At 65.4% G+C, this 115,010-nt stretch carries 98 protein-coding genes, 1 tRNA gene and 3 pseudogenes (2 of these 102 running past the window's edge); 56 read left to right on the top strand and 46 right to left on the bottom strand.

Annotated elements, in window-relative coordinates:
• Positions 1–2,374, bottom strand: partial view of a pyruvate dehydrogenase (acetyl-transferring), homodimeric type gene (gene aceE / locus QF038_RS02665; protein WP_307608490.1) — the 5' portion only. The gene continues 389 nt to the left of window position 1, outside the view; 2,374 of the gene's 2,763 nt are visible here — the first part of the coding sequence; its start codon is at positions 2,372–2,374; the stop codon falls past the left edge of the window.
• Between the two features lie 314 nt (positions 2,375–2,688).
• On the opposite strand from aceE, the gene QF038_RS02670 reads away from it, so the two are divergent.
• The 3 genes from QF038_RS02670 to QF038_RS02680 are packed head-to-tail and all read left to right on the top strand — an operon-like array spanning position 2,689 to position 5,837.
• Positions 2,689–4,257 carry an NCS1 family nucleobase:cation symporter-1 gene (locus QF038_RS02670; protein ID WP_307608492.1) on the top strand — a complete coding sequence of 523 codons (1,569 nt, stop codon included), beginning with the start codon at positions 2,689–2,691 and terminating at the stop codon, positions 4,255–4,257.
• A 24-nt stretch (positions 4,258–4,281) separates the two neighbouring features.
• Positions 4,282–5,025, top strand: coding sequence for an aspartate/glutamate racemase family protein (locus tag QF038_RS02675; protein WP_307608494.1), 744 nt, complete (start codon positions 4,282–4,284; stop codon positions 5,023–5,025).
• A gap of 50 nt (positions 5,026–5,075) precedes the next feature.
• Complete coding sequence (locus QF038_RS02680; protein ID WP_307608496.1) at positions 5,076–5,837, top strand: SDR family oxidoreductase; 762 nt, start codon at positions 5,076–5,078, stop codon at positions 5,835–5,837.
• 71 nt (positions 5,838–5,908) lie between these two features.
• Here the strand turns inward: QF038_RS02680 and QF038_RS02685 are convergent.
• Positions 5,909–6,161, bottom strand: a pseudogene (locus tag QF038_RS02685) (amino acid transporter); the annotation flags it as partial.
• 140 nt (positions 6,162–6,301) lie between these two features.
• Here QF038_RS02685 and QF038_RS02690 point away from each other — a divergent pair.
• The 4 genes from QF038_RS02690 to QF038_RS02705 are packed head-to-tail and all read left to right on the top strand — an operon-like array spanning position 6,302 to position 8,610.
• On the top strand, positions 6,302–6,649 hold the full coding sequence (locus tag QF038_RS02690) for a PadR family transcriptional regulator (RefSeq protein ID WP_307608498.1): 348 nt from the start codon (positions 6,302–6,304) through the stop codon (positions 6,647–6,649).
• A gap of 2 nt (positions 6,650–6,651) precedes the next feature.
• Positions 6,652–7,038 carry a DUF1048 domain-containing protein gene (locus tag QF038_RS02695; protein ID WP_307608500.1) on the top strand — a complete coding sequence of 129 codons (387 nt, stop codon included), beginning with the start codon at positions 6,652–6,654 and terminating at the stop codon, positions 7,036–7,038.
• A complete protein-coding gene (locus tag QF038_RS02700) occupies positions 7,028–7,849 on the top strand; it encodes an ABC transporter ATP-binding protein (protein WP_307608502.1) in 822 nt (273 codons plus the stop codon). The genes QF038_RS02695 and QF038_RS02700 overlap by 11 nt, the downstream gene beginning before the upstream one ends.
• Complete coding sequence (locus QF038_RS02705; RefSeq protein ID WP_307608504.1) at positions 7,846–8,610, top strand: ABC transporter permease; 765 nt, start codon at positions 7,846–7,848, stop codon at positions 8,608–8,610. Before QF038_RS02700 ends, QF038_RS02705 begins: the two co-directional genes overlap by 4 nt.
• Positions 8,611–8,651: 41 nt before the next feature.
• On the opposite strand, the gene QF038_RS02710 is transcribed toward QF038_RS02705, so the two are convergent.
• Genes QF038_RS02710 through QF038_RS02720 form a run of 3 tightly spaced genes read right to left on the bottom strand, consistent with a single transcriptional unit; the run spans position 8,652 to position 11,699 of the window.
• Positions 8,652–9,032, bottom strand: a complete 381-nt coding sequence (locus tag QF038_RS02710) for a sterol carrier family protein (RefSeq protein ID WP_307608506.1) — start codon at positions 9,030–9,032, stop codon at positions 8,652–8,654.
• A 36-nt stretch (positions 9,033–9,068) separates the two neighbouring features.
• Positions 9,069–10,085 (bottom strand): asparaginase, encoded by a 1,017-nt coding sequence (locus tag QF038_RS02715; RefSeq protein WP_307608508.1) that lies wholly within the window; start codon positions 10,083–10,085, stop codon positions 9,069–9,071.
• Positions 10,086–10,121: 36 nt separating this feature from the next.
• Positions 10,122–11,699 (bottom strand): molybdopterin-dependent oxidoreductase, encoded by a 1,578-nt coding sequence (locus tag QF038_RS02720; protein WP_307608510.1) that lies wholly within the window; start codon positions 11,697–11,699, stop codon positions 10,122–10,124.
• A gap of 94 nt (positions 11,700–11,793) precedes the next feature.
• Between QF038_RS02720 and purD the strand changes: the two genes are divergently transcribed.
• Entirely contained in the window at positions 11,794–13,110 is a 1,317-nt protein-coding gene (purD, locus tag QF038_RS02725; protein WP_307613383.1) for a phosphoribosylamine--glycine ligase, read from the top strand.
• 1 nt (position 13,111) lies between these two features.
• The gene (locus QF038_RS02730) at positions 13,112–14,050 is read left to right on the top strand and encodes a phosphoribosylaminoimidazolesuccinocarboxamide synthase (protein ID WP_307608512.1); all 939 of its coding nucleotides are present in this window, start codon (positions 13,112–13,114) and stop codon (positions 14,048–14,050) included.
• Positions 14,051–14,103: 53 nt separating this feature from the next.
• On the opposite strand, the gene QF038_RS02735 is transcribed toward QF038_RS02730, so the two are convergent.
• Positions 14,104–15,369 carry a helix-turn-helix transcriptional regulator gene (locus QF038_RS02735; protein WP_307608515.1) on the bottom strand — a complete coding sequence of 422 codons (1,266 nt, stop codon included), beginning with the start codon at positions 15,367–15,369 and terminating at the stop codon, positions 14,104–14,106.
• A gap of 131 nt (positions 15,370–15,500) precedes the next feature.
• Here QF038_RS02735 and QF038_RS02740 point away from each other — a divergent pair, with 131 nt between their 5' ends.
• The gene (locus QF038_RS02740; protein WP_285249376.1) at positions 15,501–15,719 is read left to right on the top strand and encodes a hypothetical protein; all 219 of its coding nucleotides are present in this window, start codon (positions 15,501–15,503) and stop codon (positions 15,717–15,719) included.
• Between the two features lie 152 nt (positions 15,720–15,871).
• On the opposite strand, the gene QF038_RS02745 is transcribed toward QF038_RS02740, so the two are convergent.
• The 5 genes and pseudogenes from QF038_RS02745 to QF038_RS02765 form a co-directional block, all read right to left on the bottom strand.
• A tRNA-Pro gene (locus tag QF038_RS02745) sits at positions 15,872–15,948 on the bottom strand.
• Positions 15,949–16,032: 84 nt separating this feature from the next.
• Positions 16,033–17,860: pseudogene (locus QF038_RS02750) on the bottom strand (ABC transporter ATP-binding protein).
• A complete protein-coding gene (locus QF038_RS02755; RefSeq protein WP_307608517.1) occupies positions 17,857–19,665 on the bottom strand; it encodes an ABC transporter ATP-binding protein in 1,809 nt (602 codons plus the stop codon). Before QF038_RS02755 ends, QF038_RS02750 begins: the two are co-directional and overlap by 4 nt.
• 212 nt (positions 19,666–19,877) lie before the next feature.
• Positions 19,878–20,825: a metallophosphoesterase gene (locus QF038_RS02760; protein ID WP_307608520.1), complete on the bottom strand. Its 948-nt coding sequence runs from the start codon at positions 20,823–20,825 to the stop codon at positions 19,878–19,880.
• 6 nt (positions 20,826–20,831) lie between these two features.
• Positions 20,832–23,150, bottom strand: coding sequence for a transglycosylase domain-containing protein (locus QF038_RS02765; protein ID WP_307608522.1), 2,319 nt, complete (start codon positions 23,148–23,150; stop codon positions 20,832–20,834).
• 37 nt (positions 23,151–23,187) lie between these two features.
• Here QF038_RS02765 and QF038_RS02770 point away from each other — a divergent pair, with 37 nt between their 5' ends.
• Genes QF038_RS02770 through QF038_RS02780 form a run of 3 tightly spaced genes read left to right on the top strand, consistent with a single transcriptional unit; the run spans position 23,188 to position 24,805 of the window.
• A complete protein-coding gene (locus tag QF038_RS02770) occupies positions 23,188–23,343 on the top strand; it encodes a DUF4177 domain-containing protein (RefSeq protein WP_003797879.1) in 156 nt (51 codons plus the stop codon).
• A 1-nt stretch (position 23,344) separates the two neighbouring features.
• Positions 23,345–23,878 (top strand): RidA family protein, encoded by a 534-nt coding sequence (locus QF038_RS02775; RefSeq protein ID WP_307608524.1) that lies wholly within the window; start codon positions 23,345–23,347, stop codon positions 23,876–23,878.
• Positions 23,879–23,893: 15 nt separating this feature from the next.
• Positions 23,894–24,805 (top strand): NUDIX hydrolase, encoded by a 912-nt coding sequence (locus QF038_RS02780; RefSeq protein WP_307608526.1) that lies wholly within the window; start codon positions 23,894–23,896, stop codon positions 24,803–24,805.
• A gap of 32 nt (positions 24,806–24,837) precedes the next feature.
• Here the strand turns inward: QF038_RS02780 and QF038_RS02785 are convergent, their stop codons facing one another.
• The 3 genes from QF038_RS02785 to QF038_RS02795 all read right to left on the bottom strand — a co-directional run bounded on the left by QF038_RS02785 (position 24,838) and on the right by QF038_RS02795 (position 26,291).
• On the bottom strand, positions 24,838–25,020 hold the full coding sequence (locus tag QF038_RS02785) for a hypothetical protein (RefSeq protein ID WP_307608528.1): 183 nt from the start codon (positions 25,018–25,020) through the stop codon (positions 24,838–24,840).
• A gap of 106 nt (positions 25,021–25,126) precedes the next feature.
• On the bottom strand, positions 25,127–25,411 hold the full coding sequence (locus QF038_RS02790; protein WP_307608530.1) for a GIY-YIG nuclease family protein: 285 nt from the start codon (positions 25,409–25,411) through the stop codon (positions 25,127–25,129).
• A 202-nt stretch (positions 25,412–25,613) separates the two neighbouring features.
• Complete coding sequence (locus tag QF038_RS02795) at positions 25,614–26,291, bottom strand: Crp/Fnr family transcriptional regulator (RefSeq protein ID WP_091422637.1); 678 nt, start codon at positions 26,289–26,291, stop codon at positions 25,614–25,616.
• A gap of 183 nt (positions 26,292–26,474) precedes the next feature.
• On the opposite strand from QF038_RS02795, the gene QF038_RS02800 reads away from it, so the two are divergent.
• Positions 26,475–27,659: a MarP family serine protease gene (locus QF038_RS02800; protein ID WP_307608534.1), complete on the top strand. Its 1,185-nt coding sequence runs from the start codon at positions 26,475–26,477 to the stop codon at positions 27,657–27,659.
• Between the two features lie 46 nt (positions 27,660–27,705).
• On the opposite strand, the gene aroQ is transcribed toward QF038_RS02800, so the two are convergent.
• From aroQ to QF038_RS02825, 5 genes and pseudogenes are all read right to left on the bottom strand, one after another.
• Positions 27,706–28,164, bottom strand: a complete 459-nt coding sequence (gene aroQ, locus QF038_RS02805) for a type II 3-dehydroquinate dehydratase (protein ID WP_307608536.1) — start codon at positions 28,162–28,164, stop codon at positions 27,706–27,708.
• 135 nt (positions 28,165–28,299) lie between these two features.
• Complete coding sequence (locus QF038_RS02810) at positions 28,300–30,486, bottom strand: alpha-galactosidase (protein WP_307608538.1); 2,187 nt, start codon at positions 30,484–30,486, stop codon at positions 28,300–28,302.
• Between the two features lie 151 nt (positions 30,487–30,637).
• Entirely contained in the window at positions 30,638–31,978 is a 1,341-nt protein-coding gene (locus QF038_RS02815; protein WP_307608540.1) for a sugar ABC transporter substrate-binding protein, read from the bottom strand.
• A 41-nt stretch (positions 31,979–32,019) separates the two neighbouring features.
• On the bottom strand, positions 32,020–32,946 hold the full coding sequence (locus QF038_RS02820; protein WP_307608542.1) for a carbohydrate ABC transporter permease: 927 nt from the start codon (positions 32,944–32,946) through the stop codon (positions 32,020–32,022).
• Between the two features lie 10 nt (positions 32,947–32,956).
• A pseudogene (locus tag QF038_RS02825) lies at positions 32,957–33,899 on the bottom strand (carbohydrate ABC transporter permease).
• A 210-nt stretch (positions 33,900–34,109) separates the two neighbouring features.
• On the opposite strand from QF038_RS02825, the gene QF038_RS02830 reads away from it, so the two are divergent.
• Together QF038_RS02830 and QF038_RS02835 are read left to right on the top strand one after the other, a co-directional pair.
• A complete protein-coding gene (locus QF038_RS02830) occupies positions 34,110–35,309 on the top strand; it encodes a Gfo/Idh/MocA family protein (RefSeq protein WP_307608544.1) in 1,200 nt (399 codons plus the stop codon).
• Between the two features lie 8 nt (positions 35,310–35,317).
• Entirely contained in the window at positions 35,318–36,346 is a 1,029-nt protein-coding gene (locus tag QF038_RS02835) for a LacI family DNA-binding transcriptional regulator (protein WP_373461502.1), read from the top strand.
• Positions 36,347–36,357: 11 nt separating this feature from the next.
• On the opposite strand, the gene QF038_RS02840 is transcribed toward QF038_RS02835, so the two are convergent.
• The 5 genes from QF038_RS02840 to acs form a co-directional block, all read right to left on the bottom strand.
• Entirely contained in the window at positions 36,358–37,146 is a 789-nt protein-coding gene (locus QF038_RS02840; protein ID WP_307608548.1) for a DeoR/GlpR family DNA-binding transcription regulator, read from the bottom strand.
• 58 nt (positions 37,147–37,204) lie between these two features.
• Positions 37,205–38,116 (bottom strand): carbohydrate ABC transporter permease, encoded by a 912-nt coding sequence (locus QF038_RS02845; RefSeq protein ID WP_307608550.1) that lies wholly within the window; start codon positions 38,114–38,116, stop codon positions 37,205–37,207.
• Entirely contained in the window at positions 38,113–39,084 is a 972-nt protein-coding gene (locus QF038_RS02850) for a carbohydrate ABC transporter permease (protein WP_307608553.1), read from the bottom strand. The genes QF038_RS02845 and QF038_RS02850 overlap by 4 nt, the downstream gene beginning before the upstream one ends.
• A gap of 134 nt (positions 39,085–39,218) precedes the next feature.
• A complete protein-coding gene (locus QF038_RS02855; protein WP_307608555.1) occupies positions 39,219–40,529 on the bottom strand; it encodes an ABC transporter substrate-binding protein in 1,311 nt (436 codons plus the stop codon).
• A gap of 205 nt (positions 40,530–40,734) precedes the next feature.
• Positions 40,735–42,753 (bottom strand): acetate--CoA ligase, encoded by a 2,019-nt coding sequence (gene acs / locus QF038_RS02860; protein WP_307613384.1) that lies wholly within the window; start codon positions 42,751–42,753, stop codon positions 40,735–40,737.
• Positions 42,754–43,148: 395 nt separating this feature from the next.
• Between acs and QF038_RS02865 the strand changes: the two genes are divergently transcribed.
• From QF038_RS02865 to QF038_RS02875, 3 genes are all read left to right on the top strand, one after another.
• Positions 43,149–44,513: a hypothetical protein gene (locus QF038_RS02865; protein ID WP_307608557.1), complete on the top strand. Its 1,365-nt coding sequence runs from the start codon at positions 43,149–43,151 to the stop codon at positions 44,511–44,513.
• Positions 44,514–44,615: 102 nt separating this feature from the next.
• The gene (gene nth, locus QF038_RS02870; RefSeq protein ID WP_307613385.1) at positions 44,616–45,410 is read left to right on the top strand and encodes an endonuclease III; all 795 of its coding nucleotides are present in this window, start codon (positions 44,616–44,618) and stop codon (positions 45,408–45,410) included.
• Positions 45,407–46,084, top strand: coding sequence for a CoA pyrophosphatase (locus QF038_RS02875; RefSeq protein WP_307608559.1), 678 nt, complete (start codon positions 45,407–45,409; stop codon positions 46,082–46,084). The genes nth and QF038_RS02875 overlap by 4 nt, the downstream gene beginning before the upstream one ends.
• A 29-nt stretch (positions 46,085–46,113) precedes the next feature.
• Here QF038_RS02875 and QF038_RS02880 read toward each other — a convergent pair whose 3' ends face one another.
• Positions 46,114–46,305, bottom strand: coding sequence for a DUF1508 domain-containing protein (locus tag QF038_RS02880; RefSeq protein ID WP_307608561.1), 192 nt, complete (start codon positions 46,303–46,305; stop codon positions 46,114–46,116).
• A 173-nt stretch (positions 46,306–46,478) separates the two neighbouring features.
• Positions 46,479–48,197: a bifunctional 3'-5' exonuclease/DNA polymerase gene (locus tag QF038_RS02885; RefSeq protein WP_307608564.1), complete on the bottom strand. Its 1,719-nt coding sequence runs from the start codon at positions 48,195–48,197 to the stop codon at positions 46,479–46,481.
• Between the two features lie 133 nt (positions 48,198–48,330).
• On the opposite strand from QF038_RS02885, the gene ssd reads away from it, so the two are divergent.
• The 7 genes from ssd to QF038_RS02920 all read left to right on the top strand — a co-directional run bounded on the left by ssd (position 48,331) and on the right by QF038_RS02920 (position 53,583).
• A complete protein-coding gene (gene ssd, locus QF038_RS02890; RefSeq protein ID WP_307608566.1) occupies positions 48,331–49,530 on the top strand; it encodes a septum site-determining protein Ssd in 1,200 nt (399 codons plus the stop codon).
• The gene (locus QF038_RS02895) at positions 49,527–50,804 is read left to right on the top strand and encodes a TadA family conjugal transfer-associated ATPase (RefSeq protein WP_307608568.1); all 1,278 of its coding nucleotides are present in this window, start codon (positions 49,527–49,529) and stop codon (positions 50,802–50,804) included. The genes ssd and QF038_RS02895 overlap by 4 nt, the downstream gene beginning before the upstream one ends.
• Complete coding sequence (locus QF038_RS02900; RefSeq protein ID WP_307608570.1) at positions 50,801–51,610, top strand: hypothetical protein; 810 nt, start codon at positions 50,801–50,803, stop codon at positions 51,608–51,610. Before QF038_RS02895 ends, QF038_RS02900 begins: the two co-directional genes overlap by 4 nt.
• Positions 51,607–52,224, top strand: coding sequence for a type II secretion system F family protein (locus QF038_RS02905; protein WP_307608572.1), 618 nt, complete (start codon positions 51,607–51,609; stop codon positions 52,222–52,224). Before QF038_RS02900 ends, QF038_RS02905 begins: the two co-directional genes overlap by 4 nt.
• A gap of 206 nt (positions 52,225–52,430) precedes the next feature.
• A complete protein-coding gene (locus QF038_RS02910; RefSeq protein ID WP_307608574.1) occupies positions 52,431–52,796 on the top strand; it encodes a DUF4244 domain-containing protein in 366 nt (121 codons plus the stop codon).
• The gene (locus tag QF038_RS02915) at positions 52,793–53,218 is read left to right on the top strand and encodes a TadE family type IV pilus minor pilin (RefSeq protein WP_307608576.1); all 426 of its coding nucleotides are present in this window, start codon (positions 52,793–52,795) and stop codon (positions 53,216–53,218) included. Before QF038_RS02910 ends, QF038_RS02915 begins: the two co-directional genes overlap by 4 nt.
• Entirely contained in the window at positions 53,215–53,583 is a 369-nt protein-coding gene (locus QF038_RS02920; RefSeq protein WP_307608578.1) for an Rv3654c family TadE-like protein, read from the top strand. The genes QF038_RS02915 and QF038_RS02920 overlap by 4 nt, the downstream gene beginning before the upstream one ends.
• A 165-nt stretch (positions 53,584–53,748) precedes the next feature.
• Here QF038_RS02920 and QF038_RS02925 read toward each other — a convergent pair whose 3' ends face one another.
• The gene (locus tag QF038_RS02925; protein ID WP_307608580.1) at positions 53,749–56,124 is read right to left on the bottom strand and encodes a DEAD/DEAH box helicase; all 2,376 of its coding nucleotides are present in this window, start codon (positions 56,122–56,124) and stop codon (positions 53,749–53,751) included.
• 101 nt (positions 56,125–56,225) lie between these two features.
• Entirely contained in the window at positions 56,226–56,918 is a 693-nt protein-coding gene (locus QF038_RS02930) for a GNAT family N-acetyltransferase (protein WP_307608582.1), read from the bottom strand.
• A gap of 151 nt (positions 56,919–57,069) precedes the next feature.
• Here QF038_RS02930 and QF038_RS02935 point away from each other — a divergent pair, with 151 nt between their 5' ends.
• A complete protein-coding gene (locus QF038_RS02935; protein WP_307608584.1) occupies positions 57,070–57,963 on the top strand; it encodes a rhodanese-related sulfurtransferase in 894 nt (297 codons plus the stop codon).
• A 35-nt stretch (positions 57,964–57,998) separates the two neighbouring features.
• Here QF038_RS02935 and QF038_RS02940 read toward each other — a convergent pair whose 3' ends face one another.
• Positions 57,999–58,568 carry a hypothetical protein gene (locus tag QF038_RS02940; protein WP_307608586.1) on the bottom strand — a complete coding sequence of 190 codons (570 nt, stop codon included), beginning with the start codon at positions 58,566–58,568 and terminating at the stop codon, positions 57,999–58,001.
• Positions 58,569–58,606: 38 nt separating this feature from the next.
• Positions 58,607–59,083, bottom strand: a complete 477-nt coding sequence (locus QF038_RS02945; protein ID WP_307608588.1) for a hypothetical protein — start codon at positions 59,081–59,083, stop codon at positions 58,607–58,609.
• A gap of 90 nt (positions 59,084–59,173) precedes the next feature.
• Between QF038_RS02945 and QF038_RS02950 the strand changes: the two genes are divergently transcribed.
• The 5 genes from QF038_RS02950 to proC all read left to right on the top strand — a co-directional run bounded on the left by QF038_RS02950 (position 59,174) and on the right by proC (position 66,400).
• On the top strand, positions 59,174–60,814 hold the full coding sequence (locus tag QF038_RS02950) for a methyltransferase (RefSeq protein ID WP_307608590.1): 1,641 nt from the start codon (positions 59,174–59,176) through the stop codon (positions 60,812–60,814).
• 136 nt (positions 60,815–60,950) lie between these two features.
• A complete protein-coding gene (topA, locus tag QF038_RS02955) occupies positions 60,951–63,677 on the top strand; it encodes a type I DNA topoisomerase (RefSeq protein WP_307608592.1) in 2,727 nt (908 codons plus the stop codon).
• 150 nt (positions 63,678–63,827) lie between these two features.
• The gene (locus tag QF038_RS02960; protein ID WP_307608594.1) at positions 63,828–64,247 is read left to right on the top strand and encodes an SseB family protein; all 420 of its coding nucleotides are present in this window, start codon (positions 63,828–63,830) and stop codon (positions 64,245–64,247) included.
• Positions 64,248–64,254: 7 nt separating this feature from the next.
• A complete protein-coding gene (locus QF038_RS02965; RefSeq protein ID WP_307608596.1) occupies positions 64,255–65,241 on the top strand; it encodes a Ppx/GppA phosphatase family protein in 987 nt (328 codons plus the stop codon).
• Positions 65,242–65,566: 325 nt separating this feature from the next.
• A complete protein-coding gene (proC, locus tag QF038_RS02970) occupies positions 65,567–66,400 on the top strand; it encodes a pyrroline-5-carboxylate reductase (RefSeq protein ID WP_307608598.1) in 834 nt (277 codons plus the stop codon).
• Positions 66,401–66,513: 113 nt separating this feature from the next.
• Here proC and QF038_RS02975 read toward each other — a convergent pair whose 3' ends face one another.
• Both QF038_RS02975 and QF038_RS02980 read right to left on the bottom strand, forming a co-directional pair.
• Positions 66,514–67,152 (bottom strand): TrkA family potassium uptake protein, encoded by a 639-nt coding sequence (locus tag QF038_RS02975; RefSeq protein ID WP_201298444.1) that lies wholly within the window; start codon positions 67,150–67,152, stop codon positions 66,514–66,516.
• A gap of 40 nt (positions 67,153–67,192) precedes the next feature.
• Entirely contained in the window at positions 67,193–68,626 is a 1,434-nt protein-coding gene (locus QF038_RS02980; RefSeq protein WP_307608600.1) for a TrkH family potassium uptake protein, read from the bottom strand.
• Between the two features lie 104 nt (positions 68,627–68,730).
• Between QF038_RS02980 and QF038_RS02985 the strand changes: the two genes are divergently transcribed.
• Both QF038_RS02985 and QF038_RS02990 read left to right on the top strand, forming a co-directional pair.
• Positions 68,731–69,942, top strand: a complete 1,212-nt coding sequence (locus QF038_RS02985; RefSeq protein WP_307608602.1) for an acetoin utilization protein AcuC — start codon at positions 68,731–68,733, stop codon at positions 69,940–69,942.
• An 89-nt stretch (positions 69,943–70,031) separates the two neighbouring features.
• Positions 70,032–70,646, top strand: coding sequence for a helix-turn-helix transcriptional regulator (locus tag QF038_RS02990; protein WP_307608604.1), 615 nt, complete (start codon positions 70,032–70,034; stop codon positions 70,644–70,646).
• An 82-nt stretch (positions 70,647–70,728) separates the two neighbouring features.
• Here the strand turns inward: QF038_RS02990 and QF038_RS02995 are convergent, their stop codons facing one another.
• Positions 70,729–72,084, bottom strand: coding sequence for an alpha-hydroxy acid oxidase (locus QF038_RS02995; RefSeq protein ID WP_307608606.1), 1,356 nt, complete (start codon positions 72,082–72,084; stop codon positions 70,729–70,731).
• Between the two features lie 105 nt (positions 72,085–72,189).
• Between QF038_RS02995 and QF038_RS03000 the strand changes: the two genes are divergently transcribed.
• Positions 72,190–72,900 carry a FadR/GntR family transcriptional regulator gene (locus tag QF038_RS03000; RefSeq protein ID WP_307608608.1) on the top strand — a complete coding sequence of 237 codons (711 nt, stop codon included), beginning with the start codon at positions 72,190–72,192 and terminating at the stop codon, positions 72,898–72,900.
• Positions 72,901–72,986: 86 nt separating this feature from the next.
• Here the strand turns inward: QF038_RS03000 and QF038_RS03005 are convergent, their stop codons facing one another.
• A complete protein-coding gene (locus QF038_RS03005; protein WP_307608610.1) occupies positions 72,987–74,021 on the bottom strand; it encodes a LacI family DNA-binding transcriptional regulator in 1,035 nt (344 codons plus the stop codon).
• Between the two features lie 379 nt (positions 74,022–74,400).
• Here QF038_RS03005 and QF038_RS03010 point away from each other — a divergent pair, with 379 nt between their 5' ends.
• From QF038_RS03010 to QF038_RS03030, 5 genes are read left to right on the top strand one after another with little or no spacing between them, the layout of a single operon-like run.
• The gene (locus QF038_RS03010; RefSeq protein ID WP_307608612.1) at positions 74,401–75,846 is read left to right on the top strand and encodes a Gfo/Idh/MocA family oxidoreductase; all 1,446 of its coding nucleotides are present in this window, start codon (positions 74,401–74,403) and stop codon (positions 75,844–75,846) included.
• 27 nt (positions 75,847–75,873) lie between these two features.
• On the top strand, positions 75,874–76,839 hold the full coding sequence (locus tag QF038_RS03015; RefSeq protein ID WP_307608614.1) for an NAD(P)-dependent oxidoreductase: 966 nt from the start codon (positions 75,874–75,876) through the stop codon (positions 76,837–76,839).
• Positions 76,836–77,741, top strand: coding sequence for a 5-dehydro-4-deoxyglucarate dehydratase (locus QF038_RS03020; RefSeq protein WP_307608617.1), 906 nt, complete (start codon positions 76,836–76,838; stop codon positions 77,739–77,741). The genes QF038_RS03015 and QF038_RS03020 overlap by 4 nt, the downstream gene beginning before the upstream one ends.
• Positions 77,741–78,844: a mandelate racemase/muconate lactonizing enzyme family protein gene (locus QF038_RS03025; protein ID WP_307608618.1), complete on the top strand. Its 1,104-nt coding sequence runs from the start codon at positions 77,741–77,743 to the stop codon at positions 78,842–78,844. The genes QF038_RS03020 and QF038_RS03025 overlap by 1 nt, the downstream gene beginning before the upstream one ends.
• 17 nt (positions 78,845–78,861) lie before the next feature.
• Complete coding sequence (locus QF038_RS03030; RefSeq protein ID WP_307613386.1) at positions 78,862–80,349, top strand: aldehyde dehydrogenase (NADP(+)); 1,488 nt, start codon at positions 78,862–78,864, stop codon at positions 80,347–80,349.
• A gap of 101 nt (positions 80,350–80,450) precedes the next feature.
• Here QF038_RS03030 and QF038_RS03035 read toward each other — a convergent pair whose 3' ends face one another.
• The 4 genes from QF038_RS03035 to QF038_RS03050 all read right to left on the bottom strand — a co-directional run bounded on the left by QF038_RS03035 (position 80,451) and on the right by QF038_RS03050 (position 86,628).
• Positions 80,451–81,587: a Xaa-Pro peptidase family protein gene (locus QF038_RS03035; protein WP_307608620.1), complete on the bottom strand. Its 1,137-nt coding sequence runs from the start codon at positions 81,585–81,587 to the stop codon at positions 80,451–80,453.
• Positions 81,584–83,692 carry a DUF6807 family protein gene (locus QF038_RS03040; protein ID WP_307608622.1) on the bottom strand — a complete coding sequence of 703 codons (2,109 nt, stop codon included), beginning with the start codon at positions 83,690–83,692 and terminating at the stop codon, positions 81,584–81,586. Before QF038_RS03040 ends, QF038_RS03035 begins: the two co-directional genes overlap by 4 nt.
• 200 nt (positions 83,693–83,892) lie before the next feature.
• Positions 83,893–85,152: an acetylxylan esterase gene (locus QF038_RS03045; RefSeq protein ID WP_307613387.1), complete on the bottom strand. Its 1,260-nt coding sequence runs from the start codon at positions 85,150–85,152 to the stop codon at positions 83,893–83,895.
• 207 nt (positions 85,153–85,359) lie between these two features.
• Entirely contained in the window at positions 85,360–86,628 is a 1,269-nt protein-coding gene (locus QF038_RS03050; protein ID WP_307608624.1) for an ABC transporter substrate-binding protein, read from the bottom strand.
• Between the two features lie 377 nt (positions 86,629–87,005).
• Here QF038_RS03050 and QF038_RS03055 point away from each other — a divergent pair, with 377 nt between their 5' ends.
• The 3 genes from QF038_RS03055 to QF038_RS03065 all read left to right on the top strand — a co-directional run bounded on the left by QF038_RS03055 (position 87,006) and on the right by QF038_RS03065 (position 90,489).
• Positions 87,006–87,950: a carbohydrate ABC transporter permease gene (locus QF038_RS03055; protein WP_159828263.1), complete on the top strand. Its 945-nt coding sequence runs from the start codon at positions 87,006–87,008 to the stop codon at positions 87,948–87,950.
• Positions 87,940–88,884 carry a carbohydrate ABC transporter permease gene (locus tag QF038_RS03060; RefSeq protein ID WP_307608626.1) on the top strand — a complete coding sequence of 315 codons (945 nt, stop codon included), beginning with the start codon at positions 87,940–87,942 and terminating at the stop codon, positions 88,882–88,884. Before QF038_RS03055 ends, QF038_RS03060 begins: the two co-directional genes overlap by 11 nt.
• 240 nt (positions 88,885–89,124) lie before the next feature.
• Complete coding sequence (locus QF038_RS03065; RefSeq protein WP_307608628.1) at positions 89,125–90,489, top strand: ABC transporter substrate-binding protein; 1,365 nt, start codon at positions 89,125–89,127, stop codon at positions 90,487–90,489.
• A gap of 353 nt (positions 90,490–90,842) precedes the next feature.
• On the opposite strand, the gene QF038_RS03070 is transcribed toward QF038_RS03065, so the two are convergent.
• Together QF038_RS03070 and QF038_RS03075 are read right to left on the bottom strand one after the other, a co-directional pair.
• Complete coding sequence (locus QF038_RS03070; protein WP_307608630.1) at positions 90,843–93,266, bottom strand: DUF222 domain-containing protein; 2,424 nt, start codon at positions 93,264–93,266, stop codon at positions 90,843–90,845.
• Positions 93,267–93,513: 247 nt separating this feature from the next.
• Positions 93,514–95,529: a beta-galactosidase gene (locus QF038_RS03075; RefSeq protein ID WP_307608632.1), complete on the bottom strand. Its 2,016-nt coding sequence runs from the start codon at positions 95,527–95,529 to the stop codon at positions 93,514–93,516.
• Between the two features lie 176 nt (positions 95,530–95,705).
• Between QF038_RS03075 and QF038_RS03080 the strand changes: the two genes are divergently transcribed.
• From QF038_RS03080 to QF038_RS03100, 5 genes are all read left to right on the top strand, one after another.
• On the top strand, positions 95,706–96,995 hold the full coding sequence (locus QF038_RS03080) for an ABC transporter substrate-binding protein (protein ID WP_307608634.1): 1,290 nt from the start codon (positions 95,706–95,708) through the stop codon (positions 96,993–96,995).
• Positions 96,996–97,043: 48 nt separating this feature from the next.
• Positions 97,044–97,994 (top strand): carbohydrate ABC transporter permease, encoded by a 951-nt coding sequence (locus QF038_RS03085; protein WP_307608637.1) that lies wholly within the window; start codon positions 97,044–97,046, stop codon positions 97,992–97,994.
• Positions 97,991–98,908, top strand: coding sequence for a carbohydrate ABC transporter permease (locus QF038_RS03090; RefSeq protein WP_285249656.1), 918 nt, complete (start codon positions 97,991–97,993; stop codon positions 98,906–98,908). Before QF038_RS03085 ends, QF038_RS03090 begins: the two co-directional genes overlap by 4 nt.
• A gap of 19 nt (positions 98,909–98,927) precedes the next feature.
• Positions 98,928–99,626, top strand: a complete 699-nt coding sequence (locus tag QF038_RS03095; RefSeq protein WP_307608641.1) for a Poxvirus protein I5 — start codon at positions 98,928–98,930, stop codon at positions 99,624–99,626.
• Between the two features lie 61 nt (positions 99,627–99,687).
• Positions 99,688–100,947, top strand: coding sequence for an MFS transporter (locus QF038_RS03100; protein WP_307608643.1), 1,260 nt, complete (start codon positions 99,688–99,690; stop codon positions 100,945–100,947).
• 62 nt (positions 100,948–101,009) lie between these two features.
• Here the strand turns inward: QF038_RS03100 and QF038_RS03105 are convergent, their stop codons facing one another.
• The 5 genes from QF038_RS03105 to QF038_RS03125 form a co-directional block, all read right to left on the bottom strand.
• The gene (locus QF038_RS03105) at positions 101,010–102,290 is read right to left on the bottom strand and encodes a Gfo/Idh/MocA family protein (RefSeq protein ID WP_307608645.1); all 1,281 of its coding nucleotides are present in this window, start codon (positions 102,288–102,290) and stop codon (positions 101,010–101,012) included.
• Between the two features lie 237 nt (positions 102,291–102,527).
• A complete protein-coding gene (locus QF038_RS03110) occupies positions 102,528–103,223 on the bottom strand; it encodes an alpha/beta hydrolase (protein ID WP_307608647.1) in 696 nt (231 codons plus the stop codon).
• Positions 103,224–103,324: 101 nt separating this feature from the next.
• Complete coding sequence (locus tag QF038_RS03115) at positions 103,325–103,864, bottom strand: hypothetical protein (protein WP_307608649.1); 540 nt, start codon at positions 103,862–103,864, stop codon at positions 103,325–103,327.
• Between the two features lie 90 nt (positions 103,865–103,954).
• Positions 103,955–104,164, bottom strand: coding sequence for a hypothetical protein (locus QF038_RS03120; protein WP_307608651.1), 210 nt, complete (start codon positions 104,162–104,164; stop codon positions 103,955–103,957).
• Positions 104,165–104,240: 76 nt separating this feature from the next.
• The gene (locus QF038_RS03125) at positions 104,241–104,873 is read right to left on the bottom strand and encodes an AAA family ATPase (RefSeq protein ID WP_307608653.1); all 633 of its coding nucleotides are present in this window, start codon (positions 104,871–104,873) and stop codon (positions 104,241–104,243) included.
• 156 nt (positions 104,874–105,029) lie between these two features.
• Here QF038_RS03125 and QF038_RS03130 point away from each other — a divergent pair, with 156 nt between their 5' ends.
• The gene (locus QF038_RS03130; protein ID WP_307608655.1) at positions 105,030–105,407 is read left to right on the top strand and encodes an STAS/SEC14 domain-containing protein; all 378 of its coding nucleotides are present in this window, start codon (positions 105,030–105,032) and stop codon (positions 105,405–105,407) included.
• 15 nt (positions 105,408–105,422) lie between these two features.
• Here QF038_RS03130 and QF038_RS03135 read toward each other — a convergent pair whose 3' ends face one another.
• A complete protein-coding gene (locus QF038_RS03135; protein WP_307608657.1) occupies positions 105,423–106,445 on the bottom strand; it encodes a LacI family DNA-binding transcriptional regulator in 1,023 nt (340 codons plus the stop codon).
• Between the two features lie 152 nt (positions 106,446–106,597).
• Between QF038_RS03135 and QF038_RS03140 the strand changes: the two genes are divergently transcribed.
• From QF038_RS03140 to QF038_RS03170, 7 genes are all read left to right on the top strand, one after another.
• The gene (locus QF038_RS03140) at positions 106,598–106,945 is read left to right on the top strand and encodes an L-rhamnose mutarotase (protein WP_307608659.1); all 348 of its coding nucleotides are present in this window, start codon (positions 106,598–106,600) and stop codon (positions 106,943–106,945) included.
• A gap of 128 nt (positions 106,946–107,073) precedes the next feature.
• Complete coding sequence (gene rhaI, locus QF038_RS03145) at positions 107,074–108,240, top strand: L-rhamnose isomerase (RefSeq protein WP_307608661.1); 1,167 nt, start codon at positions 107,074–107,076, stop codon at positions 108,238–108,240.
• An 11-nt stretch (positions 108,241–108,251) separates the two neighbouring features.
• A complete protein-coding gene (locus QF038_RS03150) occupies positions 108,252–110,294 on the top strand; it encodes a bifunctional aldolase/short-chain dehydrogenase (protein WP_307608663.1) in 2,043 nt (680 codons plus the stop codon).
• Positions 110,291–111,841: a rhamnulokinase family protein gene (locus QF038_RS03155; protein ID WP_307608665.1), complete on the top strand. Its 1,551-nt coding sequence runs from the start codon at positions 110,291–110,293 to the stop codon at positions 111,839–111,841. Before QF038_RS03150 ends, QF038_RS03155 begins: the two co-directional genes overlap by 4 nt.
• 192 nt (positions 111,842–112,033) lie before the next feature.
• A complete protein-coding gene (locus QF038_RS03160; protein WP_307608667.1) occupies positions 112,034–113,362 on the top strand; it encodes a glycoside-pentoside-hexuronide (GPH):cation symporter in 1,329 nt (442 codons plus the stop codon).
• A 214-nt stretch (positions 113,363–113,576) separates the two neighbouring features.
• Positions 113,577–114,716 (top strand): 3-deoxy-7-phosphoheptulonate synthase, encoded by a 1,140-nt coding sequence (locus tag QF038_RS03165; RefSeq protein WP_307608669.1) that lies wholly within the window; start codon positions 113,577–113,579, stop codon positions 114,714–114,716.
• Between the two features lie 154 nt (positions 114,717–114,870).
• On the top strand, positions 114,871–115,010 hold the 5' portion of the coding sequence (locus QF038_RS03170) for a helix-turn-helix domain-containing protein (protein WP_050053879.1). It continues 73 nt past the right edge of the window; only the first 140 of its 213 coding nucleotides appear in the window; its start codon is at positions 114,871–114,873; the stop codon falls past the right edge of the window.

A 115,010-nucleotide genomic window follows, 5' to 3' on the forward strand; every position in this document is an offset into this window, starting at 1 on the left:
GTTCGTTCCAGGAGGTGACGGACCAGACGTCGGCCGAAACACCCCAGTCGTCGGCCAGGAGCTGCTGTGCCTCCAAAGCCCATGGCACCGACACACCCGAGGCGAGGATCTGCGCCTTCGGTCCTTCGAGGTCCGATGCCGACACCCGGTAAATGCCTTTCAGCACCCCTTCAACATCGAGGTTCTCCGGTTCGGCGGGCTGGGTGATGGGCTCGTTGTACACGGTGAGGTAGTACATCAGGTTCCGGTCTTCCGAACCTGCCCGGCCGTCGTCGGACTTGTCCCCGTACATGCGTTCGAGGCCTTTGCGGATGATGTGGCCCATTTCGTAGCCGTAGGCGGGGTCGTAGGTCACTACTGCCGGGTTGGTGGAGGCCAGGAGCGGTGAGTGGCCGTCGGCGTGCTGGAGGCCTTCGCCGGTGAGGGTGGTCCGTCCTGCGGTGGCGCCGATGATGAAACCGCGGGTCATTTGGTCTGCTGCTGCCCAGAAGGCGTCGCCGGTGCGCTGGAAGCCGAACATGGAGTAGAACACGTAGACCGGGACCAGGGGCACGCCATGGGTGGCGTACGCGGTGCCGGCGGCGGTGAACGCTGCCACGGCGCCGGCCTCGTTGATGCCTGGGTGGATCAGCTGGCCCTGGGCGGATTCCTTGTAGGCCAGGACCAGGTCCCGGTCCACGGACAGGTAGTTCTGGCCGCCCGGGTTGTAGATCTTGGCCGTCGGGAAGAAGGCATCCATACCGAAGGTCCGGGATTCGTCCGGAACGATGGGCACAATCCGGTGCCCGAACTTTTTGTCCCTGATCAGGTCCTTCAGCAACCGGACAAACGCCATGGTGGTGGCGGCCTGCTGCTTGCCCGTGCCGCGCTTGGCCACCTCAAACGTCTTGGCCTCGGGCAACTCAACGGGCTGGTGGTCCGGCCGCCGTTCCGGCACCGCACCGCCCAGCGCACGGCGCCGCTCGTGGAGATAGGCAATCTCCGGCGCATCATGGCCGGGGTGGTAGTAGGGCGGGCTGTACGGATCCTCTTCAAGACGGGCATCGGATATCGGAATGCGGAGATAATCCCGGAATTCCTTGAGGTCGTCGAGGGTGAGTTTTTTCATTTGGTGGGTGGCGTTGCGGCCCTCGAAGTGGGGTCCGAGTCCGTAGCCCTTGACGGTTTTGGCCAGGATGACGGTGGGTTTGCCCTTGAATTCGGTGGCTGCCTTGTACGCGGCGTAGACCTTGCGGTAGTCGTGGCCGCCGCGTTTGAGGTTCCAGATCTGGTCATCGGTGAGGTCCGCGACGAGGTCTTTGGTGCGGGGGTCCTTGCCGAAGAAGTGTTCGCGGACGAACCCGCCGGATTCGGCCTTGTAGGTCTGGTAGTCCCCGTCGGGGGTTTCGTTCATGATTTTCACGAGTGAGCCGTCGGTGTCGCGGGCCAGCAGGTCATCCCATTCCCGGCCCCAGACCACCTTGATCACGTTCCAGCCCGCGCCGCGGAAGAACGCTTCGAGTTCCTGCATGATCTTGCCGTTGCCGCGTACCGGCCCGTCCAGGCGCTGGAGGTTGCAGTTGATCACGAAGTTCAGGTTGTCCAGGTTCTCGTTCGCGGCGAGCTGGAGCAGGCCGCGGGATTCGGGCTCGTCCATTTCCCCGTCGCCCAGGAACGCCCAGACCTGCTGGTCCGAGGTGTCTTTCAGGCCCCGGTTGTGCAGGTACCGGTTGGACTGGGCCTGGTAGATCGCGTTCATCGGCCCGATGCCCATGGACACCGTGGGGAACTCCCAGAACTGCGGCATCAACCTGGGGTGCGGGTAAGAGGACAGGGCGTGGCCGGCGCGGGATTTTTCCTGCCGGAACCCGTCCAGGTCCTGCTCGGAGAGCCGGCCTTCCATGAACGCCCTCGCGTACATGCCGGGGGAGGCGTGGCCCTGGAAGAAGACCTGGTCCCCGCCGCCGGGGTGGTCCTTGCCGCGGAAGAAGTGGTTGAAGCCCACCTCGTACAGGGTCGCGGCCCCGGCGTAGGTGGAGATGTGCCCGCCCACGCCGATGTTCGGGCGCTGGGACCGGTGGACCATCACCGCGGCGTTCCACCGCATGTACGCACGGTACCGGCGCTCGTATTCCTCGTTGCCTGGGAACTGCGCTTCCTGGTCCGCCGGGATGGTGTTCACGTAATCGGTGGTGGTCACCATCGGCACGCCCACGCTCTGCGCCCCCGCGCGCTGCAACAGGCTCCGCATGATGTACTGGGCACGCTCGGTGCCCTGTTCCCTGATCAACGAATCCAGGGACTCAACCCACTCGGCGGTCTCTTCCGGATCACGATCAGGCAGCTGGTTAGTCAACCCGCTGAGGATATGGGAGGTATCTTCTCCTGCAGCCACGGCAGCCTCTTTTCATCGTTGAATGCTGGCTTCATGTTTTCGTATTGTGAGAAAACATTATTGCCTTATGAGATTAGCCTTGCGGGATGGCGCCGGTCAAACGCGTTCTACATGGCCCTGCTGGCGGCGCTGAAGCCTGGCTCATGGAACCGATTGTGACCACGGGGTCAACCATCTCTCCTTGACCGGAGGTGATCCAGGTCATAATCTTATTTCACTATTCAATATCTTCATTTCGCATTGTGGAATAACAGAACCGGCTTTTCGGGCCAGAGCTCACCACCGCGGAACACCTTAGAACTGGAGATCAACCTATGCAGACACCTCCACCGGCGGGCGTTGATGCGGCTCCTGACCTGACAACGGCGTCAGGTCCGTCCGCCCACGCAGCAGTGGGCATTGACGCCCTGTGCGAATCAGCGAGCGCGGCATCAGGCCAAGCCATCAGCCCCACCCTTTACAACGCAGATCTTGCCCCCACCAAGCGCGCCTGCCGCAGCTGGTCCGGCTACAGCATCTTTACGCTGTGGGCCAACGACGTCCACAGCCTTGGAAACTACGCCTTCGCCATCGGGCTCTTCGCCTTGGGCCTCGGTGGCTGGCAGATCCTGCTGGCCCTGGGCATCGGCGCCGCGCTCCTCTTCGGACTCCTGACCCTGTCCGGGTTCATGGGCGTCAAAACCGGCGTTCCCTTCCCCGTGATGAGCCGGATCAGCTTCGGCATCCGCGGCGCCCAGATCGCCAGCCTCCTGCGCGGCGCCGTGGCCGTGGCCTGGTTCGGCATCCAGACCTACCTTGCCTCCGTGGTTTTCCGCGTGATGCTCGTGGCCATGTTCCCCTCCCTGGCGGAGCTGGACAAGAATTCCATCCTGGGACTGTCCACCCTCGGCTGGATAGCTTTCGTGATCCTCTGGATCGTCCAGCTGGTCATCGTCAGCTTCGGCATGGAGATGATCCGCAAGTACGAGGCTTTCGCGGGCCCCGTCATCCTGGCGACCATGGCGGCCATCGCCGTCTGGATCTTCATCGAAGCCGGCGGGGCCATCGCCTGGTCCTCGGACAATGCCCTGGAAGGGCCGCAGATGTGGCTTACCATCTTCGCCGGCGGCGCGCTCTGGGTCTCGATCTACGGCACCTTCGTCCTGAACTTCTGCGACTTCACCCGCTCCGCCGTCTCGAAAAAGGCGATTGTTCGCGGCAACTTCTGGGGCATCCCCATCAACATGCTCGTCTTCGGCGCCATTGTGGTGGTTCTGGCCGGCGGACAGTTCAAGATCAACGGCACCATCATCGAGAGCCCATCGGACATCGTCCAGACCATCCCCAACACGCTGTTCCTGGTGCTGGCCTGCCTGGCACTGCTGATCCTGACCATCGCGGTCAACCTCATGGCCAACTTCGTGGCCCCGGTCTATGCCCTGACCAATCTCTTTCCCAAGCACCTGAACTTCCGCAAGGCAGCCATGGTCAGCGGCGTTATTGGCCTGGTGATCCTGCCCTGGAACCTTTACAACAACCCCTTGGTGATCGTGTACTTCCTGGGCGGCCTCGGTGCCCTGCTCGGCCCGCTGTTCGGCGTGGTGATGGCTGACTACTGGCTGATCCGCCGCGGCAAGGTCAATGTGCCCCAGCTGTACACCGCCTCCCCGGACGGTGCCTACCACTACAAAAACGGCGTCAATCCCCGGGCGATCATCGCCCTGGTGCCCGCCGCCGTCGTCGCGCTTCTCATAGCGTTCGTCCCGGCACTGGCGCCGGCAGCACCGTTCGCCTGGTTCTTCGCCGCCGGCATCGCAGCTGTGGTCTATTTCTTCATCGCGGACCGCTCGCAGCGGCTGGAAGACCGCGACGGCGAAACCATCGCCGTCGCCAGCACCCACTAAGCCGAGCACCCACTAAGGATTCCCATGCGCATACTCGTCGCCAACGTCAACACCACAGAGTCCATGACGGACTCCATCGCCGCCCAGGCGCGCAGCATCGCCTCGCCGGGAACGGAAATCGTCGGGATCACGCCGCGCTTCGGCGCCGACTCCTGCGAGGGGAACTTCGAAAGCTACCTTGCGGCCATCCCAGTCATGGATGCGGTGACCCGCTATCCCGGGCCGTTCGACGCCGTCGTCCAGGCCGGGTACGGCGAGCATGGCAGAGAGGGTCTCCAGGAACTGCTCGATGTCCCCGTGGTGGATATTACCGAGGCGGCAGCCAGCACCGCGATGTTCCTGGGCCACAAGTACTCGGTGGTGACCACCCTGGACCGGACCGTCCCGCTCATCGAGGACCGGCTCAAACTCGCCGGCCTGGACGCACGTTGCGCCTCAGTCCGTGCCAGCGGTATGGCCGTCCTGGAACTCGAGGAGGAACCGGACCGCGCCGTGGAGGCCATCATCAGCCAGGCAATGCTGGCGGTCAGCCAGGACAAGGCCGAGGTGATTGTGCTCGGCTGCGGCGGTATGGCCGGACTCGATGAACAGATCCGGCAGCGTGCGGGCGTGCCCGTGGTGGATGGCGTGGCGTCCGCTGTGGCCATCGCCGAGTCCCTGGTCCGCATGCGCCTGTCCACATCCAAAGTCCGGACCTACGCTGCACCCCGGCCCAAAACCGTCATAGGCTGGCCGCTGAACAGCGCGGACGTGGCGGCTTCCCTCTAGGGCACCCAGCGCGGCCGCCGTCGGCACCACAGCCACAACAGGAGAAGAGTTTGGACCATCCCGAGGCCCAGGGCCGCGTCGCTGTAGTCACTGGAGCAGGTTCCGGCATCGGCCGGGCGGTGGCGCGCCTTCTCCTGGCCGACGGCTACGCTGTGGCCCTCGCCGGTCGGCGGGAGCCGCAACTGGTGGAGACGGCGGACGGCCATCCCCATGCCCTTGCCGTCACCTGCGACGTGACCCGGCCCGACGACGTCGAGCAACTTTTCGAGGCCACGCGCCAGAAGTGGGGGCGCGTGGACCTGCTGTTCAACAACGCCGGGGTGTTCGGTCCTGCGGCCAGCGTGGATGAGATTTCGCTGGCCGACTGGGAGGCCACCGTGGCGGTGAACCTCACCGGCTCCATGCTGTGTGCCGCGGCAGCGGTCCGGGCCATGAAGGCCCAGGATCCCCGGGGCGGGCGGATCATCAACAACGGCTCCATTTCCGCGCACTCGCCCCGGCCCCGTACCGTGGCCTATGCCGTCACCAAGCATGCCATGACGGGTCTGACCAAAAGCATCGAACTGGACGGCCGGGACTTCGGGATCACCTGCGGGCAGATCGACATCGGCAACACGGCCACCGACATCATGGACACCATCGGAGTTGGGGCGGGCGCGCTCCAGGCCGACGGCAGCCGCCGGGTGGAGCCCACATTTCCTGTGGAGGATGCGGCCCGCGCCGTCCTGATGATGGCCAGCATGCCGCCCTCGGCAAGCGTTGGGTCCGTGGTGATCACCGCAGCCGGCATGCCGTTCATCGGCCGCGGCTGACCGGAAGGACGCGTTCGGACAGGCCCGTCCTCCCGGGTCAGCCGACGTGGACCCAGGTACGGTTGATTACTGGGTGAAGTCACCCCGGCAGCGAGGGCTGCGATGGCTGGCTGGTAGCCAAAGGTGGAGAAGTAGTCCACACCAGTGAGGCACATGACCTGCCACCACGGATGCTTTTTCTCATGGGCTCCCCGATGTCCTGCCTGGGCCGGGATGTGTGCCTTTACTGTCCTGGAGCCCGAACAGGAGCCAGTCCCTCAATGCTGCGGTACCGTGCGGCCTGGGGGCGGAGGGATCGGCCGGAGGCCTGCTCAACGTGGTCATGCCAGTTTTATTGACGAATCCCTTGACGCCTTTCCTTTGGAAGCGGGCAATTTTGGGCTTAAGCACCGCTTGACCAAGCACTATTCAGCGATACTATGTAGTGGTAGTCATCATCACTAAGTAGCTGAAGCGAGGGTCCCATGGGCAAGCAAATGACCGAGATGCTCAAGGGGACGCTGGAGGGCATAGTCCTCGCGATCCTCGGCGGGCAGCCGGCCTACGGCTACGAGATCACGGCGCGGCTGCGCGACCAGGGCTTCACCGACATCGCCGAAGGCACCATCTACGCGCTGCTGGTCAGGATCGAGCAGCGCGGCCTGGTCGACGTCGAAAAGGTCCCGTCAGAGAAGGGGCCGCCGCGCAAGGTCTACTCGCTGAACGCACTGGGCAGCGGATACCTCGAAGAGTTCTGGAAGACGTGGAGCTTCCTGGCGGAACGGATCGAACACCTCCACATCGGGCACCCGCAGGAACAAGGAGAGAAGTAACCATGGCCGCAAAATGGATCGAAGCACTCACCGGCTCGCTCGAGCAGAAGAAGCAGTTCAAGCAGTACAAGGCCCGCGTGGAGGCGCTCCCCGAGCCGTACCGTGCCGCCGCAAAAGCATTCGAACGGTACTTCATGTACTACGGCGGAGTGACCGACGGCGACACTCTGGTCAGGATGTTCGGCGACTTTGCCGACCTGTGGGAACGTGCCGCGGTCGACGGGACGCCGGTGGCCGACATCGTTGGCGATGACCCGGTGGAGTTCGCCGAGACGTTCACCCAGGCCTATGGCGGCACGCGCTGGATCGACAAGGAGCGGGCCCGCCTCACGAAGGCCATCGACGCCGCCGCCGGCCGCAGTGGAAAGGAGGTGGAGCATGACCATTGACCAGGCCCTCGAACCGATCCGGGTTCTGGGCATCGAAAAGTCGTTCAAGGACCTGCACGTGCTGCGGGGCGTCGACTTTGAAGTGAAGCGGGGGAGCATCTTCGCGCTGCTCGGTTCAAACGGTGCCGGCAAAACCACCCTGGTGCGGATACTGTCCACCCTGCTGAAAGCCGACTCGGGCACCGCGGTTGTCCACGGGTTCGACGTTGCCGAAAGCCCGGGAGATGTGCGTGAGTCGATCAGCCTGACCGGCCAGTTCGCCGCAGTCGATGAAGTGCTCACCGGCCGGGAAAACCTCATCCTGATCGCCCGCTTGCGCCACCTGAAGAACCCGGCCAGGATCGCCGACGACCTGCTGGCCCGCTTCTCCCTCACCGAAGCCGGGCCCCGCAAGGCATCGACCTACTCGGGCGGCATGCGCCGCCGGCTGGATATTGCGATGAGCCTGATCGGCAACCCCCCGGTAATCTTCCTCGATGAACCCACCACCGGGCTCGACCCCCAGGCGCGCCTCGAGGTGTGGCAGACGGTGAAGCAGCTCGCCCACGGCGGCACCACGGTGCTGCTCACCACCCAGTACCTTGACGAGGCGGAACAGCTCGCCGACCGGATCGCGATCCTGCACAAGGGCACGATCATCCAGCACGGGACCCTCGCCGAACTCAAGCGGCTGCTCCCGCCCGCCAAAGTGGAGTACGTGGAGAAGCAGCCCTCCCTGGAGGATGTCTTCCTCGCCCTCACCGGGAAGGGCTGCCCCTCCGACACCGACCCTGCCGACAGCCCGGTCCCAGCAGGAAAGGAACCCCGATGACCAGCCACGTCCTGGGCGACACCAGAGTGCTCACCAGCCGCTCCCTGCGCCACATCCTGCGCAGCCCCGACACGATCATCACCACCGCCGTCACCCCGATCGCGCTCATGCTGCTGTTCGTGTACGTGTTCGGCGGCGCAATCAATACCGGGACCGGCGGATCGTACGTCAACTACATGCTGCCCGGCATCCTGCTTATCACCATCGCGTCCGGTGTCGCGTACACGGCCTACCGTTTGTTCCTGGACCTGCAGGGCGGCATCTTCGAACGCTTCCAGTCCATGCCGATTGCAAGATCGAGCGTGCTCTGGGCGCATGTGCTCACCTCACTGGCAGCGAATCTGGTGTCAGTTGCCGTGGTGGTGGGCGTCGCGCTGCTCATGGGGTTCCGCACCGGAGCATCACCGGCCGCCTGGCTGGCGGCAACCGGCATCCTGGTCCTGTTCACCCTGGCGCTGACCTGGATCGCGGTGATCGCCGGGCTCTCCGCGAAAAGCGTCGATGGTGCCAGTGGCTTCAGCTACCCGTTGATCTTCCTGCCGTTCATCAGCTCAGCGTTCGTGCCCACCGGATCGATGCCCGGCCCAGTGGCCTGGTTCGCCGAAAACCAGCCCGTGACCTCCATTGTGAACACCATCCGGGCCCTGTTTGCCCAGGAAGCAGTGGGTACTGACATCTGGGTCACCCTGGCTTGGCTGGTGGGCATACTCGCAATCGCCTGCGCGTTTGCGATCTCCATCTACCGCCGCAAAGTCAGCTAGGCGGGCGCAGGGGACTGTCTTTGTCCCCTGCGCAGCACGTTCTACAGCGGCAGGAGGGTCGAGAGGTCAGCACGCAGGCCGGAAGCGGCCACCTTGCCGGCCGCGACTGCCTCAGCCCAGCTCACCAGCCCCGTCGCCATCGCAAGCCAGGTGGCGGCGTCGCACTCGATCACATTGGGCGGCGTTCCGCGGGTATGGCGGGGCCCTTCCACACATTGCGTGACGCCGAAGGGCGGCACGCGCACTTCCACGGAATTTCCCGGCGCCCGCGCGGTCACTTCCTCAAGCGTGTACCGCACTGCCGTGGCCAGCACGGCGCGCGGAACCGGAGGAACGTCCGACGACGGCCCGGCAGTTTTCCGCCACGCCTCCACCGCCGCGGCGCCTTCTTGAACGTCAATACGACGGCGGGCTACAGCCATGCTTCGAGTCTTCCTTCAGCCAGTGGTTCAAGTGAGTCAGTCCAGGAGGGCCGAGACGGCCGGGCCCAGCCGGATCTTTCCCACGGGCCGGCCGCCGCCCAGCACCGGCTCAACGACCTTCTCCAGCACGCTCGCTACGCCGGGAATCTCCACCGCGCCGGCGGCGGCCAGCAAGGTCAGGGCCACCAGGGAGGTGGCCCGCAGGTTCCCGTCCAGGATCTTGACAGCCACGGAAACTCCCTGCTGCGTGGCCATGGCCAGGACGCCTTCGGCCCCTATTTTGGCGATGATTTCCAGCTCGTCCATCACAATGGTGTTGGCCTCGCCGCGGCCCTGCACCGCCCACGGGTAGTCCAGCATGGACGTTGCGATGGTGGCGGCCCGGGCGTTGAAGCTCTGGTCTCCCGGCGCCTTGGCCAGCTGCGAGAAGCCCCGCGCCAGGCCCTTCAGCGAAACGGCCGCCACGGGCGCGCCGCAGCCGTCGATTCCCAAGTGGGCGATTTTTTCGCCCGTGTACTCCTCGATGACGCTGCGCACCTGCTGCTGCAACGGATGGTTGGGCTCGAGATAGCTGTGCGTGTCCCAGCCGTTTTCAGTGCAGGCCCACAGGAACGCGGCGTGCTTGCCGGAGCAGTTGAAGGCCAGCTTCGACCTGCCGCGGTCAGAACGGACCAGCCAGTTCCTGGCTGTTTCATCCTGCGGCCACGCTTCCGGGCATTGGAGCTGGTCCTCCCGCACGCCCGCCGCTTTGAGCATCCCGGACACCACGTCCATGTGGTCCAGGGAACCCACGTGGCTCGCGCAGGCCAGCGCCACCTGGGCGCCGCGGAGCGGCACCCCGGCCTGCATCGAGGCCAGCGCCTGGAACGGCTTCAGGGCAGACCGGGCGTAGATGGGGGTGTTGATGTCGCCCAGTTCGGTGACGACGGACCCGTCGGCGGAGAGCAGGACGGCTGAGCCGATGTGCCGGGACTCCACAAAGCCGCTGCGCTCAATCACGGCCAGTTCGACGGCGGAGTCCACGGTAAAGGTGGCATGCGGGTTATGCGGCATGCTGCCAGTCTAGGGGCCAGCCTCCCGGATGCCCGGCTACTCCACGGTGACCATCACCGACTGCCAGCCCGAGGCGCCGTCGGGAACCGGATCGGCACGCTGCTCCGTCTGTACCTCGCCCCTGCCGTCCGTGGCACGGACTTTCAGGTAGTGCGGACCGGGCGTGGCGTCCCATTCATAGGACCACTGGCGCCAGGTGACCAGCGACGCTTCAGCGGAGAGGTCCACCTCCACCCAGTCCTCGTTGTCGATCTTGAGCTCCACCTTCGTGATGCCCCGCGTCTGCGCCCAGGCGGTGCCGCCCACGGCCACCTTCCCCGCGCGCACCTTGGCGAACGACTTGGGAACATCCACCCGCGCCATGGTCTTGATGGGCCCCCGCTCGGACCAGCCGCGCTCCGTCCAGTAGGCTTTGCTGTCCTCGAACCTGGTGACCTCCAGGTCCACCACCCACTTCGTGGCCGAGACGAAACCGTACAGGCCCGGAACCACCATCCGTACGGGATAGCCGTGCTCAAGGGGCAGCGGCTCACCGTTCATTCCGATGGCCAGGATGGCATCGCGGCCGTCCTGCAGGACCTCCAGTGGCGTGGAAGCGCTGAAACCGTCAATGGACGTGGAAAGGACCATGTCCGCCCCGTCCTTGGGGCGCGCCCGCTTCAGCACCTCGCGGATGGGCAGGCCCAGCCATTTCGCGTTGCCAGCGAGGTTGCCGCCCACTGGGTTGGAAACGCAGGTAAGGGTTACGTGCGATTCGATCAGGTCGGCGTCGAGCAGGTCCTGGAAGGTGAGCCGGACTTCTTCCTCCACCAGCCCGTGCACCCGCAGCTCCCAGTCATCTGCATTGATTTCCGGGACGCTTAGGGCAGTGTCGATTCGGTAGAACTCGCCGTTGGGCGTCAGCCATGGCGGGACACCGGCCACCGGGGACTGGACGCCCGCAGGAACGGTCGCGGCTGTCTGGACCGCGGCGGGCAGCTGGAGGGCTTTCCGCGCCTTGGCGATGTTGCTCCGGGCCGCACCCACGAGGCGGCCGCCCGTGGCGGCAATGCCGGCCGCGGCCGCGGTGATTCCGGCAGCGGCGAAAAAACGACGGCGGCTGGCCCCGGAGTGCGCGGGGTCGCCGTCGGCCACATTCGCCGGTGCTTCGGGCCAGGCTTTCAGTCCCCGCAACGGGGTTATGAGGGCACGCAGCACCAGCAGGCCCGCGAGGGTCCCGAGCACCGACGGTATGGCATCGGCCGGCCCGACGCCTGCCCGCGTGACCACACTGGCCACGATGACCGTGCCCATCAACAGGACTCCCAGCACGCCCAGCGTCCACCGCCGGTAGGCCACCACGCCCAGCACGCACGCCAGCACGGCGATGGTCAGGCCCATGCCCACAAAAAGTGCTGCCTTGTCGTTGGTGCCGAACGTGGCGATCGCGAAGTCCTTCATCCAGGACGGCGTGAAATCGATGAACGTGGACCCCAGGGCAAACACGGGCGTGGCGCGGGCCGTAAAAAATGCTCCGGCCAGTTCGGCCACGGCGAGGACGACGGCGGCAGCCACCACGCCTGCCAGCGCGGCCAGGGCAGTGGGACCTTTGAGCCAGTTCAGGAGCTTTTTCATAACAATGCTTCGTAGCGGGCCGCCCCCGGGATTGTTTTGCCGCGGCTGACACAGCTTAGGAGGGGGCTGGGTGCACAAAGTACCCTTGGAGACTGTGAAGGTACTCGTCATCGGCCCCGGAGGCCGCGAACACGCCATTGTCCGCTCCCTGCTCGCCGACCCCAACGTGTCCGAGGTCCATGCAGCGCCCGGCAATGCCGGCATCAGCAAGCTGGTCCCCACGCACGAGATCAACGGCAACGACCCCGACGCCGTAGCCGCCCTGGCCACCAGGCTCGCCGTGGACCTGGTGGTGGTGGGTCCGGAGGCACCGCTCGCAGCGGGTGTTTCCGACGCTGTACGTGATGCCGGCATCCCGGTGTTCGGCCCCAGCAAGGCTGCCGCCCAACTTGAGGCTTCCAAGGCCTTCGCCAAGGAAATCATGGCCGAAGCCGGCGTTCCTACGGCCATGGCCATGGTGGCCACCAACGCAGACGAAGCCGCATCGGCCCTGGACACCTTCGGCGCACCCTACGTGGTGAAGGACGACGGGCTGGCGGCCGGCAAGGGGGTAGTGGTTACGGGGAACCGCGACGAAGCCCTGGCCCATGCGCAGTCGTGCTTCGATGCCGGCGGCTCCGTGGTGATCGAAGAGTTCCTCGACGGCCCGGAGGTTTCCCTCTTTGTCCTCTGCGACGGGCAGAACACCGTCCCGCTCTCGCCTGCCCAGGACTTCAAGCGGATCTTCGACAACGACGAAGGACCCAACACCGGCGGCATGGGTGCGTACACCCCGCTGGAGTGGGCCCCCGAAGGCCTTGTCCAGGAGGTCATTGAGCGGGTAGCCCAACCGACCGTCAACGAAATGGCCCGCCGCGGCACGCCCTTTGTAGGCGTACTGTTCGTCGGTCTGGCCCTCACCTCGCGCGGCACCCGCGTCATCGAATTCAACGTCCGTTTCGGCGACCCGGAAACCCAGGCCGTGCTGGCACGGCTCAAGACCCCCCTCGGCGCCCTCCTCCTGGCAGCCGCCAAGGGCGAACTGGACAAGGCAGAAGAGCTGCGCTGGTCGAAGGAGACTGCCGTCGCCGTCGTCGTCGCTTCCGAAAACTACCCCGGCACGCCCCGCACCGGTGACCGCATCCGCGGCCTGAAGAAGGTGGAGGAACTCGAAGGCGTACACGTGATCCACGCCGGGACCTCCTTTGATGAGGAGGGCAAGGTGATCTCCGCAGGCGGGCGCGTCCTGGCCGTCGTGGCGCTGGGCAGCGACCTGGTGGAGGCGCGCGAAAAGGCGTACGACGGCGTGGAACTGGTTCAGCTGGAAGGCTCGCAGTTCCGCACTGACATTGGCGGCAAGGCCGCCCGGGGCGAGATCAGGGTATCGTCAGGTGCCACCGGATCACTGCCCATCACGAAGGCGAAGGCATAGCATGAGCGAGACTCCCGCAGCACGCGGCTTCAGTACAACCACCCTGGACCTGCCGGGCTGGAAGCATGTCTATTCCGGCAAGGTGCGCGACCTTTACGAGCCGGCTGACGAATCCATCGTCGAACGGGTAGGCCAGGAGTGCGTGCTGGTGGTGGCCAGCGACCGCATCAGCGCCTTCGACCACGTCCTGTCCAGCGAGATCCCGGACAAGGGGCGCATCCTTACCCAGCTGAGCCTGTGGTGGTTCGACCAGCTGGACGTGGAGCACCACGTGCTGGCCTCCACCGTGGAGGACGGGGTTCCGGCGGCGGTGGAAGGCCGGGCCATGATCTGCAAGAAGCTGGACATGTTCCCGGTGGAGTGCATTGCCCGCGGCTACCTCACCGGCTCCGGCCTGCTGGAATACCGCGCCTCCGGAACCGTGTGCAGCATCCCCCTGCCGGAGGGCCTGGTTGACGGGTCGCGGCTGGAGCACGCCATCTTCACACCCTCGGCCAAGGCCGCGGTGGGGGAGCACGACGAAAACATCACCTACGACGCCGTGGTGGCCATGGTGGGTGACGACATTGCCGGCCGGCTGAGCGAGCTCACGTTGCAGATTTACACCAAGGCGGAGGCCATTGCGCGGGAGCGCGGGATCATTCTCGCCGACACCAAGGTGGAGTTCGGTTACGACGCCGTCTCCGGTTCGATCACCCTGGGGGATGAAGTGCTGACGCCGGACTCCTCACGGTTCTGGGATGCCTCCACCTACCAGCCAGGGCAGGCGCAGCCGTCCTACGACAAACAGTACGTCCGGGACTGGCTTACATCCGCCGAATCGGGCTGGGACAGGTCTTCGGACACGCCCCCGCCGGCGCTGCCTGCTGACGTTGTAGACCGGACCCGCAGCCGTTACGTTGAGGCGTACGAGAAGCTGACCGGCAAAAGCTTCGCCTGACCGGTGCCTCACTTGCGCGGAGCCCCAGCGGCTCCGGGCGAGCGGGGTGCAGCTTAGCTGGCTTTGGCAGCAGCCGCGGCCCGCTGCTGGGCCAGCCGGATTTCCAAGACCGCGTCCAGTGCCTGCTGGACACGGTCTGCTGCTCCTGCCGCGCTGAATGCCTTCTGGGCTTCCTCAAGGCGGACCAGGGCCTCGTCCGCTTCGCCGGCGGCCTTCAGGGACTTGCCCAGGAGCAGTGAAACCTCTCCGGCCGTGTGCTTGGCGAGGGCGTCGCGTTCAGCGTGGATTTCCCTCAGCTTTTCGACGGCCGCAACAATGTCCCCGGTCAGGTACAGCCAGCGGGCGCGGATGAAGGCGACCTCGAGCTCGTCGCTCTTGGTTCCTCCCACGATGGAGAAGGCGAGCTCTGCCCGTTCGATGGAGGACAGGGTCTCGGGTTCGACAATTCCCGACGACAGCCGCACCGCGGCGGAGGCCTTGTTGAACCGCGCCCAGAGCTCGATGTCGTTGGCGGGGGAGAGGAGCTTCGCGGCCCGCTCGTGGTGCTTGACCCCTTCGGCGTAGTCGTGCCGCATAAACGCCACGTTGCCAATGACCCAGGCTACCTCCCCGGCCAGTTGTGACATCGCGTGTTCGTCCACCTGTTCGTAGAGCGCCATGCAGTACTTCCAGGCCTCGTCCAGCCGCCCGCTTTCGGCCAGCGCGCCAATCAGGATCCGGTGGGCACCAATGAGCACTGTTGAATTCCTCGGCAGTTTGGCCGAGAGCTCCACAGCTTCAAGCCCGTGCTGGACCGCGACAGCCAGTTGCCCCTGTCCGTGGCAGACGGCGGCCAGCATTTGCCGCGCCCGCACACCGAGGCCAACTGATTCGGTGGCCATGGGGTGCTCGAGGAGCCGCTCGATGATCTTTTGGCATTCGCGCAGTTCGCCTTGCTTCATCAGGCACTCGGCCTGCATGTAGGTCATGTTCCACCAGGCGCTGGTGTTTTTGCCCTCGAGGGCAATCTGGGCTGCCGTGGCAGCGTGGCTGGCCGCCAAAGGGTAGTCACGGAGGTCCCAGGCCTGGCGGGCATAAAGGCCGGCCAGGACGTACTCAGCGTCGCTGACGGTAATTGGCTGGCTCCAGGCCTCGAGGGCCTTGGGCGCCAGTTCAAGGCGCCGCGCCAGTTCCTCGATGACCTCGGCCGTCGGTTCCCTCCGGCCTGTCTCGAGCAATGAAATATAGCTGGGTGAATACAGGTCCTTGCCCAGTTCGGCCTGCGTCAATCCCCGTTCGAGCCGCTCCGCCCGGAGCTTCTCCCCGAATCCGTTGCCCACGGGATTTCCTCCTCTTCCGGACAGTCAGTTTGACGAATGCTTGACAGTCCCTGTGGAAAACATTTTACAATGGGTGTCAACAAGGACAGTGCTGGCTTTGTAACGAATCCGACTCGTATTGAGGAACACATATGTTGAAGAAAATTGCTGCCGCCGCCGTGCTGGCGGGGGCCTTGGCATTTTCCGCAGCGGCTCCGGCCGTACTGTCTGCGGGTTCACTGGCTGACAACTCCGGTACTTCCGTAGCCATTGGGAACTGGCCTGATCCGGCTTCCCAGAAGGTCAAGAAGGACAAGAGCACCGACGTCACGTACACCACGTACATCGGCAACTGGCCTGATCCTGCCTAATCTGCTTCCTCACCACAGGAGGCGAGGGAGGCCCCGGAGCAACTGCTCCGGGGCCTTTCCCTTTACCGGAAAGTTACCGTTCCCTCTGGTGTTCCGCCGAGGGCGTCACGGAACACAAAAGAGGGCCTCCCGTGGGAGACCCTCTCTTGTTTTGGTCGGGATGACAGGATTTGAACCTGCGACCTCTTCGTCCCGAACGAAGCGCGCTACCAAGCTGCGCTACATCCCGATCCGCTGCAAAAGCAACTTTACAAGAATAGCCGATGTGGGGTCCCGATGCGAAATCCTGGACGTCTGCGGCGGATTTCGCAGGTCAGACCAGCGAGTCCTTCCATGCACCGTGCAGGTCGGCGAAACGCCCGCCGCCGCCAATGAGATCCGCGGGTGATCCGTCCTCGACGATCCGGCCGTCGTGCACCACCAGCACCCGGTCCGCGGTTTCCACCGTGGACAAGCGGTGCGCAATGATCAGGGCGGTCCTCCTGGCGGCGTCCGTGCCCGCGAGTAGCCGGGCCAGGCCGTTCTGCACGAGTCTTTCCGAGGGGATGTCCAGGGAGGAGGTGGCCTCGTCCAGGATCAGCACGGCCGGGCGGGCCAGGAAAGCCCGGGCGAAGCTGATCAGTTGGCGCTGCCCGGATGAGACCCTGCCGCCGCGCTTGTTGACATCGGTGTCATATCCCTCGGGCAGTTCGAGGATGAAGTCATGCGCGCCCACCGCTTTCGCTGCTTCCTCGATTTCTGCCCGTGATGCTTCCGGCCGGCCCAGGGCAATGTTGTCAGCCACGGACCCGCTGAACAGGAAGGCCTCCTGGGTGACCATAACAATGTTCCGCCTCAGGTCCGTGGTGCTGAGGTTGCGCAGGTCTACATCGTCCAGGGTTAAAGAGCCGGAGGAGAGGTCATAGAAGCGGGCGATCAGTTTTGCGAGAGTTGATTTCCCGGCACCCGTTTGCCCCACCAGTGCTACCGTTTGGCCCGCGGGAATGTGCAGGTTCAGCCGGGGCACGATGAGCGGCCCGTCGCCGTAGCGGAACTCGACGTCCTTGAAATCTATGGCGCCCTTGGCGTTCTGCAGGGCTACCGGGTTCCTGGGCGGGCGGACGGTGGGCACTTCCTCGAGGAGCCCGGATACTTTCTCCAATGCTGCCTGGGCACTCTGGAAGGAGTTGTAGAACATCGCCATCTGGTCCACCGGCTGGAAGAACCGTTTGGTGGACAGGATGAGGGCCAGCAACACACCCACCGCAAGGTCGCCGGTGAGGACGCGGAAACCACCGAACAGCAAGACCACTGCCACGCACACGTTCCCGATCAGCACCAGCCCCGGCTGGAAGATGCCGTTGAGGTTGATGGAACGGACAGTAACCAGCCGGTAGTCTTCGGCGAGCTTGCCGTAGCGGTCAGCGTTTTCCTGCTCCTTGCGGAAGGCCTTTACCGCGCGGATGCCGGTCATGGTCTCCACGAAGTGCACGATCAGCCGCGCAGACACCACCCGGGATTCGCGGAACACGATCTGCGAGTGTTTCTGGTACCAGGCGGGCCAGGAAAAACATGGGAACACCTGCTGCCAGCACCAGCAGGCCGCTGCGCCAGTCCAGGGCGAATACCGTGACGGCGGTAAAGATCATAAACAGCATGCCGGACGCCAGGGAGCTGACGCCGGAGTCGAGGAGTTCGCGGAGGGCCTCCAGGTCCGAGGTCTGCCGGGCAATGATCCGCCCGGACGTGTATTTTTCGTGGAACTCCAGGCTCAGCCGCTGCGTATGCCGGAATACCCGCAAGCGCAGGTCCAGGAGCATGGCCTGGCTGAGTTTCGCCGTGGAGGTCACATACAGGGCGGTGAGTCCCGCCGTCGCGATGGCGGCGAGCAGATAGGCGACGCCGGTGAACACCAGTGGGAGGTTGTCTCCGGCCTGCAGGGCGGGCAGTGCGTGGTCGATGCCGAAGGCGATCAGCGCCGGACCGGCTACCCGGGCAGCCTGCGACAGGACCACCATGGCAATCGTCAGCCAGAACCGCAGCCGCACCGGTCGGATCAGGGAGCGCAACAAAGCCAGCGACCGGCGTCGTACCGCCCGGCTGTCGCTTTTGCTCAGGTGGGCGTTGTCCTCGTTGGCCGTGCCGAAGGTTGCAGTGCTCATCGGTTCACTTCCTCTGCCTGGTCCTCGAGGGCGGACAGCTCGGAGTCCAGGTCGCGGGGTTCCTGGTCCAGGCTGGCGATGACGTAGCGGTAGTGGTGGTTGGCGGCCAGCAGTTCGGTGTGGGTGCCGACGGCGGTGATGCGGCCGTCCTCGAGCAATGCCACCCGGTCCGCCAGCGCCACTGTGGACGGGCGGTGGGCCACGATGAGCGTGGTGGTGTCCTTCAGCACGGCACGGAGCCGCGTTTCCACCAGTTCCTCGGTGTGCACGTCCAGCGCGGACAGGGGATCGTCCAGGACCAGCACGCGGGGACGCGCGGCGATGGCGCGTGCCAGGGCGATCCGCTGCCGCTGGCCGCCGGAAAGGCTGAGGCCTTCCTCTCCGATGAGGGTGTCCACCCCCTCCGGCAGGGAATACGCGAAGGGGGCCTGGGCCACGTCCAGGGCTTCGTCGAGGACGGCATCATTGCGGACGGGGGCACCGAGCAGGACGTTGTCCCGGACCGAGTTGGAGAACAGGGTGGTATCCTCGAAGGCCACTGCGACAATCCGCCGGAGCTCTTCCACGTCAAAGTCCCGCAAGTCCACGCCGTCGATGGTGATGGCACCGCCGGTGACGTCGAACAGCCGCGGAACCAGTTGGATCAGCGCGCTCTTGCCGCTGCCGGTGATGCCCACCAGGGCCATGGTCTCGCCGGGGCGGACGTCCAGGTTGATCTCCTTGAGGATCGGCTTGTCCGGCGCGTCCTCGAAAGCGAACGCGGCACTGGAGAAACGGAGGGCGCCGGCCAACTGGCCGGGCCGCCGCGGCTGCGGAGGGCTGGTGATGGTGTTGGGTGTGTCCATCACTTCGAAGTGGCGGTCGACGGCGGTCTTGGCCGTGAGTGCCATAGCCAGCAGCATGCCGGAAAATTCCACGGGCGAGGCCATCACAGCGGCGGTGGCAAAAAACGCCACCAGCGAGCCGATGCTGAGCTGGCCGCCGGCGCACAGCATCACGCCCACCACCAGGCCAGCGCCGAGGGCGAGCTCCGGAAGGAGGGTGACCACCATAGTGAATGTTGCCTGGTGGCGTGCTTTTTCGATCTCCGTCTGGCGCAGTTCCTCGGCTTGTTCGTTGAAGTTCTCCAGCGCCTCCCGGCTGCGGCCGAACGCTTTGAGCACACGGATGCCGTGGACGGATTCCTCTACGGTGGTGGCGAGGTCGCCGGCCTGGTCCTGGCTGCGGCGGGTCACGCGGCTGAAGCGGGTCCGGAACCGGAAGCTGTACGCCATAATGGGCACGGCTGCGGCCAGGAAGATGAGGGCCAGCTGCCAGCTCATCACGAACATCACGGTGATGCCGATGATCACGGTGAGGGTGGTGACCACCAGCATGATGGCGCCAAAGGCCATCCAGCGGCGCAGGAAGTTCAGGTCTGTCATGGCGCGGGACAACAGCTGCCCGGAGCCCCAGCGGTCGTGGAAGGAAACAGTCAGGTCCTGCAGGTGGCCATACAGCGAAACCCGCATGTTGGTTTCCACTGACGTGGCGGGATTGATGACGAACTGCCGGCGGAGGGCCACCAGGCCAGCCTCGGCTACGCCGAGCACCAGGATGAGGCCCGCAGAAATCCACACCGCTTCCGTTGCACCGCCTGGCTTCAGTGATTCGTTCACCAGCACCCGGAGGACCTGCGGAATGGCGAGGGCAACAACGCTGGCCATAAGCGCGCAGAGAAGTCCCAGCAAAAGCCGGGGGATGATCGGCCGGACATGGGGGTAGAGGCGACTGATGGAACGAAAAAATGGAGTTTGCTTGGCCATGCCCGCTTCTCAAGCTCTAAAACGAATGTAGTTTCCCGTAGCAACAACCCTATGCCATGGCGTGAGACGATTCACAGGCTTCGCGCGCCGGCTTTGAAGGTTGGCCAGTTATTGCATGCTGCAATGCGGGCCACGCCTGGTTCCACCGATGAGCTATCAGTTGTGGTCGCCAAAAGTGCTCGTTGGGAACCAAACCTGATAGCGCAACAGGGTCAGTTGGGCGAGGTGAGCGTCAACAGGACTGCTTCGGGCCTGCAGGCGATGCGGACGGGGGCGAACCGTGAGGTGCCGATGCCGCCCGAGACGTTTACCGGCGTCGTACTTCCGTTGCTCTGCCAGTCATTCAGGCCCTTGGCGCGCCAGGTGGGAAGGTCGCAGTTGGATACCAGGGCGCCGTACCCGGGTACGCACAGCTGGCCGCCATGGGTGTGCCCGGCGAGCAGCAGGTCCGCGCCATCCTCGGTGAAGTGGTCCAGCACGCGCTGGTACGGGGCGTGGATGACGGCGACGCGCAGGTGCGGAACGGCGTTTTGGTTGACCGTGCCACGCGGCCAGCCGGCATACCGTTCCCGGTTCAGGTGGGGATCGTCCACACCGGAAAAATCGAACCGCATCCCCTTCAGTGCCACTGACTGGTGCCGGTTGGTCAGGTCAATCCAGCCGCCCATGCCGAAGCCGGAGCGCAGGCGGGGCCAGTCCAGCTGGACCGGCTTAGGCTTCACCTTGGACGGGCCCAGCAGGTAGGACGCCGGGTTTTTCAGGCTCGGGGCAAAGTAGTCGTTGGAGCCAGGGACAAATACGCCGGGGAACTCCATGAGGGGGCGGAGCGCCTTCAGCAGCGGGTCCACCGCCTTGGCGTGGCTGAGGTTGTCACCGGTATTGACCACCAGGTCCGGTTCAAGGCCGGCGAGGGACTCCAGCCAGGCTGCCTTTTTGTCCTGGCCCGGCACAAAGTGGATGTCGCTCAGATGCAGGACGCGGAACGGCGCCTGCCCGGGCGGGAGGATGTCCAGCGTCTCTTCGCGCAGGACAAACTGGTTCTTCTCCCACAGGCCGTACCCGAAGGCGGCCAGTCCGGCCGTTGCCCCGGCTCCTGCGGTGACGGCAAAGCCGCGCCCGATGGTCCGGGCGCGGCTGGCCAAAGCACTGGTTGAGACCATCGGCGGCTAGCCGTTCCCGTTTCCATTGCCGTTTCCACTGCCGTTTCCGTTTCCGTTGCTGCTCGGCTGCGGGGCAGGCTGGGGGGCGGCCGGGGCCGAGGGGGCCTGGGTGGCCTGCGGTGCGGAGGGAGTGGTGTTGCGCGTGGTTCCGCCGCCGTTCAGCAGGTTGCTCGGCGGTGCCGGGAACGGGTTGGTGCCATACGCAGGGGCCACCTTCGACATGAAGTTGGAGAACATGGGCCCGGCGATCATGTAACCGTCAATGCCCTGGTAGAACTTCCCGTTGACCGTGATGTTCTGCCCCGCGCGGCCCTGGTCTCCCAGCGCATCGCCGAACCAGGCAGCAGTGGCCAGGCCGGTGGTGTGGCCAACAACCCAGGTGGAGCCGTTGTTGTTGGACGTACCGGTCTTGGCACCGATGGGGAAGCTGGTCCGGGTGGAGATCCGGGGCTGGATGAGCGAGCCGGAGCCCCGGTTGAGGACTTCCTGCAGCGCGTAGTTCACGCCGCGGGCCACCTCGGGCTTGATCGCGTCCCGGCAGCTGGTGGACTGTGCGGGCAGGTCCTTGCCCGTTCCGTCCTTTACCGAGGTGATGGCGATGGCCTCGCAGTACTTGCCGTCGTTCGCGAACGTGGCGAACGCGCTGGCCATGGTCAGCGGTGAGGTCTGCGTGGATCCGAGCAGGTTGCCCAGGGTGGACATGTTGATCTTCGGGTTCGGCTCGTCCGCGTTCGGCAGGCCGCTGTGGAGTCCGACGGCGTCAACCACCTTCTGGATGCCGCAGAAGTCCAGCTGGGCTGCTGAGGCAAAAGTCACCGTGTTGATGGAGTTGTAGAGGCCCTCCAGGACCGACAGGGGCTTGTACCACTGGGGTTCGGCGTTCTGCAGGTCGTCCGCCGTGCCAAGGCCCTGGTTCTTCTGCGCTGTGCTGTAGCCGCCGGTCACCTTCCCGCAGGTGTTCCGCCACGGGAAGTTCAGCGGGTAAATGCGCTGGGCGGCGTTGACCACGGTGTTCATGGACTTGCCCTCGTTAAGCCATTCCGCGAACGTGAAGGGCTTCATGGTGGACCCGGGCTGTGCGCCGCCGAGGCCGTTGAGGTCGTTGCCGTCCTTGTCCAGCTTGTCCACGTTGAAGTTCACCTGCGAGTCGAAGGACGCCTCGGCCGGCAGGAAGCTGGTGTTCTGGGCCATCGAGATGATCTTGCCCGTGTTGGGCTGCACCGAAACCATGGCGGCACCCCACTTGTCCGGGTTGGCGCCGGCGGAGGCGTTGACCTGCTCCTGGGCGGTCGCCTGGGCGTTCGGATCCAGCGTGGTGGTGATGGTGAGGCCCCCGCCGTAGATCAGGCGCTGGCGTTCTTTGAGGTCGGTGCCGTATGCGGGGTTGTTCTCCAGCAGGTGCAGGACGTAATCGCAGAAGTAGGGTGCGGTGGACGCATAGGCGCAGCCCTGGCGGGCCGGGGTCACCTTGGTTTCCACCGGAGTGGCGACGGCGGCGTCATGGTCTGCCTGGGTGATTTTGCCCTGGTTCAGCATCAGGCCCAGGACCAGGTCCCGGCGCTCTTTCGAGGCCTCCGGGTTGTTGATGGGGTCGAAGGCAGAGGGGCTGTTGACGAGGCCGGCCAGCAGCGCAGCCTGCGGGAGCGAGAGGTCCTTGGCGGAGGTGCTGAAGAAGAACCTCGAAGCAGCCTCCACCCCGTAGGCGTCACGGTTGAAGAACACGATGTTCAGGTAGCCCTCAAGGATCTGCTCCTTGCTGAACTCCTTCTCCAGGGCGATGGCCAGCTTCATTTCGCGGAGCTTGTCGCCCACGCCCTTGTTGACACCGTTGAGCTTGATCTGGTCCTCGTTGCCCTCGGCGGCGAGGTTGGAGTTGAGGACGTTGTTGACGTACTGCTGGGTGATGGTGGACGCGCCCTGCTTGTTGCCGCGCGCAGTGCTGACCAGCGCGCGCAGGATGCCGGTGGTGTCTACACCGCCGTGATCATAAAAACGGCTGTCCTCGACGGCGATGACAGCTTCCTTCATAAAGGGCGAAATCTGCTCCAGGGCAACCTTGGTGCGGTTTTCCGTGTAGACGTTGGCGATCTCGCTGCCGTCCGCGGCCAGGATCCTGGTGGTCTGGTTGGGCGGGTCCACCTTCAGCTCTGCCGGCAGGGTGTCGAAGAACTCGATCGAACCGCTGGCCGCGCTGCCTGAGACGGCTGCCGCGGGAACCAGCAGGCCTGCTACCAGGACACCACAAATCGCACTCACGCCAAGGAAAACGAGGATCTTTCCAAGGGTGGTGGCAGTGTCGAATAATGGGTTCTTACGAGTCGCCATGTTTTCCACTTTACCGGCAAGGACTAGTCTTTCTCTCATGACCAAATGGGAGTACGCCACGATTCCGCTCATTATTCACGCCACAAAACAGATCCTGGACCAGTGGGGAGATGACGGCTGGGAGCTCGTCCAGGTAGTCCCCGGACCCGACGGAAACGGTTTGGTTGCCTACCTGAAGAGGGAGAAGCAGTAGCATGAGCAGCTCCGCACAAGCCCAGTCCGGCACCGCCGCCGAGCCCGTTTCCGCTGTTGAGCAGCGCCTGGCGGACCTCGGACTGACCCTGCCAGAGGTTGCCGCCCCGGTGGCCGCCTACGTTCCTGCCGTGATCTCGGGCAACCACGTCTACACCTCCGGCCAGCTGCCTTTTATTAATGGCAAACTCCCAGCTACGGGCAAAGTCTCAGCCGGGACCGAAGGTTATGCCGACGAGCCCACCGTCTCGCCCGAGGACGCCCGGCAGTACGCCGCGGTCTGCGCCGTGAACGCGCTGGCAGCCGTCAAGAGCGTCATCGGCGACCTTGACCGGATCACCCGGATCGTCAAGGTTGTGGGATTCGTCTCATCTGACCCGTCCTTCACCGGACAGCCCGGTGTGATCAACGGCGCCTCTGAACTGCTGGGCCGGGTCCTTGGTGACGCTGGCCAGCACGCCCGTTCCGCCGTCGGCGTTTCGGTGCTGCCGCTCGACTCTCCGGTAGAGGTCGAACTGATCGCCGAATTCAGCTAGGACCGGTCGCTTCCTTTGCCTCAGCTCGCCCGACGCCTGTTTGCACTCCCTCAAGACCTTGAAGGGGCAGCGCAGAGCTGGCTTGAACACGGCGAGAGGAGCCCTCGGGCCGCCCGCCTCGCATCATCCGTAGTCCTGCTGCGTGATTCCCCCACCGGCCTGGAAACCTGGCTGGCGTACCGGCCCGGTTCCTCGCCGCTGGGGGTCCTCGCGTTCCCCGGGGGCTCACTGGACGCTGGCGACGACGACCCCGTCGGCTGGCTGGGTCCCTCACCTCAGCATTGGGCCGAGCAAATGGGAACGGACGACGTCGGGCTGGCGCGGCGCCACGTGGTGGGCGCCATCCGGGAACTCTTCGAGGAGACCGGCGTGCTCCTTGCCGGCCCGGATATGGCCACCACGTTTGAAGCAACATCCACCGCTGAATGGATGCGTGCCCGCCTTGCCGTGGCCGAGCAGGAAAAAACGTTCCCGGAGGTCCTTGGCAAACGGGGGCTGTCGCTGCGGACCGACCTGCTGAAGTCCCTGGTTAACTGGCGCAGCCCCGACTTCGCCCACCGCCGGTTCGATACCCGTTACTTTGCCGCCACCGTTCCGCTAAACCAGCAGCCCACCCTGCTCGAAGGCAAGGGTGTCTGGGGCAGGTGGGTGAACGCTGCCGAGGTCATTGCCGGGCGGGATACTACTGCCTTGGGTGACGAGGTAGGCCAGGAGAACACTGTGGGCCGCACGCTCGGCGAGCTCCTGGTGCCCGGCTCCGAGATCATGCTCGAAAAGATGGCCATGGCCAACGGCTGCATCGCGTACCTCAGCTATAAGCGCAAGGCGCACGTCTACCAACCGCAGCTCGTAGTGGAAGACGGGAAACTGCTGCTTGAGGTCGAGGCTGCCAAGACAGTGGCCGGGGATCCCCAGCGCGAACGCTGAAGCCGTCCCGACCGCGGAAGCCACTCTGAACGCTAGATGCGGCGGAGCGTCGAATAGGGGCGGCTGGGGAGGTTCCCGGCGGTCCACGGCTTGTCGGATGGTTCCAGCGGAATCTGCCTGCGGCCGTCCCGGATCACCAAGACCACCGTACCGACTATCCCGGCAAGGGAAGCCAGACCCAACAGGATCAACACAACAACCATAGCCCCGGACATCGCCATGCACCTCTAAGCCCAATTTTACGCCGCTCGGGTGGTTGAGCCGGTCGAAACCGGAGCCGTTGGCCCTGCCGGCGGTTGACCTGTCGAAACCCGGCTCGCACTAACGCCTTTCCGGACCACCCGACAGCCCGGGCAGTAGGAGGTAATCTCCGGTAATCAGTGCTTCCCGCTTGGCACGGCTCCAGCCTTGTACTTGTTTCTCCCTCGCAAAGGCTTGGTCCACCCGGCTAAATTCCTCGAACCAGACGAGTTTCACAGGCCGTCGGCGGCGGGTATAAGCAGCCCCATCCCCAATCTGGTGTTGTGCCAGGCGTACGTCCAGGTTCTTCGTACTGCCCACGTAGTAAGACCCATCGGCGCATTGAAGCATGTAAGCGAACGGCATGACTCGATTATTGTTCGGCTTCAGTGCCCGAACCGGGGCTCGGAAACCGCTATGTGGATATGTCCCTAGTTCTTGCAGAATCAACTTTTTTGGTTTCGACAGGCTCAACCACCGGGGTGTGGTTTCGACGGGCTCAACCACCGGCTAAACCGGCGGGACACGCAAAAGGCCGCCCCTTGGGGCGGCCTTTGTGCTGTGAAGCCTAGCGGGAGCGCTGGCGGAGGCGCTGCATGTCCAGGATGACCACGGCGCGGGCTTCCAGGCGGAGCCAGCCGCGCTGGACGAACTCGGCAAGGGCCTTGTTGACGGTCTCACGGGAGGCGCCAACCAGCTGGGCCAGTTCCTCCTGGGTGAGCTCGTGGGCCACGAGGACGCCGTCGGTGGCAGGCCGGCCGAAGCGGTCAGCCAGGTCCAGGAGTGCCTTGGCAACGCGGCCGGGAACGTCGGAGAACACCAGGTCGGAAAGGGAATCGTTGGTGCGGCGCAGACGGCGGGCGAGGGCCTGCAGGAGCTGCGCGGAAACCTCGGGGCGGGTACGGAGCAGGTTGTTCAGGCTTTCGTTCCTGAGCCCGGCCAGGCGGGTCTCCGACACTGCGGTGGCGGTGGCCGTACGCGGGCTCGGATCGAACAGGGCCATTTCGCCGAAGAGTTCACCCGGGCCGAGGATGGCAAGGAGCGACTCCCGGCCGTCCGGGGAAGTCCGCCCGAGCTTCACCTTGCCGGAAACGATGAAGTAGAGCTGGTCGCCCTGGTCGCCCTCGCGGAAAACCGAAGCACCGCGGGAAAGGTCCACCTCGGTGAGCTCGTCCGTCAGCAGACGGAATGCGTCGTCGTCGAGCGTGGCGAAAAGTGGTGCTCGGCGCAGTACCTCGATGTCCATAAAATCTCCTGAATAAAAGTGTCGGCTGTGGCGCTTGTGCCATTGTTTCAGAATTTTCAAGGTTCTGTGACGAACTTGGCAGCCAAAACGCCCCAACGGCGGGCAGGACGGGCGCCGGCAGCCCCAGAAGATTGTCAGCCTGCGCCACTAGAATGAGCCTACAACTGCTTATAAGGAGCCTTAGTGGTCGGCTTGACTGTCCTGGACATCGTCCTGATCCTGGCGCTGCTGTCCTATCTGGCCTATGGCTTGCGCAACGGCTTCCTCGTCACGGTCGGCGGCATTGCCGGGTTTGCTGCCGGAGCCATCGCCGCCTTTTTCGCCGTCCCTTTGGTGAGCGGCTTCGTGGCCGATACGGGGTGGAGGCTGACCGCCATCGTGGCCGCCGCCGTCGCACTGGTGGTGCTGGGTCACGGTTTGGGAACCATGATCGGCCGGCAGATCCGCGGGGCTATGCGGATCAGGCCTCTGCGGGCTGTTGACCGCCTGGTGGGCGGCGCCGTGAACCTGGTGGTTTCGGCCCTGGTCATGTCCATGCTGGCCTTCAGCATTGGCTCCCTGGGTGTGCCGTTCGTTTCGCAGCAGCTCGCCGAATCCAAAGTGATCCGTTTCATTGACGGCATGACACCGGACCCGGTGAAAGCCACCATGGCACAGCTGCGGTCGGAAGTGATCGGCAACGGCATCCCCACCCTGATTGAAGGCCTGGACCAGGGCCAGGCCGTACCTGTGCCGGACGCCAGCACTGACACCCCCGCCCTGAACCGCGCTGCCGAATCCGTGCTGAAAATTGCCGGAACAGCGTACCAGTGCGGCCAGAACCAGACCGGCACCGGCTTCGTTGTTTCGGAGGAGCGCGTAGTCACAAACGCGCATGTCGTGGCGGGCGTGTCGGAGCCGGTGGTGGAGATGTCCGACGGCGGAGCCATGCCCGGGCGCGTTGTCTACTTCGATACCAGGCATGACCTCGCCGTGCTCGCCGTGGAGGACCTGCCCGTCCAGCCGCTGCCGCTGAGTGCCGACCTGCCCAGCGGCAGCCTGGCCGCGTTCGCCGGCTACCCGCACGGCGGGCCTTTCCAGTCCCGGCCCGCCACCATCCAGGACATCACCACAGTTCTGGTGCCTGACATCTACGGCGGCAACCCGTCGCCGGAGGACATCTACCGGCTGGCCGGAAATGTCCAGCCCGGCAACTCCGGTGGCCCGCTCCTGACCACGGACGGCCAGGTGGCCGGTGTGATCTTCGCGAAGGCGACGTCCGATGCCGAGATGGGCTTCGCCATCACCATGGACGACCTCAACCCGGTAGCCTCGCAGGCGGCGTCACTGAGCGCACCCGTTTCCTCAGGGCAGTGCATCCAGAAGTAGCTGCAGCAGTAGTAGCGGCAGCCGGAGAAGTATCGGGAAGTGGGCCTTAGAGGACTTCCGCGAGGTAGTCGATGGCCAGCTTGTAGCCGAACACTCCGGCGCCCACGATGACCGCGGAGCACACCGGCGACAGGAACGAGTGGTGCCGGAATTCCTCGCGCTGGTGCACGTTGGTGATGTGCACTTCCACCGCGGGAAGCTGGACCGCTGCGAGGGCATCACGAAGCGCCACGGATGTGTGCGTGAAGGCGCCGGCGTTAAGGACAATTCCGACGGCGGATCCCCGGGCGGCGTGAATCGCGTCCAGCAGGACGCCCTCGTGGTTTGACTGTACGCATTCGACTGCGAAACCGTGCCCCTTAGCAGTGCGGGCGGCCAGTTCCTCCACATCAGCCAGAGTGGACGTGCCGTATTTTTCCGGCTCGCGGGTCCCCAGTAAGTTCAGGTTGGGTCCGTTGATTACCAGGATGGTACCGCGGCGCTTTGCGGTGGTGGCTTCAGTCATGAATGCAAATCTAGTGCTGCGACTGCCCGGGACGCATTTCTTACGGTCAACAGGCCCCGGTGGTTGAGCTTGCCGGCCGGTTTCGACAGGCTCAACCACCGGTTTCGACGGGCTCAAGCACCGGTTTCGACGGGCTCAATCACCGAGTGCGGTGAAGCGCAGCAGCAGCGCGTGCTCCGGGTTGAGGATCGGCATCGGCAGGCCCACCTCGGCCAGGAAGCGGCCGTTGGCCACAGCACCGTCCGCCAGCCAGGCGGGCGGCTGGACATGGATGAAAGTATGGCCGTAGTCGGCGTCCCCCGGGGCCGGGAAGATGGCCTCCACCCGGTAGTCGCGGTCCTGCTCCAGGCCGGGGATGGCCACCTTGCCGGGCTGCTCGGCGAACGCCGTCCGGGTGCTGACCAAGGCGAACAGGGCCGCCGTCGTGCCTGCCTCCGGTGACGTGGCAGCGACTGTGCCGTGCATCATCAGCGACTCATCCGGAACGTCCGCGCGGACCATCCGCCCACTGTGGATGAGGTCGCGGTGCTCCTTGTACAGGCCGATGAACCGCTTGAGCTCCTCCCGCTCGGCACCCGTGACCTGCCGGACGTCCCACTCCATGCCGAAGTGGCCAAAGAGGGCGGTGATGGCGCGGAAGGACAAGTCATGGGTGCGGGCCGTGGTGTGTGACGTGGTGGGCCCGATGTGCCCGCCCACCAGCTCCGGCGGTACCACCAGCCCGGTCCACCGCTGGATGCTCTGGCGTTCCAGCGCGTCGTTGCAGTCCGAGGCCCAGATCCGGTCCGTCCGCTCCAGGATCCCCAGGTCCACGCGGGCGCCACCGGAGGAGCAGCTTTCAATTTCGACGCCGGGGTGCGCCTTCTTGAGCTCGTCGAACAGCCGGTAGGCGGCCAGGGTCTGCTCGTGGACGGAGGCGCGTCCGGCATGTCCGTGCTCAAGCAGGTCCCGGTTCTGGTCCCACTTCAGGTAGCTGATCCTGTTGTCGCGCAGCAGGGCGTCGATGCGGTCGAAGATGTACTGCCAGGCGTCAGGGTTGACGAGGTCGATGACGTGCTGGTTCCGCCATTCCAGGGGCAGCCGGCCGCCGTCCTTGTGCGACAGGGCGGCCGGGCCCACGATCCACTCCGGGTGTGCACGGGCGATGTCCGAATTGAGGTTGACCATTTCCGGTTCCACCCAAAGGCCGAATTCCATGCCGCGAGACGTGACGGCGTCGATCAGCGGGGTCAGCCCGTCCGGCCACAGGGTCTCATCGACGTACCAGTCGCCGAGCCCGGCGTGATCGTCCCGGCGGCCGCGGAACCAGCCGTCGTCGAGCACAAAACGTTCCACGCCGAGGTCCGCGGCCGAATCGGCGAGCTCGATCAGAGCGGACAGGTTGTGGTCGAAGTAAACAGCTTCCCACGTGTTCAGCACCACGGGACGTGGTTTGCCGCCGCCGGCGGCCGGCAGCACGTGGTGGGGGCGGGACCGGAACCAGCTGTAGAACGCCTCGCTGATGCCGTCCAGTCCGCGGTCCGAGTAGGCGGCGAACAGGGCGGGCGTGGTGTAGCTGCCATGGGGCGCGAGGATGACCTCGGCCGGTCCCAGGAGTTCGGATCCGCCGATCATGGTGCGGCCGTCGCCGATGGTGTCGGTGAACTGCTCGTGGTTGCCGCTCCAGGCCAGGTGGGTGGCCCAGACCTTGCCGTGGCGGTTGCCGAAACCCGGGGTTCCGGCGGCGAGCAGCAGGGACGAATCGTGGCCGGTGCGGCTGTGCCGGCCGGTCCGTACCCAGGTGCCCTGCTGGATGGCGCGGCGCTGTGGGTGGTTTTCCCGGCACCAGCGGCCGGTCAGGTCGAGGAGTTCGACGGCGTCAGGCGCCACCGGGAGGATGGTGGCCAGCTCGTCCAGCTGGTAAGGAGTGGTGCCGTCATTGGTGACGGTATGCCGCAGTTCCAGCAGGCCGCCGTCATGCAGTGCCAGGGTGGACTCCACGCTGAGGCCCGCCTCGGCGTCGGCCTGGGTGATGACCGCCGTAGTGCCCTCGGCATGTGCTGCCACGGTGCGAAGGCGCGGGGAGAAGTCCAGTCCGGAGACGCCGTCGGCCATGCGGTGCCCGCGCAGGCCCGGGCGGCCGCGCCAGCTGGAGGAGGCCTGGGGCAGGAGGCCGGCGGGTACGGTGGCGTCGATGGCGGAGTGGGGGACGGGCTCGCCGAGGATGGCGAGGTCCGGAAGGGTGCTGCCAAGATCCGCGCCCCAATGGATGATCTCGGCCTCCCCGCTGTTGAAACTGATCACCAGGCTGGTGCCGGCGGAACGGAGGTGGAGGGGGTCCATAGGATCTCTTTCAGTGTTCAAGGGGTGCGCCTTAAGTTACGCACGGGAGGAAAGCAAGGGGAAGGGGTGGCCGGATGCCGCCGCCGCGAGGAGGGGAACGGCGGCATCCGGCGCAGTGGCTGCGACCACATACGCAGCCACGTTTGGGGGCCTACTTGAACAGGGCGTTGACCTGTTCGTTGGCCTGGGTGAGGGAGCTTGCGGGCGCCTTGCCGGAGACCACGGCGTCCATGGCGGGCTCCATGATGCCCTTGACCTTTGCGGTGTTGTCCGTGATCGGGTACAGGAACGTGGTCTTGTTTTTGACGTGCTCGGTGAAGGCGGAGACGTCCACACCCTTGGCGGCGAACGCTTCCGCGGCCTTGTCCGAGGATGCCTTGAGCGCGGGGAAGACTACGGCCTTGGCAGCTACAACGTCCTGGCAGTCGGCCGAGGCGAGGTATTCCACCCACTTGATGGAGGCATCCTTCTTCTTGGTACCGGCCCAGATGGAGTCCGCCAGGCCGTTGAACATTGAGGCACGCTCGCCCTCCGGCCCCACCGGGGTGGGGGCGATGCCCACTTCGATGCCCTTGTAGCCGGTGTACTGGCCAATCATCCAAGAACCATGGGCGTTGATGGCGGACTTGCCTGCCGCGAACGTGTCTGCCATGGCTGCCCCCACAGTGGTTTCCAGCTTGGGCATATAGCCCTTGTCCGCCAGGCCGGCGAACCATTCCATGCTTTCCTGGAACTTGGGGTCGTCGTAGTTGTAGTGGGTGCCCCACGGGTTCTTGTCCGTGTGGGACCATCCGGTGGTATTGGTGAGGTAGCTCCATTCGGTCTGGCCGGAGGAGTCGCCGCCGCCGTTCAGGCCCAGCCCGTAGACGGCAACGTTGTTCTTGTCGAAGCCGGGCTCGTCGCCGCGGTTGCCGCTCTTGTCCACGGTGAGGTGGGCAACAACTTTTTCGTATGTGCCGCCGTCCTCCGGGTTCCAGGTGAGGTTCTTCATCTGGTCCTCGGTAACGCCGGCGCTGGCCAGCATGGCTTTGTTGTAGAACAGGCCGATGGTGTCCCAGTCCTTGGGCAGGCCGTAGCGCTTGCCGTCCTGGCCAACCCACAGATCGGCGAGGCCCTCGTTGTAGCCCGTCAGATCGATGTTGTCCTTTTTGACGGCGTCGTCGATGGCCAGCAGCTGCTTGTTTTCGGCCAGTTCACCGTAGCGGCCCAGGTGGTTGGTGAACACGTCCGGGGCCGTGCCGCCCACGAAGCCGTTGGTGAGGGTGCTCCAGTAATCGTCCCAGCCGCGCTGGGTGATCTTGACCTTGATGTCCGGATTGGCCTTGGTGAAGTCGTCGGCGCACTGCTGGTACGCCGGGAGCTGGTTCGCGTCCCAGAGCCAGTAGCTGATCTCGCCCTTGGAGGACTCAGCCGAGGAAGCGGATCCGCTGCAGGCGGACAGGGACAGTGCCACAGCTGCGGCGACGGCGACGGCGCCGAGGGTTTTCTTCATGGTTCTACTTTCCGTTCGGGTGGGGAGGGATGGCGTGGTGGTCACTTGATGCCGGAGAAGCCGATGGAGTTGACGATCTTCTTGCCGAAGGCCGCGAAGAGGATCAGCACTGGCAGGGCCGAGATGAGGGTCGCGGCCATGAGGCCGGACCAGTCCGGGGCACCCTGCGGCGACTGGGACTTGAAGACGCCCAGGCCAACCTGGAGCACACGGACGTCGTCCTGGGATCCCACCAGCAGGGGCCAGAAGTATTCGTTCCACTGGCCAATGAAGGTGAGCAGGGCAAGCGTGGCGATGGGGGCTGCGGCGTTGGGCAGGACGATCTGGAAGAAGATGCGAAGGTGCTTGGCGCCGTCGAGCATGGCCGCCTCCTCCACCTCGCGGGACATGTTCAGGAAGAACTGCCGCAGGAAGAAGATGGCGAAGGGGGTCATGAAGATGTAGGGCAGGACCATGCCGAGCATCGTGTTGAGCAGGTCCAGGTTCTTGATCAGCAGGAAGTTGGGCAGGGCGGTGAAAATCGGCGGGACCAGCATGGTGCCCAGGAACAGGCTGAAGACCGCGTTCCGGCCCTTCCAGCGCAGGCGTGCAAAGGCATAGGCGGCCATTGCGCTGAAGAAGACTGCGCCCGCAGTGGTGATGGAAGAGAAGATGATCGAATTCCGCAGGTAGAGCCAGAAGTCGATTTGTGCCCCGGAACCGCCTTCAGCCACGGCATCCGCCGCTGACTGGAGCCCGAAGACCCGTTTGAAGGCGCCGAAGCTGAACTCCGCCGGCAGCAGGCTGGCGGCGTTGGTGGCCAGGGCGTTGTTGGTGGACAGTGCCGTGCGCAGGACCCAGAGGAAGGGAAGCACGGAGACGGCGATCGCAAGGACCAGCAGGGCCCAGGCGGCGGCGCGACGGAGGTTGAAAGGACGACGGCGGCGGGTTACGGCCGGCAGCTGCGCCCGGCTTGCGGTGGTGGTCATGGAGGACTCCTTAGTCCAGGTCCGACTCGTTGCCCTTGAGGAACTTCATTTGGATGAAGGCCACCAGGGCGAGGATGAGGAAGAGAATGACGGCGATGGCGGATCCGTAGCCGAAATCCGACTCGGTGAAGGCGCGCTGGTAGATGTAGTACTGGATGACGCGGGTGGCGTTGACCGGTCCGCCTGCGGTGGTCACGGCAACGGTGTCGAAGACCTGGAAGGAACCGATCACCGTCACCACCAGTACCAGCACCAGGACCGGACGCAGCAGGGGAATGGTGATCTTGCGGAAGGTCTGGAAGGCTGACGCCCCCGTCCAGTTTCGCCACCTCGTACACATGGCCCGGGATGGCCTGCAGGCCGGCGAAGATCAGCAGCGCTGTGTAACCCATGTGCCGCCAGGTGTTAATCAGGGCCTGGGTGGGAATGGCCCACTCCTCGCTGCCGAAGAATGCCACGCGGGGGAGCCCCGCCCACTCGATCAACTGGTTCACCACGCCGATCTGGTAGTCGAGCATCCAGAACCACAGCAGTGCGGCGATGACGTTGGACATCAGGTAAGGCATCAGCAGGGCGCCGCGGATGATGGTGGATTTGACCACCTGGTGCATAAGGAGCGCCAGGCCCAGGGCCAGTGCGGTCTGCAGGACGATGTTCAGGAAAACGTACTGGCCTGTGACGGCCAGGGAATTCCAGAACAGCGGGTCCCTGGCGATAGCCGTGTAATTGTCCACCCCTACCCATTCCGGGTCTCCGAGGATGTTGTACTCGGTGAAGCTGAGGTACATGCCGCGGATGGTGGGGACCACGTAGAAGGCGATGAACCCGATCATTGCCGGGGCGATGAAAAGCAGTGCGATCTTGAGGTCCCCGAGCTGGCGGAAGCCGCCAGCGCGCTTCGGTTTTTCCGGTACGGACGAAACAGATCTTGGGTGTTTGGCAAGGGTGGTCATCTTCGACCCTTTCCTGACTGTGACGGGGGTAACAAGTTGGAAAGCAATCTACACGAGTAGAAGTAGCGCCGCAAGGATCACTTTTGCTGCTGTTTCTTGCCGGATTAGTTCACCTGCTGGCTTATTGACTCGAGTAGAAGCAAGTGCAACACTGGCTTCCTGATGGAGGGCGCCTGCCTTGGCGCCCTCGCAACGCGGGAAAGGCAGACAATGACGTTTTCGATCGGTGTACTCGGCGCAGGACAGTTCGGCGGGCAGTTCGCACACCTTTTCAACCTCCACCCGGGGGTCAGCGACGTGTACGTGGTGGACGAGCGGCCCGAGCGTGCCGCCGAAGCCCGGGAGCGCTACCACCTCGCAGGGTCCAAGGGGAGTTTTGAGGAACTGCTCGCTTCCGACGTCGACGCGGTTGCGATCTTCACTCAGCGCTGGACCCATGGCCCGCTGGTGGAGCAGGCGCTGCGCGCGGGCAAGCATGTGTACTCGGCCGTCCCCATGGCCGTTTCGGAAGAAGAGATTGCGCGCATCATTGACGCCGTCCGCGACACCGGGCTGGTGTACATGATGGGGGAGACCAGCTATTACAACCCGGCCACTGTATATGCGCGGGAGCAGCATGCAGCCGGGCGGTTCGGCCGGATCTTCTACTCGGAGGGCGACTACGTCCACGACATGGACCTCGGCTTTTACGACGCCTACCAGTACAGCGGCGGCGACCGCTGGAAGGAGACCGCCAGCTACCCGCCGATGCTCTACCCCACCCACGCCATCGGGGGTGTGCTCGGCGCCGTTCCGGCGCACGCCGTCAGCGTCAGCTGCGTGGGGGTCCGGGATGACCGGAACGACGGCGTGTTCGATCAGGCCGTCAGCATGTTCGGCAACGACTTTTCCAACGCCACGGCGCTCTTTGAACTGAACGACGGCGGCGTGATGCGTACCAATGAAATGCGCCGCGTGGGCTATCCGTCCCACATCCGGGAGTCCCGGTTCAGGTTCTTTGGTACGGAGGCAAGCTTCGAGCAGCTGGCGAAGGTGACCGTCTGGCAGGACAAAATGAACGTCCATGACATTTCGGAGCAGGTGGAAACGCGGCCCAGCATGTCCCTGGATGATCCTTCACTGGCTAACGTGGCCCCTGAGCTCCGGGACGCTTTTGTGTCCGGCCTCGCCCCCGTCCACAACGCCGAGCGGCTGCCGGAAGAGTTCCGCGGTGCACCCAACGGGCATGAAGGCAGCCACCACTTCCTCGTGGATGATTTTGTGACCGCCGTGAACACGGGCACGCTTCCGCCAGTCAACGCCTGGGTGGCGGCCCGCTACACCCTGCCCGGGATCGTGGCCCACCAGTCGGCCCAGCAAAACGGCGCGCGGCTGCCCATCCGCGACTTCGGCGACGCCCCGGCCTACTGATAGCTAGCATGTACTCCATGACCACTTCGGCAGTGCCGTCCCCGCGCGGGCCGGTGACGCGCAAGGACGTTGCGCGCTTCGCGGGCGTCAGCACCGCCGTCGTGAGTTATGTAGTCAATGGAGGGCCCAAAAAAGTGGCGCCCGCAACGGAAGCCAAAGTACAGGACGCCATCCGCCGGCTGGGGTACCGCCCGAATGCTGCCGCCCGGGCCCTGAAGCTCGGATCCAGCGAAACAATAGGGCTGGTCATTCCGGACAACAGCAACTCCTTCTTCTCGCTGCTGGCCCATGCCGTGGAAGATGCGGCCGCCGAACTGGGATACGCCCTGTTGCTGACCAACTCGGACGGAAACCTTGCCAAGGAACTGCGGAACCTCCGCAACCTTGCGGCACGACAGGTGGACGGGGTGATCCTTTCCAGTGTTTTGATGGAACCTGCCCTGCCGGAACTTGAATCTGCGGAGATTCCTGTTGTCCTGCTGAACCACAGTGCCGACGCTCCGGGATTCAACAGCGTGGGCGTTGACCTGGTGGCCGGGGCGAAAACAGCCGTGGAACATCTGATCGGCCACGGGCACACCAATATCGCCCTGGCCATGGGAACCAACACGGGCAACTACTATGACGGCCGTGAAGAGGGCTGGCTCCAGGCCCTTGCCGCGGCCGGCCTGTCCGAAGGTCCCATTGTCCGCACCCCGTTCACGCGGGAGGGCGGCTATGCCGCCGGGAAACGCCTCCTGGCCGCAGCAAGCCGTCCCACGGCTATCTTCGCCACCTCCGACCTGCAGGCGGTGGGTATCCTTCGGGCACTGCATGAAGCGGGCTTGTCAATCCCCAGGGACATCGCCCTGGCTTCCTTCGACGGCTCGGCCGAGGCGGAGTACAGCTGGCCTCCCCTCACCACGGTGAAACAGCCGGCAAAAGCCATGGCGGAGGCCGCCGTCAGTGCCCTCATCGGGGCCCACCGCAACCAGGAATCCGAACACCTCATCTTCCCGGCCGAACTGCAGGTCCGGCAGTCCTGCGGCTGCCCTTAGCCTGGCTGATCCTAGGCTGCGGCCAGCCGCAGCCTGCCTACCCTCTCCTGCAGGACACGTTGTGCCTCGGAACCAAGTCCGGGATCACTGATCACCTCGTCCACTTCCTCCAGTGAGGCAATGGAACTGATGCCCAGCACCCCCCACTTGGTATGGTCCGCAAGCACCACAGTCTTCCTTGCGGCGGCCACAAAGGCGCGGTTCGTTTCGGCTTCGAGCAGGTTGGGCGTGGTGAAGCCTGCCGTCGCGTCCATACCGTGGACACCCAGGAACAGCAGGTCCAGGTGCAGCAGCTTCAGGGCGCTGGTGGCGATGGGGCCCACCAGCGCGTCCGACGGCGTTCGCTGGCCTCCGATCAGGATCACGGTGGAGCTGTAGCGGGCCGGGCCGGTTGACGCAGCGTGATGGAACAGGTCGGCGATGCGCACGGAGTTGGTGACCACCGTGATCTGTGGTCCATTGACCAGTTCCTTGGCCAGTGCCCAGGTGGTGGTCCCGGCGCTGAGGCCAACGGCCATTCCTTCCTGGACCAGCGCGGCAGCTTCAACGGCGATGGCACGCTTCTCCGCCGTCAGCTGCGTGGACTTAAGCTCAAAGCCGGGCTCGTGGGTGCTGGCATCGCCAGGAAGCTTGGCTCCGCCGTGGATCCGCTCCAGCTTGCCGCCTTCCTCCAGCAGCTCGATGTCCCGGCGGACCGTCATCAGTGAGACACCCAATTGCTGGGCGAGGTCCGAGACGCGGACAACCCGTTCGCGCTGGACGGCGTCCACGATGGCCTGGTGGCGTGCTGCGGGGAGCATGGGGTTCCTTTCGTGCTGCGGGAGGGGGAGCGCTGTTCCCGTCAGAGTCCATCATGGTCTACCCCTTGCTGGAACCAAGAGTCAGGCCCGCAACAAACTGCCGCTGCAGCAGCAGGTAGATCACCAGCGTGGGAATCACCGTGATGACGGCCCCTGCGGCCAGGAGGTTGTAGTTGCTCAGGAACTGTCCCTGGAGGTTGTTGATGGCCGTGGTGATCGGAAGCCGGTTGCCGCTCTGGATGAACAGGAGGGGCCAGAAGTAGTCGTTATAGATGAAGATGACCTGCAGGGTACCCAGTGCCGCAAAAGCGGGCCTGCAGAGCGGCAGGATGATTTCCCGGTACTGCCGCCAAATGCCGGCGCCGTCCACCAGGGCGGCTTCGGTGAGGTCGGCGGAGAGTGCTTTCATGTAGTTGGACAGCACAAAGGTGCAAAATCCCATCTGGAACGCGGTGTTGACTGCGATCACCACAATGTAGGTGTTGAGCATGTTGCCGGAATCGCTGAAGGTGTAGGGCACCTCGAAGTGCTTGGCCATCTCGAACAGCGGCGCGGCCAGGACCTGCGGCGGCAGCAGGTTGCCGGCAGTGAACATGATGAGCAGGGTGACGTTGAACTTCCAGTTGACGCGGCTCACGGCGAAGGCCATGAGGGAGGCCAGAAACAGGGTCAGGAGCACCGCCGGGACGGTGAGGATGATGGAGTTCCAGAAGTATGTGGCGAACCCGCCCTGGGTCCAGGCCTGGATGAAGTTGTCGAAGTTGAAGTCACCGGCAAGGCTGAAGTAGCCATGTTCGTTCGTAGATGCCACCGGCCGGAGGGCCGTGAAGAGGGACCAGCCGAGCGGAACCAGCCACATCACCGCCATGACCGTGAGGAAAATGTGGGTTCCATAATGGCGCTTGGGCCTGCTGCCGGACCGCAGCGCCGCGGTATTAATGGTGCCCGGGCGTGCTGTGGTGGTGCTCATGCTTTGTTCTCCTTGCCAAAGGTGCGGCTGAGGTAGAAGACGATGGGGACGAGGGAAATGACCAGCAGCACCACTGCCAGGGCGGAGCCCACGCCGATCACCTGGCCTTCGCCCACCAGGTTCTGGATCACCAGGGCGCTGAGCATTTCCAGGCCGTTGGTGCCGCGGTTAATGACGTACACCACGTCAAAGGCCCGCAGTGATTCGATGATGGTGATCACCACAATGACGATGTTGATAGGCCGCATGGCAGGAAAGACCACGCGGAAGAAAGTCTGCACGGCGCTGGCCCCGTCGATGGCCGCGGCCTCCTTCAGGCTCGGGTCCACGCCCTTCAGCCCGGCCAGGTACAGGAGCATGACGTAGCCGGCATGCCGCCATGTGGCGGCGATCATGGCTGCCCAGATGTTCACGGAGGAGTCCCCGAACCAGTCAACAGCCTGCGGTGTCCCCGCGGTGCCCAGCAGGAAGTTCAAAAGTCCGTTGTCGCGCTGGTAGAAGAGCTGCCAGATGATGCCGATCAGGGCCAGCGACAACATCACGGGCGCGAAGAAGATGCTCTGGTAGATCTTGCTGCCGCGGATGTTCTGGTCAAGGAGTACGGCCAGCAGCAACCCCAGCGGTGTGGCAATCAGGGCCAGGAACAGGAGCCACAGCATGTTGTGCTGCACAGCCGGCCAGAACGGTGGATAGTCCTGGGAGATGAATTGATAGTTCTCCGTGCCGGCGGGGCGGATGTCGCCCAGGTCCAGGCCGTTCCAGCGGGTGAAGCTGAGCCCTACCGACATCAGCATCGGCAGCCACACCATGGCCAGTTCGATCAGGGTGGGGATCCCCACCATCAGGGACAGGACTACTTTGTCCCGTCGGGAAAGGCGGCGGACCCGCCCGCCTTTGGTCCGGCGGATACGGCCGCCGCCGGGTTCCCGCGCTTCGGGCGGGATCAGTTCTTGTGCGATGCTGCTCATGGAAGTCTTCCCTTTGTTGGTGCGGACGCTGGGAGGGAACGACGACGGCGCGGGCCTGCGCCGCCGTCGTCGTTCCCTTCCTGGCTGGTCGCCGGTAAGGCGGCGAGGGCTGGCTGGAAGGTGCAGCCCTGGAACTACTGCGCGGCGTAGAGCGTCTTAGCCTGGGCCTCAAGGTTTTTGACGTCCATCTTTCCGTCCTTGATGAAGCTCTGCAGGGCCGGGATCATCACATTGTTGGCCATGGCGGGGAGGGCGTCGCGGTCGAAGAACTGGCTGATGTACTTCGCGTCCGCGATGGTATCCGCACATTTCTTGTTGAGCGGGCTGAACTTGGAGGTGTCCGTCCCCTTGGCGGTGGCGATGTTCGACGCGTCCACGGCGGCATAGGCATCCTGGGCCTCGGCGGTGCCGAGGAAGGCCATGAAGTCGCGCGCCGTTTTGTTTTCCCCGCCCTTCTTGGACAGCAGGAGGCCATCGATGGGGGCTTCGACGGCGTCGCGGCCTTCCATCGCGATCTCCGGAAACGCGAAGAAATCGATGTCCGCCAGCACCGCAGGGTCCGTAAACTGCTGAGTGACGAAGGAGCCGAGCAGGTACATGCCGGTCTTTTTCGCTTCCAGAGCCTTGGCGGCGTCCTGCCAGGTCTGGCCGAGGGCCGCCGGATCCTGGAAGGGAAGCAGGGCCGACCAGGTGTCAAAGACCGCGTTGACCTTTTGCTGGTCCCAGGATTCCTTGTGCGAGCAGAGGTCCACATGGAACTGGTAGCTGTTGAGCCGCATGTTGATGTAGTCGAACGTGCCCATGGCCGGCCAGCCGTCCTTGTCGGCAAAGCCGATGGGGATGATGCCGTCCGCCTGCATCTTGGCCGCAAGGGTCTTGAGGGCGTCGAAGGTTTCCGGCACCTCGTAGCCCTTCTCGGCCCAGAGGCTCTTCCGGTAGAAGAAGCCCCACGGGTAGTTGTAGTTGGGGACGAAGTACATCTTGCCGTCCGGGCCCGTGGAGGCCTTCTTCAGGGCATCGGAGTAGTTGCCGCCGATGGTTTCCCACACATCATCGATCGGTGCGAGGAGGCCCTTGCCGGCGTAGTACTGCATGCGGTAGCCGGCAAACCAGGTGAACGTATCGTCCGGAGACCCCTGCAGGTAGGAATTGATCTTGTTCTGGAAATCATTGTGGGGCACCACGTTGGTGGTGACTTTCTTGCCGGTCTTGGCCGTGAAAGCGTCAGTGACGGCCTGGTAGGCCCGCTTGGGGACGTCGTCGGAGGATCCGGAACCGAATGTCAGGCCGGGGGAGTCGGAGCCCGAGGCGGACGGGGCGCTTCCGCCCGTACAGGCCGCGAGGAACGGGATGCCGGCCAGGCCAGCTGCGCCTACGCCGACGGTCTTGAGGATGCTCCGCCTGCTCGGAAATGCAGTTGCAGACGCATCAAACTGTGAAGCCATGTTCTCTCCCTTGAAAAATAGCCGCATGTGAGACACCTCACATGCCTCGACTATAACCTCGCAAAACAGAACATGGAAGAACGGGAAATAACATTTCAGATATCGATTATTTTGAATCGTCACAAAACGAGAATGGCCCTGGTTTCCCTAATTGACAGGGAAACCAGGGCCATTCTGCAGCTTGCTCTGGGATGCTAAGCCACTGTTACTTTCTGAGCGACTGGGCAATCTGCTGCATGATCGTGGGGTCGGAGAGAGTAGTAGCATCACCCGGGTCGCGGCCTTCAGCGACGTCCTTGAGCAGGCGGCGCATAATTTTCCCGGAGCGGGTCTTGGGCAGTTCGGGGACCACCAGGATGTTCTTCGGTTTGGCGATGGGGCCGATTTCCTTGCCCACGTGGTTCCGGAGTTCCTGGACCATGTCTTCTCCGGAATCCACCGCGTCGCCGCGGAGGATGACGAACGCGACGACGGCCTGTCCGGTAGTTTCGTCCGAGGCTCCCACGACGGCGGCTTCGGCTACGGCGGGGTGGGATACCAGGGCGGATTCGATTTCGGTGGTGGAGAGCCGGTGGCCGGAGATGTTCATGACGTCGTCCACCCGGCCGAGGAGCCAGAGGTCGCCGTCCTCGTCTTTCTTGGCGCCGTCGCCGGCGAAGTACATGTTCTCGAACCGGGACCAGTAGGTGTCCTTGTATCGCTCCGGGTCGCCCCAGATGCCGCGGAGCATGGCGGGCCAGGGTTCGCGGATCACCAGGAAGCCGCCGTGGCCGTTGGGGACGGATTCGCCCATCTCGTCCACCACGTCCACCGCGATGCCGGGCAGCGGCACCTGGGCGGAGCCGGGCTTGGCGGCGGTGACGCCGGGCAGCGGGGCGATCATCTGGGCGCCGGTCTCGGTCTGCCACCAGGTGTCCACGATGGGGGTCTTGTCCCCGCCGATGACTTTCCGGTACCACATCCAGGCTTCGGGGTTGATGGGTTCGCCGACGGACCCGAGCACGCGGAGGGAGGACAGATCGTACTTGTCCGGGATCTCCCGGCCCCACTTCATGAACGTCCGGATCGCGGTGGGGGCGGTGTAGAGGATGGAGACCTTGTACTTCTCCACGATCTCCCACCAGCGGCCCTGGTGCGGGGAGTCCGGGGTGCCCTCGTACATCACCTGGGTGGCACCGTTGATGAGCGGGGCGTAGGTGACGTAGGAGTGGCCGGTGACCCAGCCGACGTCGGCCGTGCACCAGTACACGTCCGTCTCCGGGTGCAGGTCGAACACCGCCTTGTGGGTGTAGGCGTTCTGGGTGAGGTATCCGCCGGTGGTGTGCAGGATGCCCTTGGGCTTGCCGGTGGTGCCGGAGGTGTAGAGGATGAACAGCGGGTGCTCGGAGTCATGGCCGACGGCGGTGTGCTCGGCGGAAGCCGCCTCCACGGTGTCCGCCCACCAGTGGTCCCGGCCTTCGGTCCAGTCCACGTCCTGGCCGTTGCGCTTGACCACCACCACGTTCTGCACGCTGTGCCCATCGTTCGCGAGGGCCTCATCCACCGCGCTCTTGAGTGCGCTGGGCTTGCCGCGGCGGTAGGTCCCGTCCGCGGTGACCACCAGCTTGGCCTCGGCATCCTCAATCCTCGAGCGCAGCGCGTCCGCGGAGAAGCCGCCGAACACCACCGAATGCACTGCCCCGATCCGGGCGCAGGCCAGGAGCGTGATCACGGCCTCGGGGATCATTGGCAGGTACACGGCCACCCGGTCGCCCTTGACCACGCCGAGGGACTCGAACGCATTCGCGGCCTTCTTCACCTCGTCGGTCAGCTGGGCGTAGGTGTAAGTGCGGGTATCTCCGGGTTCGCCTTCGAAGTAGATGGCCACCCTGTCACCCCGGCCGGCCTCGACGTGCCGGTCCAGCGCGTTGTAAGCAGCGTTGACTTCGCCGCCCACAAACCACTTGGCGAACGGCGGGTTGGACCAGTCCAGCGCCTGGTCAAAGTCCTTGGACCAGGTCAGCAGTTCCCGCGCCTGCTTCGCCCAGAACGCCGGGCGGTCGGCAGCGGCCTCCTCGTATTCCGATGCCTTGACCACGGCGTCAGCGGCGAACTCGGGAGTGGGCGGAAACGTCCGGGTCTCGTGCAGCAGGTTTTCAAAGGCATCGCCCTGCTGGCCTGCCTGCCCGCCTTGTCCGGAGCCGGCGGCAGCGGTGGCCGTGGAGCTTGAAGTGTCCTGGGACATGTGAACCTCATCATTCATCGATCTTTGCTGCGCGGGCATCCGCCGCCCGCCGGGCTCCGCCGCCTGCACGACGCCGGGCACCGGCTGGTCACGGATTTTCCGCAAAGAGCTGTTCCGGAATCAAGACTAATGCTTGCCCGCGGCGCATGTGTGCGCTGTCACAAACGGACCCGCGAACGGCATTTATTAAGCGGTGAGTGGACGCGAGGGGGCACTCAGCCAGCCGCGCCCAGCTAGTGATCACTCAGGCTGTTGACTAGGCTGAGATTGAATTGTGACTTCACTTCGGTGCCTCCCATCCGGCCGCGCAAGCGTCCGGGGCAGGAGGAAACCGCTGTACGACGGCACGGTTTCGGGGCCACTTGGCCCGGTGCCGCCACGCTAAGGAGAACAGAATGAACCAGCAGATCTTCGGCCAGAAAACAGGCCCTGACACCGAGGCGGGTTCCGGCAGCTCCACCGCCCCGGCCGCCGGGGCAGGCAAGCCGGCCACGTCCGAAGGCAAGGGCGCCAACGCCCACCAGGCAGTGCTCGGTCCGTTCACCATCCGGGACCTGGCCGTGTTCGCCGCCACGCTCATTTTGTTCGTCGCGTCGCTGCTGCCCATCTTCGGCGGCAGGTACAACCTCTGGAACCTGAACAACCTCTTCTTCCTGGGCCTGGGTATTGTCCTTCCCCTGGTGGTGAGCGCACTCTTCGCCGCGCGCAGGCTGGCCCCCGGCACAAAAATCAGGATTGGGTCGCTGTCCATTGACCAGTTCGCTTCCGTCGTCGCGTCCTTCGCGGCCGCCTTCTTCTTCCTGACCGTTGCCGTCGCCTATGTGCCCACCTTGCTGGTGGCACTGATCGGCGCCCTGGTCCTGTTCGCTGCGACGGTCCTGGGCCGCTTCATTCCCTATGTTTCACCCGACTTCCAGGGCCGAGTGGAAGGCCCCGCGCATGTGGTGGCGCGGGAAGCAGCCGTTCCCGTCCAGAAACCGCGCGCGCCCAAAAAGCCCAAGGTGGAGTCCACTGCTTCCAAGCCTGCCTCCGGCGGAGGGCTGTTCAGCGGCGCCGGGGCCGGATCCTCGGCGGTCCAGCCCCATGCCACGCAGCACCACGCCCCCGCCACGGCGGCGGTTCCCACTGCCGGCGTGGCCGCTTCCGGGGCGCCTGCCACGGGCTCGGCACCTGTTTCCACTGCCCCCGAAGCATCCGACGCCCGGCCGGCAGGTGACTCCGGGCCCGCAACCCAGGCGTCCGACGTCGTCCGTCCCGCTTCAGTCCAGCCGCCAACCCAGGCGTCGGGTGTGGTCAGCCCTGCATCAGCTCCTTCAGCGGAGGAGACGCAGCTGGCGGATGTCCCCGCGGCTGGCGGTGCTGCTGCGGGTGCCGGAGCTTCGCCGGCCGCAGGGCAGCGGACTGCCGGCAATCACGGCGGAGGTTCTGCCCCCACGCCTTCCGCTGCGCAGGGCTCCTGGGAGCCGCCGGCCGCTACCGCCGTCCACCCGCACGTCCGGGCCGACAACCCGATCGGGGCAACCGTCGATCCCGCAAGCCGGCCTGAGGAAGCGGACGAGCAGCCCATCCACGAAGCGTTCTGGTTCGCCGTGGCACAGCACCGCACCGCCTTTGATCCCCGTACCGGCGCCCCCGCGTTCGTGATTGAGCCTGGCGGCTGGGTGCTGGCACTGGAGGACCGCGGACACGAATTCCTGGTCCAGCACACCGACGGGCGGCTGGGCGTGCTGCGCGACCTCAGCAATATCGAGCGCGGCTAGCAGATGGCCTCGCCCCGGGCGGCCAAAGCCTCACCGGCCGCCACCGGTTCCCGGGCTGCCAAATCCGGCGGCGGGCAGGCTCCGGCCGGCCAGGCCGCGGGTATGCCCGTGGTCTCCGCCGAGTCCCTGCTCGGACTGAAGAGGCGGGCGCGCAGGATCAACAGGGCCTTGGCGGAGAAGTACCCCTACGCCCATGCGGAACTTGATTTCCGCAATCCGTTCGAGCTGCTGGTGGCCACTGTCCTATCCGCGCAGACCACCGACGTCACCGTCAACCAGATCACACCGTTGCTGTTCACGCGTTATCCTGACCCGCGGTCCATGGCAGAAGCGGATCCCGCCGCGATTGAAGAGATCATCAAACCCACCGGTTTCTTCCGGGCCAAGACGCGAAGCCTTCTCGCCTTGTGCACCCGGCTGGTGGATGAGTACAACGGCGTCGTTCCCGGCCGGCTGGAGGACCTGGTCACGCTGCCAGGGGTGGGCCGGAAGACCGCCAATGTGGTGCTGGGCAACGCCTTCGGCGTCCCCGGGATCACGGTGGACACCCATTTTGGCCGCCTGGCCCGCCGATTCGGCTGGACACAGTCCGAGGACCCCGTCCAGATTGAATATGACGTGGCCGAGCTCTTCGAGAAGAGGGACTGGACCATGCTCTCCCACCGGGTGGTGTTCCATGGGCGGCGGGTGTGCCACTCCCGCAAACCGGCCTGCGGCGCGTGCCCTGTGGCCACCTGGTGCCCGAGCTACGGCATGGGCGAAACGGACCCGGCCAAAGCGGCAAAACTGCTGAAATATGAACTCGCTCCCGGCAATGAAGCCCTCCTGGCCCAACTGCTGGCCGAAACCCACCGGGCGGCCGAAATCAGGATGGAATCCCAAAAGAGGAAGCCGTGAGCGCCCGCGAAGACCTGATCGGGTTGGCGCAAAGGTCCGCGTCAGGGTCGGTATCCGCCCCGGACCCCCTGTGGGCCGCCCTGACAGTGGATGCCACACGGGCGCGCAGGGCTGCCGTCCTGATGCTGTTCGGGGCCCTCGATGACGTTCCGGCTGTCTCCGACAAGCCGCTGGCCCCCGCCGACCTGGACGTCCTGCTCCTGGAGCGCGCGCACACCCTGGGTTCCCATCCCGGGCAGGTGGCGTTTCCCGGCGGCGCCATTGACGCACGGGAAACACCGGTTCAGGCGGCCCTGCGGGAGGCCGAAGAAGAAACGGGGCTGGACACGGACGGCGTGGAGGTCCTGGGAACCCTGCAGGAGCTGGGGCTGGCCCACAGCAACTTCCTCGTAACCCCAGTCCTGGGGTGGTGGCGCGCGCCGTCACCCGTGGGAGTGGTGGATTATGCTGAATCCGCGCAGGTGTTCCGGGTTCCCGTCCGGGACCTGCTGGACCCGGACAACCGGGTCATGGCAACAGTCAACCGGGCGGGACGCACGTTTGACAGCCCGGCTTTTACTGTCAATGGAGTGGTGGTCTGGGGTTTTACCGGCATCGTTTTGAACGGCCTCTTTGAACAGCTCGGCTGGGCGGTTCCATGGGACCGGAGCCGGGTGCACCCGATGGGTGTCTAGTCTTTGCCGCCGGGGCTGGTCACGTTGCCTCAGGCCTGCTGCTGGCGGAGATCCACCACTATCCCGGTGGCCGCATTCTCACGCATCGCCTTAACGCCTTCCAAAAGTGTGTTCAGAGACTTGAAGTTTGGCGAGACGGCAACGATGTTGCCTTCTGCGTCCGTCAGCCGCAGCCTGTACGACTCGTCCCCAACCCGATGTATTTCAAACCTGCCCGCCATATGCCGGACCTCCCCTGGTGTTGCGTCTTTGCATCAACCTTCAGACCGATCTGCTTCAGTCACCAGAAGACTGTAACCCGCGTCACGGCACCCCGGCGAGCTACCGCCGGGTAGGTTACTTTTCTCGATAAACGTCGCGCCGGCGGGCGCCAAGGTGCGTTGCAGGGCGCTTCTTACTTTGCGTTGTTATAGGAATCCACCACTGCCACACTCACCGGAAACTCCACCGGAACAGGCCCGAACAACAGCTCCTTTGCTGCGCCCGCGGCATCCTCAATCGCCTGGATACACGATTCCACTTGGCGGACAGGTGCGTGGACCATCACCTCGTCGTGGAGGAAGAAGACGAGCTCCGCTCTCGCCTGGCCTTCGGTGCGCAAGGCGCGCAGCCGCCGTCGTAATTCAGCCAGCCAGCAGGCTGCCCAGTCCGCCGCGGAACCCTGGACCACGAAGTTGCGCGTGAAACGCCCCCTGGAACGCGCTATCGATTGTGCCCGCCGCTGCTCCTCGGCCGACGCCGGACGCTGGCTCTGGAACCACCGCTCCGATGGGGGCGGGCTACTGCGGCCCAACCGGGTGGTGACCGTTCCGCCGGACTCGCCGGCCCGGGCTGCCTGCTCCACGAAACCTACTGCCCGTGGATACGTCCTGGTGAGCTGGGGCATGAGGCGCCCGGCCTCGCCGGAGGTGGCGCCGTACATGGCGCCCAGCAGCGCCACTTTCGCCTTTGCACGGTCGCCGCCGAATCCCTTCGCGGCGATTCCCGCGTAGAGGTCCTGATCCCTGGCGGCCTCAGCCATGATGGCGTCCTGGGCCAGTGCCACGAGTACGCGCGGTTCGAGCTGGGAGGCATCCGCCACGATCAGCTTGTACCCTGGATCGGCATGGACGGCGCCGCGGATCTGGCGCGGGATCTGCAGGGCACCTCCGCCGCGCGATGCCCAGCGGCCCGAGACCACCCCGCCCACCACATACTCAGGCCGGAACCTGCCTCCGGCCACCCACGCGTCAAGCCATGCCCAGCCGTTCGCCGAGTGCAGGCGCGAGAGCTTCTTGTAGGCAAGCAGCGGTCGGATGGCGGGGTGGTTCGACTCCTTCAGCTCCCACTGGCGGGTGCTTTTCACCTCGATGCCGTTCCGGTGCAGGGCACGGATGAGTTCCTGCGGGGAGTCCGGGTTGAGTGTGGGGGCGTTCAACAGCCCGCGCAGTTCGACGTTCAGGGCCTCAAGCTTGGCCGGGCGGTGGCCAAGGGGCGGGCGGGGACCCAAATAGTCGGCCAGGATTTCCTCGTGCAGGTCCTCCCGCCAGGGAACTCCGGCATGCTGCATTTCAGCCGCGATCATGGCACCGGCGGATTCCGCGGCCAGCAGGAGCTGAAGCCGGCTGCGGCGGTTCTGCTCCGGACTGACGGCAGCCAGCGCTTCCTGCTGGGCAGCGTATTCGCCGCGGAGGTCCTCAAGCGTGAACCGTGGTTCGGAGCCAGTTCCCGGATCATCGAACAGGGCGTCCTGTTCCGGGGGCGGCGGAGGCGGCTGGAGCGTACGCGGCGGCTGCTCCGGGTCATCCAGGGTGACCTTCTCGGCGTTCCTGGCATAGTCAGTGTGGGCGGTGAACTCGGAGAGCGCCAGGATGTTCCCGCAGAGGCTCAGGTCATAGCAGCGTTCGAGTTCCACCCCGCATGCCAGCAGCGACGGGTACCAGTCCTGGGTGCGGTGCCAGATCCAGCGGGGCGGTTGCCCGGTGCGTGGCCTGCGTTCCAGCCCGAGGACGATGGCGGCCAGCTCGCTCGTGGCGGCCAGCCTGGGTTCGGGATTGTCCGGGTGGGGGTGGCCTGCTTGGGTGAGTTCCTGCAAGACCGCGCCGGAGGGGTGGGCGGCGAGCAGGAGGTACATGCTCCAATTCTGCCTTGTCTTTTCCGGAGGCTTTGCCGGGGACTTTTCCTGCACAGGCTTGTTGCCGCCGGTTTTGTGCACATAGGGCCGGGGCTGCCTTATCGTTGCCCGGCCGGCGGTGGACAGTGGCTCCATGAGCAGGCATCAGTTGACCCCCCTCCCTTCAGATCCCGTCCCTGCCGCGCGTTCGCCCCGGAGCCCGGATGACGGACTCCTGACCGCCCCTCCTGGCTTTGCAGCTGGTTTGGCAGGGCCGGCCGAGGCGTGGCTGCCGGACAGCGGGGAAGAGGTGCTGCTGGTCACGTCGTCCGCTGTTGTGCGGGCCGAGGTGGAGCGGATTGTGGCGGCGGCCGGAGCGCATCTTCGCGTTGTTGCCGATGCCCTGGAAGGGGCCAGGTACTGGGATGGCTCGGCCGCGGTTCTGGTGGGCAGTGACATCCGGGAGCTGCCGCCCCGGCGGCGGGCACCGGCTGTCCTCGTAGGTCTGGACGGTGAAGGCGACAGCCTGTGGCACCTGGCCGCGGCGCTTGGCGCTGAGCGGGTGGCGGTGCTCCCTGACGCCGCGGCCTGGCTGGCGGACCACCTCAGCCGCTCGCGGGCGCCCGGCCCGGGCGGGATCATCCTTGGTGTGACCGGCGGGTGCGGCGGCGCGGGAGCCACCACGGCGGCGATTTGGATAGCACAGGCGGCGGCCGGGATGGGAGCACGCGTACTGCTTGTTGACGGCGACCCCTGGGGCGGCGGGTTGGAACTGGCCATCGCTGCGGAGGAAAGCCCGGGCCTGCGCTGGCCCGACCTTTCCGAGGCGCGCGGCAGCATCGACTCGGGCCAGCTGTCCGACTCACTGCCCGTCTCCGGAGGATTTTCGTTCCTGTCCTGGCCGGCCACCCGTGAACAGCCCGTATCCGTGGCCGCGCCCACCATCACCGGAGTGCTCGACGCCGCACGCCGGGCGTTTGAACTGGTGGTGCTGGACATCGGCCGGGCCGCGGGACCGCTCCAGTCCTATGCCTGGGACTGCGACCGGATCATGATGGTGGTTCCCGCCCAGCTGAAGGCGGCCGTCGCGGCTGTGCGCCTGCTCCACGAGTTCCCGCCCGTGGAGGCTGGCCTCCTGGTCCGGGCCCGGCCGGGGGCTGCTTTGGATGCCTCGTTGATCTCGGAGGCCATTGGCCTTCCCGTGCAGGGCCGCGTGCCTGAGCTTCGCGGAGTTGGTGGCGCCGCGGAGTCGGGCCGGCTGCTGGAACTGGGCAAGCGGCGCAGCGTCCGGCATTTTGCCGCCTCAGTGCTCGACTCACTCGGCGACGAGCTGCCCACTGGAGAGTTCGGATGAAGCAGCAATCCCCGCGGGGATCGGGAGCAGCTGACGGTCTGCGGCGGCGTGCCCGGTTGATCGAGGGCCAGCGGACGGAAGGCCAGCGCCGGGACCCCCGGCGGGTGGAGCGGCAGATTGTTGATGCCGGGCTGCTGGAATCGGTCCGCGAGTCCATGATGGCCGAAGCCGGCGTTGTAACGCCCTCACGGGTGGCTGCGGCGGTTCAGGCTACCGGCAAGCTGCTGGGCACCGCCGGTTCGCTGGCGGCGGTGGAGCGCATCAGCGCTGAGCTTAACGGACTGGGACCCCTGCAGCCGCTTACCCGGGATCCGGCGGTCACGGACATCTTTGTCAATGCTCCGGACTCGGTATGGGTGGACCGCGGTCGGGGCATCGAGCCCGTCGCCGTGGCCTTCGGCGATGAAGCGCAGCTGCGGGCGCTGGCCTGCAGACTGGTTGCCGCGGGAGGGCGCCGCCTGGATGACGGTTCGCCCTGCGTGGATGTGCGGCTGGCGGGTGGCTACCGTGTCCATGCGGTGCTGCCGCCCGTTTCCACGGCGGGTACCCTGCTCAGCGTCAGGATCCGCCGTGAACGGGTCTTCAGCATGGACGAGTTGCAGGCGGCCGGCATGTTCGGCCCCCTGATAAGGGACGTCCTGGAACGGGTGCTGGAACTTCGGCTGAGTTTTTTGATCAGTGGCGCCACCGGTTCCGGCAAGACCACGCTGTTGTCCACGCTGCTGGGGTTGTGTGCCCCTGAGGAGCGGCTGGTCCTTATTGAGGATGCTTCCGAGCTGAATCCGGTCCATCCGCATGTGGTCTCCCTCGAATCCCGGCACGGCAACCTTGAAGGCGGCGGGGAGGTGGGGCTGGGCGAGCTGGTCCGGCAGGCCCTGCGCATGAGGCCCGACCGGCTGGTGGTGGGGGAGTGCCGCGGCGCTGAGGTCCGGGAATTGCTGACCGCAATGAACACCGGACACAGCGGAGGAGGCGGGACCATCCACGCCAATACTGCGCAAGCCGTCCCGGCCCGGCTCACAGCCTTGGGCGCCCTCGCCGGATTGAGCCCGGACGGCGTCCGGCTCCAGGCGGCCAGTGCCCTTGACGTGGTGATCCACGTCGAAAGGACCGGCCGCGGCAGGGAAGTGACGTGCATCGGCCTTATTGAGGACGGCAGTGACGGTCTTCGCGTTGTGTCCGCTGTGGAAACCTCGGAGGGCAGCACCGTTCGAGGCCAGGGATGGGACGCACTGGCCGGCCGGCTGGGACGTGAACCGGGGCACGGCCGATGACTGTTTTCCTTGCAGCGGCCCTGGTGCTGGCTGTGCTGTTGGTTCTTCGCCCGCCGCAGGGTGCGGCAGCAAGGTTCCGCCGCGCAACCGGCGGTGTTGCTGCTGCTCGAACATCGGAAAGTGCCCTGGCCCGCCTGATCAGGGGGCTCAGGCCTGGAACCGTTAAGGCGGAGGTCTCCGGCCCTGCAGCGCCCATGACCTTGGTGGTGCAACAGCTTGCCGCGCTGCTGAAGGGTGGGCGCACCCCGGCCCGCCTGTGGGACGAGCTGTGGGGAATTTACGGGGTGAACAGCCAAACCGGGCCGGATGGTCCATCCGTGTGGCGGCAGGGCACCGGGCTTACCCAGGGCTCACTGGCACTGCTGGCGGCGGCCCGCGGCGCCGCGGGTACAGGGGCTCCGGTATCGGAGGCCATCAGGCGCTCGTTGCCCGCGGCTTTTCCACGACGGGGCAGGGAATCCCGGATCTGGTCCCAGCTGGCGGCCTGCTTCGACATCGCAGAAGCAAGCGGCTGCCCCCTGGCTGACGTACTGACCAGGTTCGCGGCGCAGCTGGAAGTAGAGGACGACGCCGACGCCGCCCGGCAGACGGCACTGGCAGGGCCCAAAGCCACGGTCAGGCTGCTCACCTGGCTTCCGCTGATGGGGCTGGGCCTCGGCATGGCCCTCGGCGTGGATCCGCTCGCTATTCTGCTGGGCACGCCGCTGGGACTGGCGGCCCTCGTGGCTGGGGCTGCGCTCACCATAGCGGGCAGGGTATGGTCCGCCCGGCTGGTGGCGGCTGCAGCAGGAGCAGGACTGCCATGACCGGAACATTGCTGCCGGCGCTCGCACTCTTAGCCCTCTTGGCCGCCGCAGCCTGCCTTCTATTCCTTGGGAGGGGCCGCTCACGGAAGCGGCTGATCGCCCTGTCCACGGTTCAAAATCCTGGTTCGGCTGATGATCCACGGACTGCAGGCGGCCGGTTCCGCACCCGGGATGGACCCGACGGCCTGCAGGACAGCGCCATGATGCTCGAACTCGTCGCCGCGATGCTGGACGCCGGCTCCGGGATCGGCCGTTCCCTTGATCTTGTCTCGGCGTCGGCGTCCTCGCAGTACCGCCAGTCGCTGCGGCCCGTCGTCTCCGCGCTGGCGATCGGGGCGGACTGGGAGACTGCCTGGCGAAGCTCAGCCGTCAGGTTGCCGGCCATTCTCGAACTGCGGGATGCCCTGGGATTCGCGGCCCTCACCGGAGCTCCGTCCTCGGCGATCCTCTACGCCCAGGCTGCAAGGCTTCGCCGCGAGAGGTTCCGCGCAGCGGAAAAGCGGGCGGCGTCCCTCGGCGTCAAGCTGGTGGTCCCGCTGGGACTGTGTTCGCTGCCGGCCTTTATCTGCCTGGGCGTTGTGCCCGTTTTGCTGGCACTGGTCCCGTCCGGCTGACGGTGCAGCTGCCCTGGCGCAGTTTCCTCGGGTTGCTTCCCACCGCCGGGTTCCGGCCAAACCGTCAGGCCTGCTCTTTCCCTCCACAGCCACTAACCGCCCCCAACTTTTCCACTTACGCAACAGCCGGCCTTACCGCCCGCGGCACGGCCGGGAAGAGTCAAACCAACCGGCAACCCTGCCGGCCCATCGAAAGGAATCATCGCATGTCCATCAACCAGGACCGCCATTACGCCGCCGGAACCGCAACGCTCGCAGCAGCCCGGCAACACACGAAACGACGGGCTGCCGCCGCTCGATCCGCTGGTGTACCCGGAGCCAAGTCTGTGTCCTTGCCGGCCAACGTGGTAGAGCTCTACCCGGGTGCCAGCGTTTACTCGGGCGCCAACGCCCGGCGCAGCACCGGCGTCCGGAGGCTGCTGGGATCAGAAGCGGGCATGGCCACGGCCGAGTATGCGATCGCCACTTTGGCCGCCGTCGGCTTTGCCGGGCTGCTGGTCTTCATCCTTCGCAGTGAGGAAGTCCGCGGCTTCCTCCTGAACCTGATCCGCACGGCACTGGCGTTGCCATGACCGGCGCGCCGGACGTGGTGCGCCTTCGGCGAGCGGCAGAGCGGGGCGCCGTTACCGCAGAATTTGCCGTGACGCTGCCTGCCGTTGTGCTCCTGCTGGCCATGCTTCTTTCGGGTGCAGCCGCCGGGGTCACCCAGCTGCGGCTGGAGGAAGGCGCCCGGGCGGGTGCACGTGCGCTGGCCCGCGGGGACGATGCGGCAGCCGTGGAACGGATCGTAAGGACTCTTTCGGGAACGTCGGCATCCGCCGCTGTTGCAGCCGACGGCGAATGGCTGAATGTCACTGTCACGGGCCGGGTAGGGGGCCCGCTGGGCGCAACAATTCCATGGACGCTGACTGCCCGCGCCTCAAGCCGCAGCGAGGCAGCGGCGGCGGGCCCGGGCGTTTCCGCGGCGGCCGTGGCGGCGGCGGGCACCGGATGACCGGGGCCAGGGCCGCGGCCGGGGACGGACCGGAGCGCGGCTCGGGCACAGTCCTCGCAGCGGGTTTGGCATTGATGGTGATGACGGCCATGGCGCTGCTGCTGCTCCTGGCCCAGTCGGCTGTGCTGGCCAGCAGGGCCGCCGCAGCCGCCGACCTGGCTGCCCTCGCCGCGGCGGACGCCCTGCGCGGGGTCACCGACGGGGAGCCGTGCAACGTGGCGGCGGAAGTCGCGGCGCGGCATGCCGCAGTGGTGGTGAGCTGCTTCGAGGGAGGGGCCCAGACGGTGGAGGTCCGGACGGAGCTGGTCGAGCGGACCATGCTGGGGGCGGCGAGCGGCCGGGCCCGGGCCGGACCACCACCCTGAAGGGGCTGCGCCTGAGCCCGGATTCGAGCCCGGTTCGGTCTGAGCCGGGCCCGGCAGGAGCCAGGATTCAGTCTGAGCGGGGCGACAGTCTGAACCAGGATTGAGGCATGAGCCGGGATTCAGGCTGAGCAGAATTCAAGCTGGGCAGGGCCAGGAGACCGGGCGTCAGCGCTGGGCTTCCATGCTCTCTGCGCTGGCCTCGGTGGCATCCTTCAACAGGACGTCGAGCAGGGTGACCGCGGCGCCCTTGTCCAACGGGTTGTTCTTGTTCCCGCACTTGGGCGACTGGACGCAGGAGGGGCAGCCTGATTCGCATTCGCAGGCCTTGATGGCATCCCGCGTCGCCGCCAGCCACACCTTCGCCTTGTCGAAACCGCGCTCGGCGAAGCCGGCACCGCCAGGGTGCCCGTCATAGACAAAAATGGTGGGCACCCCGGTGTCGGCATGCAGGGCAGTCGAAACGCCCCCGATGTCCCACCGGTCACTCGAAGCCACCAGCGGGAGCAAGCCGATGGCTGCGTGCTCGGCGGCGTGCAGGGCACCGGGGAACTGTGCCTCGATCAGGCCGGCGGCGGCGAGGGACCGGTTGTCCACTACAAACCACACTGCCTTGGTGAACAGCTCCCGTGCGCCGAGGTCCAGGGGTTCCTCGCCAAGGATCTCGTTGGAGATCAGGGCCTTGCGCTGGAAGGAAACCACCTGGGTGGTGACCTTGACGTCGCCGAAGTGCAGGGAAACGTCACCCCAGCTGGTGGTTCGCTGGGTTTCCAGCACCTCGATCTGGGTGACGTCCCGTGCCGTGGTGTAGTAGTCGGGATTGGCGCGTCGGACCACCACGCAGTGATCGTCCTCGTTGAGGTCCTCCACCACGTAGCTGTCGCCCTGGTGGATGTAAACGGCGCCGGTGTGTGCCTGGTAGTGGGTCTGGGGCGAGTCCATCGTCCCGAGGAGGGAGCCGGTATCGGCATCAACAATACTGACCGGTCCGCCGCCGTCGGCCCGCAGGTTCACCATGGCGGCCGCACTCTGGGAGTGGGTCCAGAACCATCCCGCCGGGCGGCGCCGCAAATACCCCTGTGCCACAAGGCGGTCCAGGAGTGCCTCGGCCGTACTCCCGAACAAGTCCAGCTCAGCCGGCCCGAGCGGCAGTTCCGCGGCCGCAGCGCACAGGTGGGGGCCGAGCACATAGGGGTTGGCGGGGTCGAAAACAGTGGCTTCCACGGACACGTCGAAGATGGCTTCTGGGTGGTTCACCAGGAAGGTGTCCAGTGGATCGTCGCTGGCAACAAAGGCCGCGATGGCGTCCTGCCCGGCCCTGCCGGCCCGCCCGATCTGCTGGAACAACGAGGCCCTGGTGCCGGGCCAGCCCGCAACCAGGACAGCGTCCAGGCCTGAGATGTCGATACCCAGCTCAAGCGCGGAGGTACTGGAAACACCCAGCAGCCTGCCCGAGCGCAGTGCCTTCTCCACGGCCCGGCGTTCCTCCGGCAGGTACCCGGAACGGTAGGCGGCCACGCGCTGCGGGAGGCTGGGATCCACCTCGTCCAGCAGCCGCTTGGTGATGGAGGAGATGGTCTCCGCCCCTCGGCGCGACTTGATGAACGCAATCGTGCGGACGTGGGCCGACACCAGGTTGGCCAGCAGGTCCGACGTTTCGGCCACGGCTGTGCGCCGTTCCTTGGCGCCGTTCTCGCCGCGGAGTTCGGTCAGCGCCGGTTCCCAAAATGCCACCGTGGTGGCACCGTGCGGTGACCCGTCCTCCGAGACGGCCCTCCCAGGGGCGCCGATGAGCCGGGCGAAGGAGACGTCGGGATCGGAAGCGGTGGCTGACGCGGCGATGAATACGGGCTCGGGGAACGAGGTGCCGGCTCCGTAGTATGCGCAGATCCGCCGCAGCCGGCGCATCAGGTTGGCCACATGTGAGCCGAAGACGCCCCGGTAGCTGTGCGCCTCGTCGATGACCACATAGCGGAGGCGTCGAAAGAACGCCGCCCACCAGGCATGGTTGGGAAGGATACCGAAATGCAGCATGTCCGGGTTGGCCAGGATGAAGTTGGCGTGGTCCCGGATCCAACGCCGGGATGCGGGGTCGGTGTCGCCGTCGTAGGTTTCGGCGCGGACGGTGGGCAGCTGCAGCGCCCGGATGGCGTTGAGCTGGTCGGCGGCGAGGGCCTTGGTGGGGGACAGGTAGAGGGTGACCGCGCCGTCGTCGTGGATCTTTCCCGGATCGGCAAGAACCCGCAGCTCGGAACGGTGGATGGCGTCCAAGGCCGGGAGCTGGTAGGCGAGGGACTTTCCCGAAGCCGTGCCGGTGGCCACCACAACGTGCCCGCCGCCGTGCGCAATGTCAGCGGCTTCCACCTGGTGGCGGTAGGGCTGCTGGACTCCCAGCGAACCGTAGGCTGCAACCAGATCCGGGTGGACCCAGGACGGCCACGGCTCGTGCACCGCCTTGCGGGCAGGGATGGTGCGGACATGACGCAGCTGTTCCGGGTCCGGGCCGCGGCCCAGCAAGGGAATCAGGGAGTCATGGGGGTTCACCCCAATATTGTTTCACCCGCCGCGAGCTTGGCGTGCCGGGTTCGCCCTAGGGGGAAACGGCGGAGGCGGGGAATGTGGAAACCAGGGAGATACACCCGGCGCTAACTCAGGGACAAATCAGCGCCGTCGCGGGATGCGGACAGCATCAGCACCCGGGAAACAGTGGTCCAGCCAAGATGCGAGTAGAGCTTCTGGCCATCAAGGGACGCCAGCAGCAGCCCGGTCTGGACGTCGTGCCCAAACGCCTGCGCTGCCAATGCCCGCATGATAAAACTGCCAAGGCCGCGCCGCTGGAAGGCCGGTTCGGTGATGATTTTGTCGAACACCGCGGTGTCGCCCACCACGTAAACCCGGCCACTGGCGGCCAAGGCGTCACCGGAGCGCACCTCAGCGTAGTGCACGCCATCCTGTTCGGACGCCGCCAGGGAAAGGTCGTCATCCGAAAGCCAGGGGTCCTCGGCGTCCTGGGTTTCCATGTCCACGATCATCATGGCTTGGGTGTCGGAAGTGACGTTCAATCCGTGCTGCCGGGCAAGTTCCGAATATCGGGCGAGGTCATTGGTCAGGATCGTCAGGCCCCGGGCCGGCACTTCCGCCGTCTTGGCCGCGAGCACGGCAAACTCCGTGTCCGTTGGATCGGACGCGAAGAATTCCCACTCACCGGAGGTATCAGACCGGAGAGCGGCGGGAAAGCGGCCTTCCGACGATGTCCGGTAACTGCGACAGCCAGCCCATCCGGCCACCCACACTTCAAGGAGGCCAGTGATGTCGTTAACCATGGTTTCCGGGCTCATGCGATGAGACTATTCCACCCCGATCACAAGCAACAGGGGGTGGCAGGGAAGAAGTCCGGTGCTTATGCCATTGTGATCCGGCACTCCTGGGCGCCCGCCCGTGGCAGAACCGGGACAGGCCACTGGAATCCAAGCCGGTACCCTTAAATACGTGGCTTTGAACCGAATTGTGCTTTTTTACGGCTTTACCCCGATCGCTGATCCTGACGCCGTCCGCCTCTGGCAGCGCGCCCTCTGCGAGAAACTGGGCCTGACCGGCCGCATCCTGATCTCCAAGGATGGCATCAACGCAACCCTGGGCGGCGAAATCGGCGCCGTGAAGCAGTACGTCAAGACGACCCGTGAGTACAAGGGCTTCCACGGCATCGATGTTAAATGGTCCGACGGCGGCGCGGAAGACTTCCCGCGGCTCAGCGTCAAGGTACGCGACGAGATCGTCTCCTTCGGCGCCCCCGGCGAACTGAAGGTGGACGCCAACGGTGTGGTGGGCGGCGGCAAGCACCTCAAACCCGAAGAACTGCACGAACTTGTGGACGTAAAGAAGCGGGATGGGGAAGATGTGGTGTTCTTCGATGGCCGGAACGCCTTCGAAGCACAGATCGGCCGCTTCAAGGACGCGATCGTCCCCGACGTCGCCACCACCCACGACTTCATCAAGGAACTCGAGTCCGGGAAGTACGACGGGCTCAAAGACAAGCCGGTGGTCACCTACTGCACCGGCGGCATCCGCTGCGAAGTGCTCTCCAGCCTGATGGTCAACCGCGGCTTCAAAGAGGTCTACCAGCTGGACGGCGGCATCGTCCGCTACGGCGAAACCTTCAAGGACCAGGGCCTTTGGGAAGGCTCGCTGTACGTGTTCGACAACCGTATGCACCTCGAATTCAGCGAGGACGCCAAAACCATCGGGCAATGCGTCCGGTGCTCGGCCCCCACCAGCAAATTCGAGAACTGTTCCAACCCGAGTTGCCGCACCCTCACCCTGTACTGCGCCGAATGCGCCTCCAGCCCGGATACCTTGCGCTGCCCCGAAGGCTGCGCAGCTTAGGACCCGGCTCACGGCCCGGGAAAGCGCAACGGCCATCAGAGGCGCCGGAGCCGGTACGCGTAGTTGGCGCCTGTCCTGGCGTCCACCGTGACGGTCAGGGCAGTCTCAGCCGAGAGATAAATGACGTTCTCGCGGTTGATGCCGCACCGCAGCCCCAGGTCAACCAGCGTGAGCGCGTCGCTGCGGACCGTGAAGTTCACACGGCGCTGGCTCCGGCAGGCCAGTGCCAATGCATAGGTGCCGGTGCCCACCACGGGGGTTGTTTCGCTGCGGGTTTCGCCCGCCGCCAGCAGTCCGGCTGCCGCGTACATGACGGGATCGCCGGTATCGGGCAGGCTGCGGGACACCCATGACTCCAGCTCGGCCTCGCTGACGGGTTCACGCTCCAGCGGATCGCGGGTGAATGCCGGCGCGGGGGCTACTGTCTGCTCCGCATCAGCGGGATCGGCCCAGCGGCCGTCGTCGTATGTGTATTCGCAGCCGCCCACCGCAAGCCCTGCCGCGAGCACAAGGCCGAGGACGACAGCGGCCGCAGGGTTTCGCGCCAGCGGCGCCGGGGATGTCCGTAGCGGACCGGGCGCGGAGGACTTCCGCACACTGGGCATAGTCCGACTTTAAGCCCGCAAGCCCGCGCGGGCCATAGCTATTGCGCCGGCATCAGCTGGTAGGCGTAGATGAGGGGCGCGTCCACACTGGAGGTGCTGATTTCCAGCCTCCCTGTATTGGGCAGTGTGATCCTGGTGACCTCGTTGCTGCCGTTGCACGCGGCTCCGGCATCCACCACGTCTTCCCCGTCCAGCGACACCGCGAAGAACGCTTTGCCTCCGCCCTCGCAGGTCGCCGTCAGGATGTAGCGGCCGGCGCTGACATTGGAAGCTTCCCGGATGATCCGGTTCTTGTTGAGGATTTTCCCGGCGTCTTCCAGCACGGCGCCCGGCGATGCCGGCAGGGCGGTGGCCTGCCATTGGGGCACGTGGGCATTCTCGATGGACACCACCGGCGAGCACCCCGCCAGGGCAACGGCCGCCAGGCCTGCCAGTGCCAATGCTGTGCGCGGGAAGCGCCTCGGGCCGGCGGGCTGCTTCCGGGCGCGCGGAAGGACGGAGAACACTGTTGGCATACCCTCAACGCTACCCCGTCCGGCTGGCCGTAAAGGTCCACCTCCCGCCCCACAGCAGCCGGACCGGACCTGCCGCACTAAACTTGAGCGGTGCCTGAATCCCCATACGAGTTCACCGCCGGCAATACTCCCGACGCACCCCGCAGCGACCTTCCGGACCTGCTCGCCGCACTCGCCGCGGACCTGCGCGCCGTGGACTACACGCTCGACGGCGTCGCCAGCCTCCTGGGGGAATCCGCCTACACCGCCTTGAACCGTGACCAGACCATCCCCGCACTGCTCGCTGCCGAGCGCGCGGTCCGGCGGGACGAGGGCGCGAAGGCGCTTGCCGCCGTCGTCCGTTTGTGGCTGCTCGCCGAGCCCCAGCCCAAGGAAACGCTCGACGGCGCACTGCCCGGTATCCGGGCGGAAGGCCTGGTGGCATTGGGGCTGGTGGAGCCCGTTCCCGGCACAGTCCTCATGGCCGCCAAAGCGGACCTGCGGCCCTACGGCTGGGAAGGTACCAAAGGCGACAGCGGCAGCGGCGGCGCTGAACTGTGGGTGGCGAGCGACCTCGCTGCGCACCAGCAGGAGGGTGTGCTCCGGCACGACCACGTCCTCGGTATCGGCCAGGCCTCCACCACATTGGTGCAGACGACCTTCCGCCGCCATACCAGCCGCGCACTGGACCTGGGCACAGGCTGCGGCATCCAGGCCTTCCACCTGCTGCACCACTGCCAGCACGTGACGGCCACGGACATTTCCGAACGGGCGCTTGCCTTTACCCGGTTCAATATCCTCCTGAACGCGCAGGCCCTGGGGGTGGACCCGGACCGGCCGGAGGACCGGGTGAGCCTGCGCCTGGGCTCGCTGCTGGAACCGGTGGCCGGCGAGGAATTCGGGCTGGTGGTCTCCAATCCGCCGTTCGTCATCACGCCGCGGAGGCCGGGGGAGGATGCCGCGGAGAAGTTCACCTACCGCGACGGCGGCCTGCCGGGCGACGACATCGTGGCTGCCCTGGTGGCCGGACTCCCGGCTGTCCTGGCTGAGGGCGGGACAGCCCAGATGCTGGGCAACTGGGAAGTGGTGGCCGGCACGGACTGGCAGGAGCGTCCCCAGTCCTGGGTGGTTCCCGGCGTGGATGCCTGGTTCATCCAGCGGGAGTTGGTCAGCCCGGAGCAGTATGCCGAAACCTGGCTGCGGGACGCCTCCGAGTCCCGGGACCGGGACCACTACCGGGACGCGTACGCGGCCTACCTTGCAGACTTCGAGTCCAGGAACGTGGCGGGGATCGGCTTCGGAATGGTGCTGCTGCGCCGGCCGGCTGGCCCCGGCCAGGGCTTCAGCCGGTTCGAGGAGATCACCTACCCCATCGAGCAGCCCATCGGCCCGCACCTGGGCGCGGCGCTGGAACGCCAGGACTGGCTGGCCACCAACAGCATCGGGGACGCGCACCTGCTGGTGGCGGACGACGTCACCGAGGAACGCCACCAGCGGCCCGGCGCCGAACATCCGGGCGTGATCCTGCTGCGGCAGGGCGCCGGCCTGCGCCGGACCACCCTGCTCAGCACCGAACTCGCCGGGTTTGTCTCGGCCTGCGACGGCGACCTCACGGCGGGCCAGATCGCCGGTGCGCTGGAGGCGCTGCTGGGCGGGGAGGACGGGTTCGACGCCGGCGCATTCCGCAGCGGCTTGCTCGCCGAAGCAGCCAACCTGGTCCGGGACGGCTTCCTGATTCCGGCTAGTCAATAAGGCGTGGACAGAGGCGCTGAACGGTGGGCCGCCGGCCCCCCTCTTTTCCACATGGATGCGCACATTTCTGCAAAATATGGTGAACTAGGCCAGTATGGGCGCATCTGCCCGAGCAACCTTTTTCTGTAGGAGCACCGTGCCAAGCAAGGCCAAAACCGGCAAGAAACTCGTGATTGTGGAGTCTCCGGCCAAGAGCAAGACCATCGCCAAGTACCTGGGCGAGGGCTTCATCGTAGAGGCCTCCATTGGTCACATCCGCGACCTGCCGCAGCCGTCCGAACTCCCCGCAGAGCTGAAGAAAACCTCGGTGGGCAAGTTCGCCGTCGACATTGACCACGACTTCAAGCCGTACTACGTGGTGTCCCCGGACAAAAAGAAAAAGGTGACCGAGCTCAAGGCCGCGCTCAAGGACGCCGACGAACTCTACCTCGCAACCGATGGGGACCGCGAAGGCGAAGCCATCGCGTGGCACCTGCTCGAAGTGCTCAAGCCCAAGGTCCCGGTGTACCGGATGACGTTCGGCGAAATCACCAAGGAAGCCATCCAGCGCGCCATGGGCAACCTGCGCGACGTCGACACGGCACTGGTGGACGCGCAGGAAACTCGCCGCGTCCTGGACCGCCTGTACGGCTACGAGATTTCCCCGGTGCTCTGGCGCAAGGTGGCGCGCGGCCTGTCCGCCGGTCGCGTGCAGTCAGTGGTCACCCGCATGGTGGTGGACCGCGAACGCGAGCGTATGGCCTTCAAGGCAGCCTCCTACTGGGACCTCACCGGCCAGTTCGGCGCCGACGCTGGTTCCTTTAAGGCCAAGCTCGCCGCCGTGGACGGCGCCAAAGTGGCCAGCGGCCGGGACTTCAACGACGACGGCGTGCTCACGTCGAAGAACGTCGCGCACCTCAACGAGGAGCTGGCAACGTCCCTGGCCGCAGGGCTGCAGGACGCCTCGTTCACCGTCCGCTCGGTGGACACCAAGCCCTACACCCGCCGCCCGGCAGCGCCTTTCACCACCTCCACGCTGCAGCAGGAGGCCGGCCGCAAGCTGCGGTTCTCCTCGAAGAGCACCATGCAGGTGGCCCAGCGGCTGTACGAAAACGGCTACATCACCTATATGCGTACGGACTCCTCCGCGCTGAGCGATGAAGCCCTCACCGCTGCCCGCCGCCAAGCCTCCGAACTGTACGGCCCCGAGTACATCCCGCAGTCACCCCGTGTGTACACCGGCAAGGCAGCCAACGCCCAGGAAGCCCACGAGGCCATCCGCCCCGCCGGCGACTCCTTCCGCACCCCCGCCCAGGTGGCCAAGCAGCTCTCCGGCGACGAATTCCGGCTCTACGAGTTGATCTGGAAGCGCACAGTCGCGTCCCAGATGGCTGACGCCAAGGGTTCGACGGCGACCATCCGCCTGGGTGCCGTGGCTTCCGATGGGCGTGACGCCGAATTCTCCGCATCCGGCACCGTGATCACCTTCCCCGGTTTCCTGGCAGCCTACGAGGAAGGCAAGGACGAGACCCGCGGCGACGACGATTCCGATGAAGCCCGCCGCCTGCCGAACGTCGCCAAGGGCGATTCCCTCACGGCCGCCGACATTATCGCTATCGGCCACGAAACGTCACCGCCGCCGCGCTACACCGAAGCGTCACTGACGGCGGAGCTGGAAAAGAAGGGCATCGGCCGCCCTTCCACTTACGCCTCCACCATCTCCACCATCCAGGACCGCGGCTACGTCCGGAAACAGGGTTCTGCCCTGGTACCGAGCTGGATCGCGTTCTCCGTGATCCGGCTGCTGGAACAGCACTTCAGCGACTACGTGGACTATGAGTTCACCGCGGACATGGAAGGCGACCTGGACAAGATCGCCAACGGCCAGGCCGTGGGTGCCTCCTGGCTCCGCCACTTCTACTTCGGCGAGGACTCCGATCCGGGCCTGCTGAGCATCGTCAACAACCTTGGCGAGATCGACGCGCGGGAAATCAACTCCATCCCCATTACGGACGAGATCACGCTCCGGGTTGGAAAATTCGGCCCGTACCTTGAAAGCTCAGCTGCCACCATCGACCCCAAGACGGGGGAGATCGTGGAGTCGCCGCGCGCCAACGTGCCGGAGGACCTGGCACCGGACGAGCTGACCGCCGCCAAGGCCCTCGAGCTGATGGAGACAGCCGCTCCCGAGGAGCGCGTGCTGGGCACCGATCCGCACACCGGGCACACCGTCGTCGCCAAGAACGGCCGGTACGGCGCCTACGTCACCGAGATCATCCCGGAGATGACTGAGGAACAGATCGCCGCGCAGCCGGTGGAGTACTACAAGAACGGCAAGCCGAAGCCGCCGAAGAAGCCGGTCAAGGCCAAGCCCCGCACGGGCTCGCTGTTCAAGTCGATGACCGTTGAATCCGTGACCCTGGATGAGGCACTGCAGCTCATGAGCCTGCCCCGCGTCCTGGGCGAGGACGCCGAAGGCAATCTGATCACCGTGCAGAACGGACGGTTCGGACCATACCTAAAGAAGGGCACCGACTCCCGCTCCATCGGCTCGGAGGAGGAGATCTTCACCATCACGCTGGACCAGGCACTGGAGATCTACTCGCAGCCGAAGCAGCGCGGCGCCCGTGCCGCCGTCCCGCCGCTGGCGGAGTTCGGCCCGGACCCGGTGTCGGAGAAAAACATCGTGGTGAAGGAAGGCCGCTTCGGCCCTTACATCACCGACGGAATCACCAACATCACGGTTCCCCGCGCCACCTCCCTGGAGGAACTTACGCGTGAACAGGCTGTTGAACTCCTCGCCGAAAAGCGCGCCAAGGGCCCGGTCAAGCGCACCGCCACCCGCAAGCCTCCGGCCAAGAAGAAGGCAACGGCCAAGAAGTAGTTTCCGGTGGTTGAGCCTGTCGAAACCGAACCTGGTTTCGCTCCCCACCCGCTCCCTGACCTCGCAAGCTCGGCCATGGAACCCTGCGGGCGTGGCCCCGGCTCAACCACCGCGTTTGCAAGGGGCATCGCCACGTGATCATGTAGAGGCATGACTGAACAACCCGGCATTGCCGACCAGACTCCGCTCAACGACCTTGAGGAGAAGCTCGCCCTGGGCGGACAGCCTGATGCCAGTCCTGTGGACGTCATCCTGTCCTTCTTGAACAGCGAGGTCTACATCGTCAGCTCGGACAACATCGAGGGCGTCGATTCCCAGGTGGAGCCGTTGGTCCTCGCCAACGCCGACGGCGACCCCGTCCTCGCCGTCTTCTCGCACCCCAGCCGTGTGGACCAGCAGTACCTGGACGCGGCCCCCAATGTCCTTGGCACACAGGGCGCGGCCATAATTGCCAACATCGGAGACGAACTGGGAATGGTCATCAACCCTGGCGCAGCTTACGGCTTTGAGATCAACCCCGAAGGTGTTGCCAACATCAAACGCGACTTCAAGCGCGCCGACGGGGAATAATGTCAGCATGCGGCTAGGCGTCCTCGATATCGGGTCCAACACTGTCCATCTCCTCCTGGTGGATGCCCACCCTGGCGCGCGGCCAGTGCCGTTCGCCTCGCACAAGCGTCCGCTTTCCCTGGTCCAGTACCTGGAGCCGGACGGCAGCATCAGCGACGCCGGCCAGCACGAACTCACCGAATTTGTCCTTGAAGCCTGGGAATTCGCGGCCCGGCACAAGGCCGAGGACCTCCTGGCGTTCTGTACTTCCGCCATCCGCGAGGCCACCAATGGCCCCGAAGTCCTGGCGCGGGTTAAGCACGAAACCACCGTCACGCTGCAGGAACTGACGGGCAGCGAGGAAGCGTCCATGACCTTCTTCGCCGTCCGGCGCTGGCACGGCTGGGGTGCCGGGCCAATCCTCAACCTGGATATCGGCGGTGGCTCCTTCGAAATGGCTTTTGGCCAGGACGAGTTGCCGGAAGTTGCCACGTCCGTGCCGCTGGGTGCCAGCAGGCTGACGCGGGACTGGCTTGCGGATGATCCGCCCACAGCCAAGAGTGTCAAAGAGCTGCGGCGCTACATCCAGGCCACCCTCAAGCCGGCAGTCCGGGAATTCGACGGGCTGGGCCGGGCCAACGTCGTCGCAGGAACCTCCAAGACCTTCCGGTCTTTGGCGCGGATCGCCGGAGCTGCTCCGAGCGCCGCAGGCCCTTACGTCAGGCGCGTGCTGCACGGGTCCGACCTCGGAGTATGGGCGCAGCGCATTTCTGCCATGAAAGCCGAAGACCGGCTCCACCTGCCCGGCGTTTCCGAAGCCCGGGCCCACCAGCTTCTCGCCGGGGCACTGGTGGCGGAGGCGGCATTAGAGCTGTTCAAGTTCAAAAAAATCAAGATCTGCCCGTGGGCGCTGCGCGAAGGCCTCATCCTCCGCCGCCTCGACCAGCTGGTTTTCTCCGGGCCCAGGGAGCTGGCCCCGCACGTTGCGCCGCCGGCCGTCGAGGCTGCCGTCTAAACGCTGCATCGTTTTAGGCGACACGTTGAAAGGCGACGCCTTGAAAGCGGAAGCACCGGCGGCCGCGACAGGAAAATGGGGGAAAACCTGTCGCGTACGCCGGTGCCCTGGCAGGCATCCCCATGCCTGCCGCATCACTCGCACCCTCAATGAGGTACTAACTACAGTAGGGCCGCTAGTTGTGAAGTACCTGCACCCAACATGTGAGCCAGCTGTGAATGGTTTTCGGGAGGTTCCCGAGCTTCCGGAATTGATGTGTGGAGCGGCAGGACGGTGCCCTTAACGCAGTTCTGCGCCTGACGGAGCAAACTGCAATGATGGAGCCATGAGCAACCGAATCGCATTCCTTGGCTGTGGGTCCATGAACGAAGCCATCCTCGGCGGTCTGCTGGAAGCCGGGACGGATCCGGCTGACATCGTGGCCACCGTCCGCCGTGCCGAGCGTGCCGCGGAACTGGCGGAGCGCCACCACGGCATTACCGCGATTGCCGGTGAGGAGGAACCGGACAACAACAAACAGGCCAGCAAGGGGTCCGCCGTCGTGATTCTCGGGGTCAAGCCGGTCGGTATCACCGAACTGGCGCGCGAGATCTGCTCCTCACTCGCGCCGGACACGGTGGTGGTGAGCGTTGCCGCAGCCGTTTCGATCGCTCAACTGGAGGCTGCCCTCCCGGCCGGCCAACCGGTCATCCGCACCATGCCCAACACGCCTGCCAAACTGGGGCGCGGCGTTGTATCGGTCTCACCGGGCACCAGTTGCACGCCCGAACAGCTGCAGAAGGTCAAGGACATCCTGCAGGGCGCCGGAACCGTTGTTGAGGTGCCCGAGGAACAGGTGGACGCCCTGTCCGCCATCAGTGGCTCAGGACCGGCGTACGCGTTCTATCTTGCCGAGGCGATGGCAGCGGCAGGCCAGGAGCTCGGCCTTGATGCGGAACTGTCCCTGCTCCTGGCGAGGGAAACCGTGGCCGGCGCCGGGTTTATGCTGGCCGAGCCGGGGGCGGACCCTGCGGCCCTGCGCAAAGCGGTGACCAGCCCGAACGGCACCACCGAGCGCGCCATAGCTACCTTTGACGAGCGCGGGATCCCGTCCATCATCGCCGCCGGGGCACGCGCCGCAGCGGACCGGGCAGCGGAGATCACCAAACAGCTGGGCTGACCGTTCACATACGGGTTTCGACAGGCTCAACCACCGGCGGTTGAGCCGGGGCCCACGCCCGCAGGGTTCCCTGGCCGAGCTTGCGAGGTTAGGGGCGGGTGGGGAGCGAAACCTTACGGGCGGGCGGCGAAGCGTTCCAGCAGGTCCACGTGCCCGGACACGATCAGCATGTCCCGGGCGGACACCTTGGTTTCCGGCCGTGCGTAGGTAAAGTCCTCGCCTGGCGACTTGACGCCCACGATCGTCACGCCGTACTTGGACCGGACCTTGGATTCATCCAGCGTGAACCCCACCGTCTCGCGCGGCGGGTACATCTTCACAATGGCGAAGTCGTCGTCGAACTCGATGAAGTCCAGCATGCGCCCGGACACGAGGTGCGCGGCCCGGACACCGGCGTCGGCCTCCGGGTAGATCACATGGTTGGCGCCAATACGGGTGAGGATTTTGCCATGCGAGGGCGTGATGGCCTTCACCCACAGGTGCTCGATGCCGAGGTCCACCAGGTTGACGGTGATCAGCACCGAGGACTCAATGGACGTGCCAACTCCCACCACGGCGGAACTGAACTCCTGTGCGCCGAGCTGGCGGAGTGCGTCGATGTTGGTGGCGTCGGCCTCCACCACGTGCGTCAGGAGGGGAGCGAACTTCTGCACGAGGCTGCGGTCCCGTTCGATGGCGAGCACTTCCCGGCCCTGCTTGACCAGCTGCTCGGCAGTGGAGGAACCAAACCGGCCCAGTCCGATGACCAGCACCGGAGCATTGTGGGCGGGCCGCCGGGGGGCGTCTGGGGAACTAGCCAATGATGGGCCTCTCTTCGGGATAGTGGTACAACTGGCTGCGCTGGCGCAGGGCCAGGCCGGCAGCGAGGGTTACTGTGCCGACGCGGCCGGCGAACATCAGGGCAGTGAGGACATAAACGCCCGACGGCGGCAGCTCGGCACTGAGGTTCGTGCTGAGCCCCACGGTGGCGAAGGCGGAAATGGTTTCGAAGAGCACACGGTCCAGGGAAGCGCCGCTGATCTGGAGCAGGAGGAACGCGGACACCGAAACGAGGGTGGCGCCGGCCACGATTACGGAGATGGCGACGCGCATGCTGCCCTGCGGGATGGTCCGGCCGTAGACCTTGACGTCAGCGTCGCCGCGCGCTTCAGCGATGATGGCCAGGAACATCACGGCGATGGTGGTGACCTTGATGCCGCCGGCAGTGGACGCGGACCCGCCGCCGGCGAACATCAGCGCATCCGTCAGCAGCATGGTGGTGGATTCCATGTGGTTCTGGTCCACCAGGTTAAAGCCCCCGGACCGGGTCATCACCGAGGCGAACAGGGAATGCGTGATCTTGTCACCCAGGTCCATGGAGCCGATGGTCCTGACGTTGTCCCACTCCATCAGCCCCCACAGGAACGTACCCGCCGCCAGCAGGATGAAGGACACCTGGATGGTGAGCTTGGTGTGCAGGTTCCACTTTTTCCAGTTCAGCCCGTTCTGCTGCAGGACCATCACCACCGGAAATCCGAGGCTGCCCAAAAACACGCCGAGCATCAGTGGAACCAGGATCCACAGGTCCGTTTCGTAGGGCACGATGCCGTCCGAGTGCGGGGTGAAACCGGCGTTGTTGAACGATGAGATGGAATAAAAGATGCCGTGCCAGACGGACTGCAGGAAAGGCTCGCCCAGAGTCAGGAAGCGGGGGATCAGCGCCAGGGCCAGGATGCCTTCGATGACCACTGATGTGGTGATCACGATCCGTAGCAGCGTTCCCACCTCACCGAGGCGGCCGGCATTGTTCATGGATTCGGCGGCGATGATCTTTCCACGCACCCCAAGCCGCTTGCTGACCATCAGCGCCAGCAACGAGGCCAGGGTCAGGGTGCCGAGCCCGCCGATAAAGATGCCGATCAGGATCACCAGCTGGCCGAAGAAGGACCAGTGGACCGCCGTTGACACCACCGTCAGGCCGGTGACGCATACAGCGGAGACGGCGGTGAACATGGACTGGTGCAGCGGGGTGGCCGTGCCGGTGGCGGACGAGATGGGCAGGGAGAGCAGGAACGTGAACACCAGGCACACGGCAGCGAATGCACTCAGCGCAAGCCGGGCTGGGGAGGTGTTGGCGATGTCGTCAATGAAGTCGCGCACCCGGGTGAAGACCCAGAGGCCCTCCCGCTCCTGCGCGGCGGGGTGCCAGCTGGCCGGGTTCCGGGGCCTCGACTGGCTTTGCGTCATGTGTGGCGTTTCCTCGGTTGGTTCTGCTTCCCTCAGTAGTAAACCACTTATGCCCGCGTAATGGCCGGGCAGGATAGGCTGCAGGCTCGGGTAGCCTGTGATTGATGACATATCTGCCGGGTCTCAGTCAGCCCGCGCCCCCAACGACGGTGGCGTGGGGCCCTGACATGACCGCCTACAATTTCGGGCCGGGACATCCCATGGCGCCTGAGCGGATGGACCTTACCGCCCGCCTGGCCCGCAGCCTGGGACTGTTCGACCTGGACCATGTGGCGGTGGAAGCCCCGTATGTCGCCACTGACTCAGAGCTCGAGTCCGTGCACTCGGCCGAGTTTGTAGCAGCCGTCCGCAGGGTCAGCGATGACCCCTCCGCAATTGATGAGTCGCGGGGCCTGGGCACCGAGGACGATCCTTCTTTCGCCGGCATGCATGAGGCTGCGGCCAGGCTCGCCGGCGGCTCCCTGCTGGCCGCGTCAAAGATCCTGGACGGCTCAGCACTGCATGCGGTCAATTTTGGCGGCGGCATGCACCATGCTTCCCGCGACAGGGCCAGCGGATTCTGCATCTATAACGATGCGGCCCTTGCCGTGCAGAGGCTGCTCGACGGCGGGGTCAGGAAGGTCGCCTACCTCGACGTCGATGCCCATCACGGGGACGGGACGGAGAGCATTTTCTGGGATGATCCCCGTGTGCTCACGGTGTCGCTGCACGAAAGCGGGCTCACCTTGTTCCCAGGCACTGGCTTCGCCAATGAAATCGGCGGACCGGCAGCGGAAGGAACTGCCGTCAATCTCGCCCTGCCCTCCGGAACGGGCGACGCCGGCTGGCTGCGCGCCTTCCACGCAGTGGTACCGCAACTGGTGGCAGCGTTCCAGCCCGAGGTCATCGTCAGCCAGCATGGCTGTGACTCGCACCGGACGGATCCGCTCACGCACCTCAATCTCAGCGTGGACGGGCAGCGGGAGGCAGCCACCGCCGTCGGGAACCTTGCCGCCCGCTACTGTGACAACCGCTGGATTGCCACCGGCGGCGGCGGGTACAACGTGCTGCAGGTGGTTCCGCGGGCGTGGAGCCACCTGATTGCCATCGCCGCGGGCAGGCCGGTGCCGCTCCGGACCGCGGTGCCGGAGGACTGGCGGACGTACGTTGAGCAGAAGTTCGGCGTTTCGGCACCGGGGCTGATGGGCGATGACGTGGAGCTGTGGTGGCGGTCCTGGGAAGTGGGATTCGACCCCAACGACGCCGTGGACCGGACCGTCATGGCTACGCGGAAGGCAGTCTTTCCGCTGCACGGACTGGACCCCTGGTTCGACTGAAATCCCGCTCCCTCCGCCCCGCTTCCCAATGGCTTTGCCCGGCGAAATAGTTGATGCCTTTCGGCGTATATGTCGCTAGGGTGGGAGTCATGGTGACAGACGACGTATTTGCCGTCATAGCGGAATCGACCCGGCGGGACATCCTGACGTCCCTTCGTTCCGGGGACAAGGCGGTGGGGGAGCTCGTGGAGGAACTGGCAGCGAGCCAGCCCACTATTTCCAAGCACCTGAAGGTCCTGCGTGAAGCGCAGCTGGTGAGCATGCGGGCCCAGGGCCAGAAGCGTTACTACGCGCTGAACCGCGAGCCGCTCGAAGGGATCGCCAGCTGGCTTGAGACGTTCGACGTCGGCTCGGCAGCTCCCGCGGTGAAGTCACCTGCCACCCCTGCCTCCGTTGCGAGTGCGAAGGAAGAGGCTGCCGCAGCTCCAGCAGGAGCAACTGGACAAGCCTCACCGCGCAAGGCGCCGGAGAAGGAACACGCCATGGCCGATGCCGTGGCAGCGGACGCTGTCTCCGCCGGTGTCCTGGCGCCCGATGGCGCCGACCTGAGCCCCGCCGTCGTTATTCCCGGTGGAACGGCTGCCGCCCTCAGCGACGACAGCGTTCCGCAGCAGATCGGCCGTACCGTGGGCCGGGCGGCCACCAAGGCCGCCGACCTCCTGGCGAACCTCCCCAACCTCCCCAAGTTCGGCCGGAAGAAGTAGCCCCCTTAACCCAACTGACTCGCAGTTAACGCTGCCAAAACCCGTTTTGGGTGCGTTAACTGCGAGTCAGACGGGGTGTGACTTACTTGTTGAGCAGGCGCACGTGGTCCGGGGTGAGCTCGGAGATCCTGCTGACGCCGAGCAGCGCCATGGTGCGTGCCATGTCCTTCTCGAGGATCTGGAGTGTGCGGTCCACGCCGGCGCGGCCACCGGCCATCAGGCCGTACAGGTAGGCGCGGCCGATCAGCGTGAAATCGGCGCCAAGGGCCAGGGCGGCCACGATGTCCGCGCCGCTCATGATGCCGGTGTCCAGCATGATCGCAGCATCGGTGTTGTCCGCGGTGAACGCCTGCTTGACCTCGGGGAGCAGGTGGAACGGGATGGGCGCGCGGTCCAGCTGGCGGCCGCCATGGTTGGACAGGACCACACCATCGGCGCCGTGGTCCACCACACGGCTGGCGTCCTCCACAGTCTGGATGCCCTTGACCACCAGCCTGCCCTTCCAGGTTTCGCGGAGCCAGTCCAGGTCCTCGAAAGTGAGGGTGGGATCGAACATGGAGTTGATCAGGTCCGCCACGGTCCCGGTGTAACGGGAGAGCGAGGCGAACGTCAGCGGCTCGTGGGTGAGGAAGTTGAACCACCAGGCGGGGCGGTAGGACGCGTCCAGCACTGTCTTGACTGTCAGCGCCGGCGGGATGGTCATACCGTTGCGGACGTCGCGGAGGCGGGCGCCGGCCACTGCGGTGTCCACGGTGACCATCAGGGTGTCGTTGCCGGCCTTGGCGGCGCGTTCGATCAGTTCCAGCGACCGGTCGCGGTCTGTCCACAGGTAGAGCTGGAACCAGTTGCGCCCGTTGGGTGCGGCGGCGGCAACGTCCTCGATGGAGGCCGTGCCCATGGTGGAGAGGGTGTAGGGGATGCCGGCTGCCTCGGCTGCCTGGGAGCCGGCGTATTCGCCTTCGGACTGCATCATCCGGGTGAAGCCGGTGGGGGCGATGCCCACCGGAAGGCGGGAGGGCTTGCCGAGGATCTCTGTGCTGAGGTCGATGCTGGAGACGTTCCGCAGGATACCGGGGCGGAATTCGATGTCCAGGAAGGCCTGGCGGGCGCGGCCCAGGGTGATTTCCTCTTCGGCAGCGCCATCGGTGTAGTCGAAGGGGGCCTGCGGGGTGCGGCGCTTGGCCATGTCGCGCAGCTCCCAAATGGTGCTGGCCCGCTTGAGCCTGGCTTCCTTGCTGAACTCGGGCTTCTTGAACTGCATCAGCGGAGCGAGGTCCGAGTACTTCGGGATGCGGCGCTTCAACGCCGCGGGCACTGCAGAGGCTGCGGGGGCGGGCCTGTCGGTGGGGGTCCCGGCAGTCGCGGACGCGGCCGGAATGTCCGTGGCGTCCGGTGCAGGCGTGGTTTCCGGGTTGTTGGGCTGGATGGTGTGGGTCATGGCGTCCTCCGTTGGGCCGTTGGCAGGGTCCTTGGTGCACGGACCGGCTGTGGTCTAACCACACTCTAGGGCATGTGGTCCAACCACATCAACTACTATTGCACCATGAAGACCCACCAACTTGTCCTTACGTGGATTGAGACCGAGCTTTCCGAGGGGCGCCTGGCAGTGGGCGGACGGCTGCCCGCCGAGCGTTCCCTCGCCGAGCAGCTGCAGGTGTCCCGCACCTCGGTCCGCGAGGCCATCAGGATCCTTGAAGCGATGGGTGTGGTGCGGGCGGGGGTAGGGTCCGGCCCCGACGCCGGGACAGTTGTCATCGCGGACCCGACGGCGGCGCTCGGCTCGGCCCTGCGGCTGCATGTGGCCACGCAGCACCTGCCCGTGGCGGACATCGTGGAAACGCGCGTGCTGCTCGAGTCCTGGGCTGTGTCCCATGCCAGGCCGGATTCGCCGGAGCTGGCAGGGGCCGCCAGGCTCCTGGATGAGATGGATGCCGAGGCGGTAGGCGTGGATGAGTTCCTGGCACTGGATGTCCGTTTTCACTTGGCCCTTGCGGAATCTGCGGGCAACGCGGTGGTCAGCGCGATGATGGGCTCCCTGCGCGAATCCATCACCGGCTACGCGTCCCGGCTCACGGGCAATCTGCCGGACTGGGATACTACGGCAGACCGGCTCCGGGCGGAGCACCACAGCATCCTGGCCGCCGTCCGGAGTGACGACGGCGAACGGGCGGCGAAGCTTGTTGCCGCCCATATCGAGGGCTACTACAAGGAGGCGGGGCTGGCCTCCGGAGGTACGGTACCAGTCCGCCCCTGACCATCGAGTTTTTGCAGATGTGCAGACTCGGAGGCCGTTCAAGTCCGCATATCTGCCCAAAAACTCCAGGGGTTTGGGGCAGGCGGCTAGCCGTGCACCGTTGAACGCGGTGCCTTGGCGGGCCCGCTGCTGGCCCTGACCTGGAGCCGCGGCTGGTACCGGCTGCCTGGAGCGTCGTTGTGCTCTTTGCGGATCAGTGCGCGGAGTTGGTGCCAGGCCTGCTCGCCCAGCTCGCTAATGGGAACGGCTGCCGTAGTGAGGGCCGGGGTGGTGTATTTGGCGAAAGGGATGTCGTCGAAGCCGGTGACGGAGATATCGCCCGGAACATCGAGCCCGCGCTCATGCAGCCCGCTCATCAGGCCCATGGCCACCAAGTCGTTGAAGGCGAGGATCCCGGTAGCGCCGCTTTCCAGTACGGCGTCCACGGCACCATGTCCGGTGTCGAAGTCCGAACCGCCTTCAAGCATCCGGACATCCACCTGCGGATGGGCAGCCATAAACGCTTCCAGGCCCTTGAGCCGCATGCCGTTGGAGGCGCTGCGGGGCGGCCCGGCAAGGAATGCCAGGCGTGTGTGGCCGAGGTCCACGAGGTGTTCGGCGAGGTCCTGCACGCCTTGTCCGTAGTCCACCACCAGGCTGGGAACGTCCGCCGCCGCCGTGGTCCGGTTGATCAGCACCAGGGGGTGCAGGGAGGGCGCAATCTCCTCCAGTTCAGCGTCAGTCATGCGGGGCGCGCACAACACCAGGCCGTCGCAGCGCCTGCGGGCCTCCCCTGCGAGGATGGCTTCTTCGCTGGACACTTCGAAGGAATCGGCGATGAGTACGCGGTAGCCGTCCTGGGCCGCGGCCCGGCTCAGGCCGCGCAGGATTGCCTGGAACGTTGGGTTCGCGAGGTCCGGAACCACAATCCCGATGGTGTCGGTCTTGCCCAGTGCCAAACTGCGGCCCACCGGATTGGGCTGGTACTTCAGTTCTGCAGCGGCCGCGCGGACGCGTGCGGCGATATCCGGGTCCACGGTGAAATTCCCGTTCATGACCCGGGACACGGTGGCATGGGAAACCCCAGCCTTCACGGCAACATCCGCGATGCCAATCCTGCCGGTCGCCGATCTCCTGACCATTGTGGTCCCTTCCTAAGCGCTGCGGACCGGAAGCCCTGCGCGAGCTGCTGCCCTGGACGTTGCAATGCCATGGGCAGGTTCCTGCCGCCTTTGCCCGACGGCCTACTGCCAGCATATAACGCAACGGGAAAGCGATTTCTAACCTTTTCCCAAGTTTTCCCGCAAGTTTTTTGGCTCTCCAGTCCAGCCGCGAGCGCCGCAGGGGTAGAAAACGCTTTCTCTCAACGCTGATAATGGTTGACGGATACCGCTTCCGGTTGGTACAAATCTATTAGTGATCCGAGAAAACGCTTTCTTGGACGGGTGCAGCAGAGCGCCACAGAACGAATCTCAGAGGCCGCCGGCGCGGCCAGGTAATACCTTCCGAAAGGCACCCCTTATGGTCAACACAGCCGAGTCGAGTACTGCTGCCGGGGCGGCACCAGCCGCTGACACCACCACAGCCCTGGGCGCCGCAGCCGGATACGGCGGGAAGGCCCGCATCGCATTGATCGGCACGGGCGGCCGCTCTGAAATGTACATCCGCGCCATCTTCGGCAAGCACGCCGACACCGCCGAACTCATCGCATTCTCGGACGTGAACCCGGGCCGGGTGGAGTTTTACCAGCAGCTCATCCAGGAACTCGGCGCACCGGGACCCGTCGCCTCCTTTGATCCCGCAGGCCTCACCGCCTTCATCCAGGGCAACAACATTGACCGCGTCATCGTCACCACCCCGGACTACACCCATGCCGATTACATTGTTGAGGGACTGCGCGCCGGGGCCGACGTCGTCGTCGAAAAGCCCCTGACTATTGATGCGGAGGGCTGCCGCCGGATCACCCAGGCAGTGCACGAGACCGGCCGCAACGTGGTGGTCACCTTCAACTACCGCTATTCGCCGCGCAACAGCGCCCTCAAGGAAATCATCCAGAGCGGCGTGATCGGCAAGGTTACCTCCATCGACTTCAGCTGGGTCCTGGATACGGTTCACGGCGCGGACTACTTCCGCCGCTGGCACCGCGAGAAGAAGAACTCCGGCGGCCTGCTCATCCACAAGGCTTCGCACCACTTCGACCTCGTGAACTGGTGGATCGACGACGTCCCGGAGCGGGTCTTCGCCTCCGGCGGGCTCAAGTTCTACGGCGACAAAAACGCTGCCGAGCGCGGACTGGGCCCCCGCCCCGAACGCGGCACCCCCGACGCCGATGCCCCGGCAACGGCGGAGAAGGATCCCTTCACCCTGGACCTGCGCGAGGACGAGAGGCTCAAGGCACTCTTCCTGGACAACGAGCATTATGACGGCTACCGCCGCGACCAGGACGTCTTCACCGGCGGCATCACCATCGAGGACAACCTCGCGCTTGTAGTGGAGTACCAGGGCGGGCCGCGCCTGAGCTACTCCCTGAACGCCCACAGTCCGTGGGAGGGCTACCGCGTGGCCGTCAACGGCACCGAAGGCCGGGCCGAGCTTGAGGTTGTGGAACGCGCCGCGGTCACCAGCAGCACGGACAAAAAGACTGTCGTTGACCCCAGCGCCACACCCATCGAGGAAGATGACGCCATCCGCCGCAACGGCGAACGCCTGGTGGTCCAGCGCCACTGGGAAGCAGCTTATGAGGTGCCGATCGTCAACGGCGAAGGCGGCCACGGCGGCGGCGACGAGCTCCTGCTCTCCGATCTCTTCAACGGCCCGGGCGAGGACCCGCTGGGCCGTCCCTCCGGTTACCTGGACGGGCTGCGCTCGGTCTCCGTGGGCATCGCCGGCAACCGCTCCCTTGAGACATCCCTGCCCGTACGCATCGAGGACCTGGATCTCGGCGTCGACCTCCGCCGCGGCAAGTAACCGCAGCACCCGACCTGAAGGAATAATATGAGCAGGATTTTTGTCACGGGCGGCTCCGGCCGCCTGGGCCGCAGCGTTGTGGCCGGACTCGCCGGAAAGGGCCACCACGTGATTTCGGTGGACCGGGACGCCGTTCCGGCTGACCAGCTGCCGGCCGGGGTGGTGCAGGAAACGGCAGACCTTCTGGCCCCGGGTGAGGCGCTGCGCCTCCTCCGCGAAACCACGCCCGACGCCGTCATCCACCTCGCGGCGATCGCCGTACCGTTCAGCGCGCCCGAGGACGTCATCTTCGCCACGAACACGCGGCTCGCCTTCGCCGTGGTCAGCGCCGCGACGGAAGTGGGCGTCCAGAAGATCGTGACGGCCAGCAGCCCCACGGTGCTGGGCTACGGCTCACCGGCAGGCTGGCTGCCGCCGTCGTTCCCGCTGGACGAGCGGACGCCGCCGAAGCCGTGGAACGCCTACGCGTTGTCCAAGCTCATCGCCGAGCAAACCGTCCAGGCGTTCGCGGCGGCACAGGGCGAAAAGATCCGCTATGCGGCCTTCCGCCCCTGCTACGTGATTTCCCCGGAGGAGTGGGAGGGCGCGCCAACCCAGCAAGGCCACACCCTCGCCGAACGGCTGGCCGATCCCGCCCTGTCCGCACCCGCGCTGTTCAACTACGTGGATGCCCGGGACGTGGCGGACTTCCTGGACCTGCTGCTGGAGAAGATGCCGTCCATCCCCAACGGGGAAACCTTCTTCGTGGGCGCCGCTGACGCCCTGGCCACTAAACCCCTGGCTGAACTGATGCCCAAATTCCTGCCCGGAAGCGAAACCCTCAGTGCAGGCCTGACCGGCACCAGCCCGGCCTTCTCCATCGCCAAAGCCCAGGAACTTCTCGGCTGGCAGCCTAAGCGCAGCTGGCGCACAGAACTCAAGTCCCACCCCACCCTCAACGACGAGAACTCCGCGCTGGTCACCGCCGGCAGCGGAGCCAAGGAGACACCATGAAATTCGACGGCGTACTGTTCTTTCCCGTCACCCCGTTCACGGCCGAAGGCGCCGTCGACGTGGCACTGCTCAAGGAGCACATCAGCTCAAGGCTGCCTTTCGGACCGGGTGGCGTTTTCCCCGCCTGCGGCACCGGTGAATTCCATGCCCTCAGCATCGAGGAGGTCCGCACCGTGGTGACGGCCGCCGTCGAGGTGGTTGCCGGAAAGGTGCCGGTGGTGGCCGGTGGGGGCGGACCGCTCGGCCACGCCCTGGCTGCCGCCCGCGTTGCGGAAGAAGCCGGCGCCGATGCCCTCCTGGTGCTGCCGCCCTACTTGGTCACCGGCCCTACCGACGGGCTCGTCGCCTACATCGAGGCGGTGGCCGACGCCAGCAGCTTGCCGGTGATCGTCTACCACCGCGGCAACGCCAAGTTCACGGCCACCTCCATGGCGCGGCTGGCGGCCAACCCCAAGGTCATCGGCTTCAAGGACGGCCTCGGCGACGTGGGCCTGGCCCAGGAGATCGTGTCCGCGGTCCGCGCGACGGGGCGCGAAGACTTCGCCTTCTTCAACGGACTGCTGACTGCCGAACTGACCCAGGGCGCCTACCGCGGCCTTGGCATCCCGCTGTACTCGTCGGCCGCGTTCGCCATGGCCCCGGAAATCGCCAAGGCCTACTACGACGCCTACATCGCCGGTGACGAGGAGCGCCGCAACGCGCTGCTGGAAGGTTTCTATGCTCCGCTGGTCCGCCTGCGCGACCAGACTCCGGGCTTCGGCGTTTCGTTGATCAAGGCAGGCCTGCGCCTGGCCGGCCTGCCGGTCGGCTCCGTGCGCCCGCCGCTGGTTGACCCCACCGAAGAGCAGCTCGTGCAACTGAAGGCCATCCTCGCCAAGGGCTACGAGCTGGCCGGCCGCTGATGGGCGCCCTGGCCGCCGAAGCGGTCCGCACGGTACCGCGCATCACGGGCCTGTCCACCCGGCTCATCACCGTTCCGCTGCGCCGCAGCTGGGGCGTGGAGGCGCCGGAGAACCACGTCATCGTCACGCAGGTCCACACGAACGACGGCGGCGCGGGGCATGGTTTTTCCTGGACGCCCACCATTGGTCCCCAGGCAGTTAAGGCACTGCTGGACCACGATATCGCCCCGTTCGTCGCCGGGTTGCCCGCCAATCCCGAGGTGGTCTGGGACGCACTGTGGAAACGGCTGCACGAGGCCGGCGGCGGGGGACTGACCACTATTGCGATGGCCGGCGTCGACCTCGCCCTCTGGGATCTCCAGGCTACCCGCGCCGGCGCCTCCGTTACCGGATTCCTTGGCCAGCGGCAGGAGTCCGCCGAGGTCTACGGCTCCGGGGTGAACCTGCACTACAGCCTTGACGAGCTGGTGGCCCAGACCGAACGGTGGGTCGCCGCGGGGCACCGTGCCGTGAAGATCAAGGTGGGCAAGCCGGACATCCGCGAGGACGCCGAACGTGTGGCCGCCGTCCGCTCCGTCCTGGGGCCGGACCGGAAGCTCATGATCGACGCCAACCAGCGCTGGGACCTGCCCACCACGCTCCGCGCCCTTGATGTCCTGTCCGAATTCGGGCTGGAGTGGCTCGAGGAACCCATCCGGGCGGACGATCTGTGGGCCTACCGGAGGCTCCGCAAGCACTCGCCCGTGCCGATCGCCCTGGGTGAAAACCTCCACACCATCTACCGCTTCCGGGATTTCATTGAGGCGGAAGCGGTGGACATCATCCAGCCCAACATCGTCCGGGTGGGAGGAATCACCCCGTTCCGGCGCATTGTTGAGCTGGCCAGGACCAACAGCATCAAGGTGATGCCGCACCTGCTCCCGGAGCTGTCCGGGCAGTTGGCGCTGACGCTCGCGGAGCCCACCCTGGTGGAGGACGTGGAGGAGGCATCCTTTGAACAGCTGGGGATCCTGGCGGGCCCGTCACCGGTCCGGTTCAACAACAGCCGGGTGACGCTCGGGGACCAGCCGGGGCTCGGCTTCCGCTTCCGGGACGCCCCGTAAATTTGCGACACGCTGCACTGAAGAACGCACAAACCACAGAACAGGTACCTGACGTGACAACTGCAACACTTTCATTGTCCGAGCTGACGGCAGCCGCCACGGAGGCTGCCAAAGTATCCGCTGCTGCCTCTGATGCGCAGCGCGCCGCCTGGCTCACCGCCGTGGCTGACGCTTTGGACGCCAACGCCGCCGAACTGGTTGAAATCGCCGATGCCGAGACCAGCCTGGGCACCACCCGCCTCGCCGGCGAAGTGGCCAGGACCACCGGCCAGCTGCGCCTGTTCGCCCGCGTGATTACCGAGGGCTCCTACCTCGAAGCAGTAATTGACCACGCCAACCCGGACGCCACTCCACCCACGCCCGACCTTCGCCGCATCCTTCGGCCCATTGGGCCGGTGGCGGTATTTTCGGCGTCGAACTTCCCGTTCGCCTTCTCCGTGGCCGGCGGTGACACCGCCTCGGCGCTGGCCGTGGGCTGCTCCGTGATCGTCAAGGCCCACTCCGGCCACCTCCGCCTCTCGGAGCGGACCGCCGAAATCGTGGCTGAGGCACTGCGTAACGCCGGTACGCCGGAAGGAATCTTCGCGTTGGTGACCGGCCGCGAGGTGGGAACGGCGCTGGTGCAGGATCCGGCCATCAAAGCGGTGGGCTTCACCGGCTCCATCCCCGGCGGCCGTGCCCTTTTTGACCTCGCAACGTCCCGCCCGGAGCCCATCCCGTTCTACGGCGAACTGGGAAGCCTGAACCCGGTGGTTGTCACCGAGGCGGCCCTCGCGGAACGCTCCGCCAAGCTTGCCGAAGGGCTCGCTGGCTCTTTCACCCTGGGCGCAGGGCAGTTCTGCACCAAGCCCGGGCTGGTCTTCATCCCGGCAGGAACGGATTTCGCCGCCCAAGTGGCGGAGGCCAGCAAGGGCAAGCCTACGCTGGGGATGCTCACCAGCCGTATCGCCGAGGCCTACCCGGACGGCCTGCGCAGCTTCGCATCGGTGCAGGGTGTCGAGGTTGTGAGCGGCACCGTGGACCAGGATGCCGTGGCCAACGGTGCAGCCCCGGTGGTCTTCTCCACCACCGCCGCAAAGGTTCTGGAGAACCCGGAAGAATTGCTGGAAGAGTGCTTCGGCCCCACCACCATGCTGATCGAATATACGGACCGGATGGAACTGTCGGCGGTGCTTGCCAAGGTTCCGGGCAGCCTCACCGCGACGGTCCACACCCAGCCGGGGGAGGACGTCTCCGCGCTTGTGGAGCAGTTGTCTGAACTGGCAGGCCGCGTGCTCTTCGACGGCTGGCCCACCGGCGTGGCCGTCAACTGGGCCCAGCAGCATGGCGGCCCCTACCCGGCCACCACATCGCTCTTCACCTCGGTGGGCGCGACGGCGGTGCGCCGGTTCCAGCGTCCGGTCGCCTACCAGGACGCACCGGAGTCCGTCCTGCACCCGGCGCTGCTGGAGAGCAACCCGCTGGGTATCCCGCGCCGCGTGGATGGAGAGCTGCAACTTCCGTAGCAGGTGAGCGCGGGCTTTTGGTTGAGCTTGCCGAAACCCCACGACCGAGACAAAGAAACCCCGGGACAGCCGTCCCGGGGTTTCTTTGGGCGCGTGGTGACTTACAGCTGGAGCGTGACCGGCCGCTCCAGCCCGTTGACTGTTGTCACGGGCCACCGCGGATCGGCAGTGAGGACCTGCAGTCCCGATGTGGTGAGTTGGACGGTGTCCTCGATCTTGACGGCTGGTCCGGACGGGTTCCAGGTGAAGGCCTGGTTGAGGACCACAGTGTCCGTGGCGCCGGCGGTGACGCGGGGATCCCGGCCTGCATAGCCGGCCGGGCCGCCCTGGTGGTGCTGCTCCCACTGGTCCGAGCCGAAGCCGTGCCGGGCGTATGCTGCCTTGATCTCGGCAAAGATCCTGTCCAGCCGGGCACCGGGGACGGTGGCGTCGAATATGTCCGCCTCGACCGCTGCGATACGTGCCTCGGCGTCCCGCTCTTCCGGTGTGCCGCCGTCGAACCTTACCCATCGGGTGATGTTGGCGACCAAGCCGTCCCTGCGGGCACACACCACAGCCATCGCGCGGCGGCCGAGGGGCGAGTGTGTGGCCAGCGGGTGGCGGAAGCCGCTGCGGCTGCTGCCGTTGCAGAGCAGGACCAGCGGCTCAGCGCCGGCCGCAACAACGCGGGCGGCGAGGGCGGACACGAGCTCAAACTCGGTGGTTTCCGGCCGGGCCGCTGCGAGCACATCGGTCATGATCACGGCGACCTCGGCGCTGAGCTGGGCGTAGCGCGCGCTCTCTGCGGGGAGGAGTTGCTGGCGGGCCGCGCGCAGTTCAGCCGTCGCCTCGGCTTCGGCCAGCGGTGCGGTGCCAGCTGCTCCAGCAGCGCCACTTCCAGCACTCCCGACGGCGGCCGCCGCGTCGTGCAGGTTTCCGTACCAGGGCACGGAATGCAGGGCGACACCGGTCGGCAGTTCCTCGGCAGCGATGCGGCCGGCTTCGTTGTTGAATGTGACGAGGTGGTCACCGTCGCGGTCCACCAGGAGGGCAGCGATGGGATCTCCGGCCAGGCTGATGTGCACGCGACTGCCGTCCAGGTACCAGGTCAAGGCCGTGTTGGTGGTCAACAGCAGGGAGTCCCGGCCCTTCGCGTCGAGGATGTCCAGGACCCGCCGGCGTTTAGTGGAGCGATCTTCTGCCGATGCCGGGGCAATTCTGCCCGCAATCGTGGTGGTGTCAGCTGTTGTCTGGCTCATGAACGGTTCCCCTGCCGGTTGATCAATGCTTCGATGTCTGCTGTGCCCAGGATGCCGTCGGCCACAAATACGGTGATGCTGCGCTGGACGGGATGGCCCGGTTCAGCGATGACCGGGGTGTCCCATGCCAAGGACTGGCCCACGCCCGGGTAACCGTCCATCCGGACGAACCAGGGGTCCGTGGAATCCGTCGCCGCCACAAAAACGAGCGTGGCCCTGCCAACTGACGTGCCGCCGTCGGACTGTCCGGCCGCCAAAGTTTCCGTCCCGAAATTTCCGGACCACGCGAGCCAGGGCGTAACCGAACCGTGCACTCCCGACTCGCCTTCGCCCTCCAGGGTCCACACCCTGGCGCCTTCGCACTCGGGCAGCCGCCAGAAGAACCCGCCGTAGCCGCCTTCGTGCCGGCCGTTGGAGCCCGGGCTGCCGAGGCTGACTGGCTCGTCGCCGGCGGGGGAGAGTGCGAAGTCGAGGGACAGCTGCCAGGTGGACGGGCTGACGCCGGACCAGGTCCAGGTGTGTTCCTCGGCCAGGACCGGGGCGCCGTCGGGCCCGTTCCAGCTCAACGTTTCCTGCAGCCGGCCCTCTTGCCCGCCTGCTGCGGCAGCGGTCTCCTGAACCGAGGTGGCCGTGATGCTGCCGTGGTCCGGCCGCCAGATGTACTGGCCGGCCGCACGGGTGTAGGTGCGGCCACCCCAGAAATTGATGCCGTCCACGTCCTGCAGGGCCACGCCGACGCCGAGGTGCCAGACGTGGTCCAGCGGCTGGTGGTCCGTGACCATCGTTCCGGAACGGGTCCGGACTGGGTGCAGATAGGGCCGCGGGGAGGAAACAGCACGGATGCGGTGGCCATCCTGGTACTCCGCCACCTCCTGCCCGTCCAGCGTCAGGGTGCGGACCGGCGGCATCTTTCTCGCCCACGGGACGCCCAGTTCTGCGAAGGTGGCCTGGGCTTTGGCGGCTCGCTCCAGCAAAGGCCCGATTCCATGTACTACCGGATGGGCGTCGTCGCCCTCGCCTTCCCAGGTGATGTGGTCCGGGCCGATCTGCTGCGGTGCCGGCGCAGTGCGGATGGCTTCCAGCACGGTGGTGAAGGCGCCGGCGTGGGGAAGGGAACACAACAGCGGGGCGCCGGTAGACCGCGCGTCCAGCAGGTTCTCCAGCAGGTCCGTCCGGCCGAAGGTTTCACGGCGCTCGCCGTCGGCGGCGCTGATGACCACTTCGTCTTCGGTGTAGAACAGCGTGATCTCACCCAAAGTGCCGTGCACAGTCACGGACGGGTTCTGCTGCTCGGGTGCGCACAGTGTCAGGCCGCACAGCAGCGTGGTGCCGGCGGCGGTGCGCACGCGCAGGATGGAAGTGTCGTCGCTCTCGGTGTCGTGTGCCCGATACAAATCCGTGTCCACCGACTCCACGTCCGCGATGGTGCGGGCTCCCGCCATGTGGAGCGCCGTGGCTACCGCGTGAGCCAGGGCATTGGTTGCGACGCCGTCAATGACGTCGATGCCGTCGAGGCTGCGCTTCCCGGCCCAGCGTGACCGTTTGAAGTAGGCCTTGCTCCGTACCCACTGCCCCTGCGCGCTCAGCCCGAGGACATCACCGATGCCGCCGGCGTCCACGAGGGTCCGGATAGCAGGCAGCGCGTGGGAGCCCAGGCTTTGGAAGCCCACCTGGACCAGCCGGCCTGCAGTTTCAGCCGCTGCCAGCACCTCTTCGAACTGGGCGAGTGAGGCCACCGGCGGCTTTTCCACATAGACGTCCTTGCCCGCTGACAGGGCGGCGAGTGCCAAGGGAGCATGGGTCTGGATGGGGGTGGCAAGAATGACGACGTCGACGCCCGGGTCCGCTGCCAGCAGCTGCGCCAGGTCATCGAAAACGGCTACTGACTCTGCCAGCCGTCCCTCTGCCGGCGGGTTCGGGTCCGCCACGGCAACAAGCTCGACGGCGCTGGCTTCTTCAAGCCGCGCCAGGTTGGCCAGGTGCCGCTCACCGAAGCCGTGGACGCCTACCAGGGCTACGCGCGGAACGGCATGGGCGGCAGCGGCGGGAGGAGGGTCTCCGGCCGGGTGGGTGCTGTTTTCCGCGGTGGCGGATGGTCGAGTCATGAGGATGGTCCTTGGTTACAGAAGGGAAGAGTGAACTGAGGGGGAGGGCGAACTGAAGGGGGAGGGCGACTGAAGGGGAGGGCGAACTGAAGGGGGAGGGCGACTGAAGGGGAAGGGCGACTGAAGCGGATGGCTAATTGAAGGGTTGGAAGACGCAGGGACTGGCTAACGGGAGGTGGATTGGAAGCTGGAGGAGATTGCTAACTGGAGGTGGAATGGCAGTTGACGCTGGATGGCGGAGTGGATGATGGGAGGACGTGGAGCGTGGCGGCGAGGAAGTCGAGTGCTTCCTCTTGCATCCGGGCGGTGAACACGTGACCGCCGGGCCAGAAGCTTCCGGTATAGATTCCAGGTGGGTGCAGCGACTCCAGGATGGTGTGGGCCTGGCGCATTCCGTGTTCGGGAAAGAGTTCGTCAGACAGTGCGTACTGCACCAGCAGCCGGCTGGCCGCTGACCTTGCGGTCAGCTCCGGCCAGTCGCCCAGGCGCCACAGGCCTGGAGTCTGCAGCAGCCACGAATGCGCGTCCAGGTGGGCGGGCAGCAGCGACTGGAATGTGGTCATCATGCAGGTCACCACGTAGCTCCGGATCCTGGGACTCAGTGCGGCGAGGGTCAGGGAGCGGCCGCCGCCACCGGAGAAACCGATGCAGCCCAGCCTGTCCTGGTCCACATCCGGCAGGCCGGCGAGGATTTCCAGGGCAGCGAGGTCGTCGTGGGCCACCATGCCGGCCAGGCTGGTGCCCAGCAGGCCCGCGGTTTTGGCTACGGTGTCCTCGTGGAATCCGGCTGCGGCGTTGTACACGTCTGCCTCGGAGGGAACGATGCCGTCCTCCCGCCATTGCGCCTGCCGCGCCTCAAATGCCGAGGCCGTCCGCCACGGCGGGACGTCGAGGTTGAAGCGGCGGCTGCCCCAGGCGAAGGTGTCGTGGGCGAGGACCGCAAAGCCGCGGCGTGCGATGTCTGTGGCGAGGGCGTGGCCGTCGTAGTGTCCGGCCCTCGCACTTTCCGCGGAGGGATGGGACTCGGGAAGTTCCACGAGCCGGTCGGCGCCACCGAACTTGTTGCCGCCGTGGCAGTGCAGCGCCAGGATTCCGGGCAGGGGACCGGCAGCGCCGGCCGGGCGAATCAGCCAGCCTGTGGTCCGGGGGCCGAAGCCCAGCTGCCAGCTGAGCTGGGAGGTGGTGACGCCGTCGTACGTTTCCTCCCAGTGGACGGTGACATCAGGGGACGGCTGTGCACCCGGTGCGTCCGGCACGCCGGGCACGCCGGGCGTGCCGGGCACGCCGGGCACGCCCGGCATTTGAGGCACGCCCGGCACAGCGGGCAAGCCCAGGGCGTCCGCAAGTTCCTGGGCAGGTGGGCTGGAAGCCTGGTGCCGCGGGTGTTCCTGAACGTAGGCAGGCCAGTCCTCGTAGCCGGCAATCGCACTGGGCCGGGGTGGGCGGGCCTGCTGGGACAACTCAACATCCGGGCCCTGCCCAGCACCACGAGGCACCCCGGTCTCGGGGCTCAGCGCAGTCTCGCCCCTCAGCGCAGTCTCACCCCTCAGCGCAGTCTCACCCCTCAGCGCAGCGCTGTTCTGTCCGGCAGTGCGGTTCACTGGCCTGCCTCCTGTTCGCACGGTTTGGTAAGGACGGGTATCGTTACGGCGGACCTCAGCCCGGGACTAGCCAAGGTTCGAGTTGACCTCTTGGATAAAGCCCTTGGCGGCGTCCCGCGGGGAGATCTTTCCGAACAATACATCCGTGTTGAACCGGTTGAGGACCTCCATGGTGGCGGATGATCCGGCGGGGAACGGCAGCGGCGGCTCGATCGTCATCTCGGCCAGGCGGTCCAGGTACCCGGCTTCCTTCTGCTGGGATTCCTTCAGGAGGGGAGTGATGGCGGCCTTGAGCTCGGTGTTGGCGGGCATGCCCCGGTCGCTCTTGATCTTGGTGGCGGCGTCAACGTTGTTCACCAGGTAGTTGATGAACATGGCGGCTTCCTTGGGGTGTGCCGACTTGGAGGAGATGGCGTATTCCATGGAGGACCGCAGCCATGATCCCGGCTGCTTGCTCTCGCCGGGCAGCTTCATCATCACCAGCGGCGAACCCGAGTAGGAATTCATCTGGTTGCTCCAGGAGATCTTCATGCCCTGCTTGCCCTGGCCCATGAGGGTCATCTCGGGCTGTGCCGAGCCGTCCTCAACCGTCTGGGATGCGGATGGGGCGCCCCCGGTTTCCATCAGCCGCTTGTTCAACTCGTACCATTTGGTGGCGGTGTCCTCGCTGATGCCCAGCTTCTTGCCGTCATCGGTGTAGAGGTCTTCCCCGTTCTGCCGTGCCCAGACGGCCAGGAACGAGTCGTTGGCCATGGGGGTTGTGCCGAAGGTTCCGGCCGGGGACTTTTTCGTGATCTCTGCGGCGATGTCCGCGTAGTCGTCCCAGGTCCAGGTTTCGTCGTCCGGCAGCTTCACCCCGGCGGCTTCGAAGACTTTCGGATCGATCACCATGGACATGGCGTTAACGCCGGCTGTGATGGTGTACTGCTTGCCGTCGATTTTGCCCAGCTCCACGGTCCCTTCGGCAAACTTGGACGTATCGATCTGGTCCTTGACCTTGTCCAGGTCCAGCAGGACGCCGCGGGTGGCGTACTCGCTGGGGTAGGCGCCGCTCATGGCGAAGACATCCGGGGTGGTGCCGCCGGCGATCTGGGTGGCCATCTTGTCCCAGTAGGAACTGAATTCGGTGTTCTCACCCTGCACCCTGATGGTGGGGTTTGCGGCCTCGAAGTCCTTGATGACCTCGAGCGTGGTCTTGGCCCTGGAGTCGTTGCCCCACCAGGCGAATCGGATGGTGACGGGATCCTCGACCGTCCCTACCTTCCCTGCCTCCGGGCTGCTCCCGCAACCGGTGAGGACCAGCGCAAGTGCTGCTGTCGCGCCAACTGTTGCCATTGATAACTTCGTGAGACCAAACCGCATTGTCCTGCCCCTTAGTAGGTGAATCCGGGTGATGTGACGCCTGCTACAGAAAGCGTTTTCTCAAAAACTAACAAAGGGCTATACAAGAGTCAAGAAACCGTTTACTTTGGTACCGAGCCGCTTTTTCAACCGCACCACCGCACGTGGCGCATAGACGATCGCCAAGCCGTTGCCACCTTCTCCAGGAAGCGGGCCGGGGAGGTATGCGTCTTAGATCGCTTTTGCGGTTACCAAAACGTGGAGGCCACGATGACCAAAGGAGACCACATGGCCGCTAAGCACATACCCAGGGCACCGCGCCCGGCAGGAATGCCGGCTGCAGCGGGGAAGTACGAAACGGGGCTGCCGCAGTGAGCGCCATCAGCGAACTGAGCTCGTTCTCGCGGCGCAAGGGCAAAGCCACCGCCGAGGAGAAGAAGGCCAACGGCCGGGACAACAAGGCCGCCTACATCTTCCTGCTGCCTTGGCTGGTTGGCCTGGTGGCCATCACCATCGGCCCCATGCTGATGTCCCTCTACCTGTCCTTCACGGATTACAACCTGCTCCAGCCGCCCGAATGGACGGGGCTGGAGAACTTCACCCGAATGCTCACCGATGCCCGGCTGCACAACTCGCTGCGGGTGACCTTCACCTACGTGTTTATCGGTGTACCGCTCCAGCTCGCCGTGGCCCTGCTGATTGCGCTCGTCCTGGACAAGGGGCTGCGCGGCCTGCCTTTCTACCGCTCGGTGTTCTACCTGCCTTCACTGCTGGGCGGTTCGGTGGCCGTGGCCATCCTGTGGAAGCAGATCTTCGGCACCACGGGCCTGGTGAACCAGGTCCTTGCCATGTTCGGCATCCAGGGTCCGGGCTGGATCTCGGATCCGAGCACTGCGCTGGGTTCGATCATCCTCCTGCACGTCTGGACCTTCGGCGCCCCGATGATCATCTTCCTCGCCGGCCTGCGCCAGATCCCGAACATGTATTACGAGGCGGCAAAGGTTGATGGCGCCACCACTCTGCAGCAGTTCTGGAAGATCACCATGCCGATGCTGAGTCCAATCATCTTCTTCAACCTGGTGTTGCAGATCATCGGTTCTTTCCAGTCATTCACCCAGGCGTTCATCGTCTCGGGCGGCAACGGCGGGCCCTCGGACTCCACCATGTTCTTCACCCTGTACCTGTACCAAAAGGGATTCGGCCAGTTCGACATGGGCTACGCGTCCGCCATGGCCTGGGTCCTGCTGCTGATCATCGGCGTCTTCACCGCCATCAACTTCATCGCTTCTAAGTATTGGGTTTTCTATGACGACTAAGCTTGAGACGCTGCCCGCCCCGGACAAGAAGTCAGGCGCCGGCAAGCCTACGAACCACCGCAAGCCCAAAGTCCGGGAGTCCCGCGGCACCCTGGCTTTCAGCCGCTCGCAGCGGACCAAAGCCCTCATCAAGCACGCGATCCTGATCCTTGCCGGCGGGCTGATGATCTACCCGCTGCTGTGGATGGTGGTGTCCTCGCTGCGGCCCAACGAGCTGATCTTCCGCGAGCCCGGCCTGTGGCTGAACAGCCTGGAGATGGGCAACTACACTTCGGGCTGGTCAGCACTTACCCACCCGTTCGGCCACTACATGCTCAATTCGGCCATTGTGGTGATCGGGTCCATCCTGGGCAACCTGATCTCCTGCTCGATGGCCGCCTACGCCTTCGCCCGGCTGCAGTTCACCGGCAAGAAGCTGTTCTTCGGCATCATGCTCCTGACCATCATGCTGCCGTTCCACGTGGTCATCGTGCCGCAGTACATCCTGTTCTCGCAGATCGGCTGGGTGAACACCTTCTGGCCGCTGCTGGTTCCCAAACTGCTGGCCACTGATGCGTTCTTCGTGTTCCTGATGGTCCAGTTCATCCGCGGTATTCCGCGGGAGTTGGATGAGGCCGCCAGGATCGACGGCGCAGGCCATCCGCGCATCTTCCTGCGGGTCATCCTGCCGCTGATGGTTCCGGCGCTTGCCACCACCACCATCTTCACGTTCATTTGGACCTGGAACGACTTCTTCGGCGCCTTGATCTACCTGACGGACCCCGACATGTTCACCGTTCCGGTAGCCCTGCGGGCCTTCGTGGACTCGCAATCCGCCACGAGCTGGGGATCCTTGTTCGCCATGTCCATCGTGTCCCTCCTGCCCGTGTTCCTGGTCTTCCTCTTCGGCCAGCGGTTCCTCATCAAGGGCATCGCCACCACCGGCATCAAGTAGGCGCTGGGGCTGGTCCTGGCAGCTTCCTGACCGCGCCAGCGCCGAGTCCCGCCGGAAACGGCCCGTCTACCGACGGGCTGTTTCTGCCAGCGAAGAGTTTTGAAAACATCTTGTGATACAAGTTGAGGACTTGTAGTATTAGGCTCAGAAAACGCTTTCCAGCCTTTCGACCCCTTGTTGTTTACGAGTTTATTCCCCATCGCATCCCCAGCAACATGATCAAAGAAGATCGGAGTACCAGTGCCGCTTTTTTCCCGCTCTGCCTCTGCTGCAACCAAGCAGCCGGCCGCAACACCATCCACGGGCGGACGCCGCCCCTTACGCAAGACCGGCATTGCAGCAGCCGCCGCCGTCGTCATGGCATTGAGCCTGAGTGCCTGCGGCGCGGGATCCGGCCAGCAAAGTTCCGATGGCCCCGTTGAACTGCGGTTCTCCTGGTGGGGCGGCGACAAGCGGGCCCAGCTGACCCAGGAAGCCATCAAGCAGTTCGAAGCTGAGAACCCCAACATCAAGGTCAAGCCGGAATTCGGCGACTGGAGCGGCTACTGGGACAAACTGGCTACCCAGGTTGCTGCCAATGATGCACCGGACATCATCCAGATGGACGAAAAGTACATCACCGAGTACTCAAGCCGTGGCGCGCTTCTTGACCTCTCAAAGTACGACATCGACACTTCCAAGCTCGACGAAGCCGCGCTCAACGCCGGCAAGGGCGAAGATGGCCTGACGGGCATCGCGGCCGGCATCAACGCCGCCACCATCCTGGCCAACCCCAAGGTGTTCGAAGCCGCGGGTGTCCCGCTGCCGGACGATTCCAAGTGGACCTGGGAGGATTTTGAGCGGATCGCCGCGGACATTACGGCCAAGTCCCCCAAGGGCACCTACGGTGCGGCCGCCTATGGAACCGATGAGGCGTCGCTGGGCGTATGGCTCCGCCAGAACGGGAAATCCCTCTACACCTCTGACGGCAAGCTGGGCTTCGAGCCGGGCGACATCGCCGAGTGGTGGGCGTTCCTGAAGGAGCTCAGCGAGAAGAAGGCAGTCCCGTCCGCGTCCGAGGTGGTAGAGGCCGAGGCCGCACCGCTGGACCAGAGTGGTCTCGCAACAGGCAAGAACGGCATGGCTTTCTGGTGGTCCAACCAGGCTCCCGCTCTGGAAAAGGCATCCGGTGGAGACCTGAAGATCCTGCGGTTCCCCACCAAGACCGGTTCCGCCGATGATGCCGGGCTCTGGTACAAGGCGTCACAATTCTGGTCGGCCTCTTCCCGCACCAAGCACCCGGAAGAAACCGCCAAGTTCATCAACTTCCTGGCCAACAACGTCAAGGCCGGCGAGGCCCTCCTGGCCGACCGCGGCGTCTACCCCAACTCTGAGGTCCGGGCAGCCATCGAATCCAAGCTGACCCCCTCCGACGTCAAGGTGGTTAAGTTCATCGACCAGATCAAGGATGACCTCGGTGAGGCTCCGGCTCCGCCGCCGAAGGGTGCGGGCGCGATCCAGGAAATCATCAAGCGCTACACCTCAGAGGTGCTCTTCGAACGGCTCTCCACGGAGGAAGCAGGCAAGAAGGCGCACGACGAGATGAAGTCCGCAATCAGCAGCTAGTCTTCACGCCGCCAACACGGCTCTGGACAACTTGGGTGGACGCCTCCTCCGCTCATAACGTCCGACGGCGGGTGGCAGCTCCGTCCCGGCGGGAACCTTCGGTTCCTCCCGGGATGGAGCTGTTTAAGGGGCTTTCTGCTCGTTAAGCAATTCGTGGGCCCCTAACCCTGTTATTGCTCGGCGGCTGGAGGAGGCCGAGGCTTCAGTTGCCGGGGCTCCTTTGTCGGAGGGGGGCGATTGAGAGATCAATCAAAGTCCGCCTGCGTACTCGCAAGATTGAGCCGTCCGCGGACACCCCGCAAAAGTTTTGGCTGTCAGTGCACGTGCCAGACGCGGGGCGTGGATTACTGGGTTTATTCGCGGGGTGTTGGTGGTGGGGGTGGTTTGAAGTAGGTGTTTTGTTGGGGTTTTTGGTGGGGGTCGAGGTGTTTTGGGGGTGTGAACCAGGGGGTGTTGTTGGTGGTGGTGATGGTCCATTGTTCTTTGTGGATGAGGTGGTGGTGGCCGCTGCAGAGGAGGACTCCGTTGTCGATGTTGGTGGGGCCGCCGTGGGACCAGTAGGTGATGTGGTGGGCTTCGCACCAGGGGGCGGGGATGGTGCAGTTGGGGAAGGCGCAGCCTTGGTCGCGGGTGGTGAGGGCGGTGCGTTGGGCGAGGGTGAAGAGCCGGGTTTTGCGGCCGAGGTCCAGGAGTTCGCCGTGGGTGCCGAGGATGGCGGGAATGATGTCGGCGTCGCAGGCGATTTTTCGCAGGGTGGCGGCGGCGACGGGCCCGGTGAAGACAAAGTTCCCCGTGCCGGTGCCGGTTTCGCTGCCGTTGGGGTGTGTGCCGTTCCCGTTGCCGTCCTCGGTGCCCGGACCTGGCGGGGTGCTGGTCCGGGGGGTGGTGCCGGTGCTTGTTTCTGTGCCTGTGGGGATGTTCGTGGCGCTGGTGTGGTGGGGGAGGAGGTGTTGGTAGTTGATGGTGGCGATGATTTGGGGGCGGTTGCCGCCTGTGGTGGGCAGGGTGTTGGTGGCCAGGGCTGTTTTGGCGGCGCTGACGAGTCCGTCGAGTTGTTTTTGGGGGCGGGTACGGCGGTCCAGGTCCGGGCCGGTGTTGGTCTCGTTCCAGACCCCGTCCTGGTTTGATCCGTCCTGGCTGGCGTGGTCCTGGCTGGCGTGCTCCTGGCTGCCCGTTGTGCCGGTGCCATCAACCTTGGTTTCCGTGGCCGTTGCCAGGGCGGCACCGGTCGCTGAGGCGGCTGCCGTGAGTGTGCCGTGCATGGGTGTGGTGGTGCGGGGGTTGGTGGCGGTGTTCATGACGGTGAGGAGGTGTTCGTATTGGTCGGTGGTGGCGAAGATTTCGAGGTGGTGCAGGCCGTGGCGGGGTTTGCGGATGAAGGCGCCTTGGGTGTGGCGGAGGGCTTCTTCGCTGGGTTCGGTGCCGTCGGCGTCGATGGTGTCGGCCCAGCGGCGGGCGACGCGGGCGAGGAAGTCGGGGTCCGCTGTGGCCGCGGTGGTGGTGAGGTTTTCTTCGATCAGGGCCAGTTTTTCGGGTGTGGTGAGGTGCTGGAGCCGGTTCAGGGTCAGGGCGATGATCGTCCCGGCCCGGGAAGACACTGCCGGGCAGGCAGCGGGTTGTTCGGCCTGGTCTTCATCGCTGGTGTTGGTGCTGTCATCTGTGTTCAGGATGTCCAGGCTGGTGTTGGTGGGGGTGAGTGCGGTGGCGAGGTGCTGGCGGGCTGCGGGGATGGTGTCGCCGGTGAGGGTGGTTGCGGGCAGGATGTCTTTTGCCAGGGCCAGGCGGCGGTTGGCTTCGCTTTTGCCGATCCGCAGCAGGAGCCGGAGAGACTCGGCGGTGTTGGCGCAGCCGTCATCGGCCGGTGAGGTGACGACCTGGTCCCGGGAGTCGGTCGCGCTCACGGTCCCGGTGTCACAGGGTGTAGATCCACCCGGCCAGTGGGTGTCTGTTTCGTTCAGGGTTTCGACGCCGTTGTCCCAGCCGGTGACCCAGCCCTTGCCGGTGCCAGGGCCGGTGCGGGTGTGGGAGCGGCTGGCGCGGGCGGCGTCCGCGGCGGCGATGGCCTGGGTGCGGGTCCGGTCCACGGTCCCGGCGCAGAGGACCTGCAGGTACTCCATGGTCCGGGAGAGATCTTCCACTCCAGCGGCGTAGTTGGCGGCTTCAACGTAGCTGGCCCCGGCAAGAATCGAAGGCGCGGCGGCAGCGGCCTGCGCCAGGAGCCTGCCGAGCTCCGCCAGACCCAGCGGCTCCCCAACAAGCAGGGAATCTGCCGGGACCGGCCCTGTTACAGAACCGGCTGGGGCTGAGCCAGCCTCCGTCGGCCCTGTTGCCGATGCGGCCGGTTCGGAATCAGCCTCCACGGGCTCGGCTGCCAATGCGGCCGGTTCGGAGTCAGCTTGAGTGTGCTCGGCTGCCAATGCGACTGGTTGGGATTCAGACTCTGTAGGCGCGGCCAGTTCGGAGTCAGCGTGCGCGGGCCCTGTTACAGACGTGGCTGCTGCGGAATCAGCCTGCGTGGGCTCTGCTTCTGATGCGGCCGATGCGCCTGATGCGGCGCCAGCTTGGGTGGCCTTGGTGGGTACAGCGTGAAGGTGCCAGCCGGGCCTAAGCGGGGTGCCGTCGTCGTACGCGTTAGGGCAGGAGCCGGAAATAGGGCGCGAGGCGCCGGCGGCCGGACCGCTGAGATCCAATGCGCCAGACGAGGCAACAACCCCGGCCCGTCCGAGCACCACGACGTTGCCGCCGTAATACTCAGGCCGTTCCCCAATGGCTTCCATAACCCCATTCTGGTCAGGGGGTCTGACAATCCCGGCGCGCAGGGCAGCAGACCGGCAAACGCCCGAAGTCGCATCAGGCTGAACTGCAGAATCAGCGCCTAGGGAGCCATCAGGAACCAGTGCAGGCGCGATGAAAAAGCCGCCGAACTCCGCGAGCTGATCCCCAATGGCCTCCATAGGACAACTCTGCCAAAGGGCACTGACAGAACCTGACTACCCTCGCTCCTATGTGGATAACTGAAGCGCGTCAGTCCTCCGCAACCACCACAACTCCGCCGGCAGGAACCGAGCCATCAAACCGATCGCCGGACAGCAGGTCGACACCGGAAGCCTGAACTGTCCCGGACGAACGCGAGTGGTTGATCGCGAAAAGGAAACTGCGGCCGTCGTCGGAGCGGCGCCGGGTCAGCTCCACACCAGGATCGGCAGCTGCAACTGGCGCAACACCGGATTCCTCCAGCAACCGGTCAACAACCGACTCGATGCCTTCCCGGTCCGGGAACGTGGCCATGTACCAGGCCGCCCCGGAGCCCACGGAGTGCCGGGTCAAGGACGGAACGCCTTCCAGCGGGTACTCCGTAAAGGTTTGAAGGGCTTCCGCGCCGGCGAGGTGAACGTGCTCGCTCCAAACGGAGGAAACCGCCCCGTCGCTCAGCTTCAGTTGCGTGCCCGCCAGCAGGGGATGGAATTCCTCCACCCGCACGCCCAGCAGTTCCCGCAACGCGCCCGGGTAGCCGCCCAGCCTTACATGGTCCTTCTCATCCACAATGCCACTGAAGTAGCTCACCAGCACGGTGGCGCCGGCGGAGGCTGCAGCGGCAATATTGGCGGCCGCCCCGTCAGTAACCGAGTACAAGGTGCACGCCAGCACGAGGTCGTACCCCTCAAGGGAAGCAGAAGGGTGCACCATATCCCCGGAAACGCCCCGCAGGAACAGCGACCGGTGGAAGGCCCGCAGCAGGTCCAGGTACTTCACATCGATGCTCGGCTTGGAATCGATTTCGCTGGCCCACCACGCCTCGTAATCGAACACGATGGCAACGCGCGACTCCACCCGGGAACCGCGGACCGGTGCCAGCCGCTTCAAGGCCGTTCCCAGGTCCACCACCTCGCGCCATACGCGCGTGTCCCGTCCGCCGTGCGGCACCATGGCCGAGTGGAACTTCTCCGAGCCGGCGAAGCTCTGCCGCCACTGGAAAAACATCACAGCATCCGCACCGCGGGCCACGTGGGCCAGCGAGTTGCGCAGCATTTCGCCGGGCATCTTGGGCTGGTTGCGCGGCTGCCAGTTGACCGCCGACGTCGAATGTTCCATCAGGATCCACGGGTCACCCCCCGCGATGCCGCGGGTGAGGTCCGCGCTGAACGCGAGTTCAATCTGCCGTTCGGGGTCGGCAGCCACCAAATAGTGGTCGTTGGCGATGACGTCCAGGTCCTTGGACCAGTCAAAGTAGTCCATGGACTTGGTGGCGCTTGAGGCCATCAGGTTGGTGGTGCACGGCACGCCGGGAGTCACCTCACGCAGGACGGCAACGAGCTCCCGGTAGTAGTCCATCAGGGCCCATGAGTTGAACCGCTGGAAGTCCAGCTGCTGGCCCGGGTTAAGCGTGGACGGCGCGACGGCGGGCGGCAGGATCTCGTCGAACGAGCCGTAGTTCTGGGACCAGAAAGCCGTACCCCAGGATGCGTTCAGCTCATCGATGCTCCCGTACCGGCGCTCCAGCCACGCCCGGAAGGCGGCGGCATCCTCCTCGCCGTAAAACTCTGAGACGTGGCAGCCCAGTTCGTTGTCCACGTGCCAGAGCGCCAAGGCCGGGTGGTCCTTGTACCGCTCGGCCAGCTTGCGGGTGATTCCAGTGGCGTAACGGCGGTAGACGGCCGACGACGGCGTGTAGTGCCGCCGCGACCCCGGCCCCAGCACGGTTCCGTCAGCTGTGACCGGCAGGATCTCCGGATGCTTCCGTACTAGCCATGCAGGGGGAGCGGCCGTGGCCGTGGCCAGTGCCACCTTGACGCCGATTCCTGCCAGGTTGTCCATGACCTCGTCGAGCCAGGCGAAGTCGTACGTGCCCTCGGTCGGCTCCAGCAGTGCCCAGGAGAAGATTCCCACGCTGAGGAAGCTCACGCCCGCTTCCTTCATCAGCTCCAGGTCCTCGAGCCGGACGCTGACGGGCCATTGCTCCGGGTTGTAATCGCCGCCGTAGGCGATGCCTTCGATGTTGTTCCAGACGCTGGCCGGGCTGGATGTTTCCTGCAAAGTCATGGGACTCCTTTGTCTGCTGGGAAGATGGATGTGCCGTGAAAATCAGATCTTGGAAAACGCTTGCCCATTTCCGGGAATGCAGATATTGTATCGTTTCAGAAGCCGTGTAAGCCAGCTCACTACTCACGTTGTAGATTCGGGCACTGGGATTGCACACATCGAGCAAGGAGGCTCCCATGATCAACAGAAGGCATTTCCTTACCACCGTAGCCGTCGGCACCGCATCTGCCGCGGCACTGGCGGCTTGTGGAACTGGCCCCAGCTCCTCCGGAGAAACCGGCTCCGCGGAGAAGCCGGTCACCATCAACTACACCTGGTGGGGCAACGACGACCGCGCCGAGCGCACCCGCAAGGCCATTGCCCTGTTCGAGTCGAAGAACCCGGACATCAAGGTCAACGGCAACTTCACCGACTTCGCCGGCTACTGGCAGAAGCGTGCCACCGAGGCCGCCGGCGGCGGCCTGCCGGACGTGATGCAGTGGGATCTGTCCTACCTGCGTGATTACGGCCAGCGCAACCAGCTCCTGGACCTGGGCACCGTCAAGATCAACACGGACGCCTTTGACAAGTCCCTCCTGCCCTCCGGCCAGATCAAGGGCAAGACCTACGGCATCCCCACCAGCACCAACGCCTTCGCCGTCTACTACGATCCGGCCAAGCTGGCATCCTTGGGCGTCGCAGAGCCGGACGGCTCCTGGACCTACAAGGAATTCAACGACTTCCTCACCGAGGTGGGCACCAAGAGCAACAGCGCCCTCTTCGGCTCCACGGATTACACCGGCGTCTGGTGGATGTTCAACATCTGGCTGCGCCAGAATGGCATCGAGGCCTTCACCGAGGACGGCAAGCTCGGTTTCACCAAGGACGACATGAAAAAGTGGTGGAACACCACCGCAGGCCTGCGCGGCACCCCTGCCATCGTTTCTGAAGAGCGCGTCACCCAGCTCGCCCCCAAGTCGCCGTTCGGCTCCAACGTCACCGCCACCGAAGTCACGTGGGACAACTTCATGGCCGGCTACCTGGCGGACAGCGGCGCGAAGGAGCTCAAGCTGGTTCCCGTCCCGTCGGATGACAAGGACAACCTGGGCCTGTTCCTGAAGCCGTCCATGCTCATGGTGGCCAGCGCCAAGACCAAGTACAAGGATGCTGCAGCCCGCTTCATCGACTTCATGGTCAACGATCCCGAGGTAGGCCAGATCTTCAAGACCTCCCGCGGTGTTCCGGCGTCGAAGACCCAGCGTGACGGCACCACCTTCGAAGGCACCGACAAGCTGGTAGTGGACTACGAAAAGTCCATTGAAAAGTACCTTAAGGACGCTCCGCAGCCGCCCATTGTGGGCTTCGGCACCCTGGAAGCTTCCTTCAAGCGCGTCTCCTCGGACCTGAACTACGGCAAGCTGACCATCGACGGCGCAGCCGACGCATGGTTCAAGGAAGCCGAAGATCTCATCAAGCAGAACGCCTGATCAGGCAGACTGTCTGACCAAGACGTCCACAACTGACGGAATGAACTCGTGACTCAAAGCCCAACACTGAGCAGGCGTTCGACGTCGTCCGCTCCCGCGCTGCGCAAGTCAAGGCAGCGCGGGGCGGACGCCCGCGCCGGCTACACCTTCCTGCTGCCCTGGCTGCTGGGATTCATCGCCCTCACTGTCGGGCCCATGATTTCCTCGCTCTACCTGTCCTTCACCAACTACAACCTGTTCGATCCGCCCAAGTGGATCGGCCTGGACAACTACACCACCCTCTTCCAGGACGAACGGTTCCTGCAGTCGGTGGGCGTGACTGTGGGCTACGTGGTCTTCGGTACCCCGCTGAAGCTCGCCGCGGCACTGGCGGTGGCGATGCTGCTGAACAGCAAGCGCCGCGGCCAGGGTTTCTACCGCTCCGCCTTCTATGCTCCATCCCTGATCGGTGCGTCGGTGTCCATCGCCATCGTCTGGAAGGCCATGTTCGGCGACAACGGTCCCGTGGACCAGGGCCTGTCCATCTTCGGGATCAACCTGGGCGGCTGGGTTGGCAACCCCTCCATGACCATGCCGATGTTCATCCTCCTGACGGTGTGGCAGTTCGGCGCCCCGATGGTGATTTTCCTTGCCGGCCTGAAGCAGATCCCCAATGATCTCTACGAAGCAGCGTCCATGGACGGTGCAGGCCCCGTGCGGAAGTTCTTCAACATCACCTGGCCCATGCTTTCCCCGGTGATCTTCTTCAACCTGCTGATGGAAACCATCCACGCGTTCCAGATCTTCGCCTCGGCCTACATCATCTCCAACGGTGAAGGCGGCCCTGCCGGCTCCACCCTCTTCTACACCCTCTACCTGTACCTGCGGGGCTTCAGCGACTTCCGGATGGGCTATGCCTCGGCAATGGCCTGGCTGCTGGTGATCGTGGTGGGCATCATTACCCTCATCTTCTTCCGCACGTCCAAGTCCTGGGTCCACTACAGCGGTGATGCTAAATGACAACCATGGCAACTCCCACACAGTCCACTGCGGACGCACAGGTGCCGCACTACAACCCCAAGTCCGAATCGGCAGGGGCCAAGCGCGCCAAGAGCACCCTCTTCCACGTGGTGGCTCTCGCACTCACGGCCGTGGTCCTTTACCCGGGCTTGTGGATGATCGCCTCATCCTTCAAACCGAACGCCGAGATCGGCGGAGGCAACACGTCGCTGTGGTCGAGCAACTTCAGCTTCGACAACTTCGTCACGGCTATGGAGGGCATCGGCGGCGTCTCCACCCTGCAGTTCTTCACCAACTCGCTGATCCTGGCGATTGGCGCCGTGGTGGGAACCATCCTCTCCGCGTCGGTTTCCGCCTATGCGTTTGCGAGGATCAAGTTCCCCGGCCGCAGCATTTTCTTCGGCATGATGATCGCCACCTTGCTGCTGCCATTCCACGTGGTGATCATTCCGCAGTACATCGTTTTCCAGCAGCTTGGCCTCGTTGATACCTACGTCCCGCTGCTGATCGGCAAGTTCCTTGCCGCCGATGCGTTCTTTGTGTTCCTGATGGTCCAGTTCATGCGCAACCTGCCCGCTGAGCTGGACGAGGCGGCGCGGATCGACGGCGCCGGGCACGTCCGGATCTTCACCTCCATCATGCTGCCGCTGATGAAGCCGGCCCTGATCTCCACCTCGATCTTCTCCTTCATCTGGAGCTGGAACGACTTCCTGGGCCCGCTGCTCTACCTGAACACGCCCGAAAAGTACCCGCTGCCGCTGGCCCTGCGCCTCTTCGTGGACCAGACCCAGAGCTCGGACTACGGCGCCATGATCGCCATGTCCGTCCTCGCACTGCTGCCGGTGCTGATCTTCTTCCTGGTCTTCCAGCGCTACATCGTCGAAGGCGTCTCCACCCAGGGCCTCAAGGGCTAACGGAAGAATCCAACAGAAAATGAGCGTCATGGACAGCACCACCCCCGCACAGAACCACCACGAACCCGTCCCGGTCAACCGCTTCGCGCTGTTCTCCGAGACCCTCCTGGCCGGCGTGCTGGTACTGGTGCTGTCCATCCCGCTCGTGACGATCCCCGCCGCCTATGCGGCGGGGATCACCCATCTCGAACGTCACCTCTCCGGCCGTGACGATTCCGTCCGCGGCCTCTGGGGCACGTTCAAGGCTGCCCTGCCCGGCAGCTGGAAGCTGGGAATTACGACGGCGGCAGCCGCCGTCGTGATTGTCCTTAACCTTTTGCTCGCTTGGGTGGGGCAGCTTCCCGGCCGGGAAGTGGTGTTGCCTGCCACGCTGGTCCTCGCCGCCGCGGGTGCCGTCCTGCTCCTGCGCACCACCGCAGCCTGGTCGGACTTCACGGGCCACGACGTCTCCGGTGGCGCGGATTTACGCGCCCGGGCCGGAAGCGCAGACGCCCGCAACGCACACGCCCGCAGTTCCGACGCCCGCAGCGCCTGGCGCTCCGCCCTCGAAACCGGGCAGGCCGTGTCCGTGCGGGACTGGACGGGATCCCTCCTGCTGATTGCGGCGCTCTTCGGGGCCGTGGTGTTCGTCTGGATGCTTGCAGCGCTGTTCGTGGTGGTCCCCGGCATCCTGATCCTGGCCTCGGCCGCCGTCAAAATGCGCTCCAACCGCGCCTGAAGTATCCAGCTCCCCACCAGGCATCCCCGGTCCTGTCCGTCACTATTGAGTTGAGTCCGACGTGTCTTCCGACCGCCAACGTTCCCAGCAGTCTCTCCGTCCTTCACAGAACCAGCCGCCGTGGTACCAGCCCCTGACCCAGCGCAATTACCGGATCTTCCTGGTGCTGCTCTTCACCGGCAGTGTGGGGGTGTGGATGCAGCGGCTGGCGCAGGACTGGCTGGTGCTGCAGCTGACCGGCAGTCCCGCCGCAGTGGGTGTGGCTGTTGCCCTGCAATTCCTGCCCATGCTGGTGGTGGGCCCGCTCAGCGGCCTGTTGGTGGATCTCTTTCCCAAGCGCCGCATCATGCTGGCCTGCCAGGCCGTTATCGCACTGCTTGCCATGGGACTTGCCGCATGGGCAGCAAGCGGAACCATCACCGTCTGGGCCGTCTACGCCAGTTGCATCGCGCTCGGTGTTACGTCGGCCATCAATCAGCCCGCCACCACCGTCTTCGTTAATGAAGTAGTGGGTGATACCGCGCTGCGCCCCGCCATCGGCCTCAACAATGCCATCGGCCAGCTGGGCGCTATGGCCGGGCCGGCGCTGGCCGGGGCATTCATTGCCCAGGCCGGTTCAGCAGCAGCATTCGCGGCCAACTCCCTGCTGTGCGTGCTGGTCCTGTGCATGATCGCCGCTATCCGCCCCGCCGAGTTGCACCCCAGCACTCCCGCGGCACGGGGAAGGGGCCAGCTCCTGGCCGGGTTCCGGTACGTCAAGGACCGGCCCTCCCTGCTGCTGATCATCGCGCTGGCCGGGCTGCTGGGGATGTTTGGAATGAACGGTCCCGTGGTGCTGGCTGCCTTTGCAGCACGCGTCTGGCACAACGGCGTTGAAGGGTTCGGCCTTTTCAACACTGTCAGCGCAGTTGGTGCCCTGGCCGGTGCGTTGCTGGCCGCGCGCCTGCGGACGCTGGGCCGGAAGGGGATTGTCCTGGCGGCCGGCCTCTTTGGGCTCGCCCAATTGGTTGCGGCCCTGATGCCCAACCTCATCCTCTTCACCGTGATGCTGGTGGTGGTCGGCCTGATGACCCTGTTGTTCCTGACCAGTGCGGCCACCGCCGTCCAGCTCGAGGCAGGCCCCGAAATCCGGGGCCGGGTGATGGCGCTTTACCTGCCGCTGCTGCTGGGCGGACACGCGATGGGCGGGCTGTTGGCCGGCTGGCTGACTGAGCAGTTGGGGGTGCGCCTGGGGCTGGTGGCCACCGGTGCCGGAGGTATCCTGTCCGCCGTCGTGATCGGTTTGCTGCTGTGGCGGAACTCCCGCCGCCTGCGCCCCTAATTCCTTAGGCTGCGCCGCCGGGGCTGACCAGCCACCGGCGGGCGGCGCTTTCAGGAAGCCATTCAGGATCCCGGCAGGCTGAACCCGTGCGGTGCCGAGGTGGCCCAGGGGAGTCCCAGCTCACTGAACGTGGCGTGCTGCGCGCCCGAGCGTTCCAGGGCATCCTCGATGCCGGGGACCACGGCGTGGGCCGAATCTCCCTCGCCCTCCCACTGGACGTGCTTTCCGTCAATCGGTGCGGGCAGCGGCGCGGTGCGGATGGCTTCCAGGACGAGCATAAAGGCGCCGCTGTCCAGGAGCGGGCTCAGAAGCGGGGTGCCGTTCCTGCGGTGGGCCAGCAGGTTCTCAGTCAGGTCATCCCGGCCAAAGACCTCCTCGGTCCGGCCCTGCGCCGTCTCAACGGCCAGGCGGTCCTCCGTGTAGTGGAAGACGGCGGTGCCGGCCGAGCCCTGGAGCGTCACATACGGTTCCACGGATTCCGTGGCACACAGCGTCAGGGCGCACGTGATGGGCAGGCCGGCGCTGGTGCGGATCCTGATCACTGATGTGTCATCGGACTCGATCTGGTTGGCGCGGTACAGCTCAGTTTCGAGCGATGCAAGGTCCGCCGTCGTGCGAGCCCCGGCGATCCTCAGTGCTGTTGCCACCGCATGCGCCAGGGGATTGGTGGCCACGCCGTCCACCACATCCACGCCGTCAATGGTCCGCCTGCCGGCCCACCGGGACCGCTTGTAGTACGCCCGGTCCCGGACCCAGCGGCCGGTCGCGGAGATGCCCTGCAAGGTTCCGATGGTGCCGTCGGCGAGGAGCTTTTCGATGCCCGCCAGTGCTTGCGAGCCCAGGCTCTGGAACCCGATCTGCACACTTCGGCCGGAGGCAGCGGCTGCGTCGACGACTCGGTTGAAGTCCGCCAGCGAGGCGACGGGAGGCTTTTCCAGGTAGAGGTCGGCGGCGGTGGCCAGGGCTGCCAGGCCCAGCGGCGCGTGCGTCTGGATGGGGGTGGCAACAATGATCAGGTCCAGGCCGCTGGTCTCCGCGAGCAGTTCCGTAAGGCCAGGGAAGACATGCGCTGTCTCAGGGACCGAGCCCGCGGCAGGGGGATTGGGATCGGCCACGGCAACAAGATCGACGACGCCGGCGGCCTGGAGGCGTTCAAGGTTACGCAGGTGGTGGGTCCCGAAGCCGTGGACACCTACCAGCGCCACCTTGGCTGCACGTCCATCGCCCAGTCCGGGCGAAGATTCGCCTGCCGACGCTGCCCGGACTGCAGTGGTGTGAGGATCGGTTGCAGGAGTATCCCCGCTGGCCTGGGTCCCGGCGTCTGTGGCAGTTGGTGTTCCCATGGTGCTCCATTCGGCCCCGGAGGGCTGTTTTCCCGGCGCGAGACCCGATGTGGGCAAGCGCTTTCCGGATTCAAGTGTGAAGCACAGGCGGCCTTCCCGTCCAGTAATATAACGATTCAAAGTGGGCTTGCATTGGTCCTGGGGGCTGGTTTGATGCTTAAGCGCGCGCGGACCCGGCCTTGATGGCTCCCTGCCTCTTGCCGCGATACTGAACTGCCAGGCCCTGGCAATATGGCGTCACGCCTGCCAGCCCAGCCAGTCCACAGCTTCGAGGACAATGCCGGCAGGCACCGTATGAGCGCCTTGGAACTCGCGGTACGTCAGGTCGTAGCCCTCGCTTTGCAGGGCTGGAACCAGGCGGCGGCTGGTCCGGTCAATCGGCAGCACGCCGTCTGAGTCTCCGTGGGAGACGAAGAGACGCGGCTTGCCCTGGCGCGGCACCGGTGGAACAAATCCGGGGGAAAACGCAATGATCTTTGAAAAGAGGTCCCCGTTCGCCAGGCCCAGGGCCAGGGCGTAGGAAGCCCCGTCCGAGAAGCCGCCCACGGCCGTCCGGTCCGGATCCACGGACACCAGTTGGAAAATACGTTCCAGGCTTTTATTGATCATCCGGATGTCGGGGCCGAAGGCTCCCCGTACACCGTCCCAAGTAGAACCGCGGGAAGAAGGCGCCGCCAGAATCAGCTTGTGCGATTCGGCAAAACCGGACAACAATGCTAATCCGCCGCCTGCTTCACCTCCAGCTCCATGAAGCAGGAGGACCAGCGGAGCCTGCCGGCCCGGCTGCAGGGAGTGCGGTACGTAGAGCAGCGTGTCCCGGACAGCTTCCAGAGCCAAAGACTGCTGCCCGGGGACAGGGATCCGGTCCGGATTGACTGAGGGCCTGGCCTTCAAGGAGGCGAAGTCCAGCGACGCTTGCTGGGGACGGTCCATGTCTACTCCGGAGCAGGCAGCGCAGCCGGAAGCTGCCAAAAGCGCCGCGGCGCCAACCAAAAAGCTGCGACGCGTGGACACCCGTGCATCAATCCTCCGCCCTAGTGGCTGGTGGCCCCTTTACGGGATTCGAGCGCCGGCGGGATCCAACGGTCGGCGGCCAGGCCTGTAGCTGCCGAATAAACCGCCTTATGCAATACATCAACAATCTGCTCCCGCGGAGTCCACGTTGAGGGAGGGGCTCCCATCCCCGTGGCATTCTCGAGTGTCTGGTCGAACGCGAGGCGGAAGCCCGTGTGCTTCATGGTGGCAAAAGGACCCCGGATGCCTGTTGCCGACCATATGCCGCGCAGTGCTCCAAGCGCCGCCCCGGTGCCCCAGTGCATCGCGTGATTCCATAAAAGGGGCTTGTCCTCCTGCCTTGGCCTGTTGCCGAGGAGGGTCAGCAGCGTCCGGGCCGGCACATAAGAGTCCGGCCGCTGCGTTAAAATTTGCTCGACTTTTTCGCTCGCCGTCATCACTGCCGCCCCTGCCAGGCCGCAGACTGCGCCCCTTGCTGCGGCCACCAGCAGGGTACGCCCCCGTGCTGCCTCCTGCATCTGCTGCTCCAATCCGCCCCCGCCCTGGCTTGGGCCGTTCATCCCTCATTCCTACCCATAAGGTTGGAACGTGAACCGGGATTCCGGCCAGCGGTAGCGGATTTGCCGGGTCTTTGAGCTGTAGGCCGGCGCTCAGGCAACGGCTTCCAGCGACAACTGTTCCACCGCCACCTGCAGGGCTTCCATATCGAACCACTTGGCGGGCATGATCTCGTGGATAAACGCATCAAAATCAAAGGGGTGGCAGTGCCCTCCGTGGTTCCAATAGAGAACCCACAGATCGATCAGGCCAAGATCCTTCCGCTGCAGCAGGGCTCTGGCTGTGTGCCGCAGGTCTTCCATAGCCAATCCTTGCTTCTGCTCCCCCCGGTCCACAAGAGCAGTAACGGGGTTGACCGAAAGACATTTGGCTTGGAGGCTATTGGCCCTGGGCCGGGGCCTGGGCCAGGGGCTCAGCCTGTGCCGTAACACCGGCTATCACTTGCTTCAGCTGTGCAGCGCTGCTCTGGATGCTGGTACCGGCATCTACCAGGATAAAGCCGGGGTACCAGGGCAGTCCGGCGTACCCCATCCGGAACTTCTCAAGGTCCCCAAGGTTCTCCTGGTCCTCGCCCCGCAACATGATCCGTTCATGAGCCTGCTCCGCTGTGACGTCGAAGTAGACCACTGCCTGTGCCTGCGGGAGCACCCGCAACAGCGTTGAGAGCCCACGGCTGCGGCGGATGCCACGGGCTTTCCGCAGCGCCAGCTGGCAGTAGAGGTGCCTGTCCATGATGACAACGCCCTCGAACCGGGCCGCCCGCAGATGGTTGAGCAGGACATTGAAGACCCGGACCGTGGTTTCCAGGACATCGGCAAGGTGGACGGGTAGGGGCGCATTGAAGCGCTGCGCAAGGGCAAGGACGGTTTTCCTGCCCGAGTAGTTGCCCAGGACCAGTACCGGAGTGTCCGGAAGCAGCTTCTCCACCTCCCTGGCAGCCGTGGACTTGCCGGCACCATCGATTCCCAGCAGGACAATAAGTGCCGGTTCCGGTCTGCCGCGATCTGTCATGTTTCCTTCATACCGTCCGGGCCTGTGGCTTCTGTTCATGAAGTCTGGGGAAAGGCTGTGAATGCGCTTGGAACGGCGCTGGGGTCTAAGTTGGTTCCGGGAAGTCAAAGCAGGAGCAGAATTGGGGGAGCCTGCAAACGAAGGGGAGAGCAGGGCATGGAGCCAGTAACGGTCGACGGCGGCAAGGGCACCGTGGAATTGCGTTCCGACGGCGTGATCCACCTTATCTGGGAACCGAAAGTCCGGATAGAACAACAGGACGCCGCGGCGGCTATGGCAGCGGTCAACGACATAGCGGGGGATGCCACCTACCCCATGCTGGTGGACATGGCCACCACCGAATCAGTCACCAGGGCGGCACGGTCTGTTTTTTCCATCCCGTGTGCCGCACACCGGATCGCCCTCCTGGGCGCCAGCCCTGTGGACCGGATCCTGGCGAACTTCTTCCTGGGGGTCCACGTTCCGCCCTGTCCCACCCGCTTTTTCACGTCCCGGACCGAGTCGATGAAGTGGCTGCGGCAGGACAACGAGTAACCCGCGGGCCTGGGATCAGTTCGCTGACGGCGCCCCGGTGCTCTGCCTGACCACCAGTTCCGGCGTGAAGATGACTGCACGGTGCCGGGGATGCTGGGCTTCGACCTCTTCGGCCAAAAGCTCGATGGCTGTCCGGCCCAGGGCTTCGGTGGGCTGCCGGATGGAGGACAAAGGCACTACTGCGGAAACGGCGAAGTCGATGTCGTCATAGCCAATCAAGGCAATGTCCTCCGGAATCCGGAGGGTGTGCGTCATGGTCAGTGACTGCATGATCCCCAGCGCCAGAAGATCGTTCGCGCAGAAGATCCCGTCCGGCAGGTCCTCCCGGTTCCGCTCCACCAGGGTGTTGCCCACGCTGCGTCCGGCCAGGACTGTCATGCCCTCCGACGCCAGCACCTCCAGGGTGGCGTCCGGCTCATCCTTCACCGCGCGCCGGGCGCCCTGCAGTCGGTCCGCCACCTGGCGGATGGCAGTTGAGCCACCCACAAAGGCGAGCCGACGGCGGCCGGTATCCAGCAGGTGCCGGGCAGCGAGGTAACCGCCGGCGTCGTCGTCAACTGCTACTGAACTGAACTTTTCCTCGTCCGCCAGCCGGTCCACCAGGACTGTTGGCACCCCGCGCTCGCGGAGGAGGTCCAGGCGCTCCGTCACATCGCCGACGGGCGAGATGAGCAGGCCCTGGACGCGCTGCTCCTGGAACAAATCGATGTAGTTTGCCTCGCGGCCGGCATCGTGGCCGCTGTCTCCCAGCAGTACGGCACTTCCCTGCAGGGCGGCCGCATCCTCGGCTGCCCGCACCACGGAAGTGAAGAAGGGGTTGCCAACGTCAAGGACGATCAGGCCGATGGTGCGGCTGTGGCCGGCGCGCAGCTGGCGGGCGGCGTCATTGCGCACGAAGCCGAGCTCGTCGATGGCCCGCAGCACCCGCTCCTTGGTCCGTTCCGAGACCCTGTCCGGGTAGTTCAGCACATTCGAAACAGTGCCCACCGCCACGCTGGCATGGTTGGCTACGTCCTTGATGCTGGCTGTGCGGTTCATGATTCTCCGTGCTGATGGTTCGAATGCCTGTGGATCCGGCAGTGTTGCTGAAGAAGAGGGCCCGGATTGCTTGACACCTGCTCACGTTCAAGAGTACTTTGAATCGTAACAATGAAACGATTCAAAGATGCATGAGTTCAGGAGAGTTTCCCATGAGGGTGTGTTTCCGGTCGTCGGTCCAGCTGGCGCTGATGGACGAGTACCGCCGGCGGCACGCAGCCGTGTGGCCGGAAATGCTCCGCGCCCTGAAGGATGCCGGCTGGAACAACTACTCGCTCTTCCTTGCAGAGGACGGGCTCCTGATCGGCTACCTCGAGTGCGACGACTTTGATGCCGCCCGGGCCAGGATGGCCCTGGCCGATGTGAACGCCCGCTGGCAGGCGGAAATGGCCACACTCTTCGAGAACACGGACCAGGCACCCGATGAGGGGTTCCAGGTCCTGGAGGAAGTGTTCAACCTCGACAGCCAACTGGCGGCGGCAGAAGCAACCGCCGGCTGAGGCAACCTGCCGCTCCAGCAGCGGGCCGGGAGCATTGCCGCACGGCCAGCCATGCTGCACCACACCAAGGCTCTGAACAAGACCACACACCAAGACCACACACCAAGACACCGGAAAGAACCACCATAATGAATGACGTAGCAACGGCGCTGGGCAGGCTCGGGGAGCTTGCCATCGAGGTCCCCTCGTGGGCCTATGGAAATTCAGGCACCCGGTTCAAGGTGTTCGGCACCCCCGGTACGCCGCGGACCGTGCAGGAGAAGCTGGCGGATGCCGCCAAGGTCCATGAACTGACCGGTCTGGCACCCACCGTTGCGCTCCACATCCCGTGGGACAAAGTGGATGACTACGCCGCCCTGAAGGAGTACGCGGCCGGCCTGGGAGTGGGCCTGGGCACCGTCAACTCCAACACGTTCCAGGACGATGAGTACAAGTTCGGTTCGCTGACCTCGTCCAACGAGGCGGTGCGCCGCCGCGCCATCGACCACCATCTGGACTGCATCGAGATCATGCACGCCACGGGCTCGAAGGACCTGAAGATCTGGCTGGCGGACGGCACCAACTACCCGGGCCAGGACGATATCCGCGGCCGCCAGGACCGCCTGGCCGAATCCCTCCAGGAAATCTACGCTGCCTTGGGTGATGAGCAGCGCCTGGTGCTGGAGTACAAGTTCTTCGAGCCGGCTTTCTACCACACCGATGTTCCTGACTGGGGCACGTCCTATGCGCAGACCCTCGCGCTGGGCGAGAAGGCGTTCGTCTGCCTGGACACCGGCCACCACGCCCCCGGCACCAACATCGAGTTCATCGTGATGCAGCTGCTGCGCCTAGGCAAGCTTGGTTCGTTCGACTTCAACTCGCGCTTCTATGCCGACGACGACCTCATCGTGGGTGCCGCTGATCCGTTCCAGCTCTTCCGCATTATGCACGAGGTGATCCGCGGCGGTGGCTTCGGCAAGGATTCGGGCGTTGCCCTGATGCTGGACCAGTGCCACAACCTGGAAGAGAAGATTCCGGGCCAAATCCGCTCGGTCCTGAACGTCCAGGAAATGACCGCCCGGGCCCTGCTGGTGGACACCGCAGCCTTGGCCGAAGCGCAGCGCGCCGGTGACGTGCTCGCAGCCAACGGCATCTTCAACGATGCCTTCTACACCGACGTCCGGCCTGTCTTGGCCGAGTGGCGTGAATCCCGCGGGCTGCCCGCGGACCCGCTGGCTGCATTCAAGGCCAGCGGCTACCAGAAGAAGATCAACGAGGACCGCGTAGGCGGCCAGCAAGCCGGATGGGGCGCTTAAAGGGCATGAACATGCAGAACACAGCCAAGACTGTTGAAGACCTGATTTCCCGTTCCAACCGCCTCGGTGCGGACAAGCGGAACACCAACTTTGCCGGCGGCAACACCTCTGCCAAGGGCACCGAAAAGGACCCGGTGACGGGCGAGGACGTCCAGCTGCTGTGGGTCAAGGGCTCCGGCGGGGACCTCGGCACACTGAAGGCCGAAAACCTTGCGGTGCTGCGCCTGGACCGTTTGAACGCGCTGAAAAACGTCTACCCCGGCGTAGAGCGGGAAGACGAGATGGTGGCCGCCTTCGATTACTGCCTGCACGGCAAGGGTGGCGCGGCTCCCTCGATCGACACCGCCATGCACGGCCTGGTGGACGCCGCACATGTGGACCACCTGCACCCGGACTCCGGCATCGCCATCGCCACCGCCGTGGACGGCGAGGCGCTGACCACCAAGATCTTCGGCAACAAGGTGGTCTGGGTGCCCTGGCGCCGGCCCGGGTTCCAGCTGGGCATGGATATCGCCGCGATCAAGGAAGCCAACCCGCAGGCGATCGGCACCATCCTGGGCGGCCACGGCATCACCGCGTGGGGCCCCACCAGCGAAGAAGCGGAAGCTAACTCGCTGTGGATCATTGAGCAGGCCGAGAAGTACATCAAGGACAACGGCAAGGCCGAGCCTTTCGGGCCCAAGCTGCCCGGTTACGATGCGCTGCCGGAGGCAGAGCGCCGCGCCAAGGCCGCAGCGCTAGCACCCGTGATCCGCGGCCTGGCCTCAACGGACAAGCCGCAGCTGGGGCACTTCAGCGATGACGCCGTCGTCCTGGACTTCCTCGAAGCCGCCGAGCACCCGCGCCTCGGCGCCCTGGGCACCTCCTGCCCGGACCACTTCCTGCGCACCAAGGTCAAGCCGCTGATCCTGGACCTGCCCGCCGACGCCTCGGTCGAGGACTCGATCGCGCGGCTGCACGAGCTGCACGCCGACTACCGGGAGGACTACCAGGCCTACTACAGCCGCCACGCGGACGCTGACAGCCCGGCGCTACGCGGTGCGGACCCGGCCATCGTGCTGGTTCCCGGCGTGGGCATGTTCTCCTTCGGCGCCAACAAGCAGACCGCCCGCGTTGCCGGCGAGTTCTACATCAACGCCATCAACGTGATGCGTGGTGCCGAAGCGATCTCCACCTATGCCCCGATCGAGGAATCCGAGAAGTTCCGGATCGAGTACTGGGCACTGGAGGAAGCCAAGCTGGCACGGATGCCCAAGCCCAAGTCCCACGCCACCCGCATCGCGCTGGTGACCGGCGCTGCGTCGGGCATCGGCAAGGCCATCGCCACCCGCCTCGCCGCGGAAGGCGCCTGCGTTGTCATCGCCGACCTGAACCTGGAGAACGCCGAAATGGTGGCCGAAGAGCTCGGTGGCCCGGACGTTGCCATCGGCGTCCAGGCCGACGTCACGGACGAGGCCCAGGTCGCAGCCGCGATCGACGCCGCCGTCCTGGCATTCGGCGGCGTGGACCTGGTGGTCAACAACGCCGGCCTGTCCATCTCCAAGCCGCTGCTGGAAACCACAGAGAAGGACTGGGACCTGCAGCACAACGTCATGGCCAAGGGCTCGTTCCTGGTGGCCAAGGCGGCAGCGAAGGTGATGATCGCGCAGGGCCTGGGCGGAGACATCATCTACATCTCCTCCAAGAACTCCGTGTTCGCCGGCCCCAACAACATCGCCTACTCCGCCACCAAGGCAGACCAGGCCCACCAGGTGCGCCTGCTTGCCGCCGAACTGGGCGAGTACGGCATCCGCGTCAACGGCATCAATCCCGACGGCGTGGTCCGCGGCTCCGGTATCTTCGCCGGGGGCTGGGGCGCCAAGCGCGCCGCCGTCTACGGCGTGGACGAGGAAAAACTGGGCGAGTACTACGCCCAGCGCACCCTGCTCAAGCGCGAAGTCCTGCCAGAGCACGTGGCCAACGCCGCCGCCGTCCTCACCAGCAACGAACTGTCCCACACCACCGGCCTGCACATTCCCGTGGACGCCGGAGTGGCCGCAGCCTTCCTGCGATGAGCACCGCACGCACCAACGAAACTGCCCCGGCCCAGGCCGGGGCAGTTTCCGCGGCGGCCCCCGCAAAGGCTGTTTCCGGCAGCGTCTTCGCCGCTGTCGATATCGGCGCCTCCTCCGGCCGGGTCATCCTGGGCCGGGTTGTCGAAAGCAGGGTCGCCGAAAGCAGCGGTGGCGAAGCCGGCGTGCAGCTCGAAGTGGTCCACCGCTTCCCCAACGGCGTGGTGGAGATCGACGGCGGCCTCCGCTGGAACTTCCATGCCCTCTTCGCCGAGGTGCTCAAGGGGCTCTCAGCGGCGGCGACAGTCGCTGCCGTCCAGGGCGAACGCGTGGCCAGCATCGGCATCGACACCTGGGCGGTGGACTACGGGCTGGTCAACAAGGCCGGAGAGCTCACGGCCCAGCCGTTCAGCTACCGGGACGGCCGCAGCCGGGTCGCCGTCGAGCCCGTGCACCGGAAACTGGACCACGCGCGGCTCTACGCCACCACCGGGCTGCAGTTCCTGCAGTTCAACACCATCTACCAGCTGGCCACGGAGCAGGACCTGGACGGCGTGCAGGCGCTCCTGATCCCGGACCTGATTGCGTTCCTCCTCACCGGGCAGCGCCGGACGGAAGCCACCAACGCCTCCACCACCGGACTGTTCGACGCCGTGGCGGGGGAGTGGGCCACCGAGTTCCTCACCGCCCTGGGCCTGCGGAAGGACCTGTTCCCGCCGCTGGTCCAGCCGGGCGAAACCGTGGGCACGCTCCTGCCGGAGATCGCCGTCCAGGTGGGGCTCCCGCAGGACACGAAGGTGGTGGCGGTCGGCTCGCACGACACCGCCTCCGCCATCGCCGCCGTCCCCGCGAAAGCGGACGACGGAGGGGAGCACTTTGCCTACATTTCCTCCGGCACCTGGTCCCTGGTGGGGCTGGAACTGAAGCATCCGGTGCTCACCGAAACCAGCCGCGAAGCGAACTTCACCAACGAACGCGGCGTGGACGGGACCATCCGCTACCTGCGCAACATGGGCGGGCTCTGGCTCCTCAGCGAATGCCAGCGGACCTGGGCAGCCGAAGGATTCAGCCTCGAACTTCCGGCCCTGCTGGACGCGGCGGCCGATCTGCCGCCCGGCGGCCCGCAGGTCAACGCGGACGATCCCCACTTCATCGCACCGGACAACATGCCGGACCGCCTCCGGGCAGCCGTCCGCCGGACCGGTGAAGTCCTGCCCAACGATCCGGCAGCCATCACCCGCTGCATCATGGACAGCCTCGCGGCCGGCTACGCACGCACCATCCGCGACGCCGAACGGCTCGCCGACAGGTCAGTGAACGTGGTTCACGTGGTGGGCGGCGGTTCCCAAAACCGCCTGCTCTGCCAGCTCACCGCCGACGCCACGGGCAAAAAGGTGATTGCAGGACCCGTGGAAGCGACGGCGCTGGGGAACGTCCTGGTGCAGGCGCGAGCGGCAGGGACTGTGGACGGGGGCCTCGGGGAGCTTCGTGCCCTGGTGGCGGCCAGCAGCCCGCTGCAGGTTTTTGTCCCGGAACTCTCGCGGCTGTAAGTGTTGTTCAGTGCGTGGCCAGCCCTGTCCCTGTCCACCGGACGGCCCTAGGATCTGGATCCATGTCCGCTGAGCACGTCCTAGGCTGACGGAATCCTCATCAGGCAGCTGCTGTTTCTCCGCAAGATTTTGGGGTAAGTTCCTTCTGCAGCCGAGAAAACGGTTTCTGTGAGCTGCGGAACCAAGGAACCAATGAAGAAACTCAGCAGGCTCAGCGTTTTCGGCTACGGCGCCGGCGACGCCGCCAACAGCATGATCATCAGTACCGGGAACATGTTCCTGCTCGTCTACTACACCGACGTCGCGGGGATCGGGGCAGCAGCTGCGGGAACCCTGCTGCTGGTGGCGCGGATCTTCAACGCCTTCACGGACATAGCGGCGGGCCGGATCGTGGACCGCGTGCACAGCCGGCGCTGGGGAAAGTTCCGGCCGTTCCTGATGTTCGGCTTCATTCCCCTGCTGCTGAGTGTGGCCGTGTTCCATGTTCCCCACGTGGACCCGGCGCTGAAACTGCTCTACGCCTACTGCACCTACGGCCTGGTCTGCGGGGCGTACAGCATGGTCAATGTGCCGTACGGCTGCCTGGTGGGTGCCATGACCCAGGATGCCAGGGACCGCGCCCGGCTTGGCGGGGCGAGGACCATCGGCGGCCTGTCCGTGGGGGCTACGCTGGGTTTCTTCATCGCACCGCTCCTTGCGGGTGGCCAGGACATGCAGCAAATTTTCACGTGGCTCACCCTGGCATTCGCCGTTGTTGGCTCCGGGCTGTATGTCCTGACCGGGACTGTTTGCGTTGAGCAGGTAGCCGGCAGCGTCCCCAAGGTCACCCTCAGCCAAAGCATCGCAGCCCTGAAAGCCAATTCGCCGCTGGTGGTCCTGTGCCTGAGCTCGATCCTTTTCGTTACCGGCACGTCTGCCACGGGTGCCGCCCAGTTCTACTACCTCCGCGACGTCCTGTCCCGGGTGGACCTGTTCCCGGTGATGGCCGGCGCCCAGGTGGTCATCACCCTTACCCTGGCTGTGCTGCTGCCTCGGCCCGTGGCGCGTTGGGGCAAGCGTGCCGTGTACATCGCCGGCGGCGGGGTGGGCGTGCTGGGCGGCGTGCTGGTTTTCCTGGCGCCGCAGGACGCGCCGTTGCTGGGCCTGGCGGGCCTCGTGCTGGGACTCCTGGCATCGGCCTCGGTCAGCATCCTCACCTGGGCCCTGATCGCCGACACCGTGGAATACGGGGAGTGGAAAACCGGCGTCCGGGTCCAGGGCATCAACTACGCACTTCTCGCTGCCACCCGGAAGCTGGGCATGGGGTTCGGCGGCGGCCTAGTGGCCTTCTCGCTGGCCTGGGGCGGCTACCTTTCGGGCACGGCCGAGCAGTCCGATGCAGCCACGCTCGCCATCCGGGCCGCGGCGGGACTGCTGCCGGGGGCCCTGGTGCTGGCCGCCGTCGGAATTATGTACTGGTACCGCCTGACGGACCAGAAGCACGCGGAACTGGTGGCCAGCCTGTCCCGTGACGCGACGTAACACTTTTGCGGTGCGGCGGCCTGGCGGTTATGGTTCATGGCATGACAAACCGTTGGTATGCGTATTTTTCGTTGGCTCTGGAGGGGCCCGCGTCTAACTGACACGCATCCAACTTTCCTTCAGAGCCAACAGGGCAGAGATGATTCTCTGCCCTTCGCCGTTTCTCCGGCGGGTTCTGAACTGGGCCCGCTTCCCATCTGGAACAGGACCCACAATGAGCACCGCAACAGCCCCCGCACACACCGGCACTCTCCGCAATGAATCCGTAGCGAAGTCCACGTCCAACCTGCGCGTCAGCGAATTCACCGCGCTGCCCAGCCCGCAGGACCTCATCGCGGAACTGCCGCTGGCACCCGAGGCGGCAGACGTCGTCGAACGTGGACGCGATGAAGTCCGCGCCATTATGGACGGCCTGGACGACCGCCTGCTGGTGATTGTGGGACCCTGCTCCATCCACGATCCCAAAGCCGGGCTGGAATACGCCCGCCGGCTGGTCAGCCAGGCCGAGAAGCACAAGGAAGACCTGCTGGTCGTCATGCGGACCTACTTTGAGAAGCCCCGCACCACTGTGGGCTGGAAGGGCCTGATCAACGATCCGCGGCTGGACGGCAGCCACGACATGGTCACCGGCCTGCGCACCGCACGGCATTTCCTGCAGCAGGTCACCGCGCTGGGGCTGCCCACGGCCACCGAATTCCTTGAGCCGATCAGCCCACAGTACATGGCGGACCTGATCTCCTGGGGTGCCATCGGGGCCCGCACCACCGAAAGCCAGATCCACCGGCAGCTGGCCTCCGGCCTGTCCATGCCCATCGGCTTCAAAAACGGGACCGACGGCGACCTGCAGGTAGCCGTCGACGCCTGCGGTGCCGCCGCGGCAGCCCAGTCCTTCCTGGGCATTGACGGCGACGGCCGGGCAGCCTTGGTGGCCACCGCCGGAAACCCGGACACCCACGTCATCCTCCGCGGCGGCCGCAAGGGACCCAACTACTCCGCGGCCGACGTCGAAAGTGCCTCCGCTAAGCTCGCCGGCAAGCAGTTGAACCCCCGCCTCATCGTGGACGCCAGCCACGCCAACAGCGGCAAGAGTCACCACCGCCAGGCTGAAGTGGCACTGGAAATCGGGGCCCAGCTCGAGGACGGCGGTGCTTCGGCGCAGGCCATCGCCGGCGTGATGCTCGAAAGCTTCCTGGTGGGCGGCGCCCAGAACCTCGATGTTGCCGAGCACGCGGCCGGACGGTCGGAGCTGGTGTACGGGCAGAGCGTGACGGACGCCTGCATGGAATGGGACGTCTCCGTGTCCGTGCTGGACCAGCTGGCCGCCTCTGCCCGCAAGCGCCGGGCGGCTAATTAGGGGGCGAAATAGGGGAGCACACTACTTTCACATTGGCCACAGGAACATCTAGAGTATCTAGAAGGTGGTTGGTGGATGGCTCAGCATCGGAACACCGCATTGGCACGTACCTGGGGTCACTGTTGTCCATCCGTCAGCAAAGGAAAATAGGGAAATGTCGGCAGAACAGAACTTCTCCAACGCGAAGTTCCTGACCGTGGCTGAAGTAGCCCAGGTCATGCGCGTCTCCAAAATGACCGTCTACCGGCTGGTCCACGCCGGAGAGATGCCGGCGGTGCGGTTCGGCCGCTCGTA

It is taken from the genome of Pseudarthrobacter sp. W1I19 (assembly GCF_030817835.1).
Taxonomy (GTDB): Bacteria; Actinomycetota; Actinomycetes; order Actinomycetales; family Micrococcaceae; genus Arthrobacter.

Coding starts and splice junctions, on each gene's coding strand:
- QF038_RS02775 (WP_307608524.1), top strand. CDS start 23,345: ATGAGCAGCTCCGCACAAGCCCAGTCCGGCACCGCCGCCGAGCCCGTT.
- QF038_RS02755 (WP_307608517.1), bottom strand. CDS start 19,665: ATGGCCAAGCAAACTCCATTTTTTCGTTCCATCAGTCGCCTCTACCCC.
- QF038_RS02675 (WP_307608494.1), top strand. CDS start 4,282: ATGCGCATACTCGTCGCCAACGTCAACACCACAGAGTCCATGACGGAC.
- QF038_RS02945 (WP_307608588.1), bottom strand. CDS start 59,083: ATGCCAACAGTGTTCTCCGTCCTTCCGCGCGCCCGGAAGCAGCCCGCC.
- QF038_RS03015 (WP_307608614.1), top strand. CDS start 75,874: ATGAGCAGGATTTTTGTCACGGGCGGCTCCGGCCGCCTGGGCCGCAGC.
- QF038_RS03150 (WP_307608663.1), top strand. CDS start 108,252: ATGCAGAACACAGCCAAGACTGTTGAAGACCTGATTTCCCGTTCCAAC.
- QF038_RS02915 (WP_307608576.1), top strand. CDS start 52,793: ATGACCGGCGCGCCGGACGTGGTGCGCCTTCGGCGAGCGGCAGAGCGG.
- QF038_RS02920 (WP_307608578.1), top strand. CDS start 53,215: ATGACCGGGGCCAGGGCCGCGGCCGGGGACGGACCGGAGCGCGGCTCG.
- QF038_RS03155 (WP_307608665.1), top strand. CDS start 110,291: ATGAGCACCGCACGCACCAACGAAACTGCCCCGGCCCAGGCCGGGGCA.
- QF038_RS02960 (WP_307608594.1), top strand. CDS start 63,828: ATGACTGAACAACCCGGCATTGCCGACCAGACTCCGCTCAACGACCTT.
- QF038_RS03105 (WP_307608645.1), bottom strand. CDS start 102,290: ATGGGAACACCAACTGCCACAGACGCCGGGACCCAGGCCAGCGGGGAT.
- QF038_RS02705 (WP_307608504.1), top strand. CDS start 7,846: ATGACCAGCCACGTCCTGGGCGACACCAGAGTGCTCACCAGCCGCTCC.
- QF038_RS02965 (WP_307608596.1), top strand. CDS start 64,255: ATGCGGCTAGGCGTCCTCGATATCGGGTCCAACACTGTCCATCTCCTC.
- QF038_RS03060 (WP_307608626.1), top strand. CDS start 87,940: ATGACGACTAAGCTTGAGACGCTGCCCGCCCCGGACAAGAAGTCAGGC.
- QF038_RS02760 (WP_307608520.1), bottom strand. CDS start 20,825: ATGGTCTCAACCAGTGCTTTGGCCAGCCGCGCCCGGACCATCGGGCGC.
- QF038_RS02770 (WP_003797879.1), top strand. CDS start 23,188: ATGACCAAATGGGAGTACGCCACGATTCCGCTCATTATTCACGCCACA.
- QF038_RS03010 (WP_307608612.1), top strand. CDS start 74,401: ATGGTCAACACAGCCGAGTCGAGTACTGCTGCCGGGGCGGCACCAGCC.
- QF038_RS02845 (WP_307608550.1), bottom strand. CDS start 38,116: ATGAGCACCACCACAGCACGCCCGGGCACCATTAATACCGCGGCGCTG.
- QF038_RS02830 (WP_307608544.1), top strand. CDS start 34,110: ATGACGTTTTCGATCGGTGTACTCGGCGCAGGACAGTTCGGCGGGCAG.
- QF038_RS02885 (WP_307608564.1), bottom strand. CDS start 48,197: ATGTACCTCCTGCTCGCCGCCCACCCCTCCGGCGCGGTCTTGCAGGAA.
- QF038_RS03000 (WP_307608608.1), top strand. CDS start 72,190: ATGAAGACCCACCAACTTGTCCTTACGTGGATTGAGACCGAGCTTTCC.
- QF038_RS02710 (WP_307608506.1), bottom strand. CDS start 9,032: ATGGCTGTAGCCCGCCGTCGTATTGACGTTCAAGAAGGCGCCGCGGCG.
- acs (WP_307613384.1), bottom strand. CDS start 42,753: ATGTCCCAGGACACTTCAAGCTCCACGGCCACCGCTGCCGCCGGCTCC.
- QF038_RS02990 (WP_307608604.1), top strand. CDS start 70,032: ATGGTGACAGACGACGTATTTGCCGTCATAGCGGAATCGACCCGGCGG.
- QF038_RS02840 (WP_307608548.1), bottom strand. CDS start 37,146: ATGCTCCCCGCAGCACGCCACCAGGCCATCGTGGACGCCGTCCAGCGC.
- rhaI (WP_307608661.1), top strand. CDS start 107,074: ATGAATGACGTAGCAACGGCGCTGGGCAGGCTCGGGGAGCTTGCCATC.
- QF038_RS03090 (WP_285249656.1), top strand. CDS start 97,991: ATGACAACCATGGCAACTCCCACACAGTCCACTGCGGACGCACAGGTG.
- QF038_RS03110 (WP_307608647.1), bottom strand. CDS start 103,223: ATGGACCGTCCCCAGCAAGCGTCGCTGGACTTCGCCTCCTTGAAGGCC.
- ssd (WP_307608566.1), top strand. CDS start 48,331: ATGAGCAGGCATCAGTTGACCCCCCTCCCTTCAGATCCCGTCCCTGCC.
- QF038_RS02985 (WP_307608602.1), top strand. CDS start 68,731: ATGACATATCTGCCGGGTCTCAGTCAGCCCGCGCCCCCAACGACGGTG.
- QF038_RS02810 (WP_307608538.1), bottom strand. CDS start 30,486: ATGGACCCCCTCCACCTCCGTTCCGCCGGCACCAGCCTGGTGATCAGT.
- QF038_RS03050 (WP_307608624.1), bottom strand. CDS start 86,628: ATGGCAACAGTTGGCGCGACAGCAGCACTTGCGCTGGTCCTCACCGGT.
- QF038_RS03095 (WP_307608641.1), top strand. CDS start 98,928: ATGAGCGTCATGGACAGCACCACCCCCGCACAGAACCACCACGAACCC.
- QF038_RS03035 (WP_307608620.1), bottom strand. CDS start 81,587: ATGAGCCAGACAACAGCTGACACCACCACGATTGCGGGCAGAATTGCC.
- QF038_RS03025 (WP_307608618.1), top strand. CDS start 77,741: ATGGGCGCCCTGGCCGCCGAAGCGGTCCGCACGGTACCGCGCATCACG.
- QF038_RS03020 (WP_307608617.1), top strand. CDS start 76,836: ATGAAATTCGACGGCGTACTGTTCTTTCCCGTCACCCCGTTCACGGCC.
- QF038_RS02690 (WP_307608498.1), top strand. CDS start 6,302: ATGGGCAAGCAAATGACCGAGATGCTCAAGGGGACGCTGGAGGGCATA.
- QF038_RS02740 (WP_285249376.1), top strand. CDS start 15,501: ATGTTGAAGAAAATTGCTGCCGCCGCCGTGCTGGCGGGGGCCTTGGCA.
- QF038_RS02700 (WP_307608502.1), top strand. CDS start 7,028: ATGACCATTGACCAGGCCCTCGAACCGATCCGGGTTCTGGGCATCGAA.
- QF038_RS02715 (WP_307608508.1), bottom strand. CDS start 10,085: ATGCCGCATAACCCGCATGCCACCTTTACCGTGGACTCCGCCGTCGAA.
- QF038_RS03165 (WP_307608669.1), top strand. CDS start 113,577: ATGAGCACCGCAACAGCCCCCGCACACACCGGCACTCTCCGCAATGAA.
- QF038_RS03075 (WP_307608632.1), bottom strand. CDS start 95,529: ATGACTTTGCAGGAAACATCCAGCCCGGCCAGCGTCTGGAACAACATC.
- QF038_RS02720 (WP_307608510.1), bottom strand. CDS start 11,699: ATGAAAAAGCTCCTGAACTGGCTCAAAGGTCCCACTGCCCTGGCCGCG.
- QF038_RS02880 (WP_307608561.1), bottom strand. CDS start 46,305: ATGGCGGGCAGGTTTGAAATACATCGGGTTGGGGACGAGTCGTACAGG.
- QF038_RS02905 (WP_307608572.1), top strand. CDS start 51,607: ATGACCGGAACATTGCTGCCGGCGCTCGCACTCTTAGCCCTCTTGGCC.
- QF038_RS02820 (WP_307608542.1), bottom strand. CDS start 32,946: ATGACCACCACCGCAAGCCGGGCGCAGCTGCCGGCCGTAACCCGCCGC.
- QF038_RS02855 (WP_307608555.1), bottom strand. CDS start 40,529: ATGGCTTCACAGTTTGATGCGTCTGCAACTGCATTTCCGAGCAGGCGG.
- QF038_RS03125 (WP_307608653.1), bottom strand. CDS start 104,873: ATGACAGATCGCGGCAGACCGGAACCGGCACTTATTGTCCTGCTGGGA.
- QF038_RS02850 (WP_307608553.1), bottom strand. CDS start 39,084: ATGAGCAGCATCGCACAAGAACTGATCCCGCCCGAAGCGCGGGAACCC.
- QF038_RS03160 (WP_307608667.1), top strand. CDS start 112,034: ATGAAGAAACTCAGCAGGCTCAGCGTTTTCGGCTACGGCGCCGGCGAC.
- QF038_RS02785 (WP_307608528.1), bottom strand. CDS start 25,020: ATGTCCGGGGCTATGGTTGTTGTGTTGATCCTGTTGGGTCTGGCTTCC.
- QF038_RS02835 (WP_373461502.1), top strand. CDS start 35,318: ATGTACTCCATGACCACTTCGGCAGTGCCGTCCCCGCGCGGGCCGGTG.
- QF038_RS02670 (WP_307608492.1), top strand. CDS start 2,689: ATGCAGACACCTCCACCGGCGGGCGTTGATGCGGCTCCTGACCTGACA.
- aroQ (WP_307608536.1), bottom strand. CDS start 28,164: ATGACTGAAGCCACCACCGCAAAGCGCCGCGGTACCATCCTGGTAATC.
- QF038_RS02995 (WP_307608606.1), bottom strand. CDS start 72,084: ATGACCCACACCATCCAGCCCAACAACCCGGAAACCACGCCTGCACCG.
- QF038_RS03115 (WP_307608649.1), bottom strand. CDS start 103,864: ATGAACGGCCCAAGCCAGGGCGGGGGCGGATTGGAGCAGCAGATGCAG.
- QF038_RS02930 (WP_307608582.1), bottom strand. CDS start 56,918: ATGAGCCCGGAAACCATGGTTAACGACATCACTGGCCTCCTTGAAGTG.
- proC (WP_307608598.1), top strand. CDS start 65,567: ATGAGCAACCGAATCGCATTCCTTGGCTGTGGGTCCATGAACGAAGCC.
- QF038_RS03130 (WP_307608655.1), top strand. CDS start 105,030: ATGGAGCCAGTAACGGTCGACGGCGGCAAGGGCACCGTGGAATTGCGT.
- nth (WP_307613385.1), top strand. CDS start 44,616: ATGCCCGTGGTCTCCGCCGAGTCCCTGCTCGGACTGAAGAGGCGGGCG.
- QF038_RS03080 (WP_307608634.1), top strand. CDS start 95,706: ATGATCAACAGAAGGCATTTCCTTACCACCGTAGCCGTCGGCACCGCA.
- QF038_RS02910 (WP_307608574.1), top strand. CDS start 52,431: ATGTCCATCAACCAGGACCGCCATTACGCCGCCGGAACCGCAACGCTC.
- QF038_RS02795 (WP_091422637.1), bottom strand. CDS start 26,291: ATGGACATCGAGGTACTGCGCCGAGCACCACTTTTCGCCACGCTCGAC.
- QF038_RS02695 (WP_307608500.1), top strand. CDS start 6,652: ATGGCCGCAAAATGGATCGAAGCACTCACCGGCTCGCTCGAGCAGAAG.
- QF038_RS02980 (WP_307608600.1), bottom strand. CDS start 68,626: ATGACGCAAAGCCAGTCGAGGCCCCGGAACCCGGCCAGCTGGCACCCC.
- QF038_RS02865 (WP_307608557.1), top strand. CDS start 43,149: ATGAACCAGCAGATCTTCGGCCAGAAAACAGGCCCTGACACCGAGGCG.
- QF038_RS03070 (WP_307608630.1), bottom strand. CDS start 93,266: ATGGAAGCCATTGGGGAACGGCCTGAGTATTACGGCGGCAACGTCGTG.
- QF038_RS02900 (WP_307608570.1), top strand. CDS start 50,801: ATGACTGTTTTCCTTGCAGCGGCCCTGGTGCTGGCTGTGCTGTTGGTT.
- QF038_RS03005 (WP_307608610.1), bottom strand. CDS start 74,021: ATGGTCAGGAGATCGGCGACCGGCAGGATTGGCATCGCGGATGTTGCC.
- QF038_RS03120 (WP_307608651.1), bottom strand. CDS start 104,164: ATGGAAGACCTGCGGCACACAGCCAGAGCCCTGCTGCAGCGGAAGGAT.
- QF038_RS02765 (WP_307608522.1), bottom strand. CDS start 23,150: ATGGCGACTCGTAAGAACCCATTATTCGACACTGCCACCACCCTTGGA.
- QF038_RS03040 (WP_307608622.1), bottom strand. CDS start 83,692: ATGACTCGACCATCCGCCACCGCGGAAAACAGCACCCACCCGGCCGGA.
- QF038_RS02730 (WP_307608512.1), top strand. CDS start 13,112: ATGAGCGAGACTCCCGCAGCACGCGGCTTCAGTACAACCACCCTGGAC.
- QF038_RS02790 (WP_307608530.1), bottom strand. CDS start 25,411: ATGCCGTTCGCTTACATGCTTCAATGCGCCGATGGGTCTTACTACGTG.
- QF038_RS03140 (WP_307608659.1), top strand. CDS start 106,598: ATGAGGGTGTGTTTCCGGTCGTCGGTCCAGCTGGCGCTGATGGACGAG.
- QF038_RS02815 (WP_307608540.1), bottom strand. CDS start 31,978: ATGAAGAAAACCCTCGGCGCCGTCGCCGTCGCCGCAGCTGTGGCACTG.
- QF038_RS02940 (WP_307608586.1), bottom strand. CDS start 58,568: ATGCCCAGTGTGCGGAAGTCCTCCGCGCCCGGTCCGCTACGGACATCC.
- QF038_RS03135 (WP_307608657.1), bottom strand. CDS start 106,445: ATGAACCGCACAGCCAGCATCAAGGACGTAGCCAACCATGCCAGCGTG.
- QF038_RS02895 (WP_307608568.1), top strand. CDS start 49,527: ATGAAGCAGCAATCCCCGCGGGGATCGGGAGCAGCTGACGGTCTGCGG.